83 protein-coding genes and 2 tRNA genes (1 of these 85 running past the window's edge) are annotated in these 91989 nt (G+C 42.1%); 41 read left to right on the top strand and 44 right to left on the bottom strand.

Annotated features, from left to right (window positions below; all coding sequences use genetic code 11):
* The 4 genes from AB1A65_RS01910 to AB1A65_RS01925 all read left to right on the top strand — a co-directional run.
* Window positions 1-379 carry the 3' portion of a cupin domain-containing protein gene (locus tag AB1A65_RS01910; RefSeq protein WP_366585063.1) on the top strand. It extends 95 nt beyond the left edge of the window, so 379 of the gene's 474 nt are visible here — the last part of the coding sequence; its start codon lies off the left edge, out of view; it ends in the stop codon at window positions 377-379.
* 56 nt (window positions 380-435) lie between these two features.
* Window positions 436-1179 carry a hypothetical protein gene (locus tag AB1A65_RS01915; RefSeq protein WP_366585065.1) on the top strand — a complete coding sequence of 248 codons (744 nt, stop codon included), beginning with the start codon at window positions 436-438 and terminating at the stop codon, window positions 1177-1179.
* A gap of 99 nt (window positions 1180-1278) precedes the next feature.
* Entirely contained in the window at window positions 1279-1740 is a 462-nt protein-coding gene (locus AB1A65_RS01920; protein WP_366585067.1) for a (2Fe-2S)-binding protein, read from the top strand.
* Between the two features lie 22 nt (window positions 1741-1762).
* Window positions 1763-4033, top strand: coding sequence for a molybdopterin cofactor-binding domain-containing protein (locus AB1A65_RS01925; protein WP_366585069.1), 2271 nt, complete (start codon window positions 1763-1765; stop codon window positions 4031-4033).
* 66 nt (window positions 4034-4099) lie between these two features.
* Here the strand turns inward: AB1A65_RS01925 and AB1A65_RS01930 are convergent.
* Window positions 4100-4171 (bottom strand) — tRNA-Gln (locus tag AB1A65_RS01930).
* 168 nt (window positions 4172-4339) lie between these two features.
* Here AB1A65_RS01930 and AB1A65_RS01935 point away from each other — a divergent pair.
* Window positions 4340-7675, top strand: coding sequence for a DUF2723 domain-containing protein (locus AB1A65_RS01935; RefSeq protein ID WP_366585071.1), 3336 nt, complete (start codon window positions 4340-4342; stop codon window positions 7673-7675).
* A gap of 23 nt (window positions 7676-7698) precedes the next feature.
* Here the strand turns inward: AB1A65_RS01935 and AB1A65_RS01940 are convergent, their stop codons facing one another.
* Complete coding sequence (locus AB1A65_RS01940; protein WP_036382448.1) at window positions 7699-7995, bottom strand: thioredoxin family protein; 297 nt, start codon at window positions 7993-7995, stop codon at window positions 7699-7701.
* A 257-nt stretch (window positions 7996-8252) separates the two neighbouring features.
* On the opposite strand from AB1A65_RS01940, the gene AB1A65_RS01945 reads away from it, so the two are divergent.
* The gene (locus AB1A65_RS01945) at window positions 8253-8720 is read left to right on the top strand and encodes a CBS domain-containing protein (RefSeq protein ID WP_366585073.1); all 468 of its coding nucleotides are present in this window, start codon (window positions 8253-8255) and stop codon (window positions 8718-8720) included.
* Window positions 8721-8746: 26 nt separating this feature from the next.
* Here AB1A65_RS01945 and AB1A65_RS01950 read toward each other — a convergent pair whose 3' ends face one another.
* Both AB1A65_RS01950 and AB1A65_RS01955 read right to left on the bottom strand, forming a co-directional pair.
* Window positions 8747-9982, bottom strand: a complete 1236-nt coding sequence (locus AB1A65_RS01950) for a metallophosphoesterase (protein ID WP_366585075.1) — start codon at window positions 9980-9982, stop codon at window positions 8747-8749.
* A 55-nt stretch (window positions 9983-10037) separates the two neighbouring features.
* Window positions 10038-10757, bottom strand: coding sequence for a copper homeostasis protein CutC (locus AB1A65_RS01955; protein WP_366585077.1), 720 nt, complete (start codon window positions 10755-10757; stop codon window positions 10038-10040).
* A 41-nt stretch (window positions 10758-10798) separates the two neighbouring features.
* Here AB1A65_RS01955 and AB1A65_RS01960 point away from each other — a divergent pair, with 41 nt between their 5' ends.
* The 7 genes from AB1A65_RS01960 to AB1A65_RS01990 all read left to right on the top strand — a co-directional run bounded on the left by AB1A65_RS01960 (window position 10799) and on the right by AB1A65_RS01990 (window position 20338).
* Window positions 10799-11791 carry a N(4)-(beta-N-acetylglucosaminyl)-L-asparaginase gene (locus AB1A65_RS01960; RefSeq protein ID WP_366585079.1) on the top strand — a complete coding sequence of 331 codons (993 nt, stop codon included), beginning with the start codon at window positions 10799-10801 and terminating at the stop codon, window positions 11789-11791.
* A gap of 233 nt (window positions 11792-12024) precedes the next feature.
* Window positions 12025-14859, top strand: a complete 2835-nt coding sequence (gene polA, locus AB1A65_RS01965) for a DNA polymerase I (RefSeq protein WP_366585081.1) — start codon at window positions 12025-12027, stop codon at window positions 14857-14859.
* Window positions 14860-14971: 112 nt separating this feature from the next.
* Window positions 14972-16402 carry an ATP-binding protein gene (locus tag AB1A65_RS01970; protein WP_366585083.1) on the top strand — a complete coding sequence of 477 codons (1431 nt, stop codon included), beginning with the start codon at window positions 14972-14974 and terminating at the stop codon, window positions 16400-16402.
* A gap of 116 nt (window positions 16403-16518) precedes the next feature.
* Entirely contained in the window at window positions 16519-17628 is a 1110-nt protein-coding gene (locus AB1A65_RS01975; protein WP_366585085.1) for an MFS transporter, read from the top strand.
* Between the two features lie 109 nt (window positions 17629-17737).
* On the top strand, window positions 17738-18064 hold the full coding sequence (locus tag AB1A65_RS01980) for a multidrug efflux SMR transporter (protein ID WP_366585087.1): 327 nt from the start codon (window positions 17738-17740) through the stop codon (window positions 18062-18064).
* Window positions 18065-18164: 100 nt separating this feature from the next.
* Window positions 18165-18770 (top strand): SET domain-containing protein, encoded by a 606-nt coding sequence (locus tag AB1A65_RS01985; RefSeq protein ID WP_366585089.1) that lies wholly within the window; start codon window positions 18165-18167, stop codon window positions 18768-18770.
* A 68-nt stretch (window positions 18771-18838) separates the two neighbouring features.
* Entirely contained in the window at window positions 18839-20338 is a 1500-nt protein-coding gene (locus AB1A65_RS01990) for a serine hydrolase (protein ID WP_366585091.1), read from the top strand.
* A gap of 48 nt (window positions 20339-20386) precedes the next feature.
* On the opposite strand, the gene AB1A65_RS01995 is transcribed toward AB1A65_RS01990, so the two are convergent.
* Entirely contained in the window at window positions 20387-20950 is a 564-nt protein-coding gene (locus AB1A65_RS01995) for a hypothetical protein (RefSeq protein WP_366585093.1), read from the bottom strand.
* 312 nt (window positions 20951-21262) lie between these two features.
* Between AB1A65_RS01995 and AB1A65_RS02000 the strand changes: the two genes are divergently transcribed.
* On the top strand, window positions 21263-22942 hold the full coding sequence (locus AB1A65_RS02000) for a sulfatase (RefSeq protein ID WP_366585095.1): 1680 nt from the start codon (window positions 21263-21265) through the stop codon (window positions 22940-22942).
* A 35-nt stretch (window positions 22943-22977) separates the two neighbouring features.
* On the opposite strand, the gene AB1A65_RS02005 is transcribed toward AB1A65_RS02000, so the two are convergent.
* Window positions 22978-23427 (bottom strand): MarR family transcriptional regulator, encoded by a 450-nt coding sequence (locus AB1A65_RS02005; protein WP_366585097.1) that lies wholly within the window; start codon window positions 23425-23427, stop codon window positions 22978-22980.
* A gap of 177 nt (window positions 23428-23604) precedes the next feature.
* Here AB1A65_RS02005 and hppD point away from each other — a divergent pair, with 177 nt between their 5' ends.
* The 6 genes from hppD (at window position 23605) to AB1A65_RS02035 (ending at window position 29707) form a co-directional block, all read left to right on the top strand.
* Window positions 23605-24738 carry a 4-hydroxyphenylpyruvate dioxygenase gene (gene hppD / locus AB1A65_RS02010; protein ID WP_366585099.1) on the top strand — a complete coding sequence of 378 codons (1134 nt, stop codon included), beginning with the start codon at window positions 23605-23607 and terminating at the stop codon, window positions 24736-24738.
* A 75-nt stretch (window positions 24739-24813) separates the two neighbouring features.
* Entirely contained in the window at window positions 24814-25971 is a 1158-nt protein-coding gene (locus AB1A65_RS02015; RefSeq protein ID WP_366585101.1) for a homogentisate 1,2-dioxygenase, read from the top strand.
* Window positions 25972-26148: 177 nt separating this feature from the next.
* A complete protein-coding gene (gene fahA, locus AB1A65_RS02020; protein WP_366585103.1) occupies window positions 26149-27369 on the top strand; it encodes a fumarylacetoacetase in 1221 nt (406 codons plus the stop codon).
* A 121-nt stretch (window positions 27370-27490) separates the two neighbouring features.
* Window positions 27491-28360 (top strand): flavin reductase family protein, encoded by an 870-nt coding sequence (locus AB1A65_RS02025; protein WP_366585105.1) that lies wholly within the window; start codon window positions 27491-27493, stop codon window positions 28358-28360.
* Window positions 28361-28372: 12 nt separating this feature from the next.
* Complete coding sequence (locus tag AB1A65_RS02030) at window positions 28373-28576, top strand: hypothetical protein (protein ID WP_366585107.1); 204 nt, start codon at window positions 28373-28375, stop codon at window positions 28574-28576.
* Window positions 28577-28606: 30 nt separating this feature from the next.
* Window positions 28607-29707, top strand: a complete 1101-nt coding sequence (locus AB1A65_RS02035) for a histidinol-phosphate transaminase (protein WP_366585109.1) — start codon at window positions 28607-28609, stop codon at window positions 29705-29707.
* Between the two features lie 162 nt (window positions 29708-29869).
* On the opposite strand, the gene AB1A65_RS02040 is transcribed toward AB1A65_RS02035, so the two are convergent.
* Window positions 29870-32428: a DUF5916 domain-containing protein gene (locus AB1A65_RS02040; RefSeq protein ID WP_366585111.1), complete on the bottom strand. Its 2559-nt coding sequence runs from the start codon at window positions 32426-32428 to the stop codon at window positions 29870-29872.
* Between the two features lie 340 nt (window positions 32429-32768).
* Between AB1A65_RS02040 and rplM the strand changes: the two genes are divergently transcribed.
* The 4 genes from rplM (at window position 32769) to tsf (ending at window position 35887) form a co-directional block, all read left to right on the top strand.
* The gene (rplM, locus tag AB1A65_RS02045) at window positions 32769-33224 is read left to right on the top strand and encodes a 50S ribosomal protein L13 (protein ID WP_366585113.1); all 456 of its coding nucleotides are present in this window, start codon (window positions 32769-32771) and stop codon (window positions 33222-33224) included.
* A complete protein-coding gene (gene rpsI, locus AB1A65_RS02050) occupies window positions 33224-33610 on the top strand; it encodes a 30S ribosomal protein S9 (RefSeq protein WP_366585114.1) in 387 nt (128 codons plus the stop codon). Before rplM ends, rpsI begins: the two co-directional genes overlap by 1 nt.
* A gap of 210 nt (window positions 33611-33820) precedes the next feature.
* Window positions 33821-34981: a 30S ribosomal protein S2 gene (gene rpsB / locus AB1A65_RS02055; protein ID WP_366585116.1), complete on the top strand. Its 1161-nt coding sequence runs from the start codon at window positions 33821-33823 to the stop codon at window positions 34979-34981.
* Window positions 34982-35062: 81 nt separating this feature from the next.
* A complete protein-coding gene (gene tsf / locus AB1A65_RS02060; RefSeq protein ID WP_366585118.1) occupies window positions 35063-35887 on the top strand; it encodes a translation elongation factor Ts in 825 nt (274 codons plus the stop codon).
* A gap of 66 nt (window positions 35888-35953) precedes the next feature.
* Here the strand turns inward: tsf and AB1A65_RS02065 are convergent, their stop codons facing one another.
* The 4 genes from AB1A65_RS02065 to AB1A65_RS02080 form a co-directional block, all read right to left on the bottom strand.
* Complete coding sequence (locus AB1A65_RS02065; RefSeq protein ID WP_366585120.1) at window positions 35954-36754, bottom strand: DUF4097 family beta strand repeat-containing protein; 801 nt, start codon at window positions 36752-36754, stop codon at window positions 35954-35956.
* Window positions 36755-37618 carry a hypothetical protein gene (locus AB1A65_RS02070; protein WP_366585122.1) on the bottom strand — a complete coding sequence of 288 codons (864 nt, stop codon included), beginning with the start codon at window positions 37616-37618 and terminating at the stop codon, window positions 36755-36757.
* A gap of 61 nt (window positions 37619-37679) precedes the next feature.
* Window positions 37680-38477: a HEAT repeat domain-containing protein gene (locus AB1A65_RS02075; protein ID WP_366585124.1), complete on the bottom strand. Its 798-nt coding sequence runs from the start codon at window positions 38475-38477 to the stop codon at window positions 37680-37682.
* On the bottom strand, window positions 38474-39028 hold the full coding sequence (locus tag AB1A65_RS02080; RefSeq protein WP_366585126.1) for an RNA polymerase sigma factor: 555 nt from the start codon (window positions 39026-39028) through the stop codon (window positions 38474-38476). The genes AB1A65_RS02075 and AB1A65_RS02080 overlap by 4 nt, the downstream gene beginning before the upstream one ends.
* Before the next feature lie 160 nt (window positions 39029-39188).
* On the opposite strand from AB1A65_RS02080, the gene pyrH reads away from it, so the two are divergent.
* From pyrH to AB1A65_RS02110, 6 genes are all read left to right on the top strand, one after another.
* Window positions 39189-39896: a UMP kinase gene (pyrH, locus tag AB1A65_RS02085; protein WP_366585128.1), complete on the top strand. Its 708-nt coding sequence runs from the start codon at window positions 39189-39191 to the stop codon at window positions 39894-39896.
* Window positions 39897-39938: 42 nt separating this feature from the next.
* Entirely contained in the window at window positions 39939-40493 is a 555-nt protein-coding gene (gene frr, locus AB1A65_RS02090; RefSeq protein ID WP_366585130.1) for a ribosome recycling factor, read from the top strand.
* A gap of 75 nt (window positions 40494-40568) precedes the next feature.
* A complete protein-coding gene (locus AB1A65_RS02095) occupies window positions 40569-42965 on the top strand; it encodes an MMPL family transporter (RefSeq protein WP_366585132.1) in 2397 nt (798 codons plus the stop codon).
* A gap of 90 nt (window positions 42966-43055) precedes the next feature.
* A complete protein-coding gene (gene asnS / locus AB1A65_RS02100; RefSeq protein WP_366585244.1) occupies window positions 43056-44489 on the top strand; it encodes an asparagine--tRNA ligase in 1434 nt (477 codons plus the stop codon).
* A 46-nt stretch (window positions 44490-44535) separates the two neighbouring features.
* The gene (gene rpoN, locus AB1A65_RS02105; RefSeq protein ID WP_366585134.1) at window positions 44536-45993 is read left to right on the top strand and encodes an RNA polymerase factor sigma-54; all 1458 of its coding nucleotides are present in this window, start codon (window positions 44536-44538) and stop codon (window positions 45991-45993) included.
* Complete coding sequence (locus AB1A65_RS02110; protein WP_366585136.1) at window positions 45993-46595, top strand: hypothetical protein; 603 nt, start codon at window positions 45993-45995, stop codon at window positions 46593-46595. Before rpoN ends, AB1A65_RS02110 begins: the two co-directional genes overlap by 1 nt.
* Here the strand turns inward: AB1A65_RS02110 and AB1A65_RS02115 are convergent.
* The 9 genes from AB1A65_RS02115 to AB1A65_RS02155 all read right to left on the bottom strand — a co-directional run bounded on the left by AB1A65_RS02115 (window position 46590) and on the right by AB1A65_RS02155 (window position 52295).
* Window positions 46590-47297 (bottom strand): porin family protein, encoded by a 708-nt coding sequence (locus AB1A65_RS02115; protein WP_366585138.1) that lies wholly within the window; start codon window positions 47295-47297, stop codon window positions 46590-46592. The two genes, AB1A65_RS02110 and AB1A65_RS02115, sit on opposite strands and share 6 nt — an antisense overlap.
* A 69-nt stretch (window positions 47298-47366) precedes the next feature.
* Window positions 47367-47849 (bottom strand): biopolymer transporter ExbD, encoded by a 483-nt coding sequence (locus AB1A65_RS02120; RefSeq protein WP_366585140.1) that lies wholly within the window; start codon window positions 47847-47849, stop codon window positions 47367-47369.
* A gap of 14 nt (window positions 47850-47863) precedes the next feature.
* Window positions 47864-48469 carry a biopolymer transporter ExbD gene (locus AB1A65_RS02125; RefSeq protein WP_366585142.1) on the bottom strand — a complete coding sequence of 202 codons (606 nt, stop codon included), beginning with the start codon at window positions 48467-48469 and terminating at the stop codon, window positions 47864-47866.
* An 11-nt stretch (window positions 48470-48480) separates the two neighbouring features.
* Complete coding sequence (locus AB1A65_RS02130) at window positions 48481-48918, bottom strand: hypothetical protein (protein ID WP_366585144.1); 438 nt, start codon at window positions 48916-48918, stop codon at window positions 48481-48483.
* A gap of 27 nt (window positions 48919-48945) precedes the next feature.
* Entirely contained in the window at window positions 48946-49671 is a 726-nt protein-coding gene (locus AB1A65_RS02135) for a MotA/TolQ/ExbB proton channel family protein (RefSeq protein ID WP_366585146.1), read from the bottom strand.
* A gap of 78 nt (window positions 49672-49749) precedes the next feature.
* Window positions 49750-49837 (bottom strand) — tRNA-Ser (locus AB1A65_RS02140).
* 66 nt (window positions 49838-49903) lie between these two features.
* On the bottom strand, window positions 49904-50935 hold the full coding sequence (locus AB1A65_RS02145; RefSeq protein WP_366585148.1) for an asparaginase: 1032 nt from the start codon (window positions 50933-50935) through the stop codon (window positions 49904-49906).
* A 3-nt stretch (window positions 50936-50938) separates the two neighbouring features.
* Complete coding sequence (locus tag AB1A65_RS02150) at window positions 50939-51706, bottom strand: TatD family hydrolase (RefSeq protein WP_366585150.1); 768 nt, start codon at window positions 51704-51706, stop codon at window positions 50939-50941.
* A gap of 10 nt (window positions 51707-51716) precedes the next feature.
* Window positions 51717-52295: a hypothetical protein gene (locus AB1A65_RS02155; RefSeq protein WP_366585152.1), complete on the bottom strand. Its 579-nt coding sequence runs from the start codon at window positions 52293-52295 to the stop codon at window positions 51717-51719.
* A 94-nt stretch (window positions 52296-52389) separates the two neighbouring features.
* Here AB1A65_RS02155 and AB1A65_RS02160 point away from each other — a divergent pair, with 94 nt between their 5' ends.
* The gene (locus AB1A65_RS02160; RefSeq protein ID WP_366585154.1) at window positions 52390-52827 is read left to right on the top strand and encodes a retropepsin-like aspartic protease; all 438 of its coding nucleotides are present in this window, start codon (window positions 52390-52392) and stop codon (window positions 52825-52827) included.
* Window positions 52828-52836: 9 nt separating this feature from the next.
* Here the strand turns inward: AB1A65_RS02160 and AB1A65_RS02165 are convergent, their stop codons facing one another.
* From AB1A65_RS02165 to AB1A65_RS02175, 3 genes are read right to left on the bottom strand one after another with little or no spacing between them, the layout of a single operon-like run.
* The gene (locus AB1A65_RS02165; protein ID WP_366585156.1) at window positions 52837-53349 is read right to left on the bottom strand and encodes a GNAT family N-acetyltransferase; all 513 of its coding nucleotides are present in this window, start codon (window positions 53347-53349) and stop codon (window positions 52837-52839) included.
* A 60-nt stretch (window positions 53350-53409) separates the two neighbouring features.
* Window positions 53410-54630, bottom strand: coding sequence for a 2-oxoglutarate dehydrogenase complex dihydrolipoyllysine-residue succinyltransferase (gene odhB / locus AB1A65_RS02170; protein WP_366585158.1), 1221 nt, complete (start codon window positions 54628-54630; stop codon window positions 53410-53412).
* A 21-nt stretch (window positions 54631-54651) separates the two neighbouring features.
* Window positions 54652-57450 carry a 2-oxoglutarate dehydrogenase E1 component gene (locus tag AB1A65_RS02175; RefSeq protein ID WP_366585160.1) on the bottom strand — a complete coding sequence of 933 codons (2799 nt, stop codon included), beginning with the start codon at window positions 57448-57450 and terminating at the stop codon, window positions 54652-54654.
* Between the two features lie 209 nt (window positions 57451-57659).
* On the opposite strand from AB1A65_RS02175, the gene AB1A65_RS02180 reads away from it, so the two are divergent.
* Window positions 57660-58760 carry a DUF5009 domain-containing protein gene (locus tag AB1A65_RS02180; RefSeq protein WP_366585162.1) on the top strand — a complete coding sequence of 367 codons (1101 nt, stop codon included), beginning with the start codon at window positions 57660-57662 and terminating at the stop codon, window positions 58758-58760.
* 8 nt (window positions 58761-58768) lie between these two features.
* Here the strand turns inward: AB1A65_RS02180 and AB1A65_RS02185 are convergent, their stop codons facing one another.
* The 3 genes from AB1A65_RS02185 to AB1A65_RS02195 form a co-directional block, all read right to left on the bottom strand.
* Window positions 58769-59125: a hypothetical protein gene (locus tag AB1A65_RS02185; RefSeq protein WP_366585164.1), complete on the bottom strand. Its 357-nt coding sequence runs from the start codon at window positions 59123-59125 to the stop codon at window positions 58769-58771.
* A 101-nt stretch (window positions 59126-59226) separates the two neighbouring features.
* Entirely contained in the window at window positions 59227-60243 is a 1017-nt protein-coding gene (galE, locus tag AB1A65_RS02190; protein ID WP_366585166.1) for a UDP-glucose 4-epimerase GalE, read from the bottom strand.
* Window positions 60244-60245: 2 nt separating this feature from the next.
* The gene (locus AB1A65_RS02195; RefSeq protein ID WP_366585168.1) at window positions 60246-61400 is read right to left on the bottom strand and encodes a DegT/DnrJ/EryC1/StrS family aminotransferase; all 1155 of its coding nucleotides are present in this window, start codon (window positions 61398-61400) and stop codon (window positions 60246-60248) included.
* A gap of 78 nt (window positions 61401-61478) precedes the next feature.
* Here AB1A65_RS02195 and AB1A65_RS02200 point away from each other — a divergent pair, with 78 nt between their 5' ends.
* Both AB1A65_RS02200 and AB1A65_RS02205 read left to right on the top strand, forming a co-directional pair.
* Window positions 61479-62723: a glycosyltransferase N-terminal domain-containing protein gene (locus AB1A65_RS02200; protein ID WP_366585170.1), complete on the top strand. Its 1245-nt coding sequence runs from the start codon at window positions 61479-61481 to the stop codon at window positions 62721-62723.
* A 32-nt stretch (window positions 62724-62755) separates the two neighbouring features.
* Window positions 62756-64147: a sugar porter family MFS transporter gene (locus AB1A65_RS02205; protein WP_366585172.1), complete on the top strand. Its 1392-nt coding sequence runs from the start codon at window positions 62756-62758 to the stop codon at window positions 64145-64147.
* A 247-nt stretch (window positions 64148-64394) separates the two neighbouring features.
* On the opposite strand, the gene AB1A65_RS02210 is transcribed toward AB1A65_RS02205, so the two are convergent.
* A complete protein-coding gene (locus AB1A65_RS02210; protein WP_366585174.1) occupies window positions 64395-65024 on the bottom strand; it encodes a hypothetical protein in 630 nt (209 codons plus the stop codon).
* A gap of 256 nt (window positions 65025-65280) precedes the next feature.
* On the opposite strand from AB1A65_RS02210, the gene AB1A65_RS02215 reads away from it, so the two are divergent.
* From AB1A65_RS02215 to AB1A65_RS02225, 3 genes are all read left to right on the top strand, one after another.
* Window positions 65281-66270: an ROK family protein gene (locus tag AB1A65_RS02215; RefSeq protein WP_366585176.1), complete on the top strand. Its 990-nt coding sequence runs from the start codon at window positions 65281-65283 to the stop codon at window positions 66268-66270.
* 290 nt (window positions 66271-66560) lie between these two features.
* Window positions 66561-67919, top strand: a complete 1359-nt coding sequence (gene hemN / locus AB1A65_RS02220; protein ID WP_366585178.1) for an oxygen-independent coproporphyrinogen III oxidase — start codon at window positions 66561-66563, stop codon at window positions 67917-67919.
* A 17-nt stretch (window positions 67920-67936) separates the two neighbouring features.
* Entirely contained in the window at window positions 67937-68758 is an 822-nt protein-coding gene (locus AB1A65_RS02225) for a universal stress protein (protein ID WP_366585180.1), read from the top strand.
* Window positions 68759-68941: 183 nt separating this feature from the next.
* Here AB1A65_RS02225 and AB1A65_RS02230 read toward each other — a convergent pair whose 3' ends face one another.
* The 8 genes from AB1A65_RS02230 to AB1A65_RS02265 form a co-directional block, all read right to left on the bottom strand.
* Window positions 68942-69652 carry a sulfite exporter TauE/SafE family protein gene (locus AB1A65_RS02230; protein WP_366585182.1) on the bottom strand — a complete coding sequence of 237 codons (711 nt, stop codon included), beginning with the start codon at window positions 69650-69652 and terminating at the stop codon, window positions 68942-68944.
* Window positions 69653-69655: 3 nt separating this feature from the next.
* Complete coding sequence (locus AB1A65_RS02235) at window positions 69656-70102, bottom strand: FixH family protein (RefSeq protein ID WP_366585184.1); 447 nt, start codon at window positions 70100-70102, stop codon at window positions 69656-69658.
* 79 nt (window positions 70103-70181) lie between these two features.
* A complete protein-coding gene (ccoG, locus tag AB1A65_RS02240) occupies window positions 70182-71591 on the bottom strand; it encodes a cytochrome c oxidase accessory protein CcoG (RefSeq protein WP_366585186.1) in 1410 nt (469 codons plus the stop codon).
* Between the two features lie 49 nt (window positions 71592-71640).
* On the bottom strand, window positions 71641-72600 hold the full coding sequence (locus AB1A65_RS02245) for a cbb3-type cytochrome c oxidase N-terminal domain-containing protein (protein ID WP_366585188.1): 960 nt from the start codon (window positions 72598-72600) through the stop codon (window positions 71641-71643).
* A gap of 4 nt (window positions 72601-72604) precedes the next feature.
* Window positions 72605-72790 carry a CcoQ/FixQ family Cbb3-type cytochrome c oxidase assembly chaperone gene (locus AB1A65_RS02250; RefSeq protein WP_366585190.1) on the bottom strand — a complete coding sequence of 62 codons (186 nt, stop codon included), beginning with the start codon at window positions 72788-72790 and terminating at the stop codon, window positions 72605-72607.
* Window positions 72791-72886: 96 nt separating this feature from the next.
* Complete coding sequence (ccoN, locus tag AB1A65_RS02255) at window positions 72887-75091, bottom strand: cytochrome-c oxidase, cbb3-type subunit I (protein WP_366585192.1); 2205 nt, start codon at window positions 75089-75091, stop codon at window positions 72887-72889.
* Between the two features lie 2 nt (window positions 75092-75093).
* Window positions 75094-75303, bottom strand: coding sequence for a cbb3-type cytochrome oxidase assembly protein CcoS (gene ccoS / locus AB1A65_RS02260; protein WP_366585194.1), 210 nt, complete (start codon window positions 75301-75303; stop codon window positions 75094-75096).
* Window positions 75304-75374: 71 nt separating this feature from the next.
* Window positions 75375-77747: a heavy metal translocating P-type ATPase metal-binding domain-containing protein gene (locus AB1A65_RS02265; RefSeq protein WP_366585196.1), complete on the bottom strand. Its 2373-nt coding sequence runs from the start codon at window positions 77745-77747 to the stop codon at window positions 75375-75377.
* Between the two features lie 121 nt (window positions 77748-77868).
* Here AB1A65_RS02265 and AB1A65_RS02270 point away from each other — a divergent pair, with 121 nt between their 5' ends.
* From AB1A65_RS02270 to AB1A65_RS02280, 3 genes are all read left to right on the top strand, one after another.
* The gene (locus AB1A65_RS02270; RefSeq protein WP_366585198.1) at window positions 77869-78558 is read left to right on the top strand and encodes a Crp/Fnr family transcriptional regulator; all 690 of its coding nucleotides are present in this window, start codon (window positions 77869-77871) and stop codon (window positions 78556-78558) included.
* Window positions 78559-78641: 83 nt separating this feature from the next.
* Window positions 78642-79553: a universal stress protein gene (locus AB1A65_RS02275; protein WP_366585200.1), complete on the top strand. Its 912-nt coding sequence runs from the start codon at window positions 78642-78644 to the stop codon at window positions 79551-79553.
* Between the two features lie 54 nt (window positions 79554-79607).
* Window positions 79608-80552: a threonine/serine dehydratase gene (locus tag AB1A65_RS02280; RefSeq protein WP_366585202.1), complete on the top strand. Its 945-nt coding sequence runs from the start codon at window positions 79608-79610 to the stop codon at window positions 80550-80552.
* A gap of 2 nt (window positions 80553-80554) precedes the next feature.
* Here the strand turns inward: AB1A65_RS02280 and AB1A65_RS02285 are convergent, their stop codons facing one another.
* The 9 genes from AB1A65_RS02285 to AB1A65_RS02325 all read right to left on the bottom strand — a co-directional run bounded on the left by AB1A65_RS02285 (window position 80555) and on the right by AB1A65_RS02325 (window position 90870).
* On the bottom strand, window positions 80555-82006 hold the full coding sequence (locus AB1A65_RS02285; protein ID WP_366585204.1) for a HAMP domain-containing sensor histidine kinase: 1452 nt from the start codon (window positions 82004-82006) through the stop codon (window positions 80555-80557).
* A 218-nt stretch (window positions 82007-82224) separates the two neighbouring features.
* The gene (locus AB1A65_RS02290) at window positions 82225-82614 is read right to left on the bottom strand and encodes a response regulator (RefSeq protein ID WP_366585206.1); all 390 of its coding nucleotides are present in this window, start codon (window positions 82612-82614) and stop codon (window positions 82225-82227) included.
* A 259-nt stretch (window positions 82615-82873) separates the two neighbouring features.
* Window positions 82874-83332, bottom strand: a complete 459-nt coding sequence (locus AB1A65_RS02295) for a DoxX family protein (RefSeq protein WP_366585208.1) — start codon at window positions 83330-83332, stop codon at window positions 82874-82876.
* 127 nt (window positions 83333-83459) lie between these two features.
* The gene (locus tag AB1A65_RS02300; RefSeq protein ID WP_366585210.1) at window positions 83460-84356 is read right to left on the bottom strand and encodes a hypothetical protein; all 897 of its coding nucleotides are present in this window, start codon (window positions 84354-84356) and stop codon (window positions 83460-83462) included.
* Entirely contained in the window at window positions 84353-85666 is a 1314-nt protein-coding gene (locus tag AB1A65_RS02305) for a hypothetical protein (RefSeq protein WP_366585212.1), read from the bottom strand. Before AB1A65_RS02305 ends, AB1A65_RS02300 begins: the two co-directional genes overlap by 4 nt.
* Window positions 85667-85668: 2 nt before the next feature.
* Window positions 85669-86604 carry a DJ-1/PfpI family protein gene (locus tag AB1A65_RS02310; protein WP_366585214.1) on the bottom strand — a complete coding sequence of 312 codons (936 nt, stop codon included), beginning with the start codon at window positions 86602-86604 and terminating at the stop codon, window positions 85669-85671.
* Between the two features lie 325 nt (window positions 86605-86929).
* Window positions 86930-88390 (bottom strand): amidohydrolase family protein, encoded by a 1461-nt coding sequence (locus tag AB1A65_RS02315; RefSeq protein WP_366585215.1) that lies wholly within the window; start codon window positions 88388-88390, stop codon window positions 86930-86932.
* A gap of 5 nt (window positions 88391-88395) precedes the next feature.
* On the bottom strand, window positions 88396-89922 hold the full coding sequence (locus AB1A65_RS02320; RefSeq protein WP_366585217.1) for a serine hydrolase domain-containing protein: 1527 nt from the start codon (window positions 89920-89922) through the stop codon (window positions 88396-88398).
* 99 nt (window positions 89923-90021) lie between these two features.
* Window positions 90022-90870: a helix-turn-helix domain-containing protein gene (locus AB1A65_RS02325; protein ID WP_366585219.1), complete on the bottom strand. Its 849-nt coding sequence runs from the start codon at window positions 90868-90870 to the stop codon at window positions 90022-90024.
* Window positions 90871-90960: 90 nt separating this feature from the next.
* Between AB1A65_RS02325 and AB1A65_RS02330 the strand changes: the two genes are divergently transcribed.
* Complete coding sequence (locus tag AB1A65_RS02330) at window positions 90961-91758, top strand: hypothetical protein (protein ID WP_366585221.1); 798 nt, start codon at window positions 90961-90963, stop codon at window positions 91756-91758.
* Window positions 91759-91989 lie beyond the last annotated feature (231 nt).

A 91989-nucleotide genomic window follows, 5' to 3' on the forward strand; every position in this document is an offset into this window, starting at 1 on the left:
TTTCAAAGCACCTAACACACATTACATTGGAGAAGCTTGGCTAAATCCTGTTCTGCAAGCAGATGGCGATTTAACATACAACATTACCAAGGCAACATTTAAGGCGAATTCCACCTTAGACTGGCATACCCATGAATCTGTACAAGTATTGATCATCGTTGATGGTGAATGCTACTATCAAGAAAAAGGAAAGGAACCAACGGTTTTGAAAGAGGGTGATGTAATCAGATGCGAAAAAAACACGGAACATTGGCATTCTTCTTCCAAGAACAGTGATGTGACCTATCTGGCCATCTACGGCGGAGAAACACCTACCGTTTGGACAGAAGTGGTAACACAAGAATATTATGACACTGTAGCAAAAAAATTGAGTGAGTAATTATCATTTAAAGTTTGTCTAGTAAAGCATACTATGAATAGGTAACTAAGCCGAAAATGAAAAACGTCAACCTTTTCCTGGTTCTTTTTACTACCCTATTGTACCAAGGGTACTCCCAAGAGAATGACCGTAAATTTTTGGATGACTTTAGGGGCACGGCCAGTGTTACCCATAATGGAATTTCCCTGGTTCCCTCCTTTTCATTGGGTGACCCAGCTTTGCTGTTCGATTTAAAATTCACCAAAGGCAAATTGAGCTTTGAACCCGATATGCGTTTTGCCCTAGAGGGCAAACCATGGTCATTTTTGTTTTGGTTTCGATATAAAGCGGTTGAAAAAGAACGGTTTTCCTTGCGGATTGGAGCACATCCGGCGCTAAACTTCAGAACGGTAACCGTAATTCGTGATGGGCAACCTGAGGAAATTCTGGAATCCCGACGCTATGTGGCCGCTGAAATTGCGCCGAATTACAAATTAGGGGAAAATACGGAAATTGGTATCTACTATCTTCATGGCAGGGGTTTCGACGAGGGCGTAAAACAGACTAATTTTCTTGTGCTGAATTCCTATTTCAACAACCTCAACCTAACCAAAGACTTCTATTTTAATATATCCCCTCAAACCTATTATTTGAGAATGGATGACAAAGAGGGATTTTATGCGGTAGGGTTTGTGACTTTGGCCAAAAGGGATTTTCCCGTATCGATCTCGGCCATTTTTAACAAAGCCATCGATACCCAAATCGTACCCGAAGATGATTTTATATGGAACGTATCCGTAAACTACAGTTTCGGGAGTTGAACAAGCACATAAAAAAATAATTTTTCAATCCTAACAATACCAATAATTTAGACACAATCCGAACGGATAATTTAGTACCTTAAAACAAATAATTTCAACATGGCAACATACAATCTAAAAATCAACGGAAAATCCCAAACAGTGGATGTAGATGCAACCACACCAATGCTTTGGGTATTGCGAGACCATTTACAAATGGTCGGTACCAAATTTGGCTGTGGAATTGCACAGTGCGGCGCATGTACCATCCATTTAGGAGACAATGCGGTGCGCTCTTGCCAATTACCGGTTTCCACCGTTGGAGAGCAAGAAATCACAACTATTGAAGGCTTGTCTGAGCATGGAGACCACCCCGTACAGAAAGCGTGGTTGGAAGTTGATGTTCCGCAATGTGGCTATTGCCAAGCTGGGCAAATCATGACAGCTTCGGCCTTGTTAAAACGAAACCCTTCGCCAACAGATGATGAAATAGAAACAGCCATGAACGGGAACATTTGTCGCTGTGGAACCTATATCCGTATCAAAAAAGCCGTTAAAATCGCTGCAGAAAACAACTCTTAATTCACCCTAAACTTTTAAAAAAATGACACTCATAAAAACACAAATAGGTCGTAGGGCCTTTATTAAAAACACCAGTTTGGCTGGGGGTGGATTGGTTCTCGGTTTCAGCTTTTTTAATGCTTGCAAACCCAAGGTTGCCGAAGCCGTTGCCATGGAATTGGAAATGCCCGAAGAATGGTATGAAATGAATGGCTATCTAAAAATTGGCGATAATGGGGTAGTCACCATCATGTCCCCCAACCCTGAGATTGGTCAAAATGTACGAACATCCATGCCCATGATCGTGGCGGACGAATTGGAAATTGATTGGAAAAATGTGGTGGTGGAACAAGCACCACTCAACACCAATTTGTATAGCTGGCAAGTTGCTGGAGGCAGTAGGTCCATCAGCAGCTCTTGGCAGAACCTTAGGATGGCCGGAGCAACCGCTAGGCATATGTTAAAAGAAGCTGCTGCCCAAGCTTGGCAGGTCCCTGCCAGTGAAATTACTGCAATAGCTGGAGTTTTATCACATGAGGCCAGTGGCAATTCAGCGGGTTATGGAGAAATGGCTTCCGCAGCGGCGCAAATAGAGGTGCCCGAAGAAGTTGAACTCAAAGAAAGGTCAGAATTTTCCATAATCGGTACATCACGAAAAAATGTGGATGGTAAAAATATAGTTACCGGCAAACCCTTATTTGGCATTGATGTTCAACGCGAAGGTATGTTGATTGCATCCTTGGTACACCCACCAGCTTTCGGTAAACGATTAAAATCCTTTGATGCCGAAGAGGCCAAACAAATGCCCGGTATTCGTGATGTTTTTTCCATAAAATTATATGATGATGACTTTGATAAAATGGCGTTTCATTTTACCGCCTTTAATGAAGTAGTCGTGGTTGTGGGAGAAACGACTTGGCAAGTATTTCAGGCTAAAAAAGCATTGAATATTGAATGGGAAGATGCACCGGACACAACCCAAAACCTTACGTTGTTCGGGAATGCAATGGAAGTAAAACATCCTGCTGGCATGGAAAATTCTGATAGCCATACTGCACAATTAAAAGAATTGATTGCACGCAATGCTAAGGTCGCCCGAAGGGATGGGAACCCAGAGCAAGCATTTAAAAATGCAGACAAAATCATTGAACGAAGCTACAGTTGTCCATTCTTGGCCCACAATACCATGGAACCCATGAACTTTTTTGCCAATGTGACCGAAGACCATGCCGAGTTGCTTGGGCCTACCCAAACCCCAGAATGGATGGAGCCAGCCGTGGCAGAACGTTTGGGATTGCCTTTGGAAAAAGTGGACATTCAGATGACCCGTCAAGGTGGTGGTTTTGGCCGTAGATTGTACGGTCATTTTATGGTAGAGGTCGCTGCTATTTCACAACGGATGAAAGCTCCCGTAAAATTGATGTACACCCGTGAAGACGATATGTCCCAAGGTATTTATCGACCATCGTACTACGCCACCTACCGCGCCGCATTGGATGCCGATAATAACCTAATCGGGTTTCATGTGAAAGCGGGTGGAGTACCAGAGAGCCCGTTATTTGCCAACCGCTTTCCTGCGGGTGCCATTGACAATTATTTGGCAGAAGATTTTACGGTTGATACCAATATCACCACAGGTGCGTTTAGAGCACCGCGTTCCAATTTTATTGCTGGAGCAGAACAGTCTTTCTTGGATGAATTGGCCGAAGTAATGGGCAAAGACCCCATCGATTTCAGATTGGAATTGCTGAAACGTGCCGAAGAAAATCCTGTCGGCAGTCCAGAGTCCAATGATTATGATGCTTCACGCTATGCCGGTGTGTTGGAATTGGTAAGGGAAAAATCAAATTGGGGACAAACCGAGGCTGGCGTCCATCGTGGCGTTTCTGCTTATTTCTGCCATCAAAGTTATGTGGCGCAAGTACTTGATATTGTAATGGAAGGTGACACCCCAGTTGTCCAAAAAGTTACTGCTGCTATTGATTGCGGTATAGTGATAAACCCTGACGCTGCTTCAAATCTGTCAGAAGGCGGAGCTGTTGACGGAATTGGTCATGCTATGTACAGTGGACTGACCTTCAAAGATGGAGCTCCTGAACAGACCAATTTTGACAGGTATCGCCTAATTCGACATAGTGAAGCCCCAAAAGCCATTGAAACCCATTTTGTAAAAAGTGATGTGGATCCAACGGGAATGGGAGAACCTCCTTTCCCACCCATTATGGGTGCTTTGGCCAATGCGCTTTACAAAGCTACGGGGAGAAGGTACTATCACCAACCGTTTATTACAGATAGACCTCCATTGATAGGTTAAATATGGATACTGAGTCTCTGTTCAACAATAAAAAACCCCTAAAATCAATGATTTTAGGGGTTTTTGTTGGCCTACAAGGACTCGAACCTTGAACGACTGAACCAAAATCAGCTGTGTTACCAATTACACCATAGGCCAGTACCACAATTGAGCGTGCAAATTTATAACAAACTTTGGTTTCGACAAATATTTTAGCAAGATTACACGCTAATTTTTGCTCCATTACTGTTAAAGCTTTTTCAAAAAGGGCGAACCTTCTCTCTGATATTTACTAAATTCGCCACAACTTGGTTAACAACCATCTCTATGTTTGCAAAAGACTTCAAAAAATGGGATACCATCCTTGGATGGATTTCCTTCGCCATAGCATTTATTGTTTACTCCATAACCGTTGAACCCACCGGAAGCTTTTGGGATGCCGGGGAATACATTTCAACCTCTGCAAAACTACAGGTAGGACACCCGCCAGGAGCTCCGCTTTTGCAGATGATCGGTGCCTTTTTTGCCATGTTCGCTTTTGGGGACCCCTCCAAAATTGCACTCATGGTCAATGCCGTATCCATAGTTTCCAGTGCTTTTGCCGTATTGTTTACTTTTTGGACCATAACCAACTTGGTGCAGAAAATGATTGCCAAGGATAAAACCATTACCAACAGTAAGGCCATTGCCATCTTAGGAAGTGGTTTGGTTGGGGCGTTGGCGTTTACCTTTTCAGACAGTTTTTGGTTCAACGCTGTGGAGACTGAAGTGTATGCCATGGCCAGCCTTATCATGGCACTCTTACTTTGGTTGGGCCTAAAATGGACCGACAATCTAGATGACCCGAGGGGACATCGTTGGCTTTTGCTTATATGCTTTTTGGTAGGGCTTACTTTTGGAATCCAATTTATGGGTTTTTTGGCCATTCCATCCATAGGGTTGTTGTACTACTTCAAAAAATATAAGAAGACAACCACCAAGAATTTCCTTTTGGCCAATATCATTGTCATAAGCCTGTTGATATTGGTTTACAAATTCTCATTGACCTATGTTTTGGAACTCTTTGGTTGGAGCGAGGTATTTTTCATCAATGAAATTGGATTGCCCTTCAACTCAGGAACCATTATTATGGGACTCCTGTTTATTGCAGCTTTTTACTTTGGACTGCGATACACCCGAAAACACAATTACTACTCCGGAAATACCATCGTACTCTGTATGATGTTTGTCTTTCTCGGTTTCTCTTCATGGTTGATGTTACCCATCCGTGCCAATGCAAAAACCGTGGTAAATGAAAATAATCCAGCCGATGCCCGTGCACTTTTGGCCTATTACAATCGGGAACAATACCCCGGCGTGGAAAGTCCGGTCTATGGGGCTTATTATTCTGATACGTTCGCTCCCGCAGGAGAAGATAAAGATGACAGTCCCAAATATGAAAAAGACCATAAGCTAGGAAAATACGTTATCGTAAACCACTACGAAAATGCCATTCAAGGTCCTAACAAAAAGCATGTGGGACTATTGCCCAGAATGTGGAGCGATCAGCATGCCGAAAATTACATGCGATATTTTGGCGCTCTGGACTTCCGTATAAAATCCGAATATATCTCCAACAACGAGCTTAGGGAAGCAGTAGGACAGTTCAAGACCGCCTATTCCCAAGGAGAACTGGACAGCGAACAATACATCCGGTTTTTACGTGAATTTGGGGAGTATATTGAAGTGGAGCCGCCCACGGTTTGGCAAAACATAAAATACCTCTTTGAATTTCAATTTGGGTATATGTATATGCGCTATTTTATGTGGAATTTTGTGGGCCGGCAGAACGATGTACAAGGCAGGTATGATGAAAATGGACACTGGCTCAGCGGTATTGGTTTTATGGATAGCCTTCGACTGGGCAGCCAAGAAAACCTCCCAAGTGATTGGAAAAACAACAAAGGAAGGAACACCTATTTCTTTTTGCCATTGCTCTTGGGAATCATTGGAATTGTTTTCCAAATTTCCAAGAACCCGAAACACTTTTGGGTACTACTCGTATTTTTCTTGTTTACCGGTCTCGCCATTCAGTTTTATACGAACCCCTACATCTTTCAACCTAGGGAAAGGGATTATTCACTTGTAGGCTCTTTTTATATTTTCTGTATTTGGATCGGCATTGGTGTCTATGGTCTATTCGATGAATTCCGGAAACTCATCGCACCCAAGATAGCAGCCCCTGTAATTGCCACGATATGCTTGTTGGCCGTCCCTATGTTGATGGGCTTCCAGAATTGGGATGATCATGACCGGTCTAACCGATATACTGCTCCTGCCACCGCAAAAGCTTATCTGGACTCTTGCCAAGAGGATGTTGGCGCCATTTTGTTCACCATTGGGGACAATGACACCTTCCCTTTATGGTATGTTCAGGAAATTGAGCAGTACAGAACCGATGTCCGAATTGTGAATACCAGCCTTTTTGCAACAGATTGGTACATTGACCAGATGAAGCGTAAAGCCTATGAAAGCGACCCCATACCATCTCAACTTACCCATGACAAATATCGCTACGGCACGCGTGATGCCATCTATTATCGAGGAATCACGGACAACCGTTGGAGCATTCAAGACTTCATCAACTGGGTAGGCAGCGATAAACCCCAGACCAAATTTGGACACCTATTGGAAAGCCAAGGAGCCGATATTAGTCAATATCCCCAAAGCACCTTGGATATCATTTATTATCCTACCAACAAAATCCGTATTCCGGTCAATAAGAAGAATGTTTTGGAAAGTGGGTTGGTCAAGGAAAAGGATTCGGCTTTGATCGTGGATTATATCGACATTGACCTTCCGCAGAGCATCTTGCCAAAAAATAGGATTTTAATGTTGGATCTTATTGCCAACAATGACTGGAAGCGTCCCATCTATTTTTCAGGAGGAAGTTTTGACAGTGCTGAATACATTTGGATGAAAGATTACCTCCAATTGGATGGGCTGGCCTATAAATTGGTCCCAATCAAAACCGAGAACCGAAATTCCTTTGAAATGGGCCGAATTGACACAGAGCTTATGTACGATATTGTGACAGATTGGGATTGGGGCAACTCTGGAAGTGAGGACATCTACCACGACCCTCAAACCCGTTCACAAGGGTTGTCGTTCAGGAGTAATATCGCACGCTTAATGGAACAGCTCATCGCCGAAAATAAAATTGATAAGGCCAAGAATGTAATTGACATTGCCATGAACAACATGCCTGTGGACCACTATGGATTCTATGCCTTTGTGGAACCTTTTGTGGATGGTTATTACAAAGTTGGTGAGACGGAAAAGGCTCGTGCACTCTTTGAAAAACTTAAGAAAGTCTACCAAGAGCATTTGGAGTATTATGCCAATGTTCCATTGGATGAACAATACGAAAAGATAGACGATATTTTGGCCGACATGCAAGCCTATCGAAGAAACATTGATATCTTAATTGAAAACCAGGATAGGGATTTGGCAGAATCTGAAACGCTAATCTTCAATGAGTACATCGACAAGTTCTCTCAATTTGTAGGTGAAGAGGAAGATGTATTGGAGGAACCTATTCTAGAGCCCAATCCAGATTTGGAAGATTCCATTCCTTTGGACACTATCGAGGCCGTACAAGACGGTGCCCGGGTAGAACCATAAAAAAAGCGAGGTAAAACCTCGCTTTAAATATATTCGTTTAGAATGCCAATCAGTGTATTGGCATCTTGTTCGCCGCTCTGTCGCCAGACCATTTCTCCTTTTTTATAGATCATTAGCGTGGGCAATCCTTTAATTCGAAGCGCTTGGGAAAGCTCTTTGTTTTTGTCCACATCTATTTTTATCACTTTCCCCTTATCGCCAAGGGCTGCCGCTACATCGCGCAAAACAGGGTGCATGGAGGTGGACTGTTCGTTCCACTCTGCATAAAAGTCCAACAACACAGGGACCTTTAAATCTATGAGTTCACCAAACTTTGACATGTATTCAATGGTTTACAGTCAAAAGTAAGAAAAAATGTCAATGTTTGGCGCCTTGGTAAAACATTACTGTATAGTCCACGGTAAATTCTCTTGAAACCATCCTCCTTTCAATTAGCCGCATTGCCTATTTCAATTTTCATCCGAACCAACATCCTTTTTTATCATCCTTCCTTCAAGAAGTGTATTAAATTAAAGCTTACATTATTTTAAGTCACTGAATTTCAGTATATTTAATAGAGAGCATAAAATATATCGTCATGGCAATTAAGAGTTACACCGGAAAAAGGGTTAAAGAAACTCCAAAGGAAATATCGCTCAAGGTAAGTGATTATATGACCAGAGACTTAATCACCTTTCGTCCAGAGCAATCTATTGAAGAGGTCATCGAAGCATTGATTATACATAGGGTTTCAGGAGGTCCTGTTGTTAACGAAGACAACGAGCTCATTGGGATTATTTCAGAAGGAGACTGTATCAAACATATTAGCGATAGTCGTTACTACAACATGCCCATGGAGCACAGCAAGGTTGAGCTCCGTATGATTAAAAATGTGGAAACCATTGATGGGAACATGAACATTTTTGATGCGGCCAAAAAATTCCTTGAAGTTAAAAGGCGCCGTTTTCCTATTGTAGAAAATGGAAAGCTTGTAGGTCAAATATCCCAAAAAGACATATTAAAAGCTACCATGGGATTGAAATCTGAACATTGGAAATCAATGTAGATCACCCACATCGAGAGCGAAACATTTTAGGATAGTTTTCCCCTTTTCTTTAGCGTAATAACAGAGATTTCGGGCCAAATGCCAAAGCGACCGGGATAACCAATAAAGCCAAACCCACGGTTCACATTAATGAACTGGTCCAACTCTTTGTAGATTCCCGCCCAATATTTATAGCGCCATTTCACAGGGCTCCATTTTATCCATCCCGGAATCTCAACCCCAAACTGCATACCGTGGGTATGTCCGCTCAAAGTTAGGTGAAAGTGATAATCATCGTGCAATACCACATCTTCCCAATGGGAAGGATCGTGGCTCAATAATATTTTAAAGTCGTCTTTATGGATACCTTCCTTGGCTTTTTGAAGGTCGCCGGCCTTTTTAAATCCACCGCGACCCCAATTCTCTACTCCTAGCAGTGCAATTTTCTGCCCATCCTTTTCCAAATAGCGATTGGTGTTCAACATCAAATCAAAGCCCATCTCCTTCTGTATCTTCTTCAACTCTTCAAGATTCTGCGCCTTGGCTTCTTTGGTTTTCCACGAAGTATAATCTCCATAATCATGGTTTCCTAAAATGGAAAATACACCGTCCTTAGCCTCCAAACGGGAAAAGACATTCTTCCAAGGGTACAACTCATCAGACCTGTTGTTGACCAAATCCCCCGTGAAGAAAATCACATCACTTTCCTGTTTGTTGATAAGATCAACGCCATAGGTCACCTTGTCGTAATCGTCAAAACTGCCACTGTGCACATCAGAAATCTGGGTAATCTGATAGTTGTGGAACGCATCGGGCAAATCATCGAACTCCAGCTCATACTTCAACACCTGATAATTGTATTTTCCGCGGTACATTCCATACAACATGGCCCCAAATGGCAAACTGGCCAAACCAAGGGCCAAACCACTGATGAATTTTCTTCGGGAAGGAAAATGGGCAGCTTCAGAGCTGGACCAAGTGGCAATCTTGTTATAACCAAACACAAAAAGTCGAATAACATCCTCCAACAACAAAAAGAAGCCGAGCACCAAGGCCATTAGGAAAAAAGCGGCAAAAATTCCACCAGCAACGGCCACTGTTCCCCTAAAGCCATCATTAGCCTGTAAGGTCATTATTTTAATCACCAAAAACAGCAGCGCACCCAGAAAAAGAAACCCATAGGCCCAATGCATCCATGGACTGCGGAACAAGGTTTTAAAAGCTTGGAATCCATATACAGCCAACACCACATAAAAAATTCCTAGAATGATAAGACGAGACATGCAATTTCTTTGTACAAAACTATTGCTAATCTTCTAAAAAATAGGGATTTTGGATTTATTTAACGGCCTGCACCACACTTTGCACCAACATGGTATTCGTAATTCCTACCTGATTTTCCACCAAATGTTTCGCTGAATTCATACTGATTTTCCCAGAAACATCTACTGAATTGCCAAAGGTAGTTCCAGATAGGTGGATAATCTGGAGCCCTGCTTCCTTAAAACTACGGGCATTAGTGAGATTGATGCCACCACCGGGCATGATTATTACAGAGGTCTGGGACTGCCAAGTTTTTAAATTTTCCAAAGCGCCTGCTGCAGAAGATGTACCACCAGAAGTAAGAACAGTATCAACACCTATTTGCGCAAGTGTTGCCAGTGCACTCTTTGGTTGATCTAACCAATCAAACGCGCGATGAAACGTAAAATGCATGGGCTTTGACAGTTCCACCAACTCTCGGGTTCCCTCAACGTCGATAGAAAAATTATTGTGAAGCATTCCTGATACAATGCCATCTACGCCCAATTCTTTACACGCTTCAATATCAGACTTCATCACCTCGAACTCAGTAATGGAATAATGAAAATGCCCACTACGTGGACGGATAAGCACATGAACCGGAATATCCAAACGCTCCTTCACTAGTTTTATCAACCCTATGGAAGGTGTAATGCCCCCCACCCCAAGTTCGGAACAAAGCTCAATCCGATCGGCACCCGCACTCTGGGCATTTAAAGCTGATTCCAGCGAATTGGCGCAAACTTCTACGAGCATATTGCTATATTTATCACCCTTAAAAATAAACATCCCTTTCCATGAAACGACGCAAATTTCTTAAAAATTCCAGCCTTACCACAGTTGGAATCGTATCAGCCTCTACCCTAACCGCTTGCAACACAGAAAACAAGACTGAAGAAAATGTAGTAGCGCCAAAACAACCCATAAAACCCATTGTAGTCTGTACATGGAATTTTGGCAATGCCACCAGCAAAGCTTGGGAAGTATTGAGCGCAGGAGGAACTGCTTTGGATGCCGTGGAGCAAGGTGTTCGGGTTGAAGAAGCCGATGAAACCAATGAAACTGTTGGCAAAGGGGGACGCCCCGACCGTGATGGCAATGTGACTTTGGATGCCTGCATTATGGATAAAGATGGAAATTGTGGCTCGGTGGTATACCTTCAAAATATTGTACACCCCGTTTCCGTGGCCCGGAAAGTGATGGAAGAAACGCCACACATTTTATTGGCGGGCAAAGGCGCTGAAAAATTTGCATATGAACAGGGGTTTGAAAAAGAAGACCTGTTGACCGAAAGTACACGACAACAATACCAAGAATGGTTAAAAACCTCAAAATACGAGACCACCATTAATATTGAAAACCACGATACCATCGGTATGCTGGCCATTGACGAAAATGGAGATATTTCCGGAGCATGTACCACAAGCGGTATGGCCTATAAAGTCGCTGGACGTGTTGGGGACTCCCCCATTATCGGAGCCGGATTGTTTGTGGATAACGAAGTGGGCGGAGCAACGGCAACCGGGGTAGGCGAGGAAGTAATCCGTACCGTAGGTAGTTTTTTGATCGTGGAATTGATGCGCCAAGGAAAATCCCCTCAAGAAGCCTGTGAAGAAGGAGTAAAACGAATCATGAAGAAAAATGAAGGTCGGGAAGATTTTCAGATTGGCTTTTTGGCCATCAACAAAAATGGGGAAACTGGTGGTTATTGTGTCCACCCAGGGTTTACCTATCGCGAATACAGCGAGAAGGGACACGAGAATCGACAAGTGAGCAGTTTTTACAGTTAGAATCAAGACCGCTACGCCATTAGATGTTAGAATAAAGACCGCTGCGCTGATAGATACAAGAGGCAAGACTGCTACGCTTTTGGAAGCAGGAACAAAGATGAACTTGTCTCTTGAACTTGTTTCTTGAACTTAACTCTTGTACTTGACTCTTGTTTCTTGTTTCTTTTTTCTACTTTTAAAACCTGCCCATTGAAAACTGTTAATTGATAATTGTTAATTGCTAACCGAACACCATGTCCGAACAAAAAAGACTTTTTCTCCTCGACGCTTACGCCTTGATTTTCCGGGGATACTATGCACTCATTAAAAACCCCCGTATCAATTCCAAAGGGATGGATACTTCGGCCATCATGGGATTTGTAAACTCCCTTTTTGATGTCATAAAACGCGAACAGCCCGATCATTTGGCCGTCGCTTTTGACAAAGGCGGTAGTGTAGAACGCACCGAACTGTTTGAAGACTACAAAGCGAATCGGGATGAGACCCCGGATGCCATCAAAATTGCCGTTCCATATATCCAACAAATTTTGAAGGCCATGAAAATTCCTATTGTGGAATTGGAAGGTTACGAGGCCGATGACCTCATTGGAACTATCGCCAAACAAGCCGAAAAAGAAAATTACAAGGTTTTTATGGTGACGCCCGACAAGGATTTTGGTCAGCTCGTCAGTGAAAATATCTTCATGTACCGTCCGGCACGTATGGGCAACGGCATTGAAATCTGGGGTATCCCGGAAGTACAAAAAAGATTTGGTGTCAAACGTCCAGAGCAGGTAATTGACTATTTGGGGATGATGGGCGATGCCAGTGATAATATTCCAGGTCTGCCCGGTGTGGGCGACAAGACCGCTAAAAAATTCCTGGAGCAGTTTGATTCGTTGGAAGGCCTGTTGAGCAACACGGACCAACTTAAAGGCAAGATGAAGGAAAAGGTAGAGGAGAATGCCGAGTTGGGTCGACTTTCACGCCAATTGGCTGAAATCAAAACCGATTGTGATGTAAAATTCCATGCCGAAGACTACGAAATGTGTCCGCCCGATGCCGAAGAAGTACAGAAAATCTTTGAGGAACTGGAGTTTCGAAGATTACGGGAACAATTTGTGAAACTATTTTCTGGTGAGGTGGAACCTTCGACCCAAGTCACCAGCACCGAGACCGCCAAACAAGAAGCCAAAGTGGCTGGAAGCGGGCAGTTTACGCTGTTTGGTGGCGACCCTACCGAAGCAGCTGCCACCATAAAAGACGTGAGCGGCCGCAAAACCATTGCCGATGTGGAGCATTTTTACCAAATGGTTCAATCTGGATTGGCCATGGAATTGTTTTTGAAAAATTTAATGGCCCAGACTTCAGTGTGTTTTGATACGGAGACCACTTCCATCAACCCTCTAGAAGCCGAATTGGTCGGTATCGCCTTCAGTTGGGAAGCTGGTAAAGGTTTCTATGTTCCCTTTCCCGAAACAAAGAACGATGCCATGCCCCTCATCGAAAAATTGCGACCTTTCTTTGAAGCGGAAAACATTGAAAAAATCGGGCAGAACCTCAAATACGACATCAAAGTGATGCTGAACTACGGCGTAGCGGTCAAAGGCAAACTGTTCGATACAATGTTGGCCCATTACCTCATCAACCCCGATATGCGCCACAACATGGATGTGCTTTCAGAAACGTATCTCAATTACACTCCCGTTTCCATTACGGAACTCATCGGGAAAAAAGGAAAGAACCAATTGAACATGCGGCAGGTTCCTCTGGAAAAACAAACCGAATATGCCGTGGAAGATGCTGATATCACCTTTCAATTGGCACAAAAGTTCAGACCGGAGTTGAAGGAAGCCCAGACCGACAAACTTTTTGAGGATATTGAAGTACCCTTGCTTCGTGTACTTGCCGATATGGAGCGAGAGGGCATCAATTTGGATGAGGCCTATTTAAAAGACCTATCGACTGCACTAGAGAAAGACATCGCAGAACTTGAGCAAAAAATTTACAAAGATGCTGGGGAGGAGTTCAATATTGCTTCACCCAAGCAACTCGGTGACATTCTTTTCGGAAAATTGAATCTGGTGGACAAGCCCAAGAAGACCAAAACAGGGCAATACTCTACCTCGGAGGATGTACTTTCCTATTTGGCCAAAGACCATGAGATCATTCAAAACGTGTTGGATTACCGTGGACTTGCCAAACTCAAGAGCACCTATGTGGATGCCCTTCCGAATGAAGTGCAAAAGCACAGTGGTCGGGTACATACCGACTATATGCAAACCGTGGCCGCCACAGGTCGATTGAGCAGCAACAACCCGAACTTGCAGAACATCCCCATCCGGACTGAGCGGGGTCGGCAAGTGCGAAAAGCCTTTATCCCACGGGATGAAAACCATGTTTTGCTCGCTGCGGATTACTCCCAGATAGAATTGCGCATTATTGCGGCTTTGAGTGAAGAGGACACCATGATTTCAGCCTTTAAACACGGGGAAGACATTCACGCTTCCACCGCATCCAAAGTGTTCAATGTACCAATTGAAGAGGTGACCCGCGAACAGCGCAGCAACGCCAAAACGGTGAATTTTGGGATTATTTACGGGGTTTCCGCTTTTGGGTTGAGCAACCAAACCGATTTGAGTCGTACCGAGGCCAAGGAATTGATCGATACCTATTACAAAACCTACCCCAAATTGCGCAATTATATGAGCGAACTGGTAGATTTTGCACGTGATAATGGCTATGTGCAGACCATTTTAGGTAGAAGACGCTATTTAAAGGACATCAACGCGGGAAACCAAGTGGTGCGAGGGGCTGCAGAACGCAACGCCGTGAACGCACCCATCCAAGGAAGCGCTGCGGACATCATTAAAATTGCCATGATCAACATCCATAAAAAACTTTCCGAAGGAAAATACCAAACCAAAATGCTGTTGCAGGTACATGATGAATTGGTGTTCGATTGCTACAAACCTGAGTTGGAGGAAATGAAAGAACTCATCAAATCCGAAATGGAAAATGCCTATAAACTCTCAGTGCCTTTGGACGTGGAAGTGGGTGTAGGGAAGAATTGGCTGGAGGCGCATTAAATTAATAAATAAGCCTAAACGTTAGCTTCATTTCTTTTATTTTATATTTTTTTTTAAAATAAGGATAATAAATTGACCTTATTTTGTATTTTCATCTTAAATAAGAATTAAATTGATTAAAGAAATCTCTAAAAAGCAGGTTTTGGACCGAATCAGGTTCGAAAATCCTTGGTGGGTTGATGGTCATATTGAGGATGATTACAACCAAATGCCCCGGAGACTTTATTTTGAACTGTTCAAGCCGTTGGTCTATGAACGGGATATTCGTAGAGCTGTTGTCCTAATGGGCCCAAGACGTGTGGGCAAGACGGTTATGTTGTTTCACCTTGTTGAGGATTTGATTCAAAACGGCACGGATCCAAAAAAAATCATATTCATAACCATAGAAAACCCCATCTATAATAATATCCCGTTGGAACAGCTTTTCACTTACGCCAAAGAAGCTACAGGCCTAAAGGACAAAGAAGATTGGCACATCATCTATGATGAAATTCAGTATTGCAGGGATTGGGAAGTGCATTTGAAATCTTTAGTGGACAGCTACCGAAAAGATAAGTTCATCGTTTCGGGGTCTGCCGCTGCTGCGTTAAAATTTGCCAGCAATGAAAGTGGCGCTGGAAGATTTACAGATTTTTTGCTGCCTCCTTTGACCTTTAATGAATATATCTCTTTAAAGGGATTAGATAGGATTATCACTACTACTAAGTTGAAATGGAAAGAGCATATCACTGAGTTTTACACTTCTTCGCACCTTGATGAATTGAACAGGCATTTTTTGGATTACATAAACTTTGGCGGATACCCAGAGGTTATTTTTTCAGAAAAAATCCAGGCCAACCCAGGAAGATATATTAGACAGGACATTGTAGACAAGGTTCTTTTGAGGGATTTGCCCAGTCTGTATGGTATAAGCGACACACGGGAACTAAATTCTTTATTCACAACCATTGCTTATAATAGTGGTGGTGAATTCTCCCTTGAAACCCTCAGCAAGCAATCCCAAGTTCCAAAAAATACCTTAAAAAAATACATTGAATATCTAGAAGCTGCTTACTTAATAAAACAGGTAAGGCGGATTGATCAAAGTGGAAAACGTTTTAAAAGGGACAACTTTTTCAAAATCTATTTGACCAATCCATCCTTAAGAAGTGCTTTATTTTCACCCATGTCCGCCACGGATGAAATGATGGGGAATATGGTGGAAACTGCAATTTTTGCCCAATGGATGCACCGAGATTGGTTTACACCTTGGTATGCTAGATGGACTGGTGGCGAAGTTGATATGGTAGGATTAAGCGACTCTACCTTAAAACCGTTATGGGCCCTTGAAATTAAATGGTCCAATAGATATTTTGACAAACCAAATGGATTAAAGAGTTTATATAAGTTTTGTAATGAGACCCATTTGAACAACCCTATTGTTACCACCATAGATAAAGAGGGTGAAAAAGAATTTAAAGGAACAAATATTCAGTTTCTTCCTTCTTCTTCATATGCCTACACCGTTGGCAAAAACACCTTGGAAAAAAAGAAGAATATGTAAACTTATAATTGCACAAAGCCGCTTTAATTTTTAAAAAATATCTATCCCTGAAATTACTCAATGAAACCCTCCAAAATCATACTCCCCATCATTGTAGTGTCCCAGTTTTGCTGTACATGCTATGGTTTGCGAGCAATGGAATTATGCCCAACTTGGTGTCCGCTTTTGGCTTAACTGAAAGTGCGGTGGGACATTTAACCTCGGCAGTACAATTTGGTTTTATTATGGGGACCTTGGTCTTTGCCATTTTGTCCATTGCAGACCGGTTTTCACCTTCTAAAGTATTCTTATCCTGTGCACTGTTGGGTGCTTTGTTCAATTTAGGGGTGATTTGGGAAGGAAATTCGCTGGTGACCCTGCTTGCTTTTCGATTTTGCACCGGTTTTTTTCTGGCCGGAATCTATCCCGTAGGGATGAAAATCGCCGCAGACTATTTTGAAAAAGGCCTTGGTAAATCCCTTGGCTTTTTGGTCGGCGCATTGGTTGTCGGAACCGCATTTCCTCATTTGTTAAATGAGATGACCCATACCCTCTCATGGGTATCAGTTTTGGTGGGCACCTCATCATTGGCGGTGCTAGGTGGAGTGTTGATGGTAAGCTTGGTCCCAGATGGCCCCTTCCGCAAACCAAGTCAAAAACTCCACTTGTCCGCTTTTTTAAAAGTGTTCCAAAATGGTAAATTTCGTTCGGCAGCCTTTGGTTATTTTGGACACATGTGGGAATTGTATGCCTTTTGGGCGTTTGTACCCCTAATGCTGAAAACGTATAACATGACACATCCCACTACAACCTTCAATATTCCACTGCTAGCATTTTTCATCATTGCCATCGGGGGATTGGACTGCGTATTGGGCGGCTATTTGGCAGAGGCTCTAGGCACAAAACGAGTGGCTTTTGTGGCGCTCCTTCTTTCTGGAATATGCTGTTTGGTTTCGCCATTACTATTTGCCCAAACCTCAGAAGTGGTATTCGTAGCCTTTCTACTTTTCTGGGGGATGGTGGTGATTGCAGACTCGCCCTTGTTTTCCACTTTGGTGGCCCAAAATGCCTTGCCAGAACTCAAAGGCACCGCACTTACCATCGTAAATTGTGTAGGTTTTGCCATTACTATTGTTAGCATTCAATTGCTCAATGGACTAAACACCTTTACCATCTCAAATAAGATGTACATGGTATTGGCCCTAGGCCCCTTTTTGGGTTTGCTGGCACTTGTTCGTAAAAGGTAAAACCTGATTTCCCGCTTGAATGATTCAGGTGAATTAGAAATCCTACAAAACACTATCTTTAATCAAAGCCAAGAAAACTAGAAGGCTAAATACTCAATTTTAGTAAAACATGAATTGGATTATACTCATAGTTGCTGGTTTATTTGAAGTTGCCTTCGCCTTTTGTTTGGGAAAAGCAAAAGAGTCCACGGGAGCTGATATGTACTTTTGGTATGCGGGATTTTTAGTGACCCTTATCATAAGCATGGGACTTTTAATAAAAGCTACCCAAACCCTGCCGATTGGAACTGCATACGCCGTTTGGACCGGAATTGGGGCAGTGGGAACGGTTCTTGTCGGAATTTTTGTGTTTAAGGAGCCAACCACCTTTTTGCGATTGCTTTTCCTAACCACTTTGGTAATATCGCTAGTTGGACTTAAAATCGTTTCGCATTAAAAAGTTACTTGTCTGTTTTAAAGACATTTTCTCCCAAAAAAATACTTCAAAACCAATCCAACTATTTTATACCTTCAATTAAAAATTCAACAGGTATAGAATGATTCATCCCGATACAGAATTACGTTTTATCAGCAGTGAAATTGGCTACGGCGTGGTGGCCACCAAGTTCATTCCCGCAGGAACCATTACTTGGGTGTTGGACCGTTTGGACCGCGAGTTCACTCCCTTGGAACTCCAACAAATGGACCCCACCTACCAAAACATACTTGATACGTACACCTTTCGCAACAACAAGGGCAATTACATCCTTTGTTGGGACAACGGCCGGTATGTGAACCATAGTTTCAACTCAAACTGCCTTACCACTGCCTACGATTTTGAGATTGCCATCCGCGATATCCATGCGGGGGAACAACTCACGGACGATTATGGCTACCTCAACATCCCCCTTCCCTTTCGGGCCGCCGATGAGGGCACCCGCCGAAAAATTGTCTACCCAGATGACTTGTTGAAATACTATAAGGTCTGGGACAAAAAAATTGAGAAGGTCTTTGGCAACATTACCCAATTGCAACAACCGCTTCGCACCTTACTCCCAGAAGGACTGTGGGACCAAGTGGAGCGAATTGTATCAGGAAAAGAGGAACTGGAATCCATCCTTACCAATTTTTATGATGACCGCAGCACGGACAGCAATGCTTAGTGGACAATAGCATTTCGAGCCACTGAAAATGATTGTATATTAGTGTCCTAACCGCCAACCTTTAACCCATGAAAAAAACAACGCTCTTTTTGGCCATTGTGCTAAGTGCATCAACAATCGCTCTTGCCCAAAACGCAAAAACCAAGCAACTTGATGCCATGATTCAAAAAGGTATGGCCGATTGGGAAATCCCAGGATTGGTCACCGTAGTGGTAAAGGATGGTGAAACCGTGTTCCAAAAAGCCTACGGGGTCAAAAATTTGGAAAGTAAATCCCCTGTGGATGAACACACGCTCTTTACCATGGCCAGCACCACCAAAGCCATTGTTTGCCAAGCACTGGGTATTCTGGTTGACCAAGGTAAATTAAACTGGACGGACAAAGTCCGTGAACACCTGCCGTATTTTAACCTTTCAGATGCCTATCTGACCGAAGAAGCTCGTGTACAGGATTTGCTCACGCACAATCTAGGAATCCAACAAGCCGATTTGCTCTGGGCCATGGACAGTGTTTCCACCAAAGAAACACTTCAGCGATTTGCGCTTTCGGAAAAGAACTATCCGGTTAGGGGAGGGTTTGACTACAATAATATCATGTACGCTGCCGCCGGTGAGGTGATTCAAGCGGTAAGCGGCCAACATTGGACAGCATTTGTCACTGAAAATATTTTTAAGCCCGTTGGTATGAACGATGCCGTGGCAAAATCCGTCGACATTTTTAAGAAAGGAAACTATACAACGCCATATCTCAACGATTTGGATGATGGAATCGTCCAAGTGGATTACAATCTTGCTGACCAAATCGGTGCCGCTGGAATGATTTGGTCCAGTATGTCGGATGTTACCAATTACCTAAAGTATTTGGTGAATGACGGTGTGGTCAAAAATGATACTATTTTATCCAAAAACACCTTCGATTATCTCTTCAAACCTCACGCCTTTGTTACCGATGCTAGCTTCTACCCCACGCAACAGTTGACCAAGCCCCACTGGAAAACCTATGGTTTGGGATGGTTTCAACATGATTATCGCGGTAAAAAACTTGACTTTCATACCGGTAGCATCGGTGGTTTAATTGCCATCTGCGGGATTATTAGGGATAAAGATGTCGCCGTTTATGTGTTTGCCAATATGGACCATGCAGAATTACGGCATGCCATACTTTATAAATCCATGGATTTGTTTGCTTTTGATGACAATAGCAGGAATTGGCACGAAGAAGTCTTTCAACTTTATTCCAAATTAAAGGAACAGGAAAAAGAATATCATCAAAAACTGCGTGATGAAAAGGTAGCGGATACCAAAACAACTTTGCCTTTGGAGCATTACGAAGGTGAGTATGCCCACCCAATGTTAGGCAAGGCGACGGTAAAAAACACCGACGCTGGATTGACCATAAATTTCAATGATTTTTTGATGTTGCCCACCCAACATTGGCATTATGACACTTTTATGTCCACCAAAGAAAATCCATATCGGGCAGCGATAGATTTTAATTTCAATATTGGGGCGGACGCCATCGTAAAATCATTTGAGGCTTTCGGAGAAACCTTTGAAAGACAAAATTAAAAAAGGCACCCAACTTTGGGTGCCTTTTCTTCCATTTCATAGCTACTATTAATTCCCGAAACTGTTCGCCAAACGGGGCCTTGGGTTTTTGTTTCCTTTAAATAAATCCAAGAAAGTCTTAAAATGACTGCTCCACAGGAAAGGAGCAAAGTCAAACCACAACTTTACCTCAGTGACTTCATTTCCTATAATCTGAAGCCCATTTTCAATGGTAAAATCCAGACTCCCAAAATGGTCAACTGACTCTAGCACACCATCCCGGTATCTAAACTCGTTGCCCTCCTTCGCTAAGTAAAAGCGCAGTGTTCTATATGTCCCTTCAGGAAGAGCAACTACATTTTTGGAGCGTAAAAACTCTCCAGATGAAATTCCTTTCAGCGTCACTGCACTTTGACCCATAAAATCTGAAACAATATGCTCATTGCCTTCCATATCAAAGGCGGAAAACTTGGTGATGTTCAATTTCATTTCAGATACATGGAGTTCTGTCGCGGCTTCATTTTTCAAAATCAATTCTTGGACAGCCCTTCCCCTATTCTCCATCTGATTCAATAGATCAAATGAGAAAGGCACGGTCTGCCATTTATTCGGATAAATTCTATTTTTTTCCATAACACTGTATATTTAATTATACACTGCAAAATTGGGGCTGATTTCGCACCTGTGCGTCTATAAAATTCACCAGTTTCTATGCTAAATTATCTTCAGTAAGCATTCAAATGTTTATTTAATGTTAAAATGGCACAAACAAGACGGTGGTATTGTAAAATACTTGGAGTTATGAACCAGCCTATTTTTTTGATGCTGCTCGTCGGATTATCAATATTATTGAAGATCTGTGACCCTTTCTTTATACCACTCTCCCAATTATCAAATGTTCTTGAAGGAGTATACTATTGAACAAAAATCCATTAACTTATATCCATGAAAAGAATTTTATTCTGTTTAGCATTTTCCATCCTGATTTTGGCTTGTAAAAATGCCGAAAAACAACAAATTGAAAATGCTCAACCAATCATCATAAACCCTAAATTAGATTTTAAACCTAATATTGTTTGGATTGTTGCCGAAGATTTAAGCCCTTACATTCCAGCCTTTGGAGATAGCACAATTGTAACTCCATCACTCAACAAATTAGCAGCAGAAGGCGTTTGCTATGACAATTTTTTTTCACCCCACCCTGTTTGTGCGCCTGCGCGCTCTTCCATCATCACCGGAATGTATGCCAACAGTATAGGTGCCAGCCATATGCGTACAGGGCCTTGGTTCAGTGACACTGTTTCAGAAGAAGTTATCAATAATTACGCATCCAAACCCGCAGAGAGTATCAATTATGAGGCTGTACCCCCGGAAGAAGTAAAAATGTTCACAGAATACCTTCGCACCACGGGATACTATTGCACCAACAACAAAAAAGAAGACTATCAATTCAGGAAAACAATGACAGCCTGGGATGAGAGCAGTGACGCCGCGCATTGGAGAAACCGACCGCGCAACACTCCTTTTTTCTCTGTTTTTAATATTGAGGTGACCCACGAATCCAGAATTTGGTCAAAAGCGAATGATTCACTGTGGGTGGATAAATACTTGGAAGTTTCAGTGCCGCCCTACCTTCCCAACACGGAAGTGGGCAAAAAGGATGTTAGGCGCATGTACTCCAACATTTTGGAGATGGACAATAAAGTAGGGCAAATCTTAGAAGCGTTAAAATCAGATGGGCTCCTAGACAGCACCATTGTGGTATGGTACACGGACCATGGAGGTCCTTTGCCACGACAAAAAAGGGTACTGTATGATAGCGGGCTAAAAGTACCCATGATCATTCGTTTTCCCAATGGGGAGTTTTATGGACATAGGGATAATCGCATTATCAGTTTTATCGACCTAGCTCCTACCACGCTTTCCTTAGCCGGAATTGAGCCTCCGCATTACATGGAAGGCAAGGCTTTTTTAGGCGAGTATATGCGGAACAATGAACCTGAATATGCGTTTGGCGCGGCTGACCGATTCGATGAATTTACCGATCACATGCGCTCAGTACGGGACAAAAGGTTCAAATATATCAGGAATTATGAACTGGATAAACCCGTATATTCAGACGTAGCGTATCGAAAACAAATGCCCATTATGCAAGAACTGCTTCGATTGAAAGAACAAAATCTATTGACGCCTGAACAAACATTATGGTTTGCCCATCCAAAACAAAAAGAAGAACTCTACGACCTAGAGAATGACCCACACGAGTTAAATAACCTTGCCCAAAACCCAGAATTTCAGGAGCAATTGGAAAAAATGAGACGGGCCTGTACCGATTGGATTGAACATATCGACGATACAGGGCTACAGCCTGAAAAAGAACTCATAGAAAGTTTTTGGCCCAATCAACAACAACCTTTGACTGCTGCTCCAGAGTTGGAGTTTGCGGATGGATTGCTACATATTTCCTGTGCTACCGATGGTGCATCAATAGGGTATCGGTTTGAATCGGATGCCCCTTGGAAAATCTACAACGGACCAATTCCAGTGCGCTCTGACCAAAAGATTGAAATTGTTGCACATCGTATTGGTTTTAAGCGAAGCGAAACCATAGGTTTTACACCTTAACGAAAACGAATCTTTAAATTATTGCAAAGATACAATCAGTCTTCTTGCGAATAGTTTTCACCAACCTGATCCAACACTGCAAGGAAAGTAGCAAAATCTGAAGGCTGTAAGTTTTTAACAGCCAGCTTTCGCAATTGATGCGCTTTGGGCATAACCAAATCTATGACCTCCTGCCCTTCCGGTGTCAACTCCAGTTTAAACCGTTTTTGATCCCCATCAAAACGGGTTTTACCTACCCAACCCTTGCGCTCCAATCCACCAATTACGCGTGATGTGGTAGCTCTATTTCGAAAATTGCTCTGCACAATGTCCCGCTGACTGGCTTCATCACCCAACTCATAAATCCGGTGCAAAATTACCCACTGCTCAATGGTCATTTCCACGTTCAGTTCTTCAAACGTCCGCAAGTAGGCATTTTGGATTTTTCGGAGCACTAGGTCAAGGTGCAATCCAATTCCCTGTATTTCATCTATGTGGTTGAGCATTTGTAAACGATTAGCACAAAAATAGGGATTCATTTTATATGACAATCCAAGGCTTACCAGCATCCTATGCCAATTTTAACCTAAAATTTGGTATAGAAACCCTTGTTGTGTTCCAAAAAAGATTATTTTTGTTGCATTAGCAACAATATTCAATCCAACATATAAAAATCTACTGAAATGGAAACAGAAACTCTTCCAAAATCATCGAACAAAGCCCAAGATTTTATGCCAATAAATGGCACGGACTACATTGAATTGTATGTGGGCAATTCCAAACAGGCTGCCCATTTTTACAAGACTGCTTTTGGTTTTCAATCATTGGCTTATGCTGGATTGGAAACTGGATTAAAAGACCGTGAAAGCTACGTTGTGGTCCAAGATAAAATCCGATTGGTACTTACCTCTCCTCTTAAAAGTGGTACTGAAATTGGGAAACATATAGACAAACATGGTGATGGGGTAAAAGTTGTGGCCCTATGGGTAGATGACGCCACCTATGCGTACAATGCAGCTATTGAAAGAGGCGCCAAATCCTACATGGAACCCAAAGAAGAAAAAGATTCAACCGGAAAAGTGGTCCGTTCCGGCATCTACACCTATGGTGAAACAGTACATATTTTTGTGGAGCGAAAAGAGTATGACGGTATTTTTCTGCCCGGTTTTAAAAAATGGGAGACTCCAGAATTCAACCCCGCACCCACAGGACTGAAATTTGTTGACCACATGGTCGGCAATGTAGGTTGGAACAAAATGAACCATTGGGTTAATTTCTATGAGGATGTATTAGGTTTTAAAAACATTCTCTCTTTTGATGACAAGGACATTTCCACCGAATACACCGCTCTAATGAGCAAGGTGATGAGCAACGGCAATGGACGTATCAAATTCCCGATCAATGAACCCGCCGAAGGCAAGAAAAAATCGCAAGTAGAAGAGTATTTGGATTTTTACGAGGGGGAAGGCGTTCAGCATATTGCCGTGGCCACAGATGACATTATAAAAACCGTCCGGGACCTCAGAAGTCGTGGTGTTGAATTCCTTCGCGTGCCTGACACCTATTATGAGGTAGTTGGGGAACGCGTAGGGGAAATTGATGAGGACATTGCCCCATTAAAAGAGCTGGGTATTTTGGTAGACCGTGATGATGAGGGCTACTTGCTTCAAATTTTCACCCGACCTGTGGAGCCCAGACCTACAATGTTCTTCGAAATTATCCAAAGAAAAGGCGCACAATCCTTCGGAAAAGGTAACTTTAAGGCACTGTTCGAAGCCATTGAGCGTGAGCAAGAGCTTCGGGGCACATTGCATTAATCATAGTTATGAGTGTTGAGTTATGAATTTTTTGAACTCTGAACTCTGAACTCCTAACTCTAAACCTAAAGAAAAATGCCTATTTATCATAAACTCGGGAAAATTCCGCAAAAGCGGCACACCCAATTTGAGAAACCCAAGGGCGGACTTTATTACGAGCAGCTTTTTGGCACTATCGGATTTGATGGGATGTCCTCGCTTTCCTACCACATCCACAGACCTACTCAGGTTAAGGAAATTGGGAAAGCTTTGGATGTGAGTCCAAAAATTGCTGTGGAAAAGAACATTACCAGCCGTAAGTTCATCGGTTTTGACGTAGCACCCAAAGATGATTTTTTGGAGGCACGAGAGCCACTTTTGGTAAACAATGACGTTCATGTAGGATTGGCAGCTCCACAAAAATCCGTTACGAGCTATTTCTACAAAAATGCCGATGCGGATGAAATGCTCTTTATTCACAAAGGTTCGGGAACCTTAAAAACCTTTTTGGGAAACATTCCTTTTGAATATGGGGATTACCTCATCATTCCGCGTGGGATGATCTATCAAATTGAGTTTGATACAGAGGAAAACCGCATTTTATATGCTGAATCCTTTCACCCCATTTATACCCCAAAACGCTATCGAAACTGGTTTGGGCAACTATTGGAGCACTCCCCCTTCTGCGAGCGGGATTACAAATTGCCACAAGACCTTCAAACCTTCGATGAAAAGGGTGAGTTTTTGATGAAAATCAAAAAGCAGGGCATGTTGCACCAATTGGTCTATGCCACACATCCTTTTGATGTAGTGGGATGGGACGGTTACAACTATCCCTACGGATTTTCCATCCACAATTTTGAACCCATAACGGGGCGGGTACACCAACCACCACCGGTGCACCAAACTTTTGAGACCGGTGCTTTTGTGGTGTGTTCGTTCTGTCCGAGACTTTACGATTATCACCCAAAATCCATTCCAGCACCGTACAATCACTCCAACATAGATTCGGATGAAGTATTGTATTATGTGGATGGTGATTTTATGAGTCGTAAAGGAATAGGTCCAGGCTATATTTCATTGCATCCGGCGGGAATTCCCCACGGGCCGCATCCTGGCACTTACGAGGCCAGCATCGGCAAAAAAGGAACAGAGGAATTAGCGGTGATGATTGATACTTTTAAGCCTTTGAAGGTTACCGAGAACGCCCTGAAAATTGATGATGGCAAGTATTACAAGTCGTGGTTGGAGTAGAACTGATGAATTTAATGTCATTTCGAAATGAGCGTACCGATTGAGAAATCCAAAATTGAGATTTCTCACTTTGATTTCGACTGCGCCTGTCTGCCGACAAAGGCAGGCTCAATCTGACAGTTCGAAATAACTAAAATAGACTCCCATTTCCATGGGAATGGCATAAACGTTTTTTGAATGATCATAGAAATACCTGAAAACTCAGATTTTTCCATTCATAATATCCCTTTCGGGATTTTTTCCACACAGGATAGAAGTCCTCGCGTTGGCGTAGCCATTGGAGAACAAATCCTTGATTTGGCTGCTTTAGCTGAGTTCGATGTCTTTGAGTTCAACACGGCCTTGCTGGAAAAAGACACTTTGAATGATTTTATTTCGTTGGGAAAGGAAATCACCACAAAGGTCAGAAGAAAGATTCAGTATTGGCTCAAAGACGATAATTCCGTTTTGGCCGGAAAGCCCGAACTCTTTGTAAAGCAATCCGAGACACAAATGCACATGCCGGTCTCCATTGGCGATTATACCGATTTTTATTCCAGCATGGAGCACGCCACCAATGTGGGAAAAATGTTCCGTGACCCCGAGAATGCTCTTTTGCCCAACTGGAAGCATATACCCGTAGGGTATCACGGCAGGGCAAGTTCAATAATTGTGAGCGGACAGCCCATCCATCGTCCCAAAGGCCAAACTATGCCCAATGGTGTGGAATCTCCCATTTTTGGACCAACAAAACGTTTGGACTTTGAACTGGAAATGGGTTTTATCTGTGGAAAAGACACTGAATTGGGTGAATCCGTCCCAACAAAAGATGCAGAAGACTACATCTTCGGGCTGGTTTTGTTCAATGATTGGTCGGCCCGGGATATTCAAAAATGGGAGTATGTGCCACTGGGTCCGTTTTTGGGGAAGAATTTCGCTTCATCCATATCGCCATGGGTTGTCACTTTGGAGGCTTTGGAACCCTTCAAAATAAAAGGACCAAAACAAGAACCCAAAGTACTGCCGTATCTTCAATACAAAGGAGAAAAGAACTATGACATTCATCTAGAAGTGGGCATCCAACCGGAAAAAGGCGAAGAAACTACAGTTTGCTTTAGCAATTTTAAACATATGTACTGGAACATGAGTCAGCAATTGGCGCATCATACGGTAAATGGTTGTAACATCAATGTGGGGGATATGATGGCTTCGGGAACGATTTCGGGACAAGAAGAAAACAGTTTTGGCTCCATGCTCGAATTGTCTTGGGGAGGCACAAAACCCATCCCACTGAAAGATGGAACCGAGCGCAAATTTATAGAAGATGGTGATACGATAACGATGCGGGGTTATGCCCAAAATGGCGATATTAGAGTCGGATTTGGCGAAGTCACCACTAAAGTATTGCCGGCTAAATAATCTAGGTGGTTGAGCGTAGTCGAAACCACTGTGAATTTAATGTGACATCGACTACGCTCAGTCACCTTTATAATAATTAAATAGATTTCCACCTTCGTGGAAATGATATAGAATAGAATTGATGATCAAAACCTTAGATCCAAAAACGTTATCCCAACCAGAACTTTATAGTATCATGTCCACTGCCATTGCGCCGCGGCCCATTTGCTTTGCGAGTACAATGGACAAGGAAGGCAACGTGAACCTAAGCCCTTTTAGTTTTTTCAACATGTTCAGCTCCAGTCCACCGGTTATGATATTTTCACCGGCCCGAAGCGGTAGGGACAATTCCCTAAAACATACCCATCAAAATGTGGTGGAAGTGCCCCAAGTGGTTATCAATGTGGTGAACCATGCCATGGCCGAGCAAATGTCGCTCTCGAGCACGGCGTATGACAAAGGGGTGAACGAATTCGTGAAAGCAGGTTTTACCCAAGTCCCAAGTGTAAAAGTGAAACCGCCACGTGTGGGCGAAGCTCCCGTATCTTTTGAATGTACCGTTTTGGAAGTGGTTGAACTGGCACAAACACCGGGTGCCGGAAACTTGGTCATTGTGCAGGTTGATATGATCCATGTAAACGATGATTACTTTACCAATGGGGTGCTGGACACCGAAAAACTGGATTTGGTGGGCCGTATGGGTGGCAACTGGTACATCCGGGCCATCAGGGAATCGTTGTTTGAGATTCCGAAACCCATCCGTACCCATGGCATTGGTGTGGATGCCTTGCCCAAAGGCATTCGGGAAAGTACGGTGCTTACCGGTAACAATTTAGGTCGCTTGGGAAATCTGGAACGTGTACCTTCTACGAAGGAAATAAAAGCGATCATTGAGAAGGAAGGTTTAGAAAAAGCTTCCAAGTCCGAGTTGCATACCCTGGCCCAACAACTTTTGGAGGATGGTTATACAGAAAAGGCGATGGCGTATTTGTTATATGCTGAAAGTTTATAAAATTCGAAAAAGATGTCGGAAAAGAAATCTTACTGCTGTGAAATGATGGAAAACAACACAGCATTTAATTGTGAATTACACATAGATAAATATGAATGCCCAGATACTTTGATTGACTACAATCCAAAATCAAATTATTATTCAATTATTATCCATGACGGTGGAACTTCAGGAATTGAAATCAACTTTTGTCCATGGTGTGGAACTAAACTTTAAAATTAGTCAACACTAAAGTTTGAACAAACCATGAAAAAAACCATCGAATCCATATTTAAACCCCATTTGGTTCCCAAAGAGGTCTATAAAGGCGGAAAGAATATACCGGCTTCCCTTAAAAAAATCTATAAGCTTTCTTCCAACGAGAATCCTTTGGGCGCATCGCCCAAGGCCATCGCTGCCATGAAAGCTGCCTTGGACAAAATAGATGTTTACCCAGACCAGACCGATATTCGTTTGCGTGAAGCACTGGCCCAAGATTTTGAGGGTCAACTGGCTGCTGATCAATTTTTATGTGGCAATAGCGGTTCGGAGGTGATAGATATAATCCTGCGGGCTTTTCTCAATGAGGGTGACGAGGTGATTTTTTCCAATCCCTGCTTCCTGCCCTATTCCGTTTTTTCCCGTTGGTATGGTGCTAAACAAATTGATGTCCCGCTATTGGCTCCCAACTATGATTTAGATGTGGAAAATATTTTAAATGCCATTACAGAACGGACGAAAATCATCTTTTTGACCAGTCCCAACAACCCAACGGGAACTTATATTCCCAAAGCGGTATTGGATGATTTTTTCAATTGGGTTCCCAGAAATATTGTTATAGTGTTTGATGAGGTGTATCGCCATTTTGCCGATGCTGAGGATTACGTCACTGCATTGCCCTATGTTTTGGAAGGCCACAATGTCATTGGACTCAACAGTTTTTCCAAAACCTACGGTCTCGCAGGGCAGCGTATTGGGTATGGGTACACCACAGCCACTATTGCCAACTATGTTCGCTTGATCCAAAAACCATTTTTGTTACCCTTAACCTCAATAGAAGCGGCCATTGGAGCGTTGAACGATACGGAATTCATAGCTGAAACTGTGAAAACGGTGAGAGAAGGCAGAACGTTTATCGCCAAAGCATTTGATGAATTGGGCATTACCTACTGGCCAACCCAAGCCAATTTTTTTATCATTGACCCGCCCTTTCCCGAAATGGAGTTCACGGACAAGATGATGGAGGAAGGCATTATGGTCAGACCAGTTTCGCAATTTGGAGCCCCGGGAAAGGTGCGGATCACCATTGGCAATAAAGAAGCCAATGAGGCTTTGGTTAACGCGTTGCGGAAAATAATGGGTGCGTGACCATCATGCTGAATTTAGTTCAACATCCATGTAAAATGAATGTCAGTTCGAGTTTTTCCAATAGGAAAAGTATCAAGAACTGCTTTCTTTTTTTTCCCAGTTTAAATTCTTGATACAGTTTTTTGTTCCACTCCAAAAACCGCTCGAATTGACAAGGTTACTTTACAATACAAACCTGTAGGTTGCTTTCAACAAAAAGATATTCTGTGGCTTTTGACCAAAAATATTATCGCCCAAACTGGGTAAAAGTCCATTACTAGGGTCACCATCCCGGGATACATCTTGAGACCACACTAAAAATATTTCCGAACCTGGAATATACTCCCACCGAATTACCAAATTGGAACGAAACTGCACAAAAGAAAAATCGGGGTCATCAAAATTAAAGTCTTCAACGCCGTCCATATCCTCATCCACGGAATATACCCCATCAGCCAGTTCAACCTGATTGGAGCCGTAACCCATGAACCTATCTTCAAATACTTTTTCGGTTGGATTGGTGACATGCTTAAAATTGGAATATCGTCCGCGGGAAATAAAAGGTTGCCCCCAATATTGAATGGTTAAGTTGGGATTTATAGTATAGTTTAAGCGAACCGACATGCTCAAAGTCCGCTGGTCAATCTCCCCATTAAGATATCGTGGCGAACCATTGACAGCATCAAAATTATCTATGAACTGAAGTTTATCATGATTGATTCGCAGTGAGGGAAACGCAGAAATTCTCAGCGCGTTGATGGGTTGGTAGTTGATTCCGCCTTCCATATAATAGGATTTGTAGGAGTTGTCCAAAGCCTTTCTTCCATTATGGAAAAAAGCAAATTGGACTTTCTTACGGTTATCGGTTTCAATATTGTTCCAAAAACTTACCCAAGGTGATAGTCGTAATCTAGGTCCACCGCGAAGCGCAAAATTGGAATACTCAATGGGAGCATAGTTCAATCCAATATTCGTGAACCAGTTGCCCTTCCAGTTTTGCCAGCTATTAGTATTGAATTGCATGTAATTATGATTGCCCCCAAAATCCCAGGCCGTCCAATGATTGTAATTAATGCCGAATTGTCTGAAGGTCTTATCCGGTTTTAGGGTTCGATATCCAATCCAAGTGTAATGGCGTATATCATCAGATTGTCGTTGAAATCCAATATCGTTGAGTTCGAGCTCGGGGGAGCGCCAAGTGCCTCCACTTTCAAATCTAAAATTACCTTTGCCCAATTTTCCTATCTGAAGATTCCCGGCAGTCCCGGTTAAATTGGTTCGGGTTGAATCCAACTGTAGGTAATCGGCATCGACCCGTTGGAACAAGTGCGTAATGGACTCTTGGGTATTTTTGATGGCCTCAACGCCTCCTGTTACATGACTAAAGGTGACATTACCTCCAAAATACCAGTCCCTATTGTTCCATTGGTGTTTAAAATCCAAGCCTCCCGTAAACGCTGATTTGTGGAGAAAATTCAATTCTTCAGGTAGTTGCTCTCTGTTGGTAGCGGTAAAAATTCCACCGATATAGGAATTCCGGTCATTGAAATCCTTCTGGAGCCTACCCACAAAATAATTGGTCAAAGGTTCCACCATTTCCTTTCTAGGCCCCCCGTTATCGGAGACAATGGTGGCCGTTCGTTGAGCGGTAACACTTTCCAACACACCTATGGCCCAGCCATTTTTGGTCTTCCCACTGAATTTGGCTGCTCCAATGATGGGTGTATTGTCCGGTTGATCCACAAACTCACCATCATCAGTATCAGGATAGCCTTGTGGACTTCTTCCAATTCGTCTGGAATAAAAAATATTATCCGACCCGAAAGTGTTCCCAGCCTCAGACTGCGACACATTAAAATCGAAAATATTCTTGTTCTCCACAAAAAAGGGGCGTCGCTCTTGAAAGAAAATCTGGAATCCATCTAGAGCAATAGCAGAGGGGTCGGCATCCACTTGACCAAAATCCGGGTTAACGGTCAAATCCAACGTAAGATCATTGGTAATACCTATTTTGGCATCCAACCCTACTGTGATGTCATCTTCGCTTCCATCTTGAAAAGGGTTGCCTTCTTCAGGTTCGTAAGTCTCCGTCTTGGCCACGGTGTAGGGCTGTATTTCCAATTGGCGCTGCGGCTGAATATTCTTGAGACCGTGCAACTCTCCAAACTCGCTGGTCCATCCTGCTGCGTCTCGTGGAAGGCGTTGCCATACCGAACGCTCTTCATTCCTAAAATACCGGCGCATGATCTGCAATCCCCACACCTGATTCTCAGCCTGTCCAAACTTAATCTGGCTGAGCGGAATACGCATTTCGGCGGTCCACCCTTCTTCATCAGTATGGGTTTTCACATACCAAATAGGGTTCCAGCTATCATCCTCATTGTTGCCATTATTGGAACCAAGAACATCGCCCTTTACCCCAGCAGCTGTTACAATGAAACCGAAAGAGGTGCGCTTATCGTGGTAACTATCGATAAAAATACCTATCCAATCCCCTTCAAAACCGTCTCGTCTGGACAAGCGCTTTTCAATTTTGTCTGGTTCGGTGTCAAAACAGCGTATCCCTACGTACAATGATTTTTGATCGTACAGTATTTTAAAGGCTGACTGCTGCCCAGGTGGGGTGTTCTCATCGGGTCGTTGCTCTATGAAATTGTCGCCCCATTCCACTAAATCCCAGGCGGTGTCATTCAACAGCCCATCTATTTCAGGAGCATCTTCGGAATCCAAGGATTGGGTCATGTATATTTTTTTTGGAACTACGTTGGTGGAATCTTGGGCGTGATTGATTAAGGCATAAAAAGAGCAGGTGAGAAAAAGGCAGAATTGCTTCACTGATTTGTTGTTGATTGATTGATGTAACTGATAGACCCGTAAAAATTGGAACTGTTACATGACCAAATCCATTTAGGTTTTTTTTAACATTTCAACTACAGGATGAAGCCTGAATTTGAACCCATGAAACCGTAAATAAAAAAAGAGAAAAAATAATCCCAATCAACCGTTTGTAATTCAATCTAATAATTGTACATTTGCAGCCCGTTTATCGGGATAGGTTATTAAAATCAATATTTTTAGAGAAGTGGACACATTAAGTTATAAGACTATTTCCGCCAATAAAGCTACCGTTGACAAGCAATGGTTATTGGTTGATGCTGAAGGACAGACCTTGGGAAGATTGGCGTCAAAAGTAGCCAAGTTGCTTAGGGGAAAATACAAGACCAATTACACTCCCCATGTAGATTGTGGTGATAATGTGGTAATCATCAATGCCGAAAAAATAAATCTATCCGGCAATAAGTGGGATGACAAAGAATATATTCGCTATACAGGTTATCCAGGCGGTCAGCGTTCTGCTACTGCCAAAGAGGTTTTGGCCAAACACCCAGAGCGTATCATTGAAAATTCTGTAAAAGGAATGTTGCCCAAAAACAAGTTGGGCGCTGACCTTTTTAGAAATTTAAAAGTATATGCCGGTGCCGAACATGGTCAAGAAGCCCAAAAACCAAAAGCAATCAACTTAAACGACTACAAATAATGGAAGTGGTTCATAAGATAGGTAGAAGAAAAACTGCCGTGGCACGGGTTTATGTTTCTGAAGGAAAAGGAAACATCACCATCAACAAAAGAGACTTGAACGAGTACTTTACCACAGGTACACTACAATACAAAGTAAAGCAAGCTTTCACCTTGACCGATACCGAAGATGCTTACGACGTAAAAGTAAATGTTTACGGAGGCGGAATCACAGGTCAGGCAGAAGCTATTCGATTGGCATTGTCCAGGGCAATGTGCGAAATCGATGCTGAGAACAGAGGAATTCTTAAGCCAGAAGGTCTATTGACAAGAGATCCAAGAATGGTGGAAAGAAAGAAATTCGGACAGAAGAAAGCCCGTAAGAAATTCCAGTTCTCCAAACGTTAATATTTCGGTGCCTTTGGCACCACTATATAAGTTCATTGAAAACCCTGAAAATTGTTTCAGGGTTAAATTTTTAACCAAGTTGTCGTTGTTCCAAAAAGGAAAAAACAATTCGACTTTTTGGAATTTAGTTTAGCATCTAAATGGGCTGGGCGAACGTAGGTGACCACCATTCCATTGCTACTACAACGGAACGTAAACTAAGTACAAGAAATGGCAAGTAAAATTGAAGTAAAAGACTTACTGGAAGCAGGTGTGCATTTTGGACACCTAACACGAAAGTGGAACCCCAACATGGCGCCCTACATCTACATGGAGCGCAATGGTATCCACGTTATCAACCTTTACAAAACAGTAGCAAAATTGGAGGAAGCCAACGAGGCCCTTAAAAAAATTGCTGCCTCTGGACGTAAAATCCTTTTTGTAGCCACAAAAAAACAAGCCAAGGACATTGTTGCAGACAAAGTATCCAAAGTAAACATGCCGTACATCACCGAAAGATGGCCTGGTGGTATGTTGACCAACTTTGTCACTATCCGTAAAGCTGTTAAGAAAATGGCCGCCATTGACCGTATGAAAAAAGATGGTACGTTCAACACCCTTTCCAAAAAGGAAAGATTGCAAGTAGACCGTCTACGTGCAAAATTGGACAAAAACTTGGGTTCTATCGCCGACATGACCCGTTTGCCCGGTGCCATCTTTATTGTGGACACCATGCGTGAGCACATTGCTGTGAAAGAGGCTCAAAAATTGAACATACCAATTTTTGCCATGGTCGATACCAATTCTGACCCAAGACCTATCGATTTTGTGATTCCCGCCAATGACGATGCCGGAAAATCCATTGAAGCGATTTTGGAAGAAGTGACTAAAGCAGTTGCCGAAGGTTTGGCTGAGCGCAAAAATGATAAACAAGACGATAAGGAGGAAGAGGAAGAAGTAGTTGCAAAAACTGTTGTTTCTGATGACGATGATGACGATGTAGTTGAGAAAAAAGCACCAAAGAAAGCTAAGCCTACAGCTAAGAAAGAGGAAAAGCCTGCTGCCAAAAAAGAGGAGAAGGTTGTAGAAAAGAAAGAAGAGAAAGCTGCTGAGCCCGCTAAAAAGAAGGAAGCAGCCAAAGCAGACGACTTGACCAAAGTTGAAGGTATTGGACCTAAAGCTGCTGAAGCCATTGTAAACAGCGGAATTGCTACTTACGCAGAATTGGCCAAAGCTGACCCTGAGAAAATCAAGGAAATTTTGACCGAGGCCAGCTCAAACTTGGCCCACTTGGACCCTACTTCTTGGCCAAAACAAGCTAAAATGGCTGCAGATGGAAAATGGGATGAATTAAAAGAATGGCAAGACAGTGTAAAAGGGGGAGTTGAATAATTCAACCTTGATTTAACATTGTCCTAAACCAAAACACTTTAATAGTGTTTTACTTTACAATAATTTTTAAAAGCATAAAAAATGGCAAAGATTACCGCCGCTGAGGTAAATAAATTAAGACAGACCACCGGAGCTGGAATGATGGATTGTAAAAAAGCTTTGGTTGAGGCTGATGGTGATTTTGATAAAGCAATTGAAATTCTAAGAAAGAAAGGTCAAAAAGTTGCAGCGAACAGAGCTGACAGAGATTCTTCTGAAGGTGCCGCTATCGCAAAGGTAAATGATGACAACACCCAAGGTGTGATCATCTCATTAAACTGTGAAACCGACTTTGTTGCCAAAAACGAAAGCTTTGTGAAATTAGCCACAGAACTGGCAGACCTAGCTTTGGGCTTTGATAGTAAGGATGATTTCCTTGCGGCCTCTTTCAACGGCATGACTGTTTCCGATAAGTTGACAGAACAAACTGGTGTTATCGGGGAGAAAATCGAAATTGGCAGTTTTGAGAAATTGAGTGCTCCCTTTGTTGGATCTTACATCCACGCAGGTAACAAAATTGCAACTTTAGTTGGGTTGTCTGCAAACGTTGATGGTGCCGCTGAAGCCGCAAAAGATGTTGCCATGCAAGCTGCTGCCATGAACCCGGTTGCCCTTAACGAAGAAGGTGTTGACCAATCTGTTATCGACAAAGAAATTGAGATTGCCAAAGATCAATTGCGTCAAGAAGGAAAGCCAGAGGAAATGTTGGACAACATTGCCAAAGGTAAATTGAAGCGTTTCTTTAAAGACAACACCTTGGTGAACCAAGATTTTATCAAAGATAGTAAGCAGAGTGTAGCCCAATACGTGAAATCCGTAAACGGAGATTTGACCGTTACCGGTTTTTCTAGAGTAGCTTTGGGATAAGTATTTAAATATTACACATAAAAAAAGCACCTTTTTAAGGTGCTTTTTTTGTTTTTGGACTTTCTGTTATTTCGCTTTTATTAAGATATCACCATTGAACGTCTTGAACAGCAATTCAGGGCCACCACCATTGATCTTTCCCCTCACCCATTGTTCCAAGGTAACTTTATAACTTCCAGAGCCTTGCTTTTTATCCACTTCCGGCTTGCTTTCTGTTAGAGCCATATCAAAATCAGTATACACATCACCCATATCTGATTTTGCCTTTACGTTGGCCTTTAACGATTTTGGAAAAGTAACCTCTACATTCCCATTAAAGCTGCTGAATACCATATTCGCCGAATTGTCTATGGCTTTAAAATCAACCTTAACAACTCCATTGGTGGTATCTGCTGAAACTGCTCCTTCCACATTTTCAAGCGTAATGCTTCCATTAACATTACTGATTTCCAAATCACCCTTTACTCCACTTACGTCAATGTCCCCGTTGTTCACAGTACTCAACTTTAACGAAAAGCTATAGGGCACTTTTATTTCAAAATCAGTTTTTCGGTTCCATACTTCATTGTCTATCTCCACCACATTGTTGCTCTCCTCTGCACTTATGTTCAATCCCGATCCACCAATGCGTTTCATTCCATTTTTGGTTGAAGAGGAATTATCACCATCCATCACCGAAACTTTTACAATCACTTCCTTACCTTCATAACCTTCCACCGAAATGGAACCACTGATTTGATCTAGTTCCAATTTGCCCGCTTTGCTAGGATTGCTCAAAGGCACCGTAAATAAATCTATTTCCTTTTGTTGCCCTACTACTGCATTTGTCACAAGAAGTAGCATTACTATAACTATTGCTCTCATCATTTATATTTTTTTAATGAATACATCTCCATTCAAGGTTTCTATATCAAAGTCCACTTGCCCACTTCCAATTTGCACAACCGGATTGGCTTCAAACTTATACTTGGGTTTGTTGTTATCACCAGTATTTTTGCTTGTTTTTACAAACTGTTTGCTCACATCAAAATCGGTGTACATTTCCCCGTTCATAGTCTTAAAAGAAATATTGGCTGAAAGTGATTTCTGAAAGGCTATGGTGATATCTCCGTTTAGGGAATGATACATGGATTCCTCCGTAGGGTTTTCCGCATACGAAATGTCCACCTTACCGTTGATACAACTCACCTTTGTTTTCCCTGCAATATTGCTCAAACTGATTCCACCGTTGATGTTCTCCGCAATAATGGACTTGCTCCGGATGTTTTTTACATCAATGACTCCATTATTGACTGTGCTTACATTGACCTGTACCGTATTGGGAACCTTTATGGTAAAATTTAAATTATGATCGTACGGTATATCACCATTATCATTACACCAATTATACCGAAGCTTGTCGGTATCAAAATTGATATAGGGTGCATCCGGATGAAAAATGATGCGATTATCCTCCTGAATGATTTTGAGTTGCAACTCCTTCTTTCCCAGCTCCAAATCTTCCGAATTGCGCGCCATGATTTTTCGCTCCACTTCCAAAATGACCTTGCTCCCTTGGTATCCCTCAACATTTACCGACCCAAATACATTCTTCACCACCACCGTATTATTACTACTGTTACTAAATGGAAGTTCCTTTGTAATGGTCTCCTTAAACTCTTTTTGCTGTGCTTTTACACTTGGCGTCCATACCCATAGGCACAGACACAACATGACAACTAACTGTTTCATCTTTCTAAAATTTAACTGTTCGTAATTTGATTTTACCCTTTAGGGTAGATTGATAAATAAACTATATGATTGATTCTATACTACTCTCAATACGCTTCTTCACGGTGGTGTCCAACTGCTTTTCCTTCAGCAATTTTTTGAAGGGCTCAATAGATGATTTTTCCTGCAGGGCTACCATAAGATTAGCCAAGGTTATCTGCAAAATGGGCGACTCTTGGCTTGGAATGGACTGTACCAACCCTTGCCGCACCATGGGATTGTCCACATAACTCGTCAAAGATTCAATGGCGGCCAAACGCACATTTACATTGGAATCATTGTTCAAAGTTTGTAAAAGGGCCTGGATCACAATTTCATCAGCATTCTCAAATTTGTTGGCCTCACTTACCCCTTGCAATCGCTGATTGGCAGAAGGCTGCTCAAGTAAAGTCAACACCAATTTTTGACGTACTTCTTCAGTTTCATTGTTGGAAACTGTGGTTTCAATAGGTTTTGGTTGTTGGGGTGAGCTCAAATAATACCCAACACCCAACCCAATGGCCAACAGAAGAATCCCATAGGCCAGTTGCGGCCTGAACACCGTGAAAATCCCATCCCAAAATGGCTTTTTGGTTTCTTTCTTCTTGTTCCTTTCCATCTCATCGGAAAGCATGGAAAAGAAAGCTTCATCCATTTGCGGAGAAATTTCCGGAGTGTCAAGATTTTCAATCAATTCCCATGACGCCAGCAAGGCTTTGTATTTCTCGTCATATTCTGGATTCTCGGCGAGAAACTTTTCAAAGTCCTTGGTCTCCTTAGGCGACATTGTTCCGCTCATAAAATCCATCGCCTGTATTTCAAACTTTTCTTGGTCCATCATCTTGTTTCCAGTTGTAAAAAAATAGTTTTTAAATCCTTTAAGGCCCTGTGCACCCTCACCTTGGCTGCTCCCTCTGTACAACCCAGTATCTCTCCTATTTCATAGAACTTCAATTCCCGATATTTACTCAACAACAATATTTCCCTCTTATCAACAGGTAAAAGATTGAGGGCCTTTTTCACTAAAAAAACATTTCCCTGTTGTTCTAAAGCTTCATTAAGACCATCTTCTGAACCTATATTGGCGTCTTCTGGAGAAATTCCTGGGGACACCCTTTGCTTCTTCGCTTTTTTATGGTAATCGTAATTCACATTTCGGGCCATCTGGAACATCCAAGCCGCAAAAGACCCTTCCCCTGTATAGGATTTCCGATATTTAAGGATGCGCACAAAAACGTTTTGTACCAAGTCCTCACTTACTGACGGGTTGTTTCCCAAATTGTAGAAAAATCCGAATAGCCTTTTCTTATGCCGCTCATAGAGCAAGCCCAACTTGTTCAAGTCTCCATTTTTCACTTGCATCATTAAAGTGTTGTCGGTCAGGTTTTGCAATTCCGTGGTCTTTGGTCTACTGGAGGATATACTTTAGTTTTTTAAAAAGGTTACAGAATGTAGGGATTTTTTGCGCTAAGCCTTCTAAGTCCCCTTCCTTTTTCAATGGTTTCCCATAAATATTTTTGATTATTTTTGTCCGAACTTCAAGACACCCTCAATGCAATACAAAAGAATTCTGTTAAAACTTAGTGGCGAAGCCCTCATGGGCGAAAAGCAGTACGGTATTGATGCCAAACGGTTGGCGGAATATGCCGAGGACATCAAATCCGTAGTGGATAAGGGTATTGAGGTTGCTATTGTCATTGGCGGTGGAAATATTTTTAGGGGTCTTGCGGGAACCAGCCAAGGAATGGACCGGGTTCAGGGAGATCACATGGGCATGTTGGCCACCGTGATCAATGGTTTAGCGCTCCAAAGTGCCTTGGAGCACCAAGGGGTTGAGACGCGATTGCAATCCGCCATAAAAATCAATGAAGTGGCCGAACCTTTCATCCGAAGAAGAGCTGTTCGCCACTTGGAAAAAGGAAGAGTCGTTATTTTTGGAGGTGGTACCGGTAACCCCTATTTTACAACAGATTCTGCTGCGGTATTGCGGGCCATTGAAATCAATGCCGATGTTATCCTAAAAGGCACCCGTGTTGATGGCATTTATACCTCTGACCCAGAGAAGGACAAAAGCGCAACAAAGTTTGATTCACTTTCTTTCAAGGAAGTACTTTCTAAAGGGCTTAAGGTCATGGATACCACAGCATTTACACTAAGTCAGGAAAATGAGTTGCCCATTGTTGTTTTTGATATGAACACGCGGGGCAATCTTATGAAAATAGTTTCCGGTGAAAACATTGGAACCGTTGTCAATATCTAAGTTGGCATATACTTTGATTTTGGATTATAAATTTTAAAAATTATGGACGAAGAGGTTAAATTTATTTTGGACACTACCAAAGAAAGCATGGATGCGAGCATTTCCCACTTGGAAAAAGCTTTGGTTAAAATTCGTGCAGGTAAAGCAAGTCCAATGATGCTCTCCACGGTAATGGTGGAATACTATGGCTCCCAAACCCCACTCTCCCAAGTATCCAACATCAACACCCCAGATGCAAGGACCATTTCCGTGCAACCGTGGGAAAAGAATCTTTTGGGCGAAATTGAAACGGCCATTATGAACGCCAATTTGGGCTTTAACCCCATGAACAATGGTGAAATGGTCATCATCAACGTCCCACCATTAACGGAGGAACGACGTATACAATTGGTTAAACAGGCCAAAGCAGAAGCAGAAGATGCCAAAGTAAGTGTGAGAAGTGCCAGACAAGATGCCAACAAAGAACTTAAAGCCTTGGATATATCCGAAGATTTGTTGAGCAATGCCGAAGTCGATGTCCAAGAACTCACCGATTCCTACAGCAAAAAAATAGATGCTATTTTGGCCAACAAGGAAGCTGAAATCATGAAGGTATAAAACCCCTATATTGATTCTACTGTTTCCTAGGAACACAGCTTATCATTTTCTACCTTTGCGCCCAACAAAACCCAAATGGTAGCAAAGCTCACTAAAGGATTTTGGCCTAAGGTCTCACGTATTATTCTTCGCAATAGAATTCTCATTCTCGTTGCCATTGTCGGGTTCACCGTTTTTTTGGCCCTACAATGGAAAAACATGCAGTTTTCCAATACCGAGGCCAATATTCTTCCTGACGACCATCCTGCTACCATAGAATACAATGCCTTTACCAAAGTTTTTGGGGAAGAAGGCAATGCCATTGTAATAGCCGTTCGGGATTCCGCGCTGTTCACCCCTACAAACTTCAACCGCTGGAACAAACTCAGCAAGCAATTGGATGCTTTTCCAGAAATTGATTTTGTGGTTTCCACGGACAATCTTCGGGTATTGGTAAAAGATAATGAAGCACAGGCTTTTGTTATGGAGCCCTTCATCAAAAGTCCGCCTAAGACCCAAAAAGAGGTGGACACCCTTATCAACCACCTTTTCAATGAGCTTCCTTTTTACGACAATTTAGTCTACAACCCAAAAAGCGGCACCATACAAACTGTTGCTTATTTGGATAAGGACATTATGAATACTGAGGTTCGGAACCAGTTTATTTTGAATGATCTTGGTGATTTGGTGAAAGCTTTTGAGGAAGAGACCCAGCTGGATGTGCACGTCTCCGGAATGCCATACATAAGAACTTGGAACACCAAATCCATTGTGGACGAAATTGGAGTTTTCATTTTGGCGGCCCTTTTGGTTACTTCTCTGATATTCTTCTTCTTTTTCAGAAGCTTTAGAGCCACCTTCATTTCCATGTGCGTTGTTATTATTGGTGTGATGTGGGCCTTTGGATTTTTGGGACTATTAAAATACGAGGTCACCATTCTAACCGCATTGATTCCTCCTTTGATTATCGTAATTGGAATACCCAACTGCATATTCCTTATCAATAAATATCAGCAAGAGGTCAAAAAACACGGAAACCAAGCACTGTCCCTGCAACGGGTCATTTCTAAAATTGGCAACGCCACCTTAATGACCAATATTACCACAGCTTCCGGGTTCGCCACCTTCATTATTTTGGATAGCGACCTGCTTAAAGAATTTGGCATTGTGGCCTCCATCAACATTGTGGGCATTTTTATCCTTTCCCTATTGATTATCCCCATCATATACAGCTTCATGCCACTTCCCAAGACCAAACACCTGAAGCACCTGAATAAAAAGTGGATTGACTTTTTTGTGAACCGCATGGAAAGTATTGTCCGAAACCATAGAATTGCCGTCTATCTAGTCACTGTTGGTGTTCTGGTTTTGAGCATCATCGGCATTTATCAAATAAAAATTACAGGGAGCAGGATTGAAGACCTTCCCAAAAACACTCACTTTTTTAAGGACATTCGTTTTTTTGAACAAGAGTTTGATGGTATTATGCCCATGGAAATTGTTGTGGATACAGAACGCAAAAATGGGATCATTAAACCTGCTACTCTTAAACGGATGGACCGATTGGGATCGGTCATCGATGAAATTCCGGAGCTTTCCCGGCCATTGTCCGTTGTAGATTTGATCAAATATTCAAAACAGGCGTTTTACAATGGCATCCCAAAGTATTATCAGTTGCCCACATCCCAAGAGAATACGTTTATCATGGATGTGGCTCGAAAATCGTCCAGCGATGGAGACCTGTTAAAAAGTTTCGTGGACAGTACAGGTCAAACTGCTCGTTTAACCACCTACATGCGCGACGTAAAGATTGACCGCATGGAGGAAATAGAAGAAGATGTACAACAGGCCATCAACAAGTTTTTTCCTTCGGAGCGTTTTAAGGTTTTTATGACCGGAAAGGCACTTTTATTTTTAAAGGGGACCAAATATTTGGTCAAAAATCTTTTGTTATCCCTTGCTTTGGCCATCGGTTTGATTTCCATTTTTATGGCCTACTTGTTTCGCTCCTTCCGAATGGTGATTATCTCATTGGTGCCCAATTTGCTCCCGTTGGTCATCACGGCAGGTGTAATGGGTTATTTGGGCGTTCCAATTAAACCCTCCACCATTTTGGTGTTCAGTATCGCTTTTGGCATTTCAGTGGACGACACCATTCACTTTCTGGCCAAATATAGGCAGGAACTGGCCGCACACAAGTGGCATATTAAGCGCTCAGTATACGCTGCTCTGCGCGAAACCGGGGTAAGTATGTTCTATACCTCCATTGTGCTTTTCTTTGGCTTTTCAGTATTCATTATCTCCAGTTTTGGAGGCACAAAGGCACTAGGTGGACTAGTATCTGCAACCCTTCTGTTTGCCATGCTTTCCAATTTGATTTTACTACCGTCACTGCTCTTATCCTTGGAACGGAGTATTGCGAACAAACAGGTCCTCAAAGAACCCCAAATCGATATTTTGCCACAGGAAGAGGATAACCTCAAGGACAAATAATCCTAGGGAATGCCATAAATATGGCAATTCCATTGCCCTCATTTTTGATCAAAAACCTATCTTTACCCATTAAATTACGATAGCTTGACAATGACATCTTATTCCATAAAAGAATTGCTGGAAAAGCAGCCCGTAGGAGAACCTGTTGAAGTAAATGGATGGGTAAAAACATTTAGGAGTAACCGATTTATAGCCTTGAACGACGGCTCAACCCTGCACAATATTCAATGTGTGGTGGATTTTGAAAATTTGGATGAGACCATCCTTAAACAAATCACTACGGGGGCAGCCTTAAAAATATCCGGTACGCTGGAAGAAAGTCAAGGTAAGGGACAAAGTGTGGAGATTCAGGCAACTGATATTTTTGTTCATGGTACCGCCGATCCGGAAACCTACCCCATTCAACCAAAAAAGCACTCTTTGGAATTCTTGCGTGAAAAGGCACATTTGCGGGTACGGACAAATACATTTTCAGCCGTAATGCGTGTTCGTTCAGCATTGTCTTTTGCTATTCACAGCTATTTTCAGCAAAATGGATTCTATTATTTCCATGCCCCCATCATCACTGGGTCTGATGCCGAAGGTGCTGGTGAGATGTTTCAGGTGACCACTTTGGATGCCAAGAACCCTCCTATTGACGAGCAAGGCAATGTGGATTATTCCGAGGATTTTTTTGGAAAAGAGACTAACCTAACCGTTTCCGGACAATTGGAAGCCGAAACCTACGCCATGGGCTTGGGCAAAGTATACACCTTTGGTCCAACCTTTAGGGCGGAGAACTCCAACACATCGAGACACTTGGCCGAATTTTGGATGATTGAACCTGAAATGGCCTTTTATGATTTGGATGCCAATATGGACTTGGCGGAAGACTTCATTAAATGGATCATTCAATATGTTTTGGACAACTGTAAAGATGATCTTGACTTTTTAGAAAAACGTTTATTGGATGAGGAAAAAACCAAACCTCAAAATGAGCGTTCCGAGATGAACTTGACGGAGAAGTTGAAGTTTGTGGTCGAAAACAATTTTAAACGGGTTACCTATACGGAGGCCATCGATATTTTACGAAACAGCAAGCCCAACAAAAAGAAAAAATTCCAATACCCTATTGATGAATGGGGTGCTGACCTACAGAGCGAACACGAACGCTTTTTGGTGGAAAAACACTTTAAATGCCCCGTGATCCTTTTTGATTACCCAGCCAACATCAAGGCGTTTTACATGCGCTTGAACGAGGACGGAAAAACAGTACGGGCCATGGATGTTCTTTTCCCTGGTATTGGAGAAATTGTCGGGGGATCCCAACGTGAGGAACGTCTGGATGTACTTCAACAAAAAATAAAGGCGTTGGACATTGACGAGAAAGAACTCTGGTGGTATTTAGACCTAAGACGTTTTGGAACGGCTGTGCACAGTGGATTTGGACTTGGTTTTGAACGTATGGTGCAATTTGCCACGGGCATGGGCAACATTAGGGACGTAATCCCCTACCCTAGAACGCCGCAGAATGCGGAGTTTTAATTGGATTTCTTAAATTTATAAGAAGGACGATTGTAAATCAATCTGTATGCTGAAACAACATCTACAGTTTAAGCTCTCCCAAAAACTGTCTCCACAGCAGATTCAGCTCATGAAGCTCATTCAATTACCCACACAGGCTTTTGAGCAACGCTTGAAACAAGAGTTGGAAGAAAATCCTGCATTGGAAAGTGGAAAGGCGGAGAGCGAGGCTATGGATGATCCTTACGAGGACAGCTATGATGATTCAGCGGATAACGAGACCATTTCTGCGGAAGACATCAATATTGATGATTACTTAAGTGATGACGAAGTCCCGGATTACCGAACCCAGACCAGCAATTACAGTCCAGATGATGACGAAAAAAGTATTCCGTATGCGGCAGGGATTTCTTTTAACCAGTACTTGATCAATCAGCTAAACACGGTGTATTTGGATGATGAAGAGTGGGCCATTGCCGAATTTTTGGTGGGCAGCGTCGATGAGAGTGGGTACATCCGACGGCCGATTGCGGACATCATGGACGATTTGGCTTTTACACAGAACATCTATGTGGAGAAGGAAAAGATTGAGTCCGTATTGAAGGTAGTGCAAGAGTTGGACCCACCAGGTGTTGGTGCAAGGTCGCTGGATGAATGCCTCATCATTCAATTAAAGCGAAAGGAGCAAAAACCTGCCGTGGAACTGGCCATAACCATTTTGGAGAAGTCTTTTGACCAATTCACCAAGAAACATTATTCAAAGCTTATTCAAAAGCACCACATTAGCGAAGACGAGCTTAAAGAAGCCATTACAGAAATAGAACGGTTAAATCCCAAACCGGGTGGCTCGTATTCCGGTAACACCCGCATGATTGAGCATATCGTTCCCGATTTTTCCATTAAAATTGTGGATGGGGAACTGGAACTCACCCTTAACGGAAGAAACGCTCCAGAGCTGCATGTTTCCAAGGAATACAGCAACATGCTTCAGGGCTACAAGAATGCCAAGGAGAAGTCCAAATCGCAAAAGGATACCGTCCTTTTCATCAAGCAAAAATTGGACGCGGCCAAATGGTTCATTGATGCCATTAAGCAACGTCAGCAGACACTCTTTGTAACCATGAGTGCCATCATGAACTATCAGAAGGAGTACTTCATGACCGGAGATGAGCGAAAATTGCGCCCTATGATCTTAAAAGACATAGCGGATGAAATTGATATGGATGTCTCCACAGTTTCACGCGTGGCGAACAGCAAGTATGTAGACACACCTTATGGCACTAAACTTATAAAAGACTACTTCTCCGAAGCCATGAAAAATGAGCAAGGTGAAGATGTATCCACAAAAGAAATCAAGAAAATACTGGAAACCGTTATCAAGGATGAGCAGAAGCGAAAACCTCTAACGGATGATAAGTTGGCCAAAATTCTGAAGGAACGTGGCTATCCAATAGCTCGGAGAACTGTAGCCAAGTATCGGGAACAATTGGGAATTCCCGTGGCAAGGCTAAGAAAGGAAATCTAATGCGCCATCTATTCAACATTGTATCTTACCTCTTCCACCCTTTGTTTATACCCATTGGAGGCACCATTCTCTATTTTATAGTGGCGCCATACAGTACACTGGAGATACAAAGCGGCAACATTCTCCCCATTTTCATACTAACGGTCATCATTCCGATTATCTTTTTTTTGATTTTGAAGAATCTAGGCGTCATTCACTCTATATTTTTGCCCACCATTGAAGAACGAAAATACCCCCTCTATATCAGCTGTATTTTATTTTTGATGATTCTGTATAAGGTCATTCCCAATAATTACGTACATGAGCTTTTTTATTTTTTTACAGGGCTTTTAACAGCCACCGCAACCGCACTTATTCTTTTATTCTTAAAATTTAAGACCAGCATGCACCTTTTGGGTATGGGAAGCATTTTAATGTTCATGGTTGGGCTCAGCATACATTTTGAAGTGAATATTACGCTGGCCATAAGTCTCTTTGTACTGTTTACGGGGCTGGTAACAACTTCTAGACTCTACTTAAAGGCACATAATAGAGCGGAGCTGTTTATTGGTTTCCTGATTGGCTGTTGCTCACAACTGATTATTTTGAAGTATTGGCTATAGGATATAGAAAATAACGCCAATACGCAACACATTTAAATCGAGCGATTCTCCAGATTGGAGATCGGTGCCATTTTCCAACAAAGGATTAAGACCATAATAGGCATGCACGTTCCAAGTATTATAGCCAAAACTTAGGATAAGGCCGTATTGAAACTCATTGATATCAGGATTGGAGAATGCCATGGTACCATCTTCCATTACCGTGCGCGATCTGCCCGAAAAGACATAACCCAATTTGGCTCCTGCGTAGATTCGCCAAAACCTATATTCTTCAGCAGTGGAGGTACGCCACCTGAATTCAAAAGGCAGCTCAAGGGAATGGGTTCCCAGTTTATTTCTATTGAACTCGGAAGTATTCAACACTTCGTACGTAAGCTCATCACCACCTTGGACGGCCACCACATTACTGTAGTATGAATTTACCGCATACCCCAAACCAATGCCAATGCCAAAGTTCCGTCTTACATTCAAGGGAATATCCTTGATAAAGCCCAATTGTAGATTGTACGATAAGTTTCTCTGGACCGCATCAGTAGGCTTATTCAGCAGCAAGTTATATCCAAAGCCAATATAAAACTGATCTTCGAGATATCTGGAAAACTTCTTGTTATCCAATTCCAACGAATCTGATTGGGCTTTGAGATGTAACGAAGCCAACATCACTAGAAACACTATGAAATATCGCGACACTTTATGAACCATTTCAAATTTTAAACAAAAAACGCTCCAAATTAGTATTTGGAGCGTTTCCCACTAAATCTAAGCTATTGCCTACTGTAGATTGTTAAAAGCATTACCTTCATAGGTCGTATAATTAACCTTTAGGGCATTTACCTTTCTCAATTCCTGTTTAATGTCAGTGATAAGACCCATATTGGCATTCTTATCAACCTTAAGTGCAGTAGTCAATACGTTTTGAAGCTCTTGAGGCTTTTTTGCACGCTCAGCCAAAATATAGGACCCTACTTCGTCCACTTTGGCGAACTTATCGTTCAACTGAATCCTTGGTTCCGTTCCAAAAACCTTTTGGTATTCTTGGGTCGGCTTACCAACATAGATATAGATTACACGATCTTTCTTCTCCAATTTCTTTATCTCACTTGCATTGGGAAGTGTGTTTTCAACCAACAACGAACTATCCTTCATAGTGGTCACTGTCATAAAGAAGAACAACAACATAAAAACAATATCGGGCAATGAAGCCGTTGATACCGCAGGTAAATCACCTTCCTTCTTTTTATTAAACTTGGCCATACTGAATTATAGTTTTAATTAGTTGATGTTTCTGCTTCTGAAAGCTTTTGTGGAAACATATCTTGAACACGCTTCACTTTATCCTTCAAATCATCTCGAACGGATGAAGGTGTTTCAGGATTAAGGTACTCCGCTTCCATTTTGGTAAAATCCTGACCATACAATCTTTGGGCTTCGCGATTACGAAGATCGTTATAGGCCCCCACCAATTCATTCTGAACTGTAATATAGGTGCTATACTTTGTCTCCCTATCATTCTTCAAAGAGATAATGGCCTTACTAGGGTTGTCCGAGGAAGCCTGATCTTTCTTTCCTTTGCAATAGGTACATGACCCATCGGCATTATTTTCAAGAAACGCAACTGCAGCTTCTCTCAAATTTTCCAATTTCATCAGGTTATCCTCTACAAGCAACTGTCCATTTTTGTTGATGTTCACCGTAAAAATGTTCTTCTGCTTTATGATAACGTCTTCTTCTGGCGGCTCAATGGGCGGTAACATACGGTCCAATCCTGCATCTGTTTCAATGGTTGTGGTAACCAAGAAAAAGATAAGCAGCAAGAACGCGATGTCTGCCATGGAACCGGCATTAACCTCCGGGGCTCCTTTTCTTCTAGGCATAATTCAACTTTTTACTTAACAAACATTCTTTTCAAGCCTGGAAAAATCATTAGAACTACCGCAACGGCAGTAAGGATAAAAAATACATTCAATCCCATTCCAATGTTTTTTACAGTTCCTTCCGTAGTTTCAATACCCCTTTGGGACATTGTTTCAACCACAGCCATGTTATTTGAAGAAAGGCCGTATGAAATGGCTACAACAATAGCCAATCCGCCAAGGGCAAAAAGGGCCTTCTTTATACTACCGGGTGTGGTGAACAGTTTTGAAAGTCCAAAAAACAGTGCAGTCACAACCGCGATTGCCAACAAAAGGTACATGATAATGAACATAAAGTTCATGGCACCACTGTTGATGGCATCTGGGTCATCAGCTGATGGCAAGGAGAACCAAAGAACGGCTGCTACCAACCCGATGACAATGAGTATTATTTTTATAATCTTATTCATGATTCTCGATAGTTTTTGATTCGTAAATTACTTCTTGTGGGCTGCCAACATATCAATCAAGGCAATGGAAGAATCTTCCATGTCGTTTACGATACTATCGATTTTAGCAATGATATAGTTATAGAAAATCTGTAGGATAATCGCTGTGATCAAACCAAATACCGTAGTCAATAACGCCACCTGAATATCACCAGCAATCAAAGAGGCACTCAAGTTACCTACCGCAGCAATTTTCTGGAAGGCCGCGATCATACCGATTACCGTACCCATGAACCCAAGCATGGGCGCAATGGCGATGAACAAAGACAACCAAGAAACGTTTTTCTCCAATTGTCCCATTTGAACACCTCCGTAGGCAACAACAGCTTTCTCAGCAGACTCCAATCCTTCACCTGCTCTATCCAAACCTTGGTAATAGATGGAGGCAACGGGGCCTTTTGTGTTTCTACATACTTCTTTGGCCGCTTCTACACCACCGGAAGCCAAGGCGTCTTCAACCTGTTGCTTCAATTTAGCGGTATTGGTGGTCGCCAAATTCAAATAAATTATTCTTTCAATAGCAACTGCCAACCCCAAGATCAAACAAAGAAGTACAATTCCCATAAAGGCAGGACCTCCTTGGATAAATTGCTCTTTCAATACTTGGGTGAAACTTGGACTGGCCGCTTCTTCTTGCAACATTGCTGCAGATGCAGTTGTAGTTCCCAAAACAAACATTCCGGCAGCAGCCAGAGTAAAGGTTACTTTTTTCATTTTTCTTAAACTTAAATTTAGTTAGTTAATAATGTTAAAGATATAAAATTTTTGTAATTGTAAAACTAAAATACCTAGCAGAGAGGAAGGGATTCGAACCCTCGATACACTTTTGGTGTATACACACTTTCCAGGCGTGCGCCTTCGACCACTCGGCCACCTCTCTAATTCCTTTCTTGGGCCGACCAATAAACAAAAAAATAATCAGTTATAGAAATTTGAGGCGTTAATTTTACACCATCTCACCACGGAGTGGTGTTTCAAAAATTGTCTTGAACAACTTATCCGAGACACCTGTTCCCAAAAGGTACATTACCTTGGCAATTGCAGCTTCGGTTGTAATGTCCTTTCCATTAATAAGTTGCATTTCCCTGAGCTTTTCACTGGTCTCATAATGCCCCATGGAAACACTCCCTCCGGAGCATTGGGTTACGTTAATTATGTGCAGACCGCTTTTTACGGCATTTTTTAATTCTTGTAAAAACCATTCGTCCATTGGGGCATTCCCTGCGCCGTACGTTTCCAAAACCAAGGCTTTCAATTCAGGAATGTTCAAAACAGATTTGAGTACATTTTGGTTCAATCCCGGGAACAACTTTAAGATGGCCACACGGTCATCCATTTTTTTATGCACTTGAAGCTTTTTGTTTCGCTGTGGCCGGCTCAACAAATTGGCATGATGTACTTTTAGGTGCACTCCCGATTCCACCAAAGGCAGATGGTTGAGTGAGGCAAAAGCCTCAAAATGTTCTGCATTGATTTTGGTGGTCCGATTCCCACGATAGAGCTTATACTCAAAATACAGTCCCACTTCCTGTACTACAGGTTTACCTTTTTCTTTTAGCGATGCAATTTCAATGGAAGTAATCAGATTCTCTTTGGCATCCGTGCGCAAATCTCCAATGGGTAATTGCGATCCTGTAAAAATGACCGGTTTGTCCAGATTTTCCAGCATGAAACTTAGTGCCGATGCAGAATAACTCATGGTGTCGCTGCCGTGAAGCACCACAAACCCATCAAACGCCTCGTAGTTTTCTTCAATGAGGGAAGCAATCAACGCCCAGTATTTCGGATTCATTTTAGAGGAATCAATCGGTTCCTTAAAAGATACTCCCCTTAGAACACAATCCAATTGGTTCAATTCTGGGATGTTCTTAACCAACTCGTCAAAATTGAAAGCTTTAAGTGCACCGGTCTTATAATCTTTTACCATTCCAATGGTCCCTCCGGTATAGATGAGCAGTATGTTGGTTTTTTGTTTCATGGTTTAGATTCCGAATACTTCCTTTGAGTTATCAGTAGTGATTTGTGCAATAGCTTCCTCCGAAATATGATATAATGCAGAAAGCTTTTCCACCACCCTGCCAATATAGGCACTTTCATTGCGTTTTCCGCGATAGGGCGTTGGGGCCAAATAAGGGGAGTCGGTTTCTAGAACAATGTGTTTTAGGTCGATCTGGTTTATGAACTGGTCTATTTTACCATTTTTAAAGGTGACCACACCACCAATGCCCAGTTTCATATTGTAGGATAGGGCTTTATGGGCCTGTTCCAAGGTTCCCGTAAAGCAATGGAAAATCCCAAAAAGGTCCTCCCCTTTTTCCTGCTCCAAGGTCTCAAAAATTTCATCGAACGCATCCCTGCAATGAATCACAATGGGCAATTTATGCTTTTTTGCCAACCGAATCTGATATACAAACGCTTCTTGCTGCTGCTTCAAAAAGGTTTTATCCCAATATAGGTCGATGCCAATCTCACCCACAGCAAAGAATTTTCTTTTGGAGAGCCATTCTTCTACAAGCGCCAACTCTTCCTTATAGTTTTCCTTGACATGGGTGGGGTGCAAGCCCATCATTAAAAAGACATTATTGGGATAGTTGGATTCCAACTCTAACATGGACTGCATGTAGGAGGAATCAATAGCAGGAATGAAGAAACGTTCCACGCCAGCATCGAAGGCGCGTTGCATCATTGCTTTCTGGTCCTGCTCAAAAGCTTCACTATATAAATGAGTGTGGGTGTCGGTTATAATCATATTTCAGTCTTCATTTCTCCCAATTATATTTGTCCAAAATTTTCTCTCCAAATAGCCCACTAAATTTTTCTTGTTTCATCAACTGATAAATCTCAACTCCGACCAATATCAGAGGTGCTTTTGCAAAGCCACGTCCAAATTCTATATCAGTTCTATAAATCCCATTTTCAAGCGATTTGTTTTCCTTTAAACAAACAGGTGTTGCTCCAACTACTTCATTATATTCTTCACAAGATGCGTCAAACTCCAAGAATCTTGTTTTTCTCCTTTCACAATCAAACTCAACAATATACCCAACCTTTAAAAGGAAAAAATCAGGTTGGCTTTCGATATGATAAAATTTTAGTCCTTCTAGACCCATCTCAATGCAAAAATCTTTAAACCTTCTCGAAATAATAAGTGCTCCATCATAGGTATATGAAAAATCATATTTTACATATTTGATTTCAAAACTTTTAGAAATATATTTTTCTCTATGCTTTATGTAGTCCAAACACAAGCAAATTCCTTTTTGCTCCAATGATTCATTCAAAAATGAATCATTATCCTGCCCTTGCAAATAATATCCTAAAACAATATCATTTTGCATTATGAAACCTTAATGCTCCACAAAAATAGGTTTATCTTAGAGGTGGCAAAACTTTTAAGCACCCCTAAAGTCCCCTCAAGAGGACAGTTTATATATGACATCACTTAAAAAGTTTCTCAAATCAAAAGACTACACCAAGATTTCCATGGTGTTAACCGAGACCAACCACTTTGAAGTCGTGGCCAAAATCAATGGGGTTACAGGCAGATTTATTCTGGATACCGGTGCTTCCAATACCTGCATTGGAATGGACAAAATCGATGTGTTCCAAATGCTTTCGGAAACCTCCGACATTAAAGCCGCTGGTGCCGGGGCAACCGAAATGGAAACCTTGGTATCTACCAAAAACAAAATCCAAATTGGGGATTGGAAAAGGAGTAGACAAAAAATTGTGCTTTTTGACCTCTCCCATGTAAACGAAGCACTCACTTCCCACAATGCTCTTCCAGTTGATGGGATTATTGGGGCAGATATCCTTAAAAAAGGAAAAGCAGTGATTGATTACAGCAAAAAATCCCTTTATTTAAAATAAGGTGGTGTTTTAATCCAATCGCATTTCAAAAAAACAAACATCTGCATTTTCATAATGGGAGGGTAAACCTGAAGTATTCTTGAGCCTCCTAATTCCCAAAAACTCGAACCCGCATTTGGTATAATGTTCTATTAGACGGTCATTTTTTCCACATGTGTCCATCCGAACAAATGTTTTACCCCTATCCTTGGCAAAGCCAATAGACCAATCTACAATTCTTTGAACAAAATTGTTTCCTCTAAAATTAGGATTGGTGGCAATTCTATGGATATATATGGATGAATCATTTTCGTCTTCTTCCCAAATTTGTGGGTCGCTGTGCGTAATAGCCCAAACACAAGCTATGTTTTCATCAATCAATAATTTGAACTGCCTATTATCCTTGATTTCAGATAAAACCAATTCTTCACTAAACTCTGGCCACTGATTTTCGGGAAATTTTACTTTCTGAAAATTGGTAGCCAGACGATATAGTCTAAAAATTTCAGGAATATCATTTTCGTTGCTATTGGCAATCCGCATCGATTCCTTGTCTTAGTTTGAATGGGTTTACTTCTAGTTCCACCCAAGAGCTATTGAATGTTATAACTCCAACGCCTTTTTCACGTTGCCGTCCATCAACAATTCTTCTGGACTTTCCAAAGCTTCCTTTACAGCCACCAAGAACCCAACAGATTCTTTTCCATCAATGATTCGGTGGTCGTAAGACAAGGCCACATACATAACAGGAGCAATGGCAATGGCACCATCCCTAACAATTGGGCGTTCCACAATGTTGTGCATGCCCAAGATGCCACTTTGCGGCGGGTTGATGATTGGCGTGGACAGCATGGAACCAAATACCCCTCCATTGGAAATGGTAAAAGTACCTCCGGTCATTTCATCCACAGTAATCTGTCCATCCCTGGCACGGAGTGCCAATCGTTTTACCTCAGCCTCAATACCACGGAAGGTCAAGTTTTCTGCATTTCGGATAACGGGAACCATCAAACCTTTAGGTCCAGAAACAGCAATACTGATATCACAGAAATCGTACGAAATCATTTCTTTGCCATCAATCATAGAGTTAACAGCAGGATACATTTGCAAGGCGCGGATTACCGCTTTGGTAAAGAAGGACATGAAGCCCAAACCAACACCATGTTTTTCTTTGAACTCTTCTTTGAATTGATTACGCAATTCAAAAATAGCCGACATGTCCACTTCATTAAAGGTGGTCAACATGGCGGTTTCGTTCTTTGCAGCTACCAAACGTTCTGCCACTTTTCTACGCAACATGGACAGTTTGGAGCGTGACTCACCTCGATTCCCACCAGTTGGGGTACCCATGGATGGAACCGCTTTTACGGCATCTTCCTTCGTGATTCTTCCGTCTCTTCCAGAGCCGGAAACAGATGAAGGCTCAATTCCTTTTTCATCCAAAATCTTCTTGGCCGCTGGAGAAGGCGTCCCCGAAGCATAGGTTTCCTTTTTGGGTTCCTCCTTTTTTGGTGTTTCTTTCTTAGGTTCTTCTTTTTTGGGCTCTTCTTTCTTTTCAGCTTTTGGGGCATCGCCCTCGGGCTTTTCAGCACTGGTATCAATAAGGCATACCACTTCACCAACGGCCACGGCATCCCCAACTTCAGCTTTAAGGGTGATTATTCCGCTTTCCTCCGCCGGGAGTTCCAATGTAGCCTTGTCCGAGTCCACCTCAGCGATGGCTTGATCCTTTTCCACATAATCGCCATCTTCAACCAACCACTCGGCTATTTCAACCTCTGTAATGGATTCCCCAGGTGAGGGAACTTTCATTTCTAAAACCATTCTGTTATAGTTTATCTTGTTTTATCGAATTTTCATATTGTCCTTGCTCTTGTCGAAAACGTACTCCAATACTTGGGCGTGACGCCTTTTTGAGCGTACGGCACTACCTGCGGCAGGTGCTCCGTAAAATCTTCGGGATGCCACTCGAAACTGTTTGGCTTCATCAAAGTGCATCAGCATGTGGGCCCATGCACCCATATTTCTAGGTTCCTCTTGCGCCCAGACCACATCATCCGCATTCTTATACTTCTTGATGATGCTTCGCATTTCTTTAGCAGGCAATGGGAACAATTGCTCCAAACGAACCAAAGCTACATCATCTCTATTAAGTTCTTCCCTTTTGTCGAGAAGGTCGTAATAGAACTTACCGGTACAGAAGACCAAGGTTTTTACCTTATCCGCTTTGGCCGCCTCATCATCAATTACCATTTGGAAACTTCCGTTGGCCATTTCTTCTTTGGTGGACACTACTTTAGGGTGGCGCAACAAACTCTTTGGCGTAAATACGACTAAAGGTTTACGAAACTTGGCCTTCATCTGTCTGCGGAACAAATGGAACAGGTTGGCCGGAGTGGTTACATCGGCAACGTACATATTGTCCTTGGCACAAAGCTGAAGATACCGCTCCATTCTGGCGGAAGAGTGCTCCGCACCTTGACCTTCATACCCGTGGGGCAACAACAGAACCAATCCGTTCTGCAGTTTCCATTTATCCTCAGCGGCGGAAAGATACTGATCTATGATGATTTGGGCCCCGTTGCTAAAATCCCCGAACTGCGCTTCCCAAATGGTGAGGGTGTTTGGACTTGCCATTGCATAGCCATAATCAAATCCCATGACCGCATATTCGGATAGCAGGGAGTTGTAGATATGGAACTTCCCATTTTGGTTATCACCCATTTCGTTCAACAACACCACTTCCTCTTCATGCATTTCGGTTTTGATGACAGCGTGGCGGTGCGAGAACGTTCCACGTTCCACATCTTGACCTGTCATGCGCACATCATAACCTTCCTCAATCAAGGATCCATAGGCTAATAATTCACCCATGGCCCAATCCAATTTGTTGTCTTTAAAGTACATTTCGTTGCGGGCTTCCACCAATCGCACCAATTTTCTGAGGAATTTTTTATCCTCGGGGAGTTTGGTGATGCTCTTGGCAACCTCATCCAACTTTTTAAGGTCATAGGTAGTGTCCATGGATTTCAACATCGCCTCTTCGGTGACCTGCTCAAATCCTTCCCACTCATCTTGCATGAAAGGGGTTATTCTGGTCTTCTCTATTTTACGGGAATCCAAAAGATTCTCCTCAAGATCGTTCTTGTATTTTTCTTCGAGTTCTTTTACGTAGTTTTCATCAATCACTCCTTCGGCAATCAATTTTTCGGCATAAATATCCCTCGGGTTTTTGTGCTTTGAGATGGATTTGTACAATAAGGGTTGGGTAAACTTAGGTTCGTCGCCCTCATTGTGACCGTATTTTCTATAGCCTAACAAATCCAAGAAAATGTCCCGTTTGTAGCGCATCCTATATTCCAATGCAAAAGTTGTAGCATGAACCACGGCCTCGGCATCATCGGCATTTACGTGAAGTACGGGAGAAAGGGTCACTTTGCCCACATCGGTACAATAGGTTGATGACCTTGCATCCAAATAATTGGTGGTAAATCCAATTTGGTTGTTCACTACAATATGGATGGTACCTCCTGTGGTGTATCCATCCAAACGCGCCATTTGAATTGTTTCGTAAACCACTCCCTGTGCTGCAAAAGCGGCATCACCATGAATCAAAATCGGCAACACCTCCGATATTTCCTCGCTATGGTCGCGGTCTTGCTTGGCCCTGGAAATCCCCTCAACAATAGCGTTTACGGTTTCCAAGTGCGATGGATTTGGGGCAATGTTCATATTGACCATTTTCCCCGAGTCGGTCTCACGTTTTGAGGTCCATCCCAAGTGATATTTTACATCCCCATCAAAAATGGTTTCTTCGTAATCCTTTCCATCAAACTCGCTAAAGATGTCCTTTGGCGACTTTCCAAAAATGTTAGTAAGCACATTCAACCGCCCCCTGTGGGCCATACCCACAACGAATTGCTTTACACCCTTGTCAGCAGCTTTTTCAATAATCACGTCCAAAGCAGGAATCAACGATTCGCCTCCTTCAAGGGAAAAACGTTTTTGCCCTACATATTTGGTATGCAAAAACCCTTCAAAGGAAACAGCCTCATTCAACTTTCTAAGAATGTTCTTTTTTTCTTCTGGTGTATAGTTTGGGTGATTGTCGTTTACATTGAGCCAATCCTGAATCCACTGGATGCGTTCCGGGGTGCGGATGTACATGTACTCCACACCGATGGAATCACAATAGATGCGCTCCAAATGCGCTATGATTTCCTTTAGGGAAGTGGAACCAATACCGAGAATTTTACCGGCATCAAAAACAGTATCCAAATCTTCTTGGGACAATCCAAAATTGGCAATGTCCAAAGTGGGCTCATACTTTCTGCGGTCCCGTACAGGGTTTGTTTTGGTGAACAAGTGGCCCCGGGACCGGTACCCGTCAATCAAACGGATGACCTGAAACTCTTTTTGAAGGGTCTCAGGCATTTCCACTTTCTTCCCATTGGAAAGCACTGCCATTCCGGTTTGCCCGGATTCTATGCCCAAGTCTTCCAATGAACCCTCCAGACCGAAATCAAATCCCTGAAAAAAAGCCCTCCAACTGGGCTCAACACTATCCGGGTTCGTTAGGTATTTATCATACAGCTCCGCAAAAAAAGAGGTATGCGCAGCATTTAAAAATGAATATTTGTCCATTATTCGTGTATTTCCAAAACTTTATGGAAAATTTTGTCAAAAATACGGGTTTTGCCGTTTATATAAGAGCGTTTTAACCAAATTATTGTCTTAAAAAAAGACGATTTCACAACTAAGGGGTTTAATCTGTGTTAAAACAACAATAATGGAATTCTATGCCAATTTTCCAAAAAAAGCATACCTTGGATGCTTAGCCAAAACAACCAACCATGTCCACCTTAAAAAACCGCTACCTCTCCTTGGATGTCTTCAGGGGCTTAGATATTGCCTTAATGATTATTGTTAACTCCCCAGGAAATTGGGAAACTACTTTCTCGCCGTTGCTCCATGCAGAATGGCATGGCTTCACGTTGACCGATCTAGTTTTCCCAACCTTTTTGTTCGTAGTGGGAAACTCGATGAGCTTCAGCATGAAAAAGTACGAAACCATGGGCAGTTCCGCATTTTTTAAGAAGGTGTTGAAGCGATTTGCAATCATTTTCTTGCTGGGCTTTTTAATGTACTGGTTTCCATTTTTTGAAAATGGCCAATTGAAACCTTTGGCTGAAACACGCATTTTTGGCGTATTGCAGCGTATTGCACTTTGCTACTTGTTTGCCTCCATCCTTTTATATTATGTAAAGACCAAAACGGCCATTATTTTCAGTATTGCTGCTCTGGTACTTTATCATATAATATTGATTGCCTTTGGTGACCTTACCCTTACCGGCAATGCAGTCCTAAAATTGGATTTATGGCTAATTGGGCCCAGTCACATGTACCAAGGTGAAGGTATTGCCTTTGATCCAGAGGGGTTGCTCAGCACCCTACCGGCCATTGTAAATGTGGTTGCAGGATATGTTACCGGTAAATTCATCCAAAAAAATGGGCAAAATTTTGAGACAGTGGCCAAGTTGATGATGATGGGCTTTGCCCTTGTTTTGGCTGGCTTGGCGTGGGACTTACTACTGCCCATAAACAAAAAACTTTGGACAAGCTCCTTTGTATTGCTCACTAGCGGTATTGACCTATTCGCTATAGCCGTACTTGTGTATATTTTAGATATGCAGAAAGTAAAACGGTGGACCTACTTTTTTGAAGTTTTTGGCAAAAACCCCCTGTTCATCTATCTACTTTCCGAACTGTTTATCATCAGCTTATTTTCCATACCCGTTGAGGGAGGCTCATTGTATGGATGGATTGCCCAAAATGTATTTGTGGCCACCGCTGGCGGTTACATGGGTTCACTTTTATTTGCTCTTTGGATTATGTTTACTTGTTGGGTCGTGGGCTATTTTATGGACAAAAAAGGCATTTATGTGAAGGTGTAAGTCAAGCCTTATGAACTGTACTTGTTCTTGAACCACACCTTTTGCCATTCCCGTTTCAACAGTAAAAGGGAAACTTCTGCAGAAATGTCGACGGCATCGGATGGAACAATCTTACGAACTTCACTTTCAGGAATGTCCACCACATACAACAAGTTAAGGTATTGCTCAAATCTTTCCACAATTAGAACATATACCTTTTCATGTAAAATTGTTTTCAGTTCTTCAGGAGAAATATCGGCTGTAAGTTTGATAGGCACATTGGCCAGTTCAAAATCCTTTTTAATTTGAAGCACCAATTCTTTGTAAAGCTGCTCCTTTTGGACCACCTCAAGCAATTGAAGACTATTGGTAAAGTTGGATAACATATACTATTTACGAGAAAACCTACCCCAAAGGATCGGATAAAACTTCACGTATCCATTCGTTATTGTTAAAATTCGGTCTACTCCAAAAATTGAGGCCAAGGTCAACGCCTCACCTTCTTCTCCCACTCCCAAGCGGACATCATGGCTTCGTCCAGGGTAGATTCCGCTTTCCAGCCCAGAACTCTATTGGCCTTCGTGGTATCAGCATACGCTTGTACAACATCACCTTCCCTTCTACCGACTACTTTATAGTTCAATTTTTGACCAGAAACACGTTCAAAACTTTGGATAACCTCCATAACTGAGCTACCGGTTCCCGTTCCTAGGTTAAAGACCTCATAATTTCCATCATTCTCACCATTGAGCAGACGCTGCAATGCCTTAACGTGGGCTTTGGCCAAATCCACTACATGGATATAATCCCGAATACAGGTTCCGTCTGCGGTAGGGTAATCATCACCAAAAACAGATAATTGGTCACGCAACCCAATGCCTGCCTGGGTGATAAAAGGCACCAGATTCTGGGGAACACCCAACGGAAGTTCTCCTATTTCGCCACTGGAATGGGCTCCTATCGGATTGAAATATCGCAGGGCAATGGCCTTTACATTTGGGGTTACTTTACACGTATCCCGAATAATTTCCTCACCCACTTGTTTTGTGTTTCCGTAAGGTGATTCAGCAGGCTTCACAGGTGCATTTTCGGTAATGGGGAGTTCATCGGCCTGGCCGTAGACGGTGCATGACGAACTGAATATAAAATTGGCATTTTCTTTTTTTGTCAACTCTTGAAGCAGGTATACCAGCACCCCAAGATTGTTCTCATAGTAAAGAAGCGGTTTTTCCACACTTTCCCCAACGGCTTTTGAGGCCGCAAAATGGATGACACCAGCAACATCACTGTGCTTTTGGAAAAACGCTTCGACTTTGGGTTTATCCCGTAAATCAAATTCTTCAAAAATGGGTCTTTTTCCTGTTATGTTTTCAATGCCATCCAAGACATCAATGGATGCGTTGGAGAGATTGTCCACCACAACCACTTCAAAACCTTTATTTTGTAATTCAACAACGGTATGGGAACCGATAAAACCCAAACCACCAGTTACGAGTATTTTCATTCTTATTTGTTTACAAAATCAATGACCAAATTGGCAATAAATTGAATCTGTTCATCATCCAACTCCGTGTGCATGGGTAGGGAAATCACCTCTTCCACCAATTGATTGGTAACTGGAAAATCCTCTTCATTGTAACGCTCGTCCGTATATGCCTTTTGTTTGTGCAAAGGAACGGGATAATATACTCCACAAGGAACGTTGTTATCTTGTAAATGTTGCACCAACCCATCCCGTTTGCCATTGGTTATCTTAAGGGTATATTGGTGAAAAACATGACAATCGCAGGAGGCCTTTCCACCTTCACAGACGCAGGTAATTTTAGGCGCCACAATATGGGCTTGCCCTTCAAAAGCCTTACTATATTTTGCTGCTGACTCCCAACGCTTCTTGTTGTACATATCCAATTTGGGGAGTTTTGCCCGTAAAACAGCAGCCTGAATAGAATCTAAACGTGAATTCACACCGACCACATCATGATAGTATCTTTTGTACATCCCATGGTTTACCATACCACGAATGGTATGGGCCAAATCATCATCATTGGTGAAAATAGCCCCGCCATCACCATAACAGCCCAAATTCTTTGATGGAAAAAATGAGGTTGATGCTACGTGACCAATGGTTCCTGCCTTTTGTTTCTTGCCATCCACAGAGGTATAGGTGGCACCTATAGCCTGGGCATTGTCCTCAATGACATAGAGGTTGTGCTTTTCGGCCAGTTCCATAATGGCATCCATATTGGCGCATTGCCCAAACAAGTGAATCGGAACAATAGCCTTGGTCTTTGGGGTTATCGCCTTTTCAATGGCCTTTATGTCTATATTAAATGTATCGGGTTCCACATCTACCAAAACCGGGGTCAAGTTCAACAACGCAATGACCTCGACCGTGGCCGCGAAGGTAAAATCAGCGGTGATCACCTCATCTCCGGGCTGTAAACCAAGCCCCATCATACAAATTTGAAGGGCATCCGTGCCATTCGCACACGGAATCACATGTTTTACACCCAAGTATTCCTCCAACTCGCTTTGAAAAGCGTGCACATGGGGACCGTTGATGAATGCTGAAGAATCCAAAATCTCTGCAATGGAGTCATTGACCTCGTTTTTTATACCTTCATATTGACCTTTTAGGTCAACCATCTGTATTTTTTTCATCCGAATTAATTATGCTGCAAAATTAAGAAATAAAGATGCCATAATGCCCTATTGCCGAAAAATGTATTTTAGCGAAATATGATGTTGCTGCGTTTTGTCTACACGATTCTGATAAAGCTATCTTGGTATGGCTTACATGTGATTGCCTTATTCAACCCCAAGATAAACCTGTTTGTCTCGGGCAGAAAAAAAACCTTTTCCGAGCTGAAAACCAAACTTCCCTCGGGCAGCAAATCCATTTGGATGCACGTGGCCTCGTTGGGTGAATTTGAACAGGGACTTCCCATTCTTGAACGTTTAAAATCTGCCTATCCCGAGCACAAAATCGTACTAACGTTTTTTTCTCCATCAGGATATGAAGTGAAGAAAAATACATCCGCTGCCGATGTGGTAGTATACCTCCCCATGGACACACTATCCAACGTAGCACATTTCTTGGAAACCATTAACCCCAAATTGGCCATCTTCATCAAATACGAAATATGGCCCAACTACCTTAACCGCTTAAAGCAAAGAAACATCCCCACCCTACTGGTATCTGGTCGTTTTTCCAAAAAACAGATTTATTTTAAACCATTTGGCGGTTTTATGCGTAACAGTTTGCAAGCCTTTTCCCATTTCTTCGTACAGGATGAAGGCTCAAAAACACTGTTGGAATCTATTGGTCTTAAAAACAGTACCGTTAGTGGCGATACACGTTTTGATCGGGTTTCTGAAATTTTGAAGCAGGACAACCATCTGGATTTCATGTCGAAATTTAAAGAAGATCGTTTCTGCTTGGTGGCCGGCAGCACTTGGCCGGAAGACGAGGAAATCTTGATTAATTTCATCAACGATGCCCCAGACTCCATCAAATTTGTCTTGGCCCCACATCAAATAAAACAGACTCATATTGAGAATATCACCAAAGCCTTAACAAAAAAAACAGTCTGCTATACCCAATTGAAGGGTGAAGATGTATCTCTTTTTAGTGTCCTTATTATTGATACTATTGGGCTTTTGACCAAGATTTATAGCTATGCCGATGTTGCTTATGTTGGCGGGGGCTTTGCCACTGGATTGCACAATACCTTGGAGCCTGCAGTGTTTGGTGTACCGGTCATCATCGGACCCCATTTTGAAGGGTTTAAAGAGGCGGAAGACCTTGTGGCTCAAAAGGGTATCCTTCCCATCCACAACCAAGAAAGCTTTACCAGCATTATGAACGGCTTTTTGGCCAACCCAACATCCATAGCAAAAACTGGGAAAATCAACTCAGATTACATTGCCAATAATTTAGGAGCTACTTCATTGGTGATGGACCACATCAAAAAAATTCTCTAAATTTTAGTTAGCTTTAGCAAAATTGAGCCAACATGGACAAACGTATTTTTAGAATTTCTGTGACCGCTGCCTTAGCGGGTTTTTTATTTGGTTTTGATACCGTGGTCATCTCTGGGGCCAACCAACCCATTAAGGAAATTTGGGGCACCAATTGGTTTTTGGGGGATTCCATTTTCACCTTCCACGGAATTTTTATCATGTCCATGGCGCTTTGGGGCACTGTTTTGGGTTCACTTTTGGGTGGAATTCCCACTGATCGCCTGGGAAGAAAAAAGACCCTTTTCTGGATTGGAGTGCTCTATTTTGCATCAGCGGTAGGCTCAGCATTGGCACCAGAGGCCTATAGCTTTTCATTTTTCAGGTTTATTGGCGGGGTTGGTGTTGGCGCTTCGTCCGTAGCCGCTCCTGTGTACATTTCAGAAATATCCACAGCCGAAAACCGAGGCAAGTTAACCGCTATGTACCAGTTCAATATTGTCTTTGGAATTTTAATTGCTTTTATTTCCAACTATTTAATAGGGGTCGTCTTTGATGAGAGCGTAGCTTGGCGATGGATGTTGGGCATTGAAGGCCTACCCGCTTTGATCTATACCATATTGGTCTTCAAAATTCCGAATAGTCCAAGATGGCTTTTAATGAAAAACAGGGAAGAATCAGTGGTCATTCGTTCATTGACCCTATTGGGAATTGATACCGAACAGGCAACGGTGCATCTCACCAAAATAAAAATTGCCCTGCAGGATACTACTGAAAAACACAAGGCCAACCTTTTTTCGGGCAAGTACAACAAAGCCTTGATACTGGCCTTTTTGATTGCATTTTTCAACCAGCTTTCCGGAATTAATTTTGTACTCTACTACGCCCCTGAAATTTTGGAGCGTGCCGGATTGGCCACGGGAGAATCGCTTTTCAGCTCTATTTCCATTGGTATCATCAACCTAATTTTCACATTTGTTGGTATTTCCGTGATTGACAAATTAGGCCGAAAACAATTGATGTACATCGGCTCCATTGGCTATATTATTAGTTTGGCCATGGTAGGTTGGTGTTTTTATTCAGGAGCAAGTTCGGTGCTGTTGCTTATTTTCATTTTGGTATTTATAGCCTCCCATGCCGTTGGACAAGGAGCGGTGATTTGGGTATTCATTTCAGAAATCTTCCCCAATAAAGTTAGGTCTTACGGCCAATCGTGGGGTACGGGAACCCATTGGGTATTTGCGGCATTGATCACTTTATTGACCCCTACTTTTTTAGATTCAGAAATAGGAATCTTCAAGGACAATCCATGGCCTATTTTTATCTTTTTTGCCTTTATGATGGTTCTACAATTGCTTTGGGTCACTTTTATGATGCCCGAAACCAAAGGGATAAGTTTGGAAGAACTGGGCAAAATGTTGAGCAGTAAAAAAGGAAAGTCAAGTTAATTCCACCGCTACTCTAAAAATTCAACCTTTAATCGAATAACCCATTGGGTGTTAGGGGCAATAACTGAATAATTCCGTACATTGGAGTAAATTACACTATTATGTCTGATGAAATTTCTTTTGGGAATAAACTTATGGTTGGGTTTTTGCGAATAATGGTCTTTGTCTTGATCGTTATTCTAATTGCGATACCCGTTTGTATTTTATTGGATTTTCTAGGTGTGTTGGAAGCGCTAGGACTGTCATCTTAATAAAAGATGATTTCCTGTTCCCCCATTTTGTCCGTAATCAATTTAATGTAGGTGTCAATTGTCTTATCCACCTTAACCGTTTCAGCGACATCTAGGTCTCCCCGCCAAATCAGTTCCATTTCCTTACCATCACAAATGCAATAGAGCGAAGTCTCCACGTGATAGATATTGAAAGAATCGTAGGCCTCAGGGTCATTGTAAATATCTTGATGTTCCAAATAGTCTGCACTGAACCGCTTGAACATTCTATCAATATTGTGTACCTTTTCTTTTAGGGTCCTTTTGTTTTCAACCCCCAACACCTTGGTAAACAAAATAGCATCAAAATCCTTATCCAATAATTGCTGCTCCACTTGGGCAATTTCTTCTTCAGACCTTTGCGCCGATGTAAACTCAACATCAAAAACATCAATACTGCGCATAGCTTCAATCTTTTTTTCTACCAACTTGTCGACCAACTTGGTCTCAAACTCCATGCGAATATTCTCATCCTGTGCCAACCCCACCACCAGAACCTTGTGGGCATCAAAAAGCACGATATCCGGGTTTTTCCAGGTACTCACAAACTTTGTGGAGGAGCAACCTAGAAGGAGCAAAATGCCCCATGTAAGTATTCTTGATTTCATAAGGGTGAATTTAAGGATTCAATAGCTAGGGATAACGAAAAAACCATGGAAATGTACCCTTTTGCCATCCTGCCCATTACTAGATTTTGCTTTTCATCTCAAAGTTAGAGTAGCCAAGCCATCTAAAACATGACACAAGTCAGGTTTATATCTTCTATATCATTTTAAAAATCTCCCTATTTAAGTACCTCTTAGCTTATTTTTTGAAATCAGAATGGTTATATTTAAAAAACAACAACAGAACACAACTTTGACTATGGACATTGTAATAGGTGTTGATATTGGCGGTACCAAAACCAAGATAGGACTGGTGGACCAAAACGGTGAATGTCTTGAGCAGACTTTTTTTAGAACAAAAGATTTTCCAAATCTGAACGACTATTTAGACCAGATCAAGAAAATGTCAGATGGGCTTATACAAAAGTTAGGAAAAGAGGTAAACGTTTTGGGATGTGGTATTGGTGCCCCCAACGCATCCAGCAAGAATGGAACCATAGAAAATGCCAGTAATCTGGTCTGGAAAGAAAGCGTACCCATTATTAAAAAACTAAAGGAACGGATGCCCATGCCCATGCGTATTATGAACGATGCCAGTGCCGCGGCTTTGGGTGAAATGCTCTTTGGAGGTGCCAAAAACATGACCGATTTTATCGTAATTACCTTGGGAACGGGTTTTGGAGCCGGTATTGTAGCCAATGGCAAATTAATTGACGGATATGATGGTTTTGCCGGCGAACTGGGCCATGTAGACATGACTTTGGGAGATGGCAGGCTTACCGGACTTGGGGTACGGGGTGGATTGGAGGCTTATGTATCGGCCACTGGCCTTAAACGCACCATATTGTACATGTTGAGCAAATATATGGTCGATAGTAGGTTCAGGGATGTCTCGTACAACGACCTACACGGGGAGGATATTACCAAGGCTGCCGAAGAGGGCGATGAGATTGCCTTAAAGGCTTTTGATTATACTGCAAGAATCATGGGTTTGGCCTTGGCCAACTTTACGGCTTTCACCCAACCAGAGGCGTTTATTTTAATGGGCGGACTCACCAATAGCGGAAAGTGGATTATGGAGCCTTTGGAACGCTATTTCAACGCCAACCTTTTAGAAGTCTATAAGGGCAAAGTAAAATTGATGTATTCTGAAATGGAAGGTAAAACAGCTGCCATCTGTGGTGCCGCTGCATTAATTTGGGAAAATCAAAAAGAGCATGGAATTACGTCTTCCAGCCTTGGTCAATAAAACCACTTTCCTGCAATTTTCTATATTCAAACGTTGTGAAGTACCCCTTGTTTTCAAAAAAAATCCTTTTTAAACTGGATTAAACTGATTTTGCATACCAAAATAAATATTGAGCGACTACGCGTTACTCTGGTAAAATCACTTCCAGGTCCATTCAATCTACACAAAGTTGACACCCGTCTGGTCAAAACTATGGAACTATCCAAGACCAAGAGACACAGCTGACAATTATCATGTTTTATTCTGGGCCCACTACCTAATTTTGGTCTCATAATATTATGGTATGAGCTATGTGTGGATTAGTACAAAAATATAATGTGCCAGGCCCTAGGTACACCAGTTATCCAACGGTTCCGTATTGGGATTTGGAAAATTTTTCGGGCAAGTCCTGGAAATCGACAGTATTGAAGACGTTTCAGGCAAATCCCAAAGAAGGGATAAGCCTGTATATACATTTGCCCTTTTGTGAAAGTATGTGCACCTTTTGTGGATGCCACAAACGCATCACCAAGAGACATGATCTGGAGGCTCCGTACATCAACAGTGTTCTCAAGGAATGGAAGTTATATGTTGATTTATTGGGCACTAAGCCAGTTATTAAAGAACTCCATTTAGGTGGGGGAACGCCAACCTTTTTCTCACCAGAACATTTACAGTTATTGATAGAGGGAATTCTACTTCACGGCAAAAAGGCAGAGGATGCACAATTCAGTTTTGAAGGACATCCGAACAATACGACCAAAGCACATCTACAGGCCCTTTTTGATGTAGGGTTCAGAAGGGTCTGTTTTGGTGTGCAAGACTACAACATGACCGTACAACGGGCCATAAATCGAATTCAGCCCTTTGAAAATGCGAAAAACGTTACGGAATGGGCCAAAGAAATTGGTTATACTTCTGTTGGGCACGACATCATCTACGGACTGCCTTTTCAAGATTGTTGCCATGTGGAGGAAACCCTTAAAAAGACCAATGCCTTGCGCCCAGACCGAATTGCTTTTTACAGTTACGCCCATGTTCCTTGGCTAAAGGGTAATGGACAGCGAGGTTATAAAGAAGCTGATTTGCCTTCCTCAGTGGAGAAAAAAGCTCAGTATGAAATGGGAAAAAGAATGCTTAGGGATTATGGATACAACGATGTGGGCATGGACCATTTTGCCCTTCCCACTGATGACCTGTATATAGCATTGACCCGTGGAACCCTGCACAGAAACTTTATGGGGTATACCGCATCGAAGACTCAATTAATGATTGGCTTGGGAGTATCGAGTATAAGCGATAGTTGGTATGGGTTTGCCCAAAATGTAAAAAGTCTGGAGGAGTACGAACATTTGGTATCGGATGGAGTTATTCCTATTTTTAGGGGACACATACTTAATGAAGAGGATGAAATCATAAGAAGGCATATTCTTAACTTAATGTGCCGATTTCAAACCACTTGGAAAAAGAGAGAAGCCCAAGTCGTCGATTTTCAGGCTATCATCCAAAACCTATCCGAAATGAAATCAGATGGCTTAGTAGAAATTGATGGGAATCAGATTTACGTAACTGAAAAAGGCAGGCCTTTTGTGAGAAACATCAGCATGGCCTTTGACTTGAAACTACTCCGGAAGAAACCGGAAACCCGAATATTTTCCATGACCGTTTAACCTAAAAAAACAAGCAAATGAAAAGTATAATTGTACCGGTAGATTTTTCAGAACAATCTGAAAACGCACTAAAAGTAGCTGCAGGCTTGGCCAAAGAAAACAAAGCCGAGTTGTTGGTGCTCCATATGCTGGAACTTTCACCAGCAATAATGAGCGATTCCGGCTATGTATCCCAAGAACAAGTTGTGCATTTGATCAAAATCGGTGAAAAACGCTTTGCCGACTTTTTGGACAAACCCTATTTAAAAGATATCAAAATCGTTCCAGTTATAAAACACTACAAAGTGTTCAGTGAGGTAAACGAAGTGGCCGAAAAGCACAACGCCGACCTCGTAGTGATGGGTTCCCATGGCACTGATGGACTCCAAGAAATCTTTATTGGGTCCAATACTGAAAGGGTTGTCCGTAACTCTGATGTCCCTGTGTTGGTCATAAAGGGTGGAATAGACAAGTTTAATCCTAAAAACTTCGTGTTTGCCTGTGATTTTTCAGAGGAAAACATTCCTGCGCTTAAAAAAGCCATAGAAATGGCCGAACTGCTCAAGGCCAAATTGCAATTGATATATGTGAACACGCCTGGAGATGAGTTTTTGAGCACAGAAGATACCTACACGAAAGTTTCCAAATTCCTGGATGTTGCCCATCTGGGACTGGTAGTTGAAATTTATAATGACTATACCGTTGAAAAAGGTGTACTCAACTACTGTGACAAAGTATCTGCTGACCTTGTCGGTATACCCACACACGGAAGAAAAGGTTTGTCCCATTTCTTTATGGGCAGTATAGGCGAGGATATTGCCAACCATTCCAACATTCCGGTAATGACCTTTAAAATTTAATGGGTTGCATTTTTTTTGATTGGTTTCGTGCAACTCAAAAAAGGGGAAGTAGAACATACTACTTCCCCTTTTTAGTTTATCGTAACAACCAAGAGAATCCTCGGAATTGATGAATATCCTTCCTGAAATTATTTTTCACAAATCAACGATTGGTCATTGTTATTGTTTACATTTTAAACTGATTTAAGGTTGATGGCATTCAATGGTGGCTGTCACTGAGTCCGAAGGCATAGGCTTGGGCGACACATAGGGAATACCCAATCCCAACCCACGTACAATGAACAAAATACCAATGAGCACCACAAATACGGGAATCAGTTTCTGAATTTTAAATTTGATGGAATTACTGAACATTCCTTTCGAAAAGGCCGCTAATGACATTAAGGGTATGGTCCCCATTCCAAAGAGCATCATGTAAAATCCGCCTTGCAAGGGAGTGCCCAGTGCAATTGCTCCCAACAAGGCCATATATACCAATCCACAGGGTAAAAATCCGTTCAAAAAGCCAATCGTCAAGAAAGCGTCAGCTGTCTTTTTTTTGAGTTCTCCCCCTAATTTGGATTTCACCTTTCCCAGAATGGAATAAATAGGTTTCAAAAAACGATGTCCGTTCAAATGTTTTGCGGGAATCAAAACCAAAACAATCATGACCACACCGATTACAATGGACAACTTTTGCTGCATCCCAAAAAGGGAAAGTCCTTTTCCCAAGAAGCCAAACAGTACCCCAATGATGCCATAGGCTAATAATCGACCTGCATGATAGATAAAAAGTTGGCCTGTTTTTTTTAAAGTGTTTCCATGGTCCAAAGGCAGCATAAATGCAATGGGACCACACATGCCCAAGCAGTGCAGACTTCCCAATAACCCAAGAACCAAAGCGGACGTCATCATAATCTAGTATACCAATTTTTCTTTGTGGAAAAAGGACTTACCTTCATATTGCCATTTTACAGTAATGTCCCAGCGACCGCCCACCAAGCGATTGTCAGGTATGAGCAAATGTGTTTTGGACAAACTTATAGGAAAGTCAGTATCCAAATGCTTGTTGGACGGTCTATAAAGGGACACTATACCCGTAATTTTTTCTGGCTCAAAACGCTCCGGGAAACTAATGGTCAATCCCTTTTCGGATTTTTCCACTTTTAAGTTTGCGTTGAATTCATTTGCGGTTTTGGAAGCATCAATATCTTGCTGATAGGTCAACTCCTTTTTGTAATACTCCTCGGTCACCAAATCATGGTTGGCCCTATCATCAGTACTCATTCTATACACAAAGTATAGGATGAAGGTGATGAAACCTATAAACGCCAACACGATTCCTGTTCCCCAATTTATTTTCATTTTTTATTGTTTTAAGTGTAATTAGTCAATAATTCTTTTCATCCTATTTTACTGCTGTCTCTTACCTCTTGTCCAATATCTAATTATAACTTCTCGGTGCCAAAAACTGTGTTGCCGTTGTTTCTATGAGCTTGTCACCACTGTACACCCCAATCTTCAATTTATCCTTGTCGCCTGTCAACGCTGAACTGTTTATCTCTATGAATAAAGTTCCCTCCATCAGTTCCTCAGCACGAACCGTAAATTGATCTTGTGATACCATTTTGATTTCCCCCTTGTGCGACATCAGCTTAAAGGACACATTCTCGATATCCTTGGTCGTCTTGTTCACCAATTTATAAGTGTAAACGTTACTGATGATATTGTTTTCTTTTCGTTCATACAATTGCCCGGGCAATCGTAAAATATTGGCCTCCACTTCATTTCTAAGGAACAACATTCCTATTAATATTCCGGTCAACACCGCAAGTACCGCTGTGTATCCCTTCATTCGGGGTGTAAACTTGAACTTTTCCTTTTTGGTAATTTCCGCCTCACTTGCATAGCGAATCAACCCTCTGGGTTTATCAATGCTATCCATGATGTGATCGCACTCATCAATGCAAGCAGTACAGTTCACACATTCCAACTGGGTTCCATTACGGATGTCAATTCCGGTTGGACAGACATTCACACACTGAAAACAATCAATACAATCGCCAAAGCCCAAGGCTTCCCTATCTTCATTCTTCCTGAACTTTTTACGGCCATTTTCCGCTTCTCCCCGTTTATGGTCGTAGGCCACAACGATGGATTTTTCATCCAGCAACACACCTTGTAATCTTCCATAAGGGCAGGCAATGATGCAGACCTGCTCCCGAAACCAGGCAAAGATGAAATAAAACACCGCGGTAAAAATCAGTAGGGGTACCATGGTTCCCAAGTGTGCCATAGGTCCATCGGTAACGTATTGAATCAACTTATCGCTCCCGATCAAATAGGCCAAGAACACATTGGCAATCAAAAAGGAGATGATAAAAAAGATGATCCACTTGGTTACCCGTTTTCGAATCTTCTCGCCGTTCCAAGGTGCTTTTTTCAAACGCATTTGGGCGCCACGATCACCATCAATCCAATATTCTATCCTTCGGAACACCATTTCCAAAAAGATGGTCTGCGGACATATCCATCCGCAAAAAATACGGCCGTAGGCTACGGTAAACAAAGCAACAAAGATGACCCCAATGATCATAGAAATGACCACAAGATGAAAATCCTGGGGCCAAAAAGGAAGTGCAAAGATGTTGAAACGACGTTCCAGCACATTGAACATTAAAAATTGATGCCCATTGATTTTTATAAAGGGAGCCGCAACCAAAAACAGTAACAGCGCGTAGCTCACATATTTTCGATAGTCGTAATATCTACCACTGGGCTTCTTTGGAAAAATCCAATTTCGCTTTCCTTCTTGTGTAATCGTGCCTATGGAATCCCTAAAATTCTCTTCCATCTAAATTAAATCATCATTTCATACGCTACCATAGACGACCCCAAAAGGGCTAATTCATGGTTACTTCCGTTGAATCTGAAACCTGCTCCGCAGGCGGGGTTTCCAATTCGGTTTGCTCTGGCTCATCCGGTGCATCGGGGTCTACCCAAATTTCACCTTCTGGTGCCTTTGGATTAGCGGGAGTGGTTCCTCCCAATGAAATCACGTAACTGGAAACTTGCGCAATTTCAGCGGGTTTAAAGTTCTGTTTCCAAGCGACCATACCCTTACCAGCTCTGCCTCCTTCGGAAATGGTGCTGAAAACATTTTTAATGCCTCCACCCAAAATCCAGTATTCATCGGTTAGGTTTGGGCCAATGCCGCCGCCGCCATCAGCCATGTGACAAACCACACAGTTGGCCGCAAAAATCTTCTCCCCTGCAGCCAAGTCGGCCGGGTCTGACAAATATTCAACCGTGCTGGCATCCACCAAATCTTTGGCTGTTCTTTTATACTCCTCAATGGCTGTCTGAGCTGCGGCCACTTCCTGTTCGTATTCCTGTTCTTGGTCATAGTCACCAATAACATGGAAACGCACCAGATATACCACCGAAAATATAATCGTGGCATAGAAAAGGTATACCCACCAAGGCGGAAGAACATTGTCCAACTCACGAATACCATCGTAATTATGGTCCATAATGATTTCCTCCTCTCGCTCAATGGGTTTCGTTCTTGTTAGGCGCTTCATAAGGTTTTTGGCCCAAGTCCATTCGAATTTCTTGTTTTTGGCTTTTAAATACTTTTCCTTGCCTTCTTCAGTCAATGTTTGGAACATGATATTCTCAATGGAACCCAAAATGAGTTCTATGGCAATAAGAATCATCAACACCAACAGCATAAAAAACTGGGTAATGGGGTATTCTATAATGGCCGGTTTATCACCAGAATCCACAAAGTATTCCATTAATCCGAAGATTAAGAAAAACAGTACGGGTACGCGTATCCACCAAGGTGTTTTTGTGCTCATAATATTATAGTTTGTGGTGTTGATCGTTGTCCAATGGTAATTCGCCCATTTCTTTTATATGTGCTTTTGATGCAGTAAAAACCCACCAAAAAAGAAGCACGAAGAATATGAAGAAAATCATCAAGGAAATCATGGGGTAGTTGGCCACGCCTTCAATGGTCTCCATATGGTTTTTTACAAATTTCAACATGGTTGTATTAGATTATAGAGTCAAGAATGAAGACATTAGACTTTAAAGTCATTTAATTTTGGTCCTGCTTATTGACTCTTGATTCATGATTTCTTTTTACTCTTTATTTTCTGATAACAGTTCACCTGTTTCCTTAATCTTTATATCTGTACCCAACCGCTGTAGGTAGGCAATCAATGATACAATCTCACGATCGCGCATTTCTACAAATTCCAATCCGTTTTCTTCCGCATATTTCTTGTCAGCTTCATACGTTTTTACAAACTCGGGGTCGGTATACAGATTCTCTTCTATCTGCTGAGCCTGTTCTGCCATGGACTGTGTTGCATTGGCAATGTCCTCATCAGAATACGGCACGCCCAATTTTACCATGGCCCGCATTTTAGCCTGAACCCCGCTACGATCATGCTCGTTTCGAACCAACCATTGATAGGCTGGCATAATGGAACCTGCCGAGGTACTTTGAGGGTCATACATATGGTTTAAGTGCCAATTGTCTGAATATTTACCTCCAACCCGAAGCAAGTCAGGGCCAGTACGTTTACTACCCCATAGAAACGGGTGATCGTAGACAAACTCTCCTGCCTTGGCGTATTCACCATAGCGCTCTACTTCACTTCGGAATGGTCTGATCATTTGCGAGTGACATCCCACACAACCTTCACGGATATACAAGTCCCTACCTTCCAATTCAAGTGGTGTATACGGTTTTACACTGGTGATGGTTGGGATGTTAGATTTCACCAAAATGGTTGGAACAATTTGAACAATACCTCCAATAAGGATGGCAATAGTGGCCAAAATGGTCAATTGTACCGGTTTTCTCTCCAACCAGTTATGGAAAGTTTCTCCTGCCACCCGTCTTTTGGCTACCCTTGCCAAAGCTGGGGCTTCTGCCAATTCATCTTCCACTTTGCTTCCTGAACGAATGGTCATCACAATATTGTAAAGTAGCACGAACATGCCCAGAATGTACAAACTGCCTCCAATCGCCCGCATCCAGTACATAGGAATGATTTGGGTCACTGTTTCCAAGAAGTTGCCATATACCAAGGTTCCATCTGGGTTGAATTCCTTCCACATTAAGGCTTGGGTAAACCCGGCGACGTACATGGGAAGCGCGTAGAGCACAATACCCAAAGTACCAATCCAAAAATGGAAGTTGGCCAATCCTTTTGAATATAGATTGGTTTTGAACATTCTTGGTACCAACCAATAGACCATACCAAATGTTAGGAAACCGTTCCATGCCAAAGCACCTACGTGCACGTGGGCAATGATCCAGTCACTAAAATGGGCAATGGCGTTTACGTTTTTCAAAGAAAGCATGGGTCCTTCAAATGTGGCCATACCGTAACCAGTGATAGCAACTACCATGAATTTTAAGGTAGCATCGGTACGGACTTTGTCCCAAACACCCCTAAGCGTTAATAATCCATTGATCATACCGCCCCAAGACGGTGCTATCAACATAATGGAGAAAACCACACCTAGATTTTGTGCCCAATCAGGTAACGAAGAATATAATAAGTGGTGGGGTCCAGCCCAGATATAAATAAAAATCAATGACCAAAAGTGCACAATGGACAATCGATAAGAATAAATAGGTCTGTTGGCAGCTTTGGGCACAAAATAGTACATCAATCCCAAGAATGGTGTGGTCAAGAAAAACGCCACGGCATTGTGGCCATACCACCACTGTACCAAGGCATCTTGTACCCCTGCATAAACCGAGTAACTTTTTAAAGCTGTTACTGGAAGCTCCAAGCTATTAAAAATATGCAGTACCGCTACGGTAACAAAGGTGGCCAAATAGAACCAAACAGCCACGTAGAGGTGCCGCTGCCTACGTTTTAAAATGGTTCCGATCATGTTCCAACCAAAGACTACCCAAACCACTGCAATGGCCAAGTCTATGGGCCACTCCAATTCAGCATATTCTTTGGATGTAGTGTACCCCAACGGCAAGGTAATGGCCGCAGCCACAATGATCAACTGCCATCCCCAGAAATTGATGTTACTAAGCACATCGCTGAACATCCGGGCCTTTAGCAATCGCTGAAGAGAATAATACACCCCGGCAAAAATGGCGTTACCCACAAAGGCAAAGATGACCGCATTGGTATGTAAGGGTCGCAAGCGACCAAAACTTAACCATGAAATGCCATCCGTAATATTGGGGAATAAAAACATAAAGGCCAGCAAAAGGCCAACCGACATACCTACAATACCCCAGAGCATGGTGGCGTATAGGAACTTTTGAACGATTTTGTTATCGTAGTGGAACTGTTGAATTTCCATATTTATTGGTTTGTACTTTTCGTTTGTTTGATTCTTTTAGTACTCTTTTCCGGTGTATCGGCCTTGTCAACCAATTCATCATCAAAAAGCATTCTAACTGAAGGAGTATAGGTGTCGTCGTACTGTCCACTTTTGACCGATAGGACAAAGACAGCAAAAAAGACTAAGGCCACCGATATACTTATGGCCAATAACACATAAATGACACTCATACCTGTTTGAATTTCGGGGTAAATCTACTGTGGTGATCTGGTGAAAAAAATGACATATATCAGCTTTCTAATTATTTTAATCGTTTTCCTAAAAAATTGGTACAAAGCGTTGTAAACACCACAATACTAATGGAACTCAAGGGCATCAAAATGGCTGCAATGACGGGCTGCAACTGACCGGTTACAGCAAAATAGAGTCCCACGAGGTTGTAGCACAATGAAAAAAGGAAACTCATTTTTATGATTTTCATGGACTTTTGAGACAGTTCCAAGAAAGTGGGCAGCTTGGTAAAGTTGGATGCATCCAGTATACCATCACAGGCCGGGGAAAAGACGTTCACATTTTCCGAAACAGCCACCCCCACATCGCTCTGCGCCAAGGCGCCGGCATCGTTCAATCCATCACCCACCATAAGCACGTTATGGTTCTTCTGTAACTCTTGAATGTGTTCTAACTTATCCTCTGGCTTTTGGTTGAAGAGCATCCGGGTATTGCTTGGGAATATGCCCTGCAATTGTGCCCTTTCCCCATCGTTATCGCCAGAAAGGATGCCCAATTCCATTTTATTGCCCAATTGATCAAATACCTCTTTCAACCCATCCCGATAGTTGTTCTTGAACACAAAACGGCCTTTTATATCTTCATCCGAGCTTACATAGACCTCGGTATTCGTTAAAGAGCTGGATGTTTTACTGCCCACATAGGCTGCAGAACCTACTTTTATGGAATGTTGTTTCGCTCTTCCCTCAATGCCCTTTCCGGTATGTTCTTGGAATTCATCCAGCGTCATGATGGCATTGGACTTTAAAATGTCATACAAGGAACGACTCAACGGATGGTTCGAGGCCCTTAGGGTAGTTTTCAGCAAAGCTGTTTCAGTATCGGTCAATTCCATACCTTCATAAAAGATGGCATCCTTCTGATTGGTGGTCAAGGTTCCGGTTTTATCAAAAATAGCGGCATCAATTTTGGACAATCGCTCCAGAACATTGGTGTTTTTGAGGTAGAATTTGTACTTTCCAAAGATGCGGACCATATTTCCCAGCGTAAATGGGGCAGCCAACGCTATGGCACAAGGACAAGCAATGATCAAAACCGCCGTAAAGACGTTCAAGGCCAAGCTAGGGTCATGAAAAAGCCAGAAAATCGCTGCCAAAAAGGCAATACTCAACACGGCTATGGTAAACCGTTTGCCTATGCTATCCGTAATGGTTTGAAATTGACTTGCCTTATCTTTTGTGAAAACGGAATTCCCCCATAATTGCGTTAGATAGCTTTGGGAAACGGATTTTAACACCTCAACCTCTAAAACTCCAGACAATTGTTTGCCGCCTGCAAAAAGTTTATCGCCCGGTTCTTTAAAAATGGCTTGGGCTTCCCCGGTGACAAAACTGTAGTCCACTTCAGCGGTGCCCTTTACCAACACACAATCCACGGGAATGATCTCTTGGTTCCTGACCAGGATTCTATCGCCTTTCTCAATTTTGTAAATCTGTACGTTCTCTTCCTTCCCACCGTGGTTCAGTCTGGTTACAGCAATGGGAAAATAGGATTTGTAGTCCCTCTCAAACGAGAGATAGGCATAGGTTTTTTGCTGAAAGAATTTCCCCAACAACAAGAAAAACACCAATCCGGTTAGGCTGTCAAAAAAGCTAGAACCCAAATCAAAGGCAATATCAACAGTACTTCGCATAAAAAGCGTGAGCACTCCCAAGGCTATGGGCACATCAATATTCAATAATTTGGACCGCAATCCTTTGTAGGCAGATATAAAATAATCTTGCGCCGCATACAAGACCACGGGCAGGGAAAAGACAAACATCAACCATCGAAAGACCTGCTTATATTGGTCCAACCAAAATTCTTCCACCTCAAAATATTCGGGGAATGAAAGCAACATAACGTTTCCAAAAGCGAATCCCGCCACGCCCAATTTATAGATCAGGGAGCGATCCAACTTCTTTTCCTGCTTGGCATAACTATCCAACGAAATGTTAGGTTCATATCCAATGCTCCCCAAGAGCAGCACCAGGGCTTTTAGTGAAAAACCATCTGTTTTGTAGGTAGCGCGAATGGTCTTTTTGGGAAAATCAACTTGGGAAGCTACAATGGATGGATGGAGCTGATTTAAATTTTCCAACACCCAAATACAGGAACTACAATGAATGGATGGAATACTTAGGCTTACCACTTGCATCCCTTCTTCATTGAATTCCACCAGCTGTTCCACAATTTCCTGGTTGTCCAGAAAATCATATTTTTTTTGAACTTCATGGGGTGAATTCCCTGCTTTGGCCTCTATATCATAAAAGGCAGAGAGACCATTGGACGTAAAAATCTCATAAACGGACTTGCAACCGTTGCAACAAAAGTCCTTCTCATCAAACTGCACCACATTTCTTCCGCAGTCATCTCCACAATGATAACAGCTTATATTTGTCATTTACATTTGCTTTACCTTGCACAAATGTGCAATAGTCTTCTCTCTGAAAACATGACATTTATCAGTTTTTAATCAAGGGATTACCCCTACATTTGTAGTGTCAGGTAAATTAAAGTCAGTTATGGAAAGTAGATGTGAGAATTGTATTGTTCGACAATTTAATTCCTTACGGGCCATGAGCAAGGAGGAACTTAAAAAGGTTTCCGATTCCAAGACCACCAAGATCATTAAGAAGGGGCAACCACTTTTTGAAGAGGGCGACAAACTTAATGGGGTGTATTGTGTTCGGAATGGAGTTTCCAAACTTTCCAAACTGAGTGCCAATGGCAAGGACCAGATTGTAAAACTGGCATCTAAAGGTGAAGTAATGGGGCAACGATCTGTAATCTCGGAAGAAGTCACCAATCTCTCTGCCATTGCTGTTAGCGATATGGAGGTCTGTTTTATTCCAAAGGATAGCATTACCCATACCCTTCAATCCAATCCCAATTTTACTTTGGAAGTATTGCGCCACATGGCCCACGATCTTAAGGAGGCCGACGATGTTATTGTCAACATCTCACAAAAGACCGTTAAGCAACGTATTGCAGAGGCTTTCCTTTATCTCAAAAACAACTTTGGTGAAGACGAGGATGGTTTTTTGGCCCTGACCCTTTCAAGAGAGGATATTTCCAATGTGGTGGGAACGGCCACTGAATCTGCCATCAGAATCATCTCTGAATTCAAGAAAAAAGGGGTGATTCACACCTCTGGCAAGAAAATCGGTATCAAAGATGAGCGCAAACTTAAGGAGCTCGTTGAGGGCTTTTAAAGCATCTATTTTCAAAAGCTGATAATTGTCATAGAATTCCCTTGGGCATAGCAGTAATTTTATAGCATCTTAATCTTAGTTAGATGCAAAAGATTTTAATCCCTACAGATTTCTCGGAAAATGCATGGAATGCCATTGATTACACCATGCAATTGTTTCACAATAAGCGTTGTACATTTTACCTGCTCAATACGTACACGCCCGTAATTCCAAGCAGTAGGTTCATGGCCAAAATGATTGACGGTGAGCGCATTGTTGATGCCGTAAGGGATGCCTCGGAGAGAAGTCTAAAAAAAACGGTAGACCGAATAAAGAGCAAATATGGGAATCCAAACCATAACTTTGAGACCGTTTCCTCATTTAATCTATTGGTTGAAGAAGTTAAGAGCCTTGTGGATTCTTTGGGAATCCATTTGGTGGTCACCGGCACTAAGGGTGCCTCGGGCATAGATGAGGTTTTTATGGGCAGCAATACGGTCCGGATTATTAAGAACACCAAAAAATGTCCTGTTTTGGCGATACCCCGCCATTTCGAGTTCATCACCCCGTCAGAAATTGCATTTGCTACGGATTTTAATCGTTTTTATACCACTTCGGAGCTTATTCCCTTAATAGAAATGGCCAACATGTTCAACGCTAGCATACGGATTGTGCATGTGCAATATGGCATAAAGGCCCTGACTGAACTACAACAGTTCAACCTCAACATGTTGCGCAGGTATTTAAAAGATGTGGAACATTACGTGCACACCGTTTCAGAAATCCATTCTGTTTCACAAACCTTGGAAATTTTCTCCAAGGAGTTGGACATCCATTTGCTGGCCCTGCTCAACTATCAGCATGGCTATATGGAAAAAATGACCCGGGAGCCCATTGTAAAAAGAACCGCTTTTCATACGCAAATACCGTTATTCGTAATTCCAGAATTGGGGATGGAAGGGGTTTCTCCCAGCGAAGATGATGAGGTACATGAACAGACATACCATTCCTCTTAATTAACGAAAGGGTTCCTATCTTTATGCTCTTGAAAATAAGGATACGGATTCTTCATGGACAAACAGCAACTCATTGATAGTCATCATAGGATAAAACCATTTATCCATAACACCCCTGCTTTAACTTCTCGTCTTATCGACACCATGGTGGGATGTTCACTTTATTTTAAGTGTGAAAACTTTCAGCGAATGGGGGCTTTTAAAATGCGCGGGGCCGCCAATGCCATTATGCAACTTTCCGAAGCACAAAAGCAAAACGGAGTAGTCACCCATTCTTCCGGAAATTTTGCCCAAGCGCTATCCTTGGCTGCCCAAAACTTAGGAGTTAAAGCCTATATTGTTATGCCCAACTCCGCGCCGCAGGTAAAGATAAATGCGGTAAAAGGGTATGGCGGCTTTGTGATGGAATGCGAACCTACGTTGGAAGCTCGTGAGCAGGCATCCAAACAAATAGAAGAAGAGAAGGGTGCCACTTTTATACACCCCTCCAATGATGATGATGTTATTTTAGGCCAAGGTACCGCCTGCATGGAATTATTGGAAGTATATCCTGATTTGGATTATGTAGTAACCCCAGTTGGTGGAGGTGGATTGATTGCCGGGACTGCTCTTGCCGTCCATTACTTTGGAAAATCCTGTAAGACGATTGGCGCAGAACCTTTTGAAGTGGATGATGCATATCGCTCATTACAAAGCGGGCACATAGAGACCAATGCAAGCATAAATACTATTGCAGATGGGCTTAAAACACAATTGGGTGATCGAAATTTTCCCATCATTCAGCAACATGTGGAGCAAATTATAAGGGTGACTGAGGAAGAAATTGTAGCAGCGATGCGATTGCTCTGGGAACGTTTAAAAATTGTCTGTGAACCCTCTAGCGCCGTTGCTTTTGCCGCTGTGCTCAAGGAGAAAAATCAGTTAACGGATAAAAAGATTGGAATCATTATTTCTGGTGGCAATGTTGATTTAAATCATTTGCCTTTCAACAAGAACTGATACTATTTGGGGAAATGCATTGTAAAGGTGGTTCCATCACCTTTGGTACTTTGCACGGAAATTTTTCCATCCATGGCCTCCACTTGGGTCTTGACCAAATAAAGACCTAATCCTTTACCATCCGTAGTCCCGCTGAGTCTGCCGTACATATCAAAAATCTTCCTTTCCTTTTCCGGTGTCAGTTCAATGCCAATACCATTGTCCGAAATACTCAAAATTACACCATCCTCCACCTTTTGGCTAAAAATGGTAATCAACGGCGACAACCCTTCTTGTTGGTATTTTATGGAATTCATGATAAGGTTGTAGAAAATGTTGACAAAATAGCTTTTGAGTCCCAAAATGGATTCCACTTGTGAGAAATCTGTACGGATTACCGCCTGGGTTTTGGACACTTCCTCAGAAAGCAACACATCCACATCCTTTATTACCTCGGCCAACCTAACCTGTCTGAATCTTTCCTTATCGGTGTTCTTCATGGATAATGAAAGGTTGAGGTCCTTAATGGTTTGGTCTAGCGCCTCCGTGGTATTTTCAATTTTCCTAACAATATCATCATTCTCCTCATCCTTGCCCCATTCATATATTTTTGAAAGCATGAGCAAGTTTGAAATGGGTCCACGGAGATTGTGGGAGATGATTCGCACAAAGTTTTGTAGTTCGTTGTTCTGTTGCACAATCTGCTGATTGGCCTGCACATCCTTGGTTACATCTTGTGTGGTCCCGGACACACGATACGGCTTTTTTTCCTCATCATAATAAGCCTTCCCTTTTTGGTGCACATAGCGCACTTCACCCTCATTGATAACAATTCTATGGACAATATCGTGCATCACATTTTTTTTAATGCACCGCTCAACATCTTCATTAAAAATTTGTCGGTCCTCCGGATGTATGATTTCCATTAGGGCTTCGTATGTAGCTTCAAACTCGCCAGGCACTTGCCCAAAGATGCTGAAAAGTTGATCGGACCAAGTTATCTCATTTTTCAACATATCCCAGCTCCAATGGCCCACATTGGTTATTTCTTGGACCTCTCCGTATTTTTTTTCACTTTCCTCCAGTCGCTGAATATTCTCAACTTCTTGGGTCACATCTTTTTGCCAGATGCAACAGCCCATTATTGCACCGGATTTGTCCATATATGGCTGAAATGCAAATTCGTTCACACGGGTAGTTCCACTTTGCTCCACAGTGTGTTTGGCTGTGGTGGCATTGCTATTCAATGCGCGCTCACACCCTTTGGCACAAGAACTAAAAAAAATGGATTCTTTATAAACAGGTCGCAAATTCATCCCAACTTGGGGCTCACTACCCAGCTCCTCCTTAAACTTTTCCCGAAACGAATGGTTGAATGTTGTTAAGTGGAAATCCTTGTCCATCGCCCAGACCACATCACGACCATCCTCAACAATTTCAATTGTATTCTGTACTCTAACCTGCTTTGTTTTCACCGTTACAAACTTTTCTACTACCAATATAGCATGTTGCAAAGGGGAACAATTTGCCAACAAGACCTAAAAAATAGTTTTTTTTGCTTTAATCTTTAGTTTGACCTAAAGATGTAATCAAATATCCTAAAAAAACACTTTTTTTTATGGCATTATGGACAAAATCTAAAAACAACTGAAATTGATTAACATCTAGGTGATTTGGATGCGGTCAACCAAACCTAAGTGTACGAACCTTGAAGGTAGTCTTCCAAATGCTCAATACGCAATGGTTTTGTGATAAATTCCTTAACGTATTTTTCGTATTTCTTGGCTTCTTCCCTGTCTTCATCAGATTCGGAAGATGTAACCAGCAGCACTTCATTGGTCTCTGGAAAATCTTCCAAAAGCATGAATTCCAAAAATTCGAATCCGCTCATTTCCGGCATATTAATGTCGAGAAGAATTAATGTTTTTGTATTCGGGTTATCTCTAAATCTGAGGTCGTCAAGGGCTAGTTCGGGGTTTGTAAAACTCTTGAGTTTGTCTTCCATTCCCATTCTTCTGAAATGGATTGCATTCACTGTGTTTACAAGGTCCTCATCATCGACCAAATAAATTTCCTTGTACATAATAAGTCTAGTTGATATGGTTTTTTAAGCTAATTGCTCTTTTAAAGATATACTAAAATGACTAAAAAATTGATTTTTATCAATTAATTGAAACATCATTTATGGTTTCTTATTGTAAATAAGACGATAATACCACATCTTTTATTATGTAAAGTAATTCTTTTCTTACATTTTTTTCTTCAACCTCTGTTTTTAAATAAAATTTTAGTTCCAAGAGCCAAACTGGAAATAGAAGTTTACCGTATTTTTCAAGGGCAGTTTACAACTTTTGGTGTAGCAATCCATCTACGGACCACCGTCCTCCACCCTTTACCATAAGAACAACCACAATAGACAAAACCAAAATGTGATATTCAAACCCTTCGCCAGTTTGGGGCTGCATATACCAGTTCATGTAAAACCCCCAGTGAAGATGAACCAGATAAACCGCTACCAGCATGACTGCCCCAATCAAGAATGCCCAAATACGAGTGAGCAAACCAAGAATGAGCAGAACGGCTCCAAATGATTCAATACCAATTACAGTGTATGTTAAGAAAGAGGGCACGCCCCACCATTGTTTCCATGCCTCAACAGTCCATGTCGGGCCATGCCCGCCCCAAATGCCAAATAGTTTTTGCACTCCATGGGCGAAGATGACACATCCCAAAACAATACGTAAGATGGTTGGCGTGACATCCATATCAGTGGCCAAAACCTTTTTTAAAATACCATTCATATCGTCTATTTAACCAAAAAAAAGCCCGTCTACTTGGATAAACGGGCAATCAGCAATCAAGCAATCAACCAACCAAGAGTTTGATTATTAAGGAAAAATAGTATTGTAGAACAAACTAAAATTGTATTTATTGGACACTATCTTCCGTACGCTTTCTAGAATATCCTTTTAGTATTTTTTTAAAGTGCCGTTGTTGGAATTCATAATTTTTGCGGTAGAATATCCATTTCCCATTACGTGATACTGTGGGTGAAAAGTCGGGTCCTTTACTGTTCAATTCCTCTATCTCCTTTGGCATAGTCCATTTTCCATCCTCATTAAAGGAAACATAGAGGTTACATGTGTTCTGCCAATCCTCTAAATCAAAACCCGTGAAAATTAAATAATCTCCGTTTGGGGAAATCCAAGGGTCGGAAACATTTTTGTTAAATCCCGGAAACTCCATGACCTTTCCAATTTCGGTAGCACTACCTTCAAAAACGGTTTCAAATAAAGCAAAGTGCGGTCTACCATTTTGGATTACCTCCGCAGTATAAATGAGTTTCCCATTTTCCGCCATTGCTGTATATGACTGTTCTTCATCCGGAGTATTGATTTTGTACAAGCTTTGTGGTTGTCCCCAACCCCCATCTTCAAATTTAGAATACCAGATGTTGTTCTTTTCATGGGTTTGATTACCGGGCAAAGACCTATTGGAGTTAAAGAAAAGTATATTTCCCTTGGGGGAAATAGACGGTTGATAATCTTTGTATTTTCCCGAAATCTTTAAAAGTATAGGTTCTCCCCATCCATTTTTTGTTTTTATTGAATGATATAAGGCCAATCTGGGGGAATCTTCAACATCGGGAACCCCTAATTGTTGTAATCTTTCTTTATGGGGAAACGCCATGTACAATACTTTTCCGTCTGAAGAAAAATCAATCCCTTGTACTAATCGATTATGATTTTCTGGAAAGGGTTGAAATGCTTGTGCCCATCCAGAGAATCCAAGAAAAAAACACACCAAAACAACAATCAGTCTCATTTAATTTTCACATTACAGGTCTGAAGCTTGAACATTCCTGTCCTGCTATCACTCCAGATCAATTGAAAGCTACCATCTGGTTTGGCCGTTAACCCCAAATAATGCCCCCCTCCAATAAATTTGTTGGCCACATCGGCATTGTCTTCGGTTCGTGGGTTGGAACTGACTTCGGTTATTCTAACTGGACGTTGAAAACGCTCCCCGCCATCCTTGGATATGGAAAAATAGACATCATACGATTTCTGGTCGTCGGAATGTTGTCCATCAACCCAAGAAATTCCGACCACCCCGTCTTTGTTTACAGCCACACTGGGCACATTGGCCTTACTTGGCCTGCCATTGTTAAAAAGGTCCACTCTTTTTTCTGATGTCCATGTTTTTCCTTCATCCATGGAATAGTTCAACCAAACGCCTTGACTACTTGACCCATCGGCCACGGCCCTGACAAAATAAATTCTATCAGTAAATTTTGATTGTGCACCCACATCCGAAGCCATTCTAGCGTACCCCCTTCCCAGTTTTGGATTATGGGACACCACGTAGCGTTCTGACATTTCTTGGGTTTTGGGGTTATAGATGTTGGTCCAAATTTTTCCTTGGCCATGCATGGTGGGTACCACTACCCTGCCATTGGTGAGAATGGCCGGTTCACAAAAGTTGAGTCGCCTTCCTTGCCCATCAATAGTGGCCACTTTCTTAAATCCCGCATTGTTTTTGGACTCATAAAGCACTACATCAGCTCCCATATTGGTATTGAATTGTACTGTAGTCAGATAAAATGCATCCTTGTGCCCCACCAATTTTGTTCCATCATGTCCATGGCCCAAACCAGAAAACACCTCTACCGATGAATCCCAATTTTCCCCGCCATTATTTGAAGTAAAAATGGCCAAAGGAAATTGACCTTTAAAACTGTTAGGGGTTCCCAACCAACTCAAGGCCGCTTTCCCGTTGGTCAATAACGCCACCCATGGATCATACCCCCAATAGTTATGTGCAGTTTCTTTCCATGTTTGGCCCCCATCTTTTGAAACAAAACTGGACAATCTACAACTCTGGTACGGGTCATTGTTATCCGTAACTACCATAGCGGCCGCAAGGAGATAGTTGTTATCATTTGGGTGGGAAATAATAGTGGGTTCTACCAAGGGATAAGTCTCAAATTGAGATGGAATGGCAACATTTTTCCCCGGAAGAATATCCTTTGAAGAATCCAAATTGACAAACTCAGGAGAGGTCTGCGCCTTTCCCAAACATCCCAACAGCACAAAAAGAAATCCACTGATACAAATCTTTGAGCTTTTTCCCATTTTTAAAAATTATAGGGTTGCTTCCTTCTTGCCCGAACCGAAGCTTCGACACCCTCGTCAGTACTTTGCAAAATCAATTCCACCTGACCTCTTCCCAAAACAGGATGGGTGTATTCTCCAATCAACTCTTTAGGGGTCTCTTTTTCCAAAGTAAATTCAGGAAGCTTTTGAAATTCATTCCCCATGAATTTCATAAACTCGTCAATATCCACTCCCTCCCAAAGCAGGTATTTATATTCCCAAGTGGTCATGTCACCCTCAGAAAAATGATATTTTGTGGCAAAACGCCTTACCAAATCTCCCATACTAAGGATAAAGTTGTCCGCCAATTGAGACCGCGCATAATCCTGCTTGCGCTTCCAAGGATATTCCATTCTATTGGCCACATCTTGGGCTCGTCCAACCCCATAATATTTGGCAACTACTTCAAAAGAAGCATCTATTCCGGAAGAGAGTCCAGATGACGTAATGACGTGCCCATTGTTGGTATATTTTACATCATTCAAAACCTTGGCATTGGGAAACTGTGCTTTAAGGTTTGGTATGAGTGAAGCAAAGGTGGTAGCCTCGTTACCATCCAGCAATCCCGCCAATCCTAAAAAAAATGCACCACTACATACGGAAAACATAGTATCCGTTTCACCTGCTCTTTCTTTTAACCATTGCACAATCTCCATATCTTGATTGGATTCTGCCGCCCCGCCTCCAGGTACCATTATTATATCTACTTGTGGAAGATTGGCAAAAGTATAATCGGGGGACAACCTCATATACATTCCTATTGCCTTTGCCTCGGTATTTTTTGCGACAGTGATAACATTAAATCCAGCATGTTCAAATACCGACATCGGTCCGGTAACATCCATAATGTCCGCACCATTAAACAATACAATGGCCGCCGTCTTTCTAGAAATCGTGTTTCTCGGTTTATCTTCCATACCTCTTAATTGAGAGGTGTACGCCATATTACATTCGCTGCAAATTGCAGGTGCATCAAACCATTGACCATCTTTGGAACACCCACAGGGCGGACAGACATACTGCACACTATATTTTGGGATTTGGATTTGGGGGGAGCTTTGAGAATAGGTGGCAAGAAAAACACCCAGTATGCAAATAAAAAGCACGTTTTTTAACATGTTGATAGAAATTATTTCCGACCAACTTACTACCCATATACTACTCTAAATTGTATAATTTGGACATTAACCCTTCATTAACAACATATTCTAATGCTGTGAACAGCTTTTCCGAAGTATCAACCTATTCCCTCCAAGGATATGCATTTTCCGCTTTGATGGAATTCTTAATCTCGGCGATTTTGGCCGAATCAATCACCTGCCCATCCCTAATGACCAAATCAATTTTTCGTATATGGTTGATGTCCTCCAGAGGATTGGCATTGAGCAAAACCAAATCTGCTATTTTTCCTTGGGACACCGTTCCATATTCTTCTTGAATCTCAAAAAACAAAGCAGGATTTATGGTAGCGGTTTTAAGTGCTTCTGCCGGGGTCAATCCAGCATCGGTGAGCGCTTCCAATTCATTATGAAGGCCAACACCAGGATGGCACAAGGGGTTGGCTCCAACATCAGTACCTGCCAAAAGCATAACATCTTTCTGGTTCATGCTTTTGACCATATCCAAATACAATTGGTACAACCGTTTTTTGATGTTGATATACGCGGGTCTATCCCGATACTGAAGATGGTCGTTATGTTCCGGTGTCCAGTATGCCCGTAAATACGGTGGCAATAGTGCGACCAATTCCTTATCCTTAGGATACTCACTTTCGTACCATGCGTTTTTATACCACATACTCAATGTTGGGCAATGCCAAATGTTATATTTTTTGAAAACACCATACAAGGAATCCGCTTTGGAAGTATTGAAGGTATTCAACCTAAAATCATTAAGTCGGTTTGAGCGCTCAATGCGATCATCGATAGGTTGAAGGGATGCCATAAATTCCTCGGTTGAGGCGTCAGAACATTCTTTGAGGATTTCCAACAGGTGCTCCTGACTTTTCATTCCGGTTTGGGCGGCTTCTGAAGGAGGTACAGTGTACGGCACATGGCCCACGAATGGAAAATCGATTTCATTGGCATAGTCACTCACGGCCAAATAGGTTTCTCTAGGTAAAAGGGAATATATTTTTAGAAAATCGACTCCTTCTGCAATCAAGGAATCTACCACATGCTTGACCTGTTCTGGCGAATCTATCCCAACAGAACCGTCCCACATGGGGTTTGGGCCATCTAATAAGGGGCCGCCTGCGAAGATTTTTGGAGCCCACAGCTTTCCTTCTTTGTACAAGCTGCGCCATCGTTGGACCAATTTTATATCGCCTCCCATATCACGAATACCCGTTACCCCATTCACTACAAATAAGGGCATCAATCGGTCTTTTTCCTCCTGTTTAGGATTCATCCGCCAAACCTCTGGGTCATCTGGGTGGGTATGCATGTCCCATAATCCCGGAATCAAAAATTTGCCTTCTGCTTCAATTACGGTACCGACTTCATAATCCACATTGCCATCTGCTGTTCTAATATCCAAAATGGTATCACCTTGAATCAACACATTTTGATTGGGAAGCAATTCCCCGGTCTCCACATCAACAATAGATACGTTTTCAACCAAAATAGTTCCGGAAAGTGTTTCCTTTTTAGTGCATGAAATCAGCAGAAAACCTAAAGCAGTGGCAAATAACAGTTTCTTCATTGGGTTTAACTTGAGTGGTCGGTGATCATGTACCATTTGCCCTTAATTTTTTTCATGTTTACGGAAAACCAGCCTCGACTCAGTTCCTCCCTATCGGAAAATTTTAAATTGAAACGCCCTGTCACAAAATACAAGTTTGCACTCAACCGTCTTGTTTTGATTTTGTCAAAATACAATTTACCCATACGCTCTTTAGGGAAGTACTTTTTATAATCGCCAATAATATTCTCATAACCATAGGTTATACCACCCCGAGAGGCGGTTTGTATGGGTTCTGATACAGCATAGGCTTCCATATAGCATTCGATATTGGAATTGTTCCAACAGTCTTCCTGCCTTTTAAAATTCTGCCGGATGTTATGGTCATCGATTCGGTCCAAGTAGTTGTCCACAATTTCTTCCAAGTCATGTAAAAACTGCTGCAAATAGGCGTAACTACTATCAGCGTTCACTTGAATGGCCAAGGCATATTGCTTATTTTGGGAATACTCCACATGCGACACATATCCTGGAAAGAAGCCCGAATGCCCGTATCGGGTATCGTTCCTCTTGCCCCAAACAAAGATTCCCAATCCATACCCATTATCAAAGGCTTGACCAGTTGACATGTTCACCGCTTTTTTCAGTTTAGCCTTGGTATCTTCATTCAGATAATCGCCTTCATGGATGAACTTCAGCATTTTTGTTAAATCCGAAGGGTTGCTGACAAAACCACCACCGGCCCATTCAAACGAAGGGTCTAAAACCAGATGCCCATTTTCATCCAAAACCTTTTTAGGGAGACCAAATGGATTGTTGGAACCCACATATCCTTGCGCCAAACCATTTATTACATTGCTTTGCTGCGGAACCGTTAAATCTAACTGTAAGGGAACTAGAATCTGCTCCTGAATTAAATCGTAATAATCACGACCCGTTATTTTCTCCACAATCAATCCCAGTAAGATAAAATTCGTATCGGAGTAGGCCCAACCCTGCCCCACAGGATGCACCGCTTCTTTATTGGCAACGGATTGAAAACAATCTACTGGTGCTCGCTTCTTTTTGGAATCTTTTGCAAAATCTTCCAAAAATTCCGGCTGAAACAAATGTCTTGGCAAACCCGAGGTATGGTTCATCAGGTTGATGATTTTTATATCTGCATGATTAGGAAAAGTGGGATACCACTCCGTATTTCCCAAAAAGGTAGCCACTTTATCTTCCAAATCCAGTTTTCCTTCCTCAATCATCTTTAGGGCCACCGTAGCAAAGAAAATTTTTCCTACACTGCCAGCAGGCATTTTGATATTTGGCTTCATGGGTTCTTTTTCCTCGGTATCCAAAAAACCAGCCGCCAAGGTAATTTGATGCTGCTCATCAAGCAAGAGGGAAAATGTTGCTCCGGGAAGTTGGTTCTCCTGCACAATCGAGTTCAATTTGGCATGAAGTTCCGATTCAAGTTCAGTATAAAATTCTTGTCCATAGACAAATGTTTGAAAAAATAAAAAAGTAATGAATGCCCTGAATACTGCCTTGTTTTTGCTTCCCATCATGTTTGGTGATTGCTGCTGTGCTGTTGTCTCTTTAAATATAACTCAAAAGGCAAATCTACTCGGGAGTCACACCTCAAAATTGTAAAAATTGGACAGAAATCAGTTCCAGCGCTGTGCAATGATGTTCATGAGCGCTTCTTCAGAAGTGGATAGTTTTTTTCCGAAAAAATCCTTGGGGGTCAAGGAAGAAAATGATTTAAACTCCCTTATAAAATGAGATTGGTCAAAAAAGCCTACCTCATTACCCAATTGGGTGAGGTTTAAATCGGTCAGTTGACCGTGTAAATGTATGGTGGCATTGAACCGAATAATACGGATATAGGTTTTGGGAGCAATGCCCATGTAAAATTTGAACAAACGCTCCATCTTTTTGTAGTTGATGTTGAAATCTGCTGCCAACATATGGGAGCGTATTTCTCCCTTTTTTGCTTTGATGTGCTCCACCAGGGCGGAAAACAAAAGATAATCCGGTTCTGAATTTAATTTGGAAATTCGCTTCAAAAGAAACGTTTCCACAACCTTGATTTTACCCTGCACATAGGGTTGTTCAAAGACCTGCTCCTCCAGTTCCATTAAATCCTTGTCCGCCAGACCGTCCAATTCTACAAAAAGATTTTTGAGCTCTTTGTAGCTGTAATCCAAAAACAAAGGCAGTCCTTCTGGGTTTATCTTGATTCCAAAAGAAGTGGTCTTGCCCGGAGAATAGTAATAATTGACCGGTTTTGTCTTTTGCCCAAACAAACTGGTCCGGCTCAAGGTTATGGGCGGGCCCTCTGTGGAGGTATTCCGCCGAATGGAATTTTGGGAATCGATGAACAACAGTCCAAAAGTTCCGTCGGGCACCACAATATCCGTGATATCCTCATAGACCAAGGAAGTATCCACGGTAAAATAACTGTCGATATACCTTGAAAAAAATTGGTCTGGATAGTACTCTTTGAAATACATCTTAGCTCATAATTTTTCCGTACAGGTGTCCAAAAAGTACAATTTGTTACCCAACGCCCTTCTTAATTTTGACATTTTTAACATTAGCTTATGAGAAGTACCCTAAAAATGCCAAATAGGAATGCCCTACTTATTATTTTGATTTCGCTCTGCGTGGTTTCATGTAAAAACAAGAAAGAAAAACCCACGGAAGAAAATCCCATTGATTCGGTAGAAGCCTTGGTCGATTTTATTAAAACCCAAAAAAGTGAAGACCAAATTGCTGAGTTTACCTTTGTTCAAGAGACCATTTTCTTTGACGAAAAAGGCCAGCCGCAAAATACTTCAACCTGGTATGAGGCCATTCGGTATCCCAAAGAATTCAGAATAGATTTTGGCGACCCCAAGAATAGGAACGCCAACATTAATCGGAACGACAGTATTTATGTATTCCGAGGGGATTCCTTGGTACACAGTGGTCCAGAAATACAGGAGTTTTTGATTTTGGAAGGCGGCCTCTTTCATTACTCCACTGCCGAGACTTTGGAACGGCTTAAAAGTTTAGGGATTGATACTTCAATTTTCAGTACTTCCACATACAAGGAAAGACCGGTTTATATTTTGGGCTCCACCCCAAATGACACCAGCAAGCCCCAAATATGGATGGATGCTGAGGAACTTTATGTGGTTCGGAGATTCAGTCAAGGCAAACAAGGGGAGCTTTATGAGGTAAAATACGATGACTTTAAAAACATTGAAGGGCATTGGATGGAGACTTGGATTGAGTTTCATGTGGATGGGCACCTCATTCAAACAGAACGTTACAACGATATTGACCTACACCCAAGTTTAGATGACAAGGTTTTTGACCCCAAAGCCTTTGGAACATACTACTGGTTCAAAGACTAAGCAATAAAACTCTATTTTACTCCTGAGTAATTGGAATTTAGGAAGTAGTGGCATAAAGGTTCATGAAAAACCCTTGGTTCACCCACCTTTCCTAATCTTGGCTATCAAGGCCAATGCCTTGCGCACATTGTTCTCCAATCCTTTGAAATCCCCATTCTGGATGGTTTCCTTGCTGATCAGTTGCGAGCCCAGTCCAACACAGGCCACCCCTGCATCGAACCAGCCCTTCAG

Origin of the sequence: Allomuricauda sp. ANG21, assembly GCF_040705235.1 — a bacterium.
Taxonomy (GTDB): domain Bacteria; phylum Bacteroidota; class Bacteroidia; order Flavobacteriales; family Flavobacteriaceae; genus Flagellimonas; species Flagellimonas marina.

What these genes read in the sequence shown, in the direction of transcription:
- AB1A65_RS01915 (WP_366585065.1), top strand. Translation starts at nt 436, where the DNA reads ATGAAAAACGTCAACCTTTTCCTGGTTCTTTTTACTACCCTATTGTAC.
- AB1A65_RS01920 (WP_366585067.1), top strand. Translation starts at nt 1,279, where the DNA reads ATGGCAACATACAATCTAAAAATCAACGGAAAATCCCAAACAGTGGAT.
- AB1A65_RS01925 (WP_366585069.1), top strand. Translation starts at nt 1,763, where the DNA reads ATGACACTCATAAAAACACAAATAGGTCGTAGGGCCTTTATTAAAAAC.
- AB1A65_RS01935 (WP_366585071.1), top strand. Translation starts at nt 4,340, where the DNA reads ATGTTTGCAAAAGACTTCAAAAAATGGGATACCATCCTTGGATGGATT.
- AB1A65_RS01940 (WP_036382448.1), bottom strand. Translation starts at nt 7,995, where the DNA reads ATGTCAAAGTTTGGTGAACTCATAGATTTAAAGGTCCCTGTGTTGTTG.
- AB1A65_RS01945 (WP_366585073.1), top strand. Translation starts at nt 8,253, where the DNA reads ATGGCAATTAAGAGTTACACCGGAAAAAGGGTTAAAGAAACTCCAAAG.
- AB1A65_RS01950 (WP_366585075.1), bottom strand. Translation starts at nt 9,982, where the DNA reads ATGTCTCGTCTTATCATTCTAGGAATTTTTTATGTGGTGTTGGCTGTA.
- AB1A65_RS01955 (WP_366585077.1), bottom strand. Translation starts at nt 10,757, where the DNA reads ATGCTCGTAGAAGTTTGCGCCAATTCGCTGGAATCAGCTTTAAATGCC.
- AB1A65_RS01960 (WP_366585079.1), top strand. Translation starts at nt 10,799, where the DNA reads ATGAAACGACGCAAATTTCTTAAAAATTCCAGCCTTACCACAGTTGGA.
- polA (WP_366585081.1), top strand. Translation starts at nt 12,025, where the DNA reads ATGTCCGAACAAAAAAGACTTTTTCTCCTCGACGCTTACGCCTTGATT.
- AB1A65_RS01975 (WP_366585085.1), top strand. Translation starts at nt 16,519, where the DNA reads ATGCTATGGTTTGCGAGCAATGGAATTATGCCCAACTTGGTGTCCGCT.
- AB1A65_RS01980 (WP_366585087.1), top strand. Translation starts at nt 17,738, where the DNA reads ATGAATTGGATTATACTCATAGTTGCTGGTTTATTTGAAGTTGCCTTC.
- AB1A65_RS01985 (WP_366585089.1), top strand. Translation starts at nt 18,165, where the DNA reads ATGATTCATCCCGATACAGAATTACGTTTTATCAGCAGTGAAATTGGC.
- AB1A65_RS01990 (WP_366585091.1), top strand. Translation starts at nt 18,839, where the DNA reads ATGAAAAAAACAACGCTCTTTTTGGCCATTGTGCTAAGTGCATCAACA.
- AB1A65_RS01995 (WP_366585093.1), bottom strand. Translation starts at nt 20,950, where the DNA reads ATGGAAAAAAATAGAATTTATCCGAATAAATGGCAGACCGTGCCTTTC.
- AB1A65_RS02000 (WP_366585095.1), top strand. Translation starts at nt 21,263, where the DNA reads ATGAAAAGAATTTTATTCTGTTTAGCATTTTCCATCCTGATTTTGGCT.
- AB1A65_RS02005 (WP_366585097.1), bottom strand. Translation starts at nt 23,427, where the DNA reads ATGCTCAACCACATAGATGAAATACAGGGAATTGGATTGCACCTTGAC.
- hppD (WP_366585099.1), top strand. Translation starts at nt 23,605, where the DNA reads ATGGAAACAGAAACTCTTCCAAAATCATCGAACAAAGCCCAAGATTTT.
- AB1A65_RS02015 (WP_366585101.1), top strand. Translation starts at nt 24,814, where the DNA reads ATGCCTATTTATCATAAACTCGGGAAAATTCCGCAAAAGCGGCACACC.
- fahA (WP_366585103.1), top strand. Translation starts at nt 26,149, where the DNA reads ATGATCATAGAAATACCTGAAAACTCAGATTTTTCCATTCATAATATC.
- AB1A65_RS02025 (WP_366585105.1), top strand. Translation starts at nt 27,491, where the DNA reads ATGATCAAAACCTTAGATCCAAAAACGTTATCCCAACCAGAACTTTAT.
- AB1A65_RS02030 (WP_366585107.1), top strand. Translation starts at nt 28,373, where the DNA reads ATGTCGGAAAAGAAATCTTACTGCTGTGAAATGATGGAAAACAACACA.
- AB1A65_RS02035 (WP_366585109.1), top strand. Translation starts at nt 28,607, where the DNA reads ATGAAAAAAACCATCGAATCCATATTTAAACCCCATTTGGTTCCCAAA.
- AB1A65_RS02040 (WP_366585111.1), bottom strand. Translation starts at nt 32,428, where the DNA reads ATGACCCAATCCTTGGATTCCGAAGATGCTCCTGAAATAGATGGGCTG.
- rpsI (WP_366585114.1), top strand. Translation starts at nt 33,224, where the DNA reads ATGGAAGTGGTTCATAAGATAGGTAGAAGAAAAACTGCCGTGGCACGG.
- rpsB (WP_366585116.1), top strand. Translation starts at nt 33,821, where the DNA reads ATGGCAAGTAAAATTGAAGTAAAAGACTTACTGGAAGCAGGTGTGCAT.
- tsf (WP_366585118.1), top strand. Translation starts at nt 35,063, where the DNA reads ATGGCAAAGATTACCGCCGCTGAGGTAAATAAATTAAGACAGACCACC.
- AB1A65_RS02065 (WP_366585120.1), bottom strand. Translation starts at nt 36,754, where the DNA reads ATGATGAGAGCAATAGTTATAGTAATGCTACTTCTTGTGACAAATGCA.
- AB1A65_RS02070 (WP_366585122.1), bottom strand. Translation starts at nt 37,618, where the DNA reads ATGAAACAGTTAGTTGTCATGTTGTGTCTGTGCCTATGGGTATGGACG.
- AB1A65_RS02075 (WP_366585124.1), bottom strand. Translation starts at nt 38,477, where the DNA reads ATGATGGACCAAGAAAAGTTTGAAATACAGGCGATGGATTTTATGAGC.
- pyrH (WP_366585128.1), top strand. Translation starts at nt 39,189, where the DNA reads ATGCAATACAAAAGAATTCTGTTAAAACTTAGTGGCGAAGCCCTCATG.
- frr (WP_366585130.1), top strand. Translation starts at nt 39,939, where the DNA reads ATGGACGAAGAGGTTAAATTTATTTTGGACACTACCAAAGAAAGCATG.
- AB1A65_RS02095 (WP_366585132.1), top strand. Translation starts at nt 40,569, where the DNA reads ATGGTAGCAAAGCTCACTAAAGGATTTTGGCCTAAGGTCTCACGTATT.
- asnS (WP_366585244.1), top strand. Translation starts at nt 43,056, where the DNA reads ATGACATCTTATTCCATAAAAGAATTGCTGGAAAAGCAGCCCGTAGGA.
- rpoN (WP_366585134.1), top strand. Translation starts at nt 44,536, where the DNA reads ATGCTGAAACAACATCTACAGTTTAAGCTCTCCCAAAAACTGTCTCCA.
- AB1A65_RS02110 (WP_366585136.1), top strand. Translation starts at nt 45,993, where the DNA reads ATGCGCCATCTATTCAACATTGTATCTTACCTCTTCCACCCTTTGTTT.
- AB1A65_RS02115 (WP_366585138.1), bottom strand. Translation starts at nt 47,297, where the DNA reads ATGGTTCATAAAGTGTCGCGATATTTCATAGTGTTTCTAGTGATGTTG.
- AB1A65_RS02120 (WP_366585140.1), bottom strand. Translation starts at nt 47,849, where the DNA reads ATGGCCAAGTTTAATAAAAAGAAGGAAGGTGATTTACCTGCGGTATCA.
- AB1A65_RS02125 (WP_366585142.1), bottom strand. Translation starts at nt 48,469, where the DNA reads ATGCCTAGAAGAAAAGGAGCCCCGGAGGTTAATGCCGGTTCCATGGCA.
- AB1A65_RS02130 (WP_366585144.1), bottom strand. Translation starts at nt 48,918, where the DNA reads ATGAATAAGATTATAAAAATAATACTCATTGTCATCGGGTTGGTAGCA.
- AB1A65_RS02135 (WP_366585146.1), bottom strand. Translation starts at nt 49,671, where the DNA reads ATGAAAAAAGTAACCTTTACTCTGGCTGCTGCCGGAATGTTTGTTTTG.
- AB1A65_RS02145 (WP_366585148.1), bottom strand. Translation starts at nt 50,935, where the DNA reads ATGAAACAAAAAACCAACATACTGCTCATCTATACCGGAGGGACCATT.
- AB1A65_RS02150 (WP_366585150.1), bottom strand. Translation starts at nt 51,706, where the DNA reads ATGATTATAACCGACACCCACACTCATTTATATAGTGAAGCTTTTGAG.
- AB1A65_RS02155 (WP_366585152.1), bottom strand. Translation starts at nt 52,295, where the DNA reads ATGCAAAATGATATTGTTTTAGGATATTATTTGCAAGGGCAGGATAAT.
- AB1A65_RS02160 (WP_366585154.1), top strand. Translation starts at nt 52,390, where the DNA reads ATGACATCACTTAAAAAGTTTCTCAAATCAAAAGACTACACCAAGATT.
- AB1A65_RS02165 (WP_366585156.1), bottom strand. Translation starts at nt 53,349, where the DNA reads ATGCGGATTGCCAATAGCAACGAAAATGATATTCCTGAAATTTTTAGA.
- odhB (WP_366585158.1), bottom strand. Translation starts at nt 54,630, where the DNA reads ATGGTTTTAGAAATGAAAGTTCCCTCACCTGGGGAATCCATTACAGAG.
- AB1A65_RS02175 (WP_366585160.1), bottom strand. Translation starts at nt 57,450, where the DNA reads ATGGACAAATATTCATTTTTAAATGCTGCGCATACCTCTTTTTTTGCG.
- AB1A65_RS02180 (WP_366585162.1), top strand. Translation starts at nt 57,660, where the DNA reads ATGTCCACCTTAAAAAACCGCTACCTCTCCTTGGATGTCTTCAGGGGC.
- AB1A65_RS02185 (WP_366585164.1), bottom strand. Translation starts at nt 59,125, where the DNA reads ATGTTATCCAACTTTACCAATAGTCTTCAATTGCTTGAGGTGGTCCAA.
- galE (WP_366585166.1), bottom strand. Translation starts at nt 60,243, where the DNA reads ATGAAAATACTCGTAACTGGTGGTTTGGGTTTTATCGGTTCCCATACC.
- AB1A65_RS02195 (WP_366585168.1), bottom strand. Translation starts at nt 61,400, where the DNA reads ATGAAAAAAATACAGATGGTTGACCTAAAAGGTCAATATGAAGGTATA.
- AB1A65_RS02200 (WP_366585170.1), top strand. Translation starts at nt 61,479, where the DNA reads ATGATGTTGCTGCGTTTTGTCTACACGATTCTGATAAAGCTATCTTGG.
- AB1A65_RS02205 (WP_366585172.1), top strand. Translation starts at nt 62,756, where the DNA reads ATGGACAAACGTATTTTTAGAATTTCTGTGACCGCTGCCTTAGCGGGT.
- AB1A65_RS02210 (WP_366585174.1), bottom strand. Translation starts at nt 65,024, where the DNA reads ATGAAATCAAGAATACTTACATGGGGCATTTTGCTCCTTCTAGGTTGC.
- AB1A65_RS02215 (WP_366585176.1), top strand. Translation starts at nt 65,281, where the DNA reads ATGGACATTGTAATAGGTGTTGATATTGGCGGTACCAAAACCAAGATA.
- hemN (WP_366585178.1), top strand. Translation starts at nt 66,561, where the DNA reads ATGTGTGGATTAGTACAAAAATATAATGTGCCAGGCCCTAGGTACACC.
- AB1A65_RS02225 (WP_366585180.1), top strand. Translation starts at nt 67,937, where the DNA reads ATGAAAAGTATAATTGTACCGGTAGATTTTTCAGAACAATCTGAAAAC.
- AB1A65_RS02230 (WP_366585182.1), bottom strand. Translation starts at nt 69,652, where the DNA reads ATGATGACGTCCGCTTTGGTTCTTGGGTTATTGGGAAGTCTGCACTGC.
- AB1A65_RS02235 (WP_366585184.1), bottom strand. Translation starts at nt 70,102, where the DNA reads ATGAAAATAAATTGGGGAACAGGAATCGTGTTGGCGTTTATAGGTTTC.
- ccoG (WP_366585186.1), bottom strand. Translation starts at nt 71,591, where the DNA reads ATGGAAGAGAATTTTAGGGATTCCATAGGCACGATTACACAAGAAGGA.
- AB1A65_RS02245 (WP_366585188.1), bottom strand. Translation starts at nt 72,600, where the DNA reads ATGAGCACAAAAACACCTTGGTGGATACGCGTACCCGTACTGTTTTTC.
- AB1A65_RS02250 (WP_366585190.1), bottom strand. Translation starts at nt 72,790, where the DNA reads ATGTTGAAATTTGTAAAAAACCATATGGAGACCATTGAAGGCGTGGCC.
- ccoN (WP_366585192.1), bottom strand. Translation starts at nt 75,091, where the DNA reads ATGGAAATTCAACAGTTCCACTACGATAACAAAATCGTTCAAAAGTTC.
- ccoS (WP_366585194.1), bottom strand. Translation starts at nt 75,303, where the DNA reads ATGAGTGTCATTTATGTGTTATTGGCCATAAGTATATCGGTGGCCTTA.
- AB1A65_RS02265 (WP_366585196.1), bottom strand. Translation starts at nt 77,747, where the DNA reads ATGACAAATATAAGCTGTTATCATTGTGGAGATGACTGCGGAAGAAAT.
- AB1A65_RS02270 (WP_366585198.1), top strand. Translation starts at nt 77,869, where the DNA reads ATGGAAAGTAGATGTGAGAATTGTATTGTTCGACAATTTAATTCCTTA.
- AB1A65_RS02275 (WP_366585200.1), top strand. Translation starts at nt 78,642, where the DNA reads ATGCAAAAGATTTTAATCCCTACAGATTTCTCGGAAAATGCATGGAAT.
- AB1A65_RS02280 (WP_366585202.1), top strand. Translation starts at nt 79,608, where the DNA reads ATGGACAAACAGCAACTCATTGATAGTCATCATAGGATAAAACCATTT.
- AB1A65_RS02290 (WP_366585206.1), bottom strand. Translation starts at nt 82,614, where the DNA reads ATGTACAAGGAAATTTATTTGGTCGATGATGAGGACCTTGTAAACACA.
- AB1A65_RS02295 (WP_366585208.1), bottom strand. Translation starts at nt 83,332, where the DNA reads ATGAATGGTATTTTAAAAAAGGTTTTGGCCACTGATATGGATGTCACG.
- AB1A65_RS02300 (WP_366585210.1), bottom strand. Translation starts at nt 84,356, where the DNA reads ATGAGACTGATTGTTGTTTTGGTGTGTTTTTTTCTTGGATTCTCTGGA.
- AB1A65_RS02305 (WP_366585212.1), bottom strand. Translation starts at nt 85,666, where the DNA reads ATGGGAAAAAGCTCAAAGATTTGTATCAGTGGATTTCTTTTTGTGCTG.
- AB1A65_RS02310 (WP_366585214.1), bottom strand. Translation starts at nt 86,604, where the DNA reads ATGGAAGATAAACCGAGAAACACGATTTCTAGAAAGACGGCGGCCATT.
- AB1A65_RS02315 (WP_366585215.1), bottom strand. Translation starts at nt 88,390, where the DNA reads ATGAAGAAACTGTTATTTGCCACTGCTTTAGGTTTTCTGCTGATTTCA.
- AB1A65_RS02320 (WP_366585217.1), bottom strand. Translation starts at nt 89,922, where the DNA reads ATGATGGGAAGCAAAAACAAGGCAGTATTCAGGGCATTCATTACTTTT.
- AB1A65_RS02325 (WP_366585219.1), bottom strand. Translation starts at nt 90,870, where the DNA reads ATGTATTTCAAAGAGTACTATCCAGACCAATTTTTTTCAAGGTATATC.
- AB1A65_RS02330 (WP_366585221.1), top strand. Translation starts at nt 90,961, where the DNA reads ATGAGAAGTACCCTAAAAATGCCAAATAGGAATGCCCTACTTATTATT.